Here is a 111,273-nt window from a genome sequence, read left to right as displayed (position 1 = left end):
GCAGGGCATGGAACAGGATCGCGATCAGCGCCGCCTGCCCCCCCAGTCCGAAGGCCTTGAGGACCAGGAAGGTCACGAGCGGCATGAGCACGAATTTCGCGAAGGAGGCGGCGAGCGCCGGACGCAGCCCCCGGCCGAGGGCCCCCCAGTCGAGCGCCGCCCCGACGCAGAGCAGGCCGAGTGGCAGCGAGGCTTGGCCGAGCGCCTTCAGGAAACCCTCGATGCCCGGCGGCAGGCCGAGCCCGGCGGCCTGAATGGCGATGCCGATCAGGCAGGACATCAGCAGGGGATTGAGCGCGAGGCCACGCAGCACGCCGCGCAGGCTCGGCTGGGCCACGCCCCAGCGCGCGAAGACCAGCACGCAGAGCAAATTCACCGTCGGGACGATCGCGGCATTGGCGACGGCAGCCAGCGAAAGGGCGGGAGCGCCGAGCAGGCTGACCGCGGCGCTGAGTCCGACATAATTGTTGAAGCGGATGCCACCCTGGAAGACGGAGGTGAAGGCCGCGTCGCTCGAGGCAAGCCAGGGCTTAGCCAGTACCAGCAGCGCCGAGACGACGATGATCGGGATCACCAGCGCGATGGCGAGAGCGCCGACCGGAACACCGCGCAGATCCGCCATCGACAGCGCATGGATGAACAATGCGGGCAGAAGCACGTAATAGCAGAGCCGCTCCGCCTGCGGCCAGAAGCTGTCGGGCAGGAAGAGTCGACGATGCATCAGGTGGCCGAGCGCGATCAGCAGGGCGATCGGCGCGAGCGCAAGAAGAATGGCGCCGATCATCGGCCTGCTCCGGCTGACCTTCGGGGAGAGAAAGACCGTCTTCTAGAGCCAAGCCGCAAGCGAAGACATTCCCCATGACAGCCCGCTGTCATGCGCCGGCCACATGCCTCGCTGCGGGCGTCAGCGGCGCAGAGGCCGGAGAGGGCATCAGGCCCACCCCGCCATCGCGCAATTTCGGTCCGGTTCCGAGAGAATGCGGCACGAGCTAGCGTGGATGGCTCTGGCGCCATTCCGAAGGCCGCTGGAAGGTCAGGGCCCAGAGACCGCGACCGGCGGCCCTCGCCTCCTCCTCCTCGGCCCGGTAGTCGCCATAGGCGAGCGCCTGGCCGTTGCGGACGAGCGCAGCGTTGATCTCGGCCTCGCCCTGGCGGCAGCGGGCGAGGCCGCGGCCATAGCGGTCCGGCCGCGAGATGGTGCAGGTGACATTGCCGCGCGCCAGCATGTCGGCGAGCACACGGCGCGCCTGTCGCCCGCAGGCGACATCGCGGCCGCTCCTATCGCGGCAGGTCTGGCGGTATTCGGGCGCGTCTATGCCCTCGAGCCGCAGTTCCTCACCGGCGAGTCTGAGGGAATCGCCGTCGATCGCCTCGGCTGCACCGGTCAGGATTTTGGCGGGCCCGAGTCGATATTGCAGAACCGCCCCCGCCACGGCCAAAAGGCCGATGAAGCCGAGCGCGACGACGAGATCGACCGCGCGACCGACGCGCCGCCAGCCAAATAGGCCATGACCATTCGTCCTGATTCCGAAGCGAGACATCAGCACTAGCTTAACGATTTCCTGCCCATCATGGCGAGCCGGTGCGCAAGGTGCGCCACGGCCAGGAGCCGCTTTTCTCGGGTATGCCGGAACTCACCGTCGAACAGGTCCAACGCGGTCGCGGACCCGACCCGTCGGCGCTGGCGCGCCGCAAGCTGATCAGCCGCGAGGTGCGATCGGCCCGCGAGCGGCTGACCTCGACGACCGGCCTCGACCGTGCTTTCGACTACGAGCTCGTCCGGCTCTTCGCCCAGTACCGGCTGAACGGCACGGCGGGCACATTGGTGCTAGCGCTGCTCGTCGGCGCAGCGGCCTGCGCCTGGGTGCCGCTCTTCAGGGTCTCCGCCTGGTTCGCCTTCGTGGCGATCGCCTGCGTGCTGATGTTCGTGCTCTGCCGGCGTTTCCTGGCCGAGCCCTCGGCAGAGGCGCGGATCAGCTTCTGGCGCAAGACGATGCCGCTGGCCGAGATGCTGCACGGCGTCTCCTGGGCGCTGCTGCCGGTCCTGTTCATCGGGGTCGAGGCGCCGGGCGCGCGCTTCTTCCTGACGACGACGCTGCTGATCGTCAGCGCGATCACGGTGATGCTCTCCGCCACCATGCCGATGGCGGTCTATGCCGGGCTGGTCCCGGTCACAAGCGCCCTGGTGCTGTTCTTTTCCGGCCGCTCCGACATCGACAGCCTCACCATGCTGATGATGGCAGCCTGCGCCCAGCTCTTCTTCATTTTCCTCGCCAACCGGCTCTACTCGACCTCGGTCGCGACCATCGAATTCCGGGCCGAGAAGGACGCGCTGATCGCGGAGCTCGGTACCGCCAAGGCCAATTCCGACGAGGCACGGCGCAAGGCCGAGGAGGCCAACCTCGCCAAATCGCGTTTTCTGGCGACGATGAGCCATGAGCTACGCACCCCGCTCAACGCCATTCTCGGCTTCTCCGAGGTGATGAAGAACGAGGTTTTCGGCGAGCACGCCAATAGCGCCTATAAGGAATATTCCGGCGACATCCACGGCTCCGGCCAGCATCTGCTCAACCTGATCAACGAAATTCTCGACCTCTCGCGCATCGAGGCCGGCAAGTACGAACTCAACGAGGAGGCTCTCAGCCTCGCCGGCATCGTCGACGACTGCGCGCACATGCTGAATCTGCGGGCCAAGGCGAAGAGCCAGACCATCCGCCAGGCGGTCGAGCCCGACCTGCCGAAGATCTGGGCGGATGAGCGTGCCATCCGGCAGGTCGTGCTCAACATCCTCACCAACGCCATAAAGTTCACGCCGCAGGGCGGCGAGATCTCGGTCAAGGTCGGCTGGACCGCGACCGGCGGGCAATATGTCTCCGTGAGCGACACCGGCCCCGGCATCCCCGAGGACGAAATTCCGGTGGTGCTGCAGAGCTTCGGCCGCGGCTCGCTCGCGATCAAGACGGCCGAACAGGGCTCCGGCCTCGGCCTGCCGATCGTCAAGGGCCTGATCGACCTGCATAATGGCGGCTTCAGCCTGAAATCGAGGCCGCGCGCCGGTACCGAGGTGACGATCACCTTGCCGGCCGAGCGCGTGATGGACGCATTGCCGGCGCTGCCCGAGCCCGGCGCACGCACGGCGGCCTGAACGGGCAATCGCGCCTTCCGGCGGCGCACGGGGGCACCCCGGCTTCAGGCAAGCCGCTCAGGAACGGAGCCGGGGCGCAGACCGAGAGCGGGTTGCGCGCCGTCCGGCCTTTCGCTCCGCTATTCGCCCTTCTGCGAGACCTGCGCTTGCGTGAAGGTCGCCATGCCGGAATGGACGCCGGCGGCGGCCTTGACGAGACCGGCGGCCAGCGCCGCGCCCGTGCCTTCGCCGAGCCGCATGTCGAGCGCCAGCAGCGGCTGCTTGCCGATCCGGACCAGCGCCTGCGCATGCGCGCCCTCGGCCGAGAGATGGCCGGCGAGGCAATGGTCGAGCGCCGACGGATCGAGCGCATGCAGGATCGCGGCGGCGGCAGTCACGACATAGCCGTCGAGGATCACCGGAATGCGCTGCAGCCTGGCGGCGAGGATCGCGCCGCAGATCGCCGCGATCTCGCGCCCGCCGAGGCGGCGCAGCACCTCCAGGGGATCGCCGAGATGGGCGGCGTGCAGCTCCAGCCCGGCCTCGACGGCCGCGACCTTGCGCTGCAGCCCGTCATCGTCCACCCCGGTGCCGCGGCCGCACCATTCGGCAGCGCTACCGCCATAGAGCGCGGCGAAGATCGCCGCGGCCGAGGTCGTGTTGCCGATCCCCATCTCGCCGAGCGCCAGCAGGTCGGTGCCGCCGGCGAGCGCTTCCATGCCGAAGGCCATGGTGGCGACGCAGGCCCGCTCGTCGAGCGCATCCTCCTGGGTGAAGTCGCCGGTCGGCAGATCGAGGGCGAGATCGAAGACCTTGAAGCCGAGATCATAGGCGGCGCAGATCTGGTTGATCGCGGCGCCGCCGGCGGCGAAATTCTCCAGCATCTGGCGCGTCACCGATTGCGGATAGGCTGAGACACCCTGGGCGACGACGCCGTGATTGCCGGCGAAGACGCAGACCAGCGGCCGGTCGACCCGCGGCGGCGCCTTGCCCTGCCAGGCGGCGAGCCATTCGGCGATCTCCTCGAGCCGGCCGAGGCTGCCGATGGGCTTGGTCAGATCCTTGTCGCGGGCGCGTACGCTGTCGGCCGCGGCCATGTCGGGGCCGGGCATGCCGGCAATGAGCTGGCGGATATCGTCGAAAGGCAGGCCGGAGGAAGACATCGCGTCTCGTCTTTTCGCAAACTTTTGGAATCCGGCGGCTGAGCCATCGCCGCCTGCTTGCCGCTGCTGCTATAGGCTGAGGCGAGCGAAGACAATCTGGGATATCGACGCGGAATGGCCGAAGCCGAAAGCGAGAATGCGCCTGCCGCGCCGCCGACCTGGCCGGGCTGGCTCGCCGCGACGGCCGCCTGCATCCGTTTCTATTCACGCCTGCCGGTGCCGGAGATGCCGGGCGAGAGCGCCCATGCGACGCCGGATTTCCGGCTGCTGCCACGGGCCCTACCCCTCGCCGCCCTGCTGATCGCGCTGCCTACGGCGCTCGTCACGCTCGCGACCGGCCTCGCCGGGCTCGACGACCTCGTCGTCGCATCCCTCGGTGTCGCCGTGTTGGTCTTCACCACCGGCGCCTTCCATGAGGACGGACTGGCCGACAGCGCCGACGGGCTGTTCGGCGGCTGGACGCCCGAGCGCCGGCTCGAAATCATGAAGGATAGCCGCATCGGCAGCTATGGCACGCTGGCGATCGGGCTTGCGCTGCTGCTGCGCGTCTCCGCACTGGCGGCGATCCTCGACGGCGCAGGCGCCTTCGCCGCAGCGGCCGCCATTCTCGGGGCCGCCGCCTGGTCGCGTGTGGAGGGCATCCGCGTCGTCGCGACACTGCCGCCGGCACGAACCGACGGCGCCTCGGCGGCGGTCGGCACACCGGAACGCGCGGTGCTGCCCTTCGCCTACGGCCTCTCCGCCGGCATCGGGCTTCTGCTCGGGCTCGCCGGCGCGCTGCCACCCGCAGGCCTCGTCATCGGCATCGGGCTTTCGGCGCTGGCGAGCGGCTGGCTGATGCGCACCGCAAAGCGGCTGATCGGCGGGCAGACAGGCGACATCGCCGGGGCCTGCCAGCAATTATCCGAGATTGCGATCTATCTCGGCATCGCTCTCGCTCTCGGCTGGAGCGGGCCATGAGCGCCGTATCGAGCCCCTGCATCCGCATCTGCGTGATCGACCCGGCGAGCAAGCTCTGCGAGGGCTGCGGACGTACGCTTCAGGAGATCGCGCAATGGTCCCGCCTCTCCGAAGCGGAGCGTCTGGCGATCATGGCGCTATTGAATGAGCGGCTGAAGGCGCGGCCCGAACGGCCTCAGCCGTCATTGCGGGCGGAAGCGAAGCAATGACGGCGGCGTCTCACCCCGCTGCGAGACGGCGAAGTTCCTCGCCGCTCAGCCTGAAGAAGACCTTCTCCGGCTGGGGCGAAGCACCGAGGCTTTCATAGAAGTCCAGCAGGCGGACATCGTCGCGCGCCGCCGTCCAGTCGACACGGCCAAAGCCACGCGTCAGGGCGAGACGCGCCAGTTCGGCCATCAGGCGGCGCCCTACGCCGAGGCCCCGCGCTGCCTGCGCGACATAGAGCTCCTTCAGGAAGAAGCCGGCCCGCAGGCCGGGCCCGGGATAGATCGCCGCGAAGGCGGCGAAACCGACGAGCGCATCTCCGTCTGTCGCGACCAGGAGCTCGGCTCCGGCCGGGCGGCCCGCAAGCCCAGCACGGATCTCGGCATCAGACGGACATGGCACGCGATAATGCGCCTGCATCTCGGCCATCAGGCGGGCGAGCGCCGGATGATCGGCTTCGATGCCGGCGCGGATCGAGAGCACGGTTCTTCGCCTGCTCAGAAGACCAGCGACCAGAAGAAGCGGGCGCAGACCACCAGCAGGAAAATGCCGAAGGCGACTTCGAGCTTGCGCTTCGACAGCCGGTGCGCCAGGCGCGCGCCGATCGGCGCCGTCCAGATCGAGGTCGGGATGAAGAGCAGGAAGCCGATGAAGGAGACATAGCCGAGCGAGAGCGGCGGCAGGAGGTCCATTTTCGGCCAGCCGGCATAGATGTAGCCGAGCGCGCCGGGGATCGAGATCAGCACGCCGAGCCCGGAGGAGGTCGCGACCGCCTGGTGGATCGGGCGGCCGTAGAAGGTCATGAACAGGCTGGAAAGCTGCCCCCCGCCGATCCCCATCAGGGCCGAGAGCACGCCGATGATCAGCCCGTAAATCCGCATCAGGAAAGGCCCGGGCATGTCGTCGCCGAGCTTCCAGCGGTCGGAGGCGAAGAGCAGACGCATGGCGCTGGCGAAGGCGACCGCGACGAAGACCGCCTTGAACACGTCCGGCGGAGCGTAGCGCGCGATCAGGCTGCCGAAGCCGACGCCGAAGATCACGGGCAGCGCCCAGATCCGCAGAATTGAGGTATCGACGAGGCCCTTGGCGAAGTGCGCGCGGTAGGAGCGGATCGAGGTCGGGATGATCACGGCCAGCGAGGTGCCGACGACGAGGGGCATGCGCACCTCCTCGGGAACGCCGATGACCCGGAAGACCTCGTACAGCACCGGCACGATCACCGCGCCGCCGCCGACGCCGAAAAGGCCCGCAAGCAGGCCGGTGACGGCGCCGGCCGCGACCAGAGAGACCGCGAGGAAGATCAGGTCGTTCAGGGGAATGCCGGCGATCATAGCGCTTCCGATCCGGGAAAGTTCGGGCTGCTCTTAGGGATTTGCCGAAAAAGGGCAAGGTTGGCAGGGCAGAGCCGTCATGCGCCGGGGCGCTTTTTCTCGTCGAAGGATCCGGCTCAGTCCCGGACGCCTTCGCGGCCGGCGATCGCCATGCAGGTCGCAGTCAGCATGGCGCAGAGCCGGCGCGCCCCGCCCGAGATCGCGAAGACCTCGGCGGTGGCGAGGGTCAGGGTGCGCCCGGCCTTCACCACCTTGCCGAGCGCCCGCAATTCATCGCCTGTCGCGGGTGCAAGCAGGTTGATCTTGAACTCGGCGGTGAGGATGCCGGCGCCTTCCGGCATGGCGGTGAGCGCGGCATAGCCGGCGGCGCTGTCGGCGATGGTCGAGACCGCGCCAGCATGGACGAAGCCGTGCTGCTGGCAAAGATGGGCCGAGACCGGCAGGGCGATCTCGACCTCGCCGGGCGCGACGCGGACGAGCCGGGCGCCGAGCGTCGTCATGAAGGCCTGCTTGGCGAAACTGGTCTCGATCCTCGCGACCAGCGCGGAACCGACAGCGGAAGGTGCACCCGTCATCGGGAAGGTCTCGTTCATTCGGCAGCGATCGCGGAAGGCGCCTCGCGCTCGACATGGGCGATGGCGGCGCGCAGATCGGCGAGGCCGGCACCGGCGCCGACGCAATGCTCGGCGAGATGGCGGCGGAACAGGCGCGAACCGCGCCGGCCGGGGAAAAGCCCGACCAGATGGCGGGTAAAGGCGTGCAGGCGCCCGCCCCGCTCGAGATGCGTGGCGATGAACGGCTCCAGCGCCTCCAGCATCTCGAAGGCGTCGGCGACCGGCGCTGTCTCGCCGAACAGCAGCGGATCGACGGAAAGCAGCACTTCCGGGTTCTGATACGCCTCGCGGCCGAGCATCACGCCATCGACATGGGCAAGATGCGGCAGCCATTCTGCGGGCGCGCGGATGCCGCCATTGAGGGCGACCGGCAGATCGGGATTGGCGCGTTTCAGGCGATAGGCCCGCTCATAGTCGAGCGGCGGAATCTCGCGGTTCTCCTTGGGCGAAAGCCCCTGCAGCCAGGCCTTGCGGGCGTGCACGATCAGGGCATCGACGCCCGCAGCGCGGACCGTGGCGGTCAGAGCGTCGAGCGCGACCTCCGGGTCCTGATCGTCGACGCCGATGCGGCACTTCACCGTGACGGGAATGGGAACGACCGCCTTCATCGCCGCGACGCAATCGCCGACCAGTTCGGGCTCGCGCATCAGACAGGCGCCGAAGGCCCCGCCCTGGACACGGTCCGAGGGGCAGCCGCAATTCAGGTTGATCTCGTCATAGCCGAAATCGGCGCCGATCTTCGCCGCCTCGGCCAGCAGAGAAGGATCATTGCCACCGAGCTGCAAGGCGACCGGGTGCTCGAACGCGTCGTAGCCGATCAGCCGCTGCCGGTCGCCGCGGATCACCGCCTGCGCCGTCACCATCTCCGTGTACAGCAGGGCACGACGCGACATCAGGCGATGGACCACCCTGCAATACCGGTCGGTCCAGTCCATCATAGGCGCCACGGAGAAGCGAAGCCACTCCTTAGAGGCCATAATCCCGTGTTTCATGGGCATTTCGGTCAAGATCGCTCGCCTGTTGATGTCTCGTTCCTTGCCGTTCCGCCGGCTTTCGATGGCGGTTTCAGCAGATGCCGTAACGCGGGCGCCGATACTGTAACAGGCGCGATCGTCGAAAAGACGGAGCAGCCGCCTATATGGCGCAAATCGCCATACGGCGCGAGAGGGGCGCCCGGAGCAAGAAGCGGGAGGCGGAGCCTTCCCAGCGGGGCGTGGTCGCGGCGGCAGATGCCATTCCGGGACGCCGTCGACCAAGCTTCCGTCCATGGACAACGCCCACGAGAGCCTGAGAGTGGCGTTTCGGAGCCTCGCCGAACCTCCTCGCGGCAGGGCGGCGCCGGACTTCAGGTCAGTGCGGAAGCGCTGGATTTCGGAAATGCTCATCCGGCCGCCCTCTCCTATTGAGATCAATGCGGCACGGTGACAAAATTGAAGCAATCAGAAGATTTATTTACTTTCTGCGTCATCGAAACAAGGAATAAAAGAATTCATAAAACTATATATAATTTAATTTGAAAATAAAATCAGATATTTATACAAATTTAACTTATATAAACAGGTTTATACGAATTCTAAACCACAGAAAGACACGCCGTCCGCCTACGCCGCAAGCCGAAATTTGATTGTCGTTACCTGGATGGCACCGACCTCCCCCCGGGGACCATTCCGCTCGGTTGAACCATCGCGTTGCGGCCACTACCTTTCGGACATGACAGATTCCCCAGACATCATCCGTTCGGCCCTTTGCCGGAGTTTCACCAGCGATGGACTGACGGTGCAGATCGAGATCTACCGGCTCCGGGACAGCGACAGCTGGACGTTGGAACTGGTCGATGACGAAGGCGACTCGATCGTGTGGGAAGAGCAGTTCGCGACTGATGCTGCGGCCTTCGCCGAGTTCACCGAAGGGCTTGAAGAACTCGGCTTGGAAAAGCTGATCGCGCCGGACGAGGAAGACACAGCCACGGTGCATTGAGGTCGGCACGACCAATCCCTTGACAGCAGGCTCAGCTGCGCCGTCGGTCACCCCATTGTCATGCAAAGATGCCAAGGCTGCGTTTGCAGTCTTCGCTCTTGTTCCGTTCCTGGCGATCACCATAATGGCGAGGATTACGACGTAGCCTGCTCTCGCCGCCGGTGGAGTCGCCTATGTACGAAGACCAGTTGAAGCAATTTTCCGCGCGATCGATCGAAAAGACGCTGCGCGCCGGCTTGCCAGCTTACATCATGGACGAGGTCCGAGGCGAAGGCGTCATTCGCTTCCGCGTCGATGGCGTCAAAGAGCGCATAGTGATCGTCAGAGGAAAGGCTGTGATCGAGCCTTTTGAAACGCGCCCGAGCTGTAGCGGATCTCCCTCCTGGCGATGAAACGGACGAACCCGCTTCTCGCCATCTGAGCGCCGCGCGCGCCACGCCTCAGCGAATTCGAACAGGCCTAAAACCGGCCGGTGACGAGCCCGGACGGCAAACAACCCGGCCAGGGCCGGGCTGCATGGTCGGCCTCGTCGCCAGGGGTGGGCCTCGCAGGCGGCCGCCTCAGGCGAGTTCGGCGGCGCCGATCCGGTTGAGCAGGGCAAGCCGGTCCGCCGGATCGGCAGCACCTGGAGCCAGCGCCTGCTCGATCAGGCCGGTGAGCTGCTGCAGCGCACCCTCCGCGACGTCGAGCGGCAGCGGGCGGCGATCATAGGCTTCAGAGAAGCGGCCGGCGAGATCGGCGAGCAGGCGCAGCAGCGCGGCATGCTCGGGCTCGGCGGCGCGCAGTTCGAGGGCGCGGCCCTGGAATTCGAGATAGGTGTTCATGCTGCCCTTCTGCTGGAGCAGCCAGTTCAACAGCTCGTTCATTGTCCTCTCCGGGTAGGCGGCCGTCCGATTTTGCGGCGGCCGATCGTTCAGGCCCGCGCCTTTCCGGCGGGCTTCGGGCGCGACGGGGCCGTCATCGCCTCGATCTTCAGGAGCTCGTCGAGCTCGGCACGGCTGAGCAGGCCTTCCTCGAGCACGATCTCGGCGACCTTGCGCTTTTCGGCGAGGGCGCGGCGCGCCACGCGCGAGGAGGCCTCGTAGCCGAGCCGTGGCCCCAGCGCCGTGACGAGGCCGATCGAATCCTCGACCAGCGCCATGCAGCGCTCGCGATCGGCCTCGATGCCGGTGACGCAACGCGTCGTCAGCGTCGTCACCGCGGCGGTGAGATGGCGCAGCGAGGAGAGCAGGCAATAGCCGATGGTCGGCTCGAAGGCGTTGAGCTGGAGCTGGCCGCCCTCGGCGCAGAGCGTCACGGTGAGGTCGTGGCCGATGACGAGATAGGCGACCTGGTTGACCACTTCCGGGATCACCGGGTTGACCTTGCCCGGCATGATCGAGGAGCCGGCCTGCACCGCCGGCAGCCTGATCTCGCTGAAGCCGGCGCGCGGGCCGCTGGAAAGCAGGCGCAGATCGTTGCAGATCTTCGAGAGTTTGACCGCGACGCGCTTCAGCACGCCGGAGAACAGCACGAAGGCGCCCATGTCGGAGGTCGCCTCGATCAGGTTCGTCGCCGGCACCATGGGCTGGCGGGCGGCGCGGGCCAGTTCCTCGATGGCGAGTGAGGCATAGCGCGCATCGGCGGTGATGCCGGTGCCGATCGCGGTCGCGCCGAGATTGACCTCGCGAAACAGCGCCGCCGCCTCGCGCAACCGCGAGACATCCTCCTTGATCGTGGCGAAGAAGGCGTCGAACTCCTGGCCGAGCGTCATCGGCACGGCGTCCTGGAGCTGGGTCCGGCCGATCTTCAGCACATCGGCGAACTCGACCGCCTTGGCCTTGAAGGCGAAGGCGAGCTCGTCCAGCGCCGCGATCATCGGCTCGGTGGCGAAGATCACGGCGAGGCGCAGCGCCGTCGGGTAGGCGTCGTTGGTCGACTGCGCCATGTTGACGTCGTCATGGGGATGGAGCGCGGCGTAGTCGCCCTTGGCCTTGCCCATCAGCTCGAGCGCGACGTTGGCAATGACCTCGTTGGCGTTCATATTGGTCGAGGTGCCGGCCCCGCCCTGGACGGCATCGACGACGAACTGGTCGTGGAAGCGGCCGTCGCGCGCAATCAGGTCGCAGGCGCGCTCGATGGCGTCGGCCTTGGCGGCGGGAAGATTGCCGAGGCGGCGATTGGCGCGCGCCGCCGCCTGCTTGACCAGGGCCAAGGCCCGCACGAATTCCGGGAAATGACCGACGGGCACGCCGGTGATCGGGAAATTGCCGACGGCGCGCAGCGTATGCACGCCCCAATAGGCGTCGGCCGGCACGTCGATGTCGCCGAGCAGGTCATGCTCGCGGCGGGTTCTGACCTCGGCGAGCGCGATCGTCTGCGTCGTCGCGAGCTGGACGCTGTCGGCCTGAGGCGGCGCGGTGATCGGCGTTGCTGCTGCGGCATCGGCCATGGCGGAATCCTTGCGGGATCTGGGCTTCATCACAGGCCCTGCGTGTCAGACGCGCGGGGAAAGGCTGACGCGGCCACCATGGCGCGTCGACCAGGCGACGGGATCGGCAAGGAAGCGCTCGATCTCGGCGCGATCCTCCGCGGCGAGCTCCTTGCCGGCGTCGGCGCGCAGGACATCGGCCCAGGTGGCGAGCGGGTGCAGGGCAAGCCCGGCCTCCTGCAGGCGCTCGCCGGCGCCGGGAAAGACGTCGTGGTAGAAGATCGTCAGGATGTGCTCGACGCTGGCGCCTGCAGAGCGCAGGCCACGGGCGAAGCCGAGCTTGCTGCCGCCATCGGTGGTCAGATCGTCAACCAGGAGCACGCGGAGCCCATCGACCGGGCCGCCCTCGACCTGGGCATTGCGGCCGACGCCGAGCGGGCGCTTGCGGACATAACGCAGCTTCAGCCCGGTGCGGTCGGCGAACCAGGCCGCGAAGGGAATGCCGGCGGTCTCGGCCCCGGCGACGGCATCGAAGCTGCCGGCGGGAAAGGCCGCCTCGGCATAGCGGACGGCGAGATCGGTGACGGCGCGGCGCAATTGCGGATCGCCGAGCAGCAGACGGACATCGACATAAACCGGGCTCGCCCAGCCGGCTGCGAGCACATAGGGCTGCTGGCGGCTGACATGGATGGCGCCGGCCCGGAACAGCAGCCGGGCGACCGCCTCGCCGATCTCGCCGGCGCTCACGGGCGAACCTCGCCGATCGACCAGGGCAGGTTCTCGGCGCCGCGGAAGATCACGACTTCGCTGTCCTCGACCTCGACCGCGGCGAGCGCCCGGCTCGGCTTGCGCTCCAGGGTGATCGTGCCCTCGTTCAGCGGCAGGCCGTAGAAACGCGCGCCATTCTCGGAGGCGAAGGCCTCGAAACGGTCGAGCGCGCCCGCCTCGTCGAAGACCTGGACATAGGTCTGCAGCGCGGTGGCGCCGCCGAAGACGCCGGCCGAGCAGCATTCGGCCTGCTTGGCGCCGCGCAGATGCGGGGCGGTGTCGGTGCCGATGAAGAAGCAGGCATCGCCGGAGGTGACGGCCTCGCAGAGGGCGAGGCGGTGGCTCTCGCGCTTGGCGACCGGCAGGCAGTAGAGATGCGGGCGCAGGCCGCCCTGGAAGAGCGTGGTGCGGTTGATGACCAGATGGTGCGGGGTGATCGTGCCAGCGGCGCGCCCGGCATGGGCCCGGACGATCGCGACCGTCTCGGCGGTGGTGACATGCTCGATCACCACCTTGAGGCCGGGATGGCGCTTCAGCAGCGGCAGCATCTCCTGCTCCATGAACACGGCCTCGCGGTCGAAGATGTCGACCTCGGGGTCGGTTGCCTCGCCATGGACGAGGACCGGCATGCCGATCTTCTCCATGCGCTCCAGCACCGGGGCGAGCTTGGAAATATTCGTGACGCCGTGGTGGGCGTTGGTGGTGGCGCCGGCCGGATAGAGCTTGGCGGCGGCCCAGACGCCCTCCCGGAAGCCGCGCTCGATCTCGTCCGGCACGGTGGTGTCGGTGAGATAGCAGGTCATCAGCGGGATGAAATCGCAGCCTTCCGGACGGGCGGCGAGGATGCGCTCGCGATAGGAGGCCGCCGCGGCGATCGTCGTCACCGGCGGTACGAGGTTCGGCATGATGATGCCGCGGGCGAACTGGGCGGCGGTGAAGGGCAGCACCGCCTTCAGCATGGCGCCATCGCGCAGATGGACATGCCAGTCATCGGGCCGGCGAATGGTGAGCGAGACCGGCGCCTCCGCATCCGCAGCCGGTGCACCGTCGAAGAGTTGCGAAACGCTCATTGTACCGCCTCCCGGATGGCCGCCCGCATCACCGCGATACCGGCTAGGAAATCATCGATCACCATCGCTTCCCTGGGATTATGCGATCCGTGCTCGTTACGCACGAAGATCATCGCGCTCGGGATGCCGGCATTGGCGAAGACCGCCGCATCATGGCCGGCGCCGCTCGGAATCTCCTCGTCGGGCAGGCCGAGCCCGCGCGCCGCCGCTTTCAGCCGGGCGATCCAGCCAGCATCCATCACCGCCGGGGCCGATTCGAGGCGGCGGTCGAAGCTGAATTCGACCCCCCTCTCCTCGCCGACCAGCCGGCATTCCGAGAGGAACAGGTCGTAGAACGCCTCCAGCGTCTCGCGGTTCTGGCTGCGCACCTCGAAGGAGAAGCTGACCTTGCCGGGAATCCGGGCGATGGCGTGCTCCTGCGGGTCGGTGCCGAGCACGCCGGCCGTCACCACCACGTCGCGGCCGCGCTCCAGCAGGGTGCGCCAGTGCCGGTCGAGATGAGTGATCAGCTCGGCCGTGGCGAAGACCGCGTCGCGCCGGAGCCAGCGCGGCACCGCGCCGGAATGGCCGGCCTCGCCGATGCATTCGACGCTGCGATGGCGGACATTGCCACGGATGCCCGTGACAATGCCGACCGGCAGATCGCGCGCGACCAGCACCGGTCCCTGCTCGATATGCAGTTCGATCCAGGCCGCGACGGTCGCGGGATCGAGCAAGGGCTCGCCCTTCTCGACCCGGGCCATGTCGACTCCGATATCGGCCATGCACTGCGCCAGGTTTCGGCCGGTGGCATGGTCGCGCACCGCGAGATCGGCGGCGGTGAGTTTCCCGAACAGCGCGCTCGAACCCATATAGGCCTTGCCGAAGCGGGCACTTTCCTCGCCGCGCAGCGCATAGACCTTGATGGTCCGGCGCGGCACGAAGCCTTCCTCCTTGAAGCGGGCGATGATGGCGAGGCCAGCGATGACACCGGCCGCACCGTCGAAATTGCCGCCCTGCGGCACCGAATCGAGATGCGAGCCGCAGGCCAGGAAGGGCAGCTCCGGCTCGGCGCCTTCCAACGTCACCACCAGATTGGCGCCGGCGTCGCGCTCGGTGACAAGGCCGAGTTCGCGCGCCTTGGCCTCGACGAGGTCGAGCGCCAGGGATTCGCGCTCGCTATAGGCTTCGCGGGTGATGCCGACGCCGTCGCCCGTCGCCTCGCGCAGCGCGTCGAACAGGGCCTCGGCCAGGACGCGGTCGCCCTCGTCGCCACTGAAGACGTTGCTCAGATTGGCGGGGTGCGCGGTCACGATACGGGATCCAGCCAGGCGAGGTCCCGCTCGTCGGCTTCCTCGATGACGACGCCGCGGATCAGATCGGTGATGCGCGGGATCTCGCGATGCAGGCAGAAGCTCCTGAGACCGTCGATGATCGTGGTCATCGCCGCCGGCTGCAGGAACGTCGCGGTGCCGACCTGCACGGCGCTGGCGCCGGCGAGCATGTACTCGATGGCGTCCTCGGCGGTGGAGATGCCGCCGCAGCCGATCACCGGGATCTTCACCGCCTTGGCGCATTGGAAGACCTGGCGCAGCACGATCGGCTTGATCGCCGGGCCGGAGAGCCCGCCCATGATGTTGCCGAGGCAGGGCTTGAAGGTCTTGAGGTCGATCGCCATCGACAGGATCGTGTTGGCGACCACCACCGCATCGGCGCCGGCGGCCTCAGCAGCACGCGCCACCTCCGGCACGTCGCCGGTGTTGGGCGTCAGCTTGACCCAGAGCGGCAGGTTCGTCGCCTCGCGCAATTGCCGCGTCACCTTCTCGGTGGATTCGGCGCGCATCGCGAAGGCCTTGCCGTCCTCCTCGATGTTCGGACAGGAGATATTGGCCTCGATCGCGGCGATGCCGGGGATCGAGAGTTCGGCGGCGAGGCTGGCGAAGCCCTCGGCGGTCGGCGCCGAAATGCTTACCACCAGCGGCGTGTCATAGGCCGCATAATGCGGCATCGTCTGCTCGACGAAATAGCGCACGCCCTTGGAGGGGATGCCGATCGCATTGATCAGGCTGCCCGGCCGCTCGACGACGCGCGGCAGCGGGTTTCCGGCGCGCAATTCGCGGGTAATCGTCTTGGTGACGAAGGCGCCGAGCCGGTTGAAGTCCATCACCTTCTCCAGCCCTTCGGCGAAGGTGCCGGAGGCCGGCATGACCGGATTGCGCAGGGTCAGACCGCCAATGGCGACCGAGAGATCGACCTCCGACGTCAGGCTCATGGCAGCGCCTCCATCAGGTCGAAGACCGGGCCGTCCCAGCAGACGCGCCGGTGGACGATCTCGCCATTGACGTTGAAGTCGCGCACACAGCAGTAGCAGAGCCCGATTCCGCAGGCCATCTGCTGCTCCATCGCGACCTGGCCGGGCAGGCCGAATTCCTGCGCCAGCCGTTGCTGGACGCGCATCAGCCGGCTCGAGCCGCAGGTGAAGAAGGCATCGCAGGCCCCGTCGGCGATCAGCCGGCGCAGGATGCGCTCGACATTGGCCGGGCCGCTGGTCGATTCGGAATCGGTGACGGCGATGACGTCGGCACCATGGCTGTGGAAGAGATCGACCGAGACGAGCAGGTCCGGCCGGCGGGCGCTGAACACCGCGGTGACGCGGGTGCCATTGGCCTTGGCCGCCTTCGCCAGCGGGGCGAGGGTCGCAAGGCCGGCGCCGCGGCCGACGGCGACGATGCTGCGCCAGGACGGATCGAGCGTGAAACCGGTGCCGAGCGGCCCCATGATGTCGAGCCGGTCGCCGACCCGCAGCGTATCGAGGCCGCGGGTGCCGGCGCCCGTCACCTTGTAGAGGAACTCGACCTGGCGCTTCTCCGGATCGGCCCCGTAAAGGCTCATCGGGCGACGCAGGAAGGGCTGCTCGCCGACGGGCTGAGGGCAGAGCAACTGGAAGAACTGGCCGGGCTCGGCCGCAGCAGCCTCGGCACTGCAGCGGACGACGAGGTGGCGGTATTCGCCGTTGACCGCCTCATGTGAGACGACCTCGGCGAGTTCCGCGACGACGCTGGCCTTCCAGGAGGCGCAGGAAGCCGCGGCTCCCGCGCCGCCTGTCGTGGCGGCGAGCGAGCCCTGGTGAAGCGGTTGCATCGACATGGCTCGCTCCTTTCAGCGGCTCAGGAGAGCTCGGCGCCGCGGCGCTCGGGGATCAGCAGCCACATGGCCAGGATATCGAGCACGTAGAGCGTCGCCAAAAGGCCGATCGCCAGTTCGAAGCTGTAGGTGGCGGCGATCGCGCCAACCACGACCGGTCCGAAGCCGCCGACGCCGCGCCCGATATTGAACAGCACGTTCTGGGCGGTGGCGCGGGCCGTGGTCGGGAAGAGCTCGCTGATCAGCGCGCCATAGCCGCCGAGCATGCCGTTGACGAAGAAGCCCATCACCGCGCCGCCGATCAGGAGATGGATCGGGTCGGTCAGTCGCGAATAGACCACGACCATCACGGCGGCGCCTAGCATGTAACCGAAGAAGGCTGGGCGCCTGCCGATCCGGTCGGCGATATGGCCGAAGGCGAAGATGCCGAGCGCCATGCCGGCGATGGTGACCGAGGTCCAGACAGCCGACTGGGTCAGGGCGAAGCCGAAGCGGGTCGCCAGATAGTTCGGCAACCAGATCATCACGCCGTAATAGCCGAAGTTCTGGACCGAGCAGAGGATGACCATGCCGAGGCTGAGCTTGGTGGTGTCCCAATCCTTGACCAGGGCACGCAGCGCGGATTCCTTCGGCTTGTCCTTGGTGCGGGCGACGAAGACGTCCGGCTCATGCAGCGAATGGCGGATGAAATAGGCGGCGATCGCCGGCAGCACGCCGATGGCGAACATGCCGCGCCAGCCGATCGTCGGCAGCAGCAGCGGGGTCGCGATCGCCGCGGCGAGCACGCCGACCTGCCAGCCGAGGCCGACATAGGAGGAGGCGCGGGCGCGCTTCGAAGCCGGCCAGGCCTCGGCGACGAGCGCCATGCCGATGCCGAATTCACCGCCGAGGCCGAGGCCGGCGATGGTGCGGTAGATCAGGAGATCCCAATAGCCCTGCGCGAGGGCGCACATGCCGGTGAAGACGGCGAAGAGGACGATGGTCCAGGTCAGCACGCGCACGCGGCCGAGCCGGTCCGAGAGCATGCCGAAGCCGATACCGCCGATCACGGCGCCGACCAGCGTCGCGGTGACGAGCGAGGCGCCCTGCGCCTGTGTCAGATTGAGATCGGCCGAGATCGCCCGCAGCATGAAGCCGAGGATCAGCAAGTCGAAGCCGTCCATGGCATAGCCGATGGCCGAGCCCCAGAGAGCCTTCCTGGCCTTGCTGTCGACCTCTGTCGGTGCGGAATGGGCGATTGAGCCGGCGGTTGCGGCCTGGTTGTCACTCACGGCGGAGTCCCCTGTCTGGCTTCTGATGACGTGCACAGGAACGCAAATGCATCAGGGCACGCCCCGTGCGTGCCGCTGCCTGCCGTCCCTTTGGAGTTTGGGCGTGCACCCATCTTCTCCGGACGCTTCTGCGTCACTTGACGACCGACCGCTAGGGCCTGCCGCGAGAAGCTCACCGCTGCGCGAGACATAGCCCCTCCGCGCCGCACGCCGGCATGATTGTCACGGCATTATCTCATTTGCAATCCTAAATCTCAATTTTGCGACACTTTCGGAAAGCGGCGGGCTTTCCACAAGCATCGCCGTGTCGTGGCGCGATTCAGGGATTGACCTCGACCGTCATCGCGCTGAGAAGGGGCCGTTTGCGAACCCGACATTGCCCCGCCCGAACGCCTCAGCCGGCGAACGATGGCGCTCAGCCCCTGGAGAAGAAGACCATGCCCAATCTCTACATGCCGGTCGACAGGGACACGATCGCCCTCGAGGCGGCCAAGATGCTGCTCGAAATCAAGGCCGTCCATTTCTACAAGGACAAGCCCTTCATCTTCACCTCGGGCTGGGCGAGCCCGGTCTATATCGATTGCCGCAAGATCATTTCCTTCCCGCGGCTGCGCTCCTCTCTGATCGACTTCGCCGCGACCACGATCGTGCGCGACATCGGCTATGAGTCGATCGACATTGTCGCCGGCGGCGAGACGGCCGGCATCCCCTTCGCCGCCTGGATCTCCGACCGGCTGGCGCTGCCGATGCAGTATGTGCGCAAGAAGCCCAAGGGCTTCGGCCGCAATGCGCAGATCGAAGGCGAGGTGGTCGAGGGCGCGCGCACGCTTCTGGTCGAGGACCTCGCCACCGATGGCGGCAGCAAGGTCAACTTCTGCAAGGCGCTGCGCGACGCCGGCGCCAAGGTCGATCACTGCTTCGTGCTGTTCTACTACGACATCTTCCCGCAGGGCCGCGAGATGATGAAGGAGATCGGCGTCGGCCTGCACTATCTCACCACCTGGTGGGACGTGCTCAAGGTCGCCAAGGCGAGCGGCCATTTCGAGCCGAAGGTGCTGGACGAGGTCGAGAGCTTCCTCAACGAGCCGGCCAAGTGGTCGGCCGCGCATGGCGGCATCTCGGACTTCAACCAGGCCAAGCAGGGCTGAGCCACCACGCCATGCGCCTCATCCTCGATCGGGCGCATGGCCGCCTCAGCGACGACCGTGGCAACGGCTTCGAGCCGGCGACGCGGCAATGGCAGCCGGACACGGCGTCCGCAGAGGGCGAGCCGGTCACGCCGATCGGGGCGCTGCATTGGCTCCAGCATGCGAGCGGCCGGCCACTGCGCACGCCAGTCGCGGTGATCGGCACGCGGACACCCACGCAGGCACAGGAGCAGGCAGCCGAACAGACCGGCCTCCTGCTCGCCCGGCACGGGCTGACGGTGCTGTGCGGCGGCCGCGCCGGCGTGATGGAAGCCGTCTGCCGCGGCGTCGCCGAAGGTGGCGGCCTCTCGATCGGCCTCCTCCCCGACACAGAGCCGGAAGCCGCCAATCCCTATGTCACCGTACCGCTCGCGACCGGGATCGGCGTCGCCCGCAACGCCCTGATCGCGCGCGCAGCGCACAGCCTGATCGCGATCGGCGGCGGCTATGGCACGCTGTCGGAGATCGCCTTCGCGCTGCAGTTCGGGCGGCCGGTCTTCCTTCTGGAAGGCGCCCCGGCGGTGGACGGCGCGGCACGCTGCGCGAACCCTGGCGAAGCTCTCGAACAGGTCGCCCGCGCAGTGCTGCGCCTGCCGGAATCAGCCGCGGGCTGAAGCCGATTTCGGCGCGCGTTCGGCCGTCGCGCCGGAGCGCGCCAGCGCCGCGCGCAGCAGCGCCCCGGCCTCGCTGCCCTTGCGGGCCCGGCGCCAAAGATCATCGGCCAGCGCCTCGTAGAGCCGCACCGGCTGCTCGTCCGCCGTGAGCATCGCGATGCCGGAACGGAGGTTCGGCAATTCGCCGCCGAGCCGGAACGGGCTCAGGCCCAGCAGCGTCTTCTCCGCGGTCCGGAAGAGCTGGAAGGTCATGTTCGGCAGGGTTTCCTCGATCAAGCCGATCTGGATGCCCATCGGCTCGCTTTCGATCAGCGCCAGGAGATGCTCGACCTCGGCCCGCGCCGCGAGACGCCGCCGGGCGAGCTCGTCCTCGGGAAGGTTGAAGCGGCCGACGATGCCGAGCTTCAGCCAGCGCTCGATCTCCAGCACATTGACGAAGTTGACGACGCTGAGCCGACGGCGCTCGCGGGCCTTGCGGCGCTCGTCGAGGATGGCGATGACCGCGTCAATCTCGCCCTCGGCCTTGTGGCGATCTTCGACATGCGGCGGCAGGGCCTCTACGAGCGTCCGCCGGAGATAGGAGGCGTAGTCGCCGGAGGTCAGCAGATAGGAGAGCGGCGGGAAATGGGCGACGACCTGGTCGGCCTCTTCCTCGATCTGACGCATGCGCTCGAAATAGGCGACGGGGCTCGCATAGTATTCGACCCCCGCTCCGAGCAGTGACGCCACCGTGGTCTCGAGGACCGTCGCCAGCCGCTCGAGCGTCTCGATCTTGACGACGCCGCCGCCCTCGATGCGGTAGACCGCGGCGCGCGAAATGCCGAGCCGTTCGGCGACCTCCTCGGCCAGAAGCCCGCGACCGAGCCGGTAGGCCTTCAGCCGGTGGCCGATCTCGTCGAAGCGGATAGCCATCGGGTCGGCCCTGTCGTCGCCTAGAATCTCAGATTTTAGACAAGCTAGCCCAGTTCGCTGCGGATGCGAAGCGGCGCGACGGATGCAGCAAGCCGTTTCCCGTCGGGCCGGCATTGGCTCCGGCTTTCGGCATCAGCCCTTCCGGCGCAGCAGATAGGTGTCCATGATCCAGCCATGGGCGGCGCGGGCCTCGGCGCGGCGCTCGACGATCTCCCCGGCGACCTCCGAAAGCGGGCCGGAAGCCAGAACCTCTTCCTCCGCGCCGAGATAGGCGCCCCAGTAGATGTCCAGCCCCTCCGGTGGGATCTTCGCAAAGGCCTGCTCGCCATCGAGCATGACGACGACGCTGCCCTGATCGTCCGGCATGCCGCTCTCGGCGAGCTTCCGGCCGGTGGTGATCAACACCGGCTCGCCGATCCGGTTCAATACCAGCCGATGCGCAGCCGCCAGCGCCTGGACGCTGCTGATTCCGGGGATCACGTCGTAGTCGAGAGCAAAGCCGCGGGCGCGCACCGCCTCGATGATCCGCAGCGTGCTGTCATAGAGTGCCGGATCGCCCCAGACGAGCAGGCCGCCGACCTCGCCTTCGCCGAGCTCCTCGCCGAAGAGCCGCTCATAGGATTCGGCCAGCGCCGCATGCCAGTCATCGACGCTGCCGCGATAGTCGGAGCCGGCGGCAGCACGCTGCGGCACGCGCAGCGGCACCATGCGGTGATCCTGCTTCTCGATATAGCGCCGGCAGATCTCCTCGCGCAGTTCGCGCAAGGCAGCCTTCTCCTCGCCCTTGTCGGGCACGAAGAAGACATCGACCTCGTTCAGCGCCCTGACCGCCTGGAGCGTCAGATGCTCCGGGTTGCCGGCGCCGATGCCGATGATCCTGATCCTGCGCATGGGGTCCCTCGTGGCGGCGGTACCGGTGCGCATACACGATCCAGCCTGGGCTCGTCATGCTCGGGCGCAGCCCCGAGCATGACGATCTCCAACTAACCCAGAAGATTCCGGATCGTGCGCATGAAGACGCGGGCGCCCGGCGCGATCAGCGCGTCGGGAAAGTCGTAATCGGGATTGTGCAGGGGCGGCGTATCCTCGCCGGAGCCGAGCAGGAACATCGCCGATTTCGAGGAGCGGCCGAACAGGCCGAAATCCTCGGAGCCGCGCTGCGGCAGCGTCTCGCCATGGGCGATGCCCTCATCGTCAAGCGCGCGGCGCAGATGCGCCACCGCCTCGGGATGGTTCTCGCAGTGATGGAAGACGTCGAAGTAGTTCATGGAGACCGAGAGCCCGCCGGCGACGGCGGCCTCGCGCGCCAATGCTTCCGCTTCGGCGCAGAGCGCGCCCATCAGCGCATCGTTCAGGGTCCGTAGCGTCGCCCAGATCTCGGCGCGGCCGGGCGTGATTCCAAAGGCCTGCTCGCCCATGCTGGCATGGGTGACGGTGACGAGCCGGTAATTGGCATCGAGCGCCCCGCCCGGACCAAGGGCCGTCAGTTCCGGCAGCAAACGGGCGAGCGCCTTCATCGGCGAGATCGCATGTTCCGGCGTCGCCGCATGCGAGGTGCGGCCGTTCAGCACGATCTTGAGGCCGCGCGAGGCGCAGTTCGCAGCCCCCTCGGACAGACGGATGGCGCCGAGCGGCATACCCGGCTTGTTGTGCAGCGAGAAGGAAAAGTCCGGCACGATCTCCCTGAACTTCGGATCGGCGATGACCGCCGCGGCGCCCGCGCCGGTTTCCTCGGCCGGCTGGAACATCAGGATCGCCCTGCCCTGCTGTGGCCTCTGGCGCCCGAGCCCGCGCGAGAGCGCGGCAAGGATGGTCATATGGCCGTCATGGCCACAGAGATGGCTCTTGCCCGGCACCTGCGATGAGTGCGGCACGCCGGAGAGTTCCTCGATAGGGAGCGCATCGAGCTCGGCCCGGACCAGCACAGTCGGCCCCGGCTCGCTGCCCTCATAGATCGCGGCGACGCCATGGCCGCCGATCCCGGTCACCACCCGGTCGGGCGCGCTCGGAGCCAGGAAGCCGATGATCGTCCGCGCCGTTTCGCGCTCCTCGCCCGACACCTCCGGCTTGCGGTGCAGCGCATGCCTGAGCTCGATCAGCTCGACCATGTCGGAATTGGTGAGAAACATGCTGGCACTTCCTCGGCTGATTTTGTCCGAGCTTCACCACGGCGCGCCACACCGCAAGCCCCGGCAGCCGGTTTTGTCGGTCGGCGGCCATGCATGGCGATCAGGTCATGCCGCCAGCAATCCCAGCGCCCGTTCGATGCGCGAGCAGCCGCCGCGCGCCCTCGCCCGGCGGTAGACCCGCTGCAGCTTGCCGCTGGCATAGGAGCTGACCACGATGGCGTGGACATAGCTCTTGCGAACCACAGCCGGTGTGTTGACCAGCCGCTCCGAGATGGCGCGCATGATATCGGCGAGCTGGCGCTTGCGGCCACGCTCGCTGGTGGCGATGTCGGTCGCGAGCAGGAGTTCGGCCGCCGCGGCATTGGCGGCGAGCATGCGCAGATCCTTGCTCGACACCGGCAGGCCGGCGGCCTCGCGCAGATAAGCGTTGATCTCTGCGGCGCTGATCAATGCGACCGCGCCGTCCTCGTCGCGATACTGGAAGAGCCGCCGGCCCGGCAGCGTGGCAAGGCGCGTCAGGGCGCGGGCGAGCGGCGCGTCGTCGCGAGCGCAGGCGATGTCCTTGCCGCCCTTGCCGCGGAAGGACAGTGCGACATGCCTGCCGGTGACGGCGATATGGCGCTTGAGCAGGGTCGAGGCGCCATGGCTACCGTTGCTGCGGGCATAGACCTCGTTGCCGACGCGGATATGGCAGCGATCGATGATCGCGGCGGCGCAGGCCAGCGCCTTGGCACGCGAAAGTTCCCTTCCCTTCAGATCGGCGGCGATGCGCTCCCGCAGCCGGGGCAAGGCCTCGACCAGTTGCGCCAGGCGCTTCAGCTTGCGGCCCTCGCGTACCTTTTCCCAATCGGGATGATAGCGATGCTGGATGCGCCCGGCCTCGTCGCGCCCGACGGCCTGGAGATGGCCGCGCGGGTCGCTGGCGATCTGGACGTCGCGATAGGCCGGCGGGATCGCCAGTGCGCGAATGCGGGCGAGCGTCGCCTCGTCGGTGATCTTGCCGCCCTCGGCATCGCGATAGCCGAAGTTGCGGCCGACGCGGATGCGGGTGATCGAGAGATCCTCGGGCGTGGTCCGGCGAAGCCGGCCCGAAGCACTGGCCTCGCCTGTCTTGCGCCTTGCGACCATGGCACCCTCCGCAGCTCGAACGGCTGCGGAGGAATGCGGGAGGCGGCGCGAAGTTCCCGGGAGCCGGATCCGATCAGGTTGAACCAACCTGATCGGATCCGGCTCTCACCTTGAGTTGGAGACCGTTTGTCCAATCGGCTTGCATCGCAAGCCGATTGGAACGGGCTCTAGCGCTTTGCCCGCGCCACGATCTGCGTCGGATTGACGAAGCGCAGCGCGATGACGAGCCAGATCAGCGTCGTCGCCATGTAGATCACCGCCATGGCGTCGATCGACTGCACGGCGCGCACGCCGGCGGCGAAGACCGCATAGTAGAGCGCCACCACCAGCGTCTGGCTGGTCGGCCCCGCCGTGAGGAAGGTCAGCTCGAACATCGCGATGGTCCTGACCAGCACGAGCAGGAGCGCGGCGAGGATGCCGGGCATCAAGAGCGGCAGCAGGACATGGATGAAGAGCCTGAAGGTGTTGGCGCCGAAGACCCGCGCCGCCGCCTCGATCTTGGTGTCGATCTGCTCGATGAACGGGATCATCACCAGGATAACGAAGGGCACGGTCGGCACGAGATTGGCCAACACGACACCCGACATCGAGCCTGCGAGCCCGGTCCGGTAGAGCACCGTCGCCAGCGGGATGCCGAAGGTGATCGGCGGCACCAGCAGCGGCAGCAGGAAGAGCAGCATGACCAGCTTCTTGCCGGGGAAATCGCGCCGCGCCAGCGCATAGGCGGCCGGCACGCCGATCAGCCCGGAGAGGAAGACGACGAGGAAGACGATCTGGAAGGTGACCGTCAGCACGTCGCCGAGCTGGAATTCCGCCCAGGCGGCGCCGTACCAGCGCGTGGTCCAGCCATCGGGCAGCCAGGAGCGCAGCCAGCGCGTCGAGAACGAGCTGGTGAGGACCGTCGCGATCATCGCGAACAGGTTGACGATGAAGAAGCCGATCAGCGTCCAGTTGGCCGCGGCCCAGAGCTTGGTCGAGAGACGTGTATCCTTGACCATCGGATCAGCCCTTTCCGCCGCCGGCCGGACCGCGATAGAGCATCCCGCGCAAACCCAGCACCGCAACGACGATGGCGAGCTGGACGAGCCCCATGATCATCGCGACAGCCGAGGCCATGGAGTAGTCGTATTCCTCGAAGGCCGCCTGATAGGCCGCGATCGAGATCACGCGGGTCGGCCCCGCCGGCGCTCCGAGCAGAACCGCCGAGGGAAAGACCGAAAAGGCCTGCACGAAGCTGAGGCAGAAGGTGATGGCGAGCCCGGGCAGCAACAGCGGAAAGAGGATGTGCTTGAAGCGCTGCCAGGGACCGGCGCCGAGCGTCGCGCCCGCCTGTTCCAGCGCCGGGTCGACGCCGGTGAGATAGGACAGGGTCAGGAGGAAGGTGAAGGGGAAGCCGGTGATCACCAGCGAGAGCATCACGCCCCAGTAATTGTGCAGCAGCTTCACCGGCGAGGAGATCAGGCCGATCGTCATCAGCGTACGGTTGAACCAGCCCTGCGGGCCGAGATAATTCAGCAGTCCCTGGGCGACCAGCACGGTGCCGAGCGTGATCGGGATCACCAGGATGGTGGTGAGCAGGCGCTGGTTCTTCATCAGCCGGACGCGGAAGGCGATCGGGATGGCGAGCAGCAGCGTCACGATCGTCACCGGCAGAGCGAGCCAGAGCGTGGTCGCGATCGTCCCGTAGAGGAAGGAATCGGAGAAGAAGCGCTGATAGTTCGCCAGCGCCCCGCCGGCCTTGGGCGTGAAGGAGAGGAACAGCCCGTAGAAGAACGGATAGACGAAAAGCGCCAGCAGGAAGATCACCGCCGGCAGGACGAGCAGGGTCAACCCGTCGAGGCCGCGCGCGGCAAGGCGCTGCGAGAACGGGATATCGGGAGAGGCCGGGCTCATGCGGCGCCCCCGAAGACCAGCACCCGCTCCTTGTCGGCGGCGAGACGGATGTCCGTGCCCGGCGCGATGCGCCGATCGGCCAGGAAGGTCAGCGGTGTATCGTCGGCCATGCGGGCGAAGCCGACGAATTCGCGGCCATGAAACTCGGTCGAGACGACCTTCGCCTCGAGCCCCTCCCCGCCCTCGGATACGGGATGCAGATCCTCGGGACGGATCGAGAGATGGGCGATCTCGCCGGCCGCCGCCTTGGTGCGAACACGGCCGGTGACGCCGACATTGCCGATCGTCACGGTCGCGAGATCGCCGGCGACGCTCGCCACCTTGCCGGAGACCTTGTTGCGGAAGCCCATGAACTCGGCGACATCGAGATGGTCGGGCCGCGAGAACAGGTCCTCGGGCCCGCCGACCTGGCGGATCTCGCCATCGCGCATCACGACGATGCGATCGGCGAGTGAGAGCGCCTCCTCCTGGTCGTGCGTGACATAGATGGTGGTGGCGCCGAGCGTGTTGTGAATGCGCCGGATCTCGGCGCGCATTTCAAGACGCAATTTGGCGTCGAGATTGGAGAGCGGCTCGTCCATCAGCACGAGCGGCGGCTGCACGGCGATGGCACGGGCGATGGCGACGCGCTGCTGCTGACCGCCGGAAAGCTGGCCGGGGAGCTTGTCCTCCTGGCCCTGAAGCCGAACCAGCGCCACCGCCTCGGCGACGCGGCTCTCGCTCTCGGCCTTAGGCATGCCGCGCATCTTCAGGCCGAAGCCGATATTCTTGCGCACGCTCATATGCGGGAAGAGCGCGTAGCTCTGAAAGACCATGCCGAAGCCGCGTTCTTCGGGGCGCAACGGATCGATGCGCTTCTCGTCGAGCCAGATGCCGCCGCCGGTCGCCGGCAGCAGGCCCGCGATCAGGTTCAGCGTCGTCGACTTGCCGCAGCCGGAAGGGCCGAGCAGCGCGATGAATTCGCCCTGCCGGATGGTCAGCGAGACGTCCTTGACGGCGTTGTGGCTGCCGAAATCGCGGCAGAGCCGGTCGAGCCTGAGTTCGCGGAAGTTCGCAGCATGTATCGTCATGTGGACCATCTGGTTCGGACGGACGGAGGGCGTCCGGAGACAGGCGACAGTAAGGCGACAGGCCGGTCAAGGACCGGCCTGTCGGGTAGCGGAGGGTGCGCAGGTTACTTGCGCTTGGCGCCGCCGACCTGCTCGTCCCACATGCGGAAGGCGACGACCATCTTGTCGGGGTCAAGCGGGGTTTCCATCGGGTTCTCGGCGATCAGCTTCTCGTATTCCGGGCGACCATATTCCCGGATCGCCTTCTGGCTCGATTCCGGCGCCATCGAGAGCGGCACGTCCTTCACCGCCGGACCCGGATAGAAATAGCCCTCGTCATAGGTGTAGGCCTGCTGCTGCGGCGTCAGCATGTGGCGGATCAGGTCGAGCAGCACGGCGAGCTTCTCGTCGGAGACGCCCTTGGGGATCATCATGTACTGGGCGTCGGTGACCCAGTGGAAGCCCTTCAGCGTCTGGATCTTGGCTTCCTTCGGCACGACGCCGAGGACGCGCGGATTGATGTCCCAGCCGGTTGTCGAGACGATGATGTCGCGGGTGCCGTCGCCGAGCTCCTTCATCGTCGCACCGGTGCCGCCCGGATAGTACTCGATGTTCTCGCCGAGCGCCTTGAGATAGGCCCAGGTCTTGTCCCAGCCCTTGGCCGGATCCTTGGGGTCGCTGTCGCCGAGGATGTAGGGCAGGCCCATGATGAAGGTGCGACCGGGCCCGGAGTTGGCCGGGCGGGCATAGAGGAAGCGGTTCTTGTTCTGCTTGGTCCAGTCGAGCAGCTCCTGCGCGGTGGTCGGCGGAGTCTTGACCTTGTCGGGCATGTATTCGAGCAGCGGGCCGGACGGATAATAAACCATCGCCATCCCCTGCCCCGCCCCGAGATTGTGCATGGCGAGCGCTGGCTTGAGGAAGATCTCCTCGGGCTTCGGCAGCTCGGCCGCGAAGCGCGGCAGCAATTCGACCCAGAGCTTCTGGTCGATGCCGGCCGAGAGCACGTCGAGGCCGCCGATGACGAAGTCGATGTCGACGCGGCCGGCGGCCTGCTGGGCCTTCAGCTTGGCCGGCAATTCGGGCGCCGGCGCCTTGGTGAAGGTCATGCGCGAAACAAGCTTGGGGTTCGCCTTGGCGTAGTTCTCCAGCGGCTGCTGCACCAAAGCGAGCGCACCGCCGACATCGATGATGCTGATCCCGAGCGGCGATGACGGCAGCTTGAGCTGCTGCGCGAAGGCGGCCGGCGCGTGCGCCAGCCCGGCCACACCGGCGACGCCGCCAAGGAACGTACGCCTGTTGATGCTGTCCTGGACCATGTTTCCCTCCTCGCGGCGGCTTTGCCGCTTCTTTGCTTGCGCCCAAACCGGCGCCGGCCATCTTGTGCCGGCCCCTGTCCGGCCCTTATCGCACGCAAGGCATTCGGAGTTGACGCCTCCCTGCCTCGACCAGTATCCTAGTATACTAGTGAACAAGAGCTTGGCAATGGGCATCGCAGCAGCACGGCAGACCACGGAGCAAATCCATCGCGCCTTGCGGAGCGACATACTGAACGCGGTGCTGCGCCCGGGGGAAGCGATTTCCGAAGCACGCATGGCGCTGCAGTTCGGCGTCAGCCGCACGCCCGTGCGCGAATCCTTCAAGCGGTTGGTCGAGGAGGGTTTCCTGCTGGTCGTCCCGCAGGTCGGCACCTTCGTCGCGCCGATCGACCTCGCCGCCGTCTATGACAGCCAGTTCGTACGCGAGACGCTGGAGTGTCGCACTGTCGCCCTCGCCGCTCAGCGCATCGACGCGGAGGGCAAGGCCAGCCTCGCACAATTGATCCGCGAGCAGGAACAGGCGCTCGCGGCCGGAGACCGCGCCGGCTTCTTCCGCAGCGACGAGGCCTTCCATGCCGAGCTTTCGCGCCTCTCCGGCCATCCTTCGGTCTGGGGGCTGATCGAGGGCGTCAAGGCGCAGCTCGACCGGGTGCGCTGCCTGTCGCTGGAGACCAGCGGCTGGTCCGACATGATCCTCTCCGAGCATCGGCAGATCGCCGCCGCGGTCAGCGCCGGCGACGAGGCGGCGGCCGAGACGACCATGCGGGCGCATCTGCGCACCGTCTTCGACGCGATCGAGACCATCGCGCGCAACCAGGTCGACGCCTTCGCCACCACCGGCGGCCTGAACAAGCCCACCTGAGACGGCAACGACAGAGCCCGCAAGAGGACATCCGACAATGGAACAGAGCTGGCGCTGGTTCGGCCCGGACGATGTGGTGACTCTTGCCCAGGCGCGGCAGGCGGGCGCGCGCGGCATCGTCAACGCCCTGCACCAGATCCCCTATGGCGTGGTCTGGAGCGTCGAGGAGATCGAGAAGCGCAAGGCGATCATCGAGGCCGACAAGAGCCTCGGCCTGCGCTGGTCGGTGGTCGAGAGCCTGCCGATCCATGAAAGCGTCAAGATCGGCGAAGGCGATCTCGAGCCGGTCCTCGCCAATTACCGCCAGTCGATGCGCAACCTCGCCGCCTGCGGGCTCGAGGTGATCTGCTACAATTTCATGCCGGTGCTCGACTGGACCCGCACCGAACTCGCCGAGCCCCTGCCCGGAGGCGGCACGGCCCTGCGCTTCAACCTGCACGAATATGTCGTCGTCGACCATTTCATGCTGCAGCGTCCGGGCGCCGATCAGGGCCATCCGGCCGAGGTGATGGACAAGGCGAAAGCCTGGTTCGAGCGCTCCTCCGAGGCTGATCGCGCCCGCCTCCTCGCCAACATCATGGCGGGCCTGCCCGGCGCCTATGACCGCTATGACGTGCCGGGGCTGAAGCGCATGCTGGAGCGCTATCGTGGCATGAGCCATGAGCGCCTGCGTGCCAATCTCAAGCGCTTCCTCGAGGCGGTGATCCCGACGGCGGAAGAGGTCGGCATCCGCATGTGCATCCATCCGGACGACCCGCCACGGCCGCTTTTCGGCCTGCCGCGGATCTGCTCGGACGAGGAGGACATCGCCTTCATCCTCGGCGCGGTCGACAGCCCGTCGAACGGGCTCACCCTGTGCTCCGGCTCGCTCGGCGCCAATCCGAAGAACGACGTGCCGGCCATCGCCAGGCGCTTCGCCGACCGGGTCTGGTTCGCGCATCTGCGCAATGTCGCCAAGGACTCCGACGGCTCCTTCATGGAGGCCGAACATCTCGGCGGCGACACCGACATGGTGGCGCTGGTCGACGTGCTGATGAGCGAGCAGACCCGCCGCAAGGCCGCGGGCTGGAAACACTGGCGCATCCCGATGCGGCCCGACCATGGCCATGAACTGCTGGACGACGCCGGCAAGGGCTCGTTCCCGGGCTATCCCGCGGTCGGGCGGCTGCGCGGCCTTGCGGAGTTGCGCGGGGTGATGACGGCACTCGCCAGCGTCAAGGGCTACGCCGCCTGAGGTTGAGCGGCTGCCGGCGCGGGACCGCGCCGGCAGGGTCGCGGCTTACTGCCCGACGACCTGCGGAAGCGTCTGCACGCGCGTGACCGGCGGCGGATTCCATTTACCGGTGAGCGCTTCCGATTTCGGCCCGTAGAGCCGCATCGTCAGGTTGAAGCCGTCCTTCGGCGCCGGAAGCCAGTTGGCTTCCTTGTCCTTGCCGGGGCTCTCGTTCTGGAAATAGAGATCGAGCGAGCCGTCGGCATTGTATCTGAACGGCATCCAGCTGCTCACCGCGAAGCGGTTCAAGACGTTGCCGACCTGGAAGCCCTGCGGATCGTAGAGCGTGATCGACCAGAAGGCGTTGACCGGCGGGGCAGCCCCCTTCTCGAAGTGCAGCATGTATTTGTTGGCGCCGTCGAGCGGCCGCCCGGCCTCGTCGGCAAGGTTGAGCGGGTAGATCGCATCCTCGGGCAGGTTCGCTCCGAGTCCCTGCTGCGCGACGATGGCGCGCTTGAGATAGTAGTTGCCGTAGACGCCCATCGTGTCGGTGTTCATCGACCAGTTGTTCGTGACGCGGGCGAGCGTCGGCAGTTTCCAGAGCATCAGCCTCTGCCCGGCCTCCGGCGCACCTTCGAGGCCTTTTTTCACCACGGCCGGCAATGCCGCGAAATCGAAGCTCTGGCCCGGCACGATGCCGATGTGCTTCATCTGCGCGACGATCGGCTGGTCGGTGAGATGTGGCGGATGGAGCTTCAGCAGTTCGGCGGCATAGGCGAAATACTTGTCGGCCGGCATGCTGTCGGCCTGGGTCTTGGGCGGCGTCTTCATGTCGATGCCCGGGTCGATCTTCGCCTCGACCGGCTTCGGCGCCTTGCCCCAATCCGACAGGGCCGTGACCTTGTAGCCGGCCTGGATCTTGTGGACAGCGTCATAGTCGGAGGGGCCGTCGGTCTTGGTCCGCCCGATCACCCAAGTATAGGGCGTCGGCGCACTGATCCGCGACATCTCGGCAGGCACCGTTCCGGTCCAGCCGGGCGGCGTAACGAGGAAACTGCCGGCCTGCGTGCCGGTGGTGCGCCATCCCGGCGACGCGAACACATCCGACCACATGTCCAGCATCGGCAGGAGATAGAAGCGCCCGCCGGTATCCGGCGCGGAGACGATTTGCGGCTCCTTGGTGAGATCGAGCCAGGCGACGGAATAGAGCGTATCGAAATTGACCCTGACCACAAGCTTCATGTCGGCAGACGGAAACGCCGGCACGTTGACGAACATGTTCATCGGGCCTTTGCCGAACTCCTTGCCGGCCTCGATATTGGTCGATTGCTTGCGCGTGATGTCCATCGTGACCAGCGGATAGAAGTAGATGTAGGCATCGACACCGATGGCATGCGCCTCGGCCTCAGTCAGCGCAGGCTGAGCGCTTTGAGCTGACACGCCCTGGACCAGCGCGGGGGCGAGAAAAAGGCCTAGAAAAACTGCAACGATGCTCCTGCTCATATTGCAACTCCCCAATTGCCGGATCGAAATTCCATACGACTGACAAAAAAGAGGCCAATACTTTAATCAATACTGATGACCTCGCGTCAGGCGAAAACATTAACATGGCACAGTATTTCGACAATCGCGCCTTCCAGGCAGATATAACGGTAGCTCCCCTGCGAAAGCACAAATTCGTTACTGCCGAGGCGAGCGGTGCAGGCAGGAGCCTGCACCTTCGACCCCGCGCTTAGGCGAGGATGCGCTGATCCACCAGATGGACCAGCCGCCCGCCGGCGATGGTCGCGATGATGCGCGGTTGCGGCTCGGCTGCGACCAGCACGAGATCGGCGCGCTTACCGGGTGCGATGACGCCGCGATCGAAAAGGCCCAGCGCCTCGGCCGGCCCCTGCGAGACCAGTTTCCAGGCCGCCTCGAAGCTCGCCGCCCCGCGCTCGGCGAGAATGAAGGGCGCGAGCGGCAGCGCCGGATAATAATAGTCGGAGGCGAGGATGGTGCAGAGCCCCTGACGCACCATCTCCTCGGCGGCCGGGCAGCCGGTATGCGAGCCGCCGCGCACGACATTGGGCGCGCCGAAGACGATCGGCTCGCCATGGGCTGCGGCCTCGCGCGTCGTCTCCTCGTCGATCGGGAACTCGGCCACGCTGACGCCGAGGTCGCGGTACCAGCGCCGCATCTGCGGGGTCATGTCGTCATGCGAGAAGGCCGGCACCCCGGCCGCCCGTGCGGCGGCGGCGAGCCGCGCGATCGAAGCAGGGACCTCGTCGCGACGACTATGGACGTTCTCGACCAGCAGCATGAAGTCCTCATGCGAGAGGCCGGTGCGCTCGACCATCTTGCCGACCTTGTCCGGCCGGCTGCGCGATTTCAGCGTGCCCTCCATATGGTCGTTGAAGGCGAGCAGGCCGACGCGGCCGGCGGCCAGCCAGGCGAGGATCTCCGGCTCGGCGTCGAGATTATAGGTCTCGTGGCGGAGGTGAAAACGCGTATCGGCGCCCAGTTCCGGGGCGAGGCGCTCGATCGCCTCGATCAGGCGCCTTGCATTCTCGGCTCCGCGCAGGCCCGGCTCCCAGGACCAGGTGACGCCGTGAAAGGCGGTGGTGATGCCGCTGGCGAGCAGAGCCCGGTCGGCATCACGCAAGGCGAGATCGATGTCGAAGGAAACGCCGGGGCGCGGCATGATATGGCGCTCGAAGGCATCGCCATGGCAGTCGACCAGACCGGGCAGGACGAGCAGGCCTGAGGCGTCGAGGCGCAGGGCATTGTCCGGCAGCGCCGTGTCGGACGGGGTGATCACGCCATCGCGCACCCGCAGATCGGCGATTTCGAGGCCGCCGGCCAGCACCCGGCCACCAGAGATCAACAGCGCCACCGCATCCACTCCTTGTCGCTGGCATCGGATCATCCGCGCCACTTCGGGCGAAGGCGCATGCGACCGGCAGATGACAGCCGCATGACGAGACCGGTCACTCAACCGTCGTGCGCCTGTCACCGCAACGTCGCACGGGCACTTTAGCGCCGCCTCCGAACCCCGCAGGAGGACGTCCATGCTGAAAAAGCTGGCATATGCATTCATCGCGGCTGCCGCCGCCTTCGTAACCCCGGCCGCGCAGGCGCAGGAGACGATCCGCTTCGCCGTGACCGATGTCGACGGGCTGGAATCGCTGCAGCGCGAATTCGGCCCGTTCAAGGCCGCCTTCGAGAAGCTCTCCGGGCTGAAGATGCAGTTCTTCGCGGTCTCCGGCCGCACCGCGGCGGTCGAGGCCATGGCCGCCGACCAGATCGATTTCGTGCTGACCGGCCCGGCCGAATATGTGGTCTTCAAGGCGCGCACCGGCGCGGTGCCGGTCGTCGGCTGGCAGCGGCCCGACTATTTCTCGCAGGTCGCCGTACTCGCGAGCGGCCCGATCAAGTCGGTCGCCGATCTCAAGGGCAAGACCATCTCCTTCGGCGAGATCGGCTCGACCTCGCAGCATCTCGGCCCGGCCCAGGCGCTCGCCGATTTCGGGCTCAAGTACAATGTCGACTACAAGCCGATCTTCGTGAAGCGCAATGTCGCCGCCGAAGCGGTGAAGCGCGGCGATATCGCAGCGATCGGCCTCAATCTCGGCCATCTCAACAGCATCCGCAAATCCGATCCGAAGACCGGCTTCACGGTGGTGGCGCGCGGCCGCGATCTGCCCAACGACGTGATGATCGCCAGCCCGAAGGTGAAGCCGGAGGTGCTCGCCAAGGTCCGCAAGACCTTCCTCGACAATGGCCAGGAGCTGATGAAAGCCGTCGTCTCCGACACCGACGACAACAAGAAGTTCGCCGGCGGCATCTTCCTGCCCGAGGTCAAGGACAGCGACTACGACTATGTCCGCTCGATCTACCAGACCATCGGCATCACCGAGTTCAACAAGTTCATCGAGTGATGACAGCGCATCTGCAGACGGAACAGACCACGGGCGCACAAGCGCCCGTGGTCGCCATTTCCGGCCTCGCCAAGAGCTTCGGCACGCGCCGGATCATCGAGCGGCTCGACCTCGCCATTCCCCAAGGTGAATCGCTGGCGCTGATCGGCGCCAACGGCACCGGCAAGTCGACGCTGCTGCGCATGATCGTGCGTCTCGCCGAGGCGGATGCCGGCACGATCTCGGTCTTGGGCGACGAGGTCGGCAGCCTGCGCGGAGCCGCGCTGAAGCGCTTCAGGGCGCGGGTCGGCGTCGTCTTCCAGAAGCACAATCTGGTCTCGCGGCTGAGCGCGCTGAGCAATGTCGTGCATGGCGTCCAGTCGCGCCGCTCCGGCCCGCGCACCTGGGCGCAGGCGCTGGCCCCGGCCGAAATCCGGGACGAGGCGATGGAATGCCTCGCCGCCGTCGGGCTCGCGGACAAGGCGATGCAGCGGGCGGATTCGCTTTCCGGCGGCCAGTCGCAGCGCGTCGCAATCGCCCGCATGCTGATGCAGCGGCCGCAGATCGTGCTCGCCGACGAGCCCGATGCCAGCCTCGACCCGCGCGCCGGGCGCGAGGTGATGGAACTGCTGTTCCGGCTGACGCGCGACAAGGGGCTCACCCTCGTCTTCGTCTCGCACCACATGGCGCATGCCAGGCGCTTCTCCGACCGCATCGTCGGCCTCGGCAATGGCGGCATCGCGCTCGACCGGCGCGCCCTGCACTGCAACGAAGCCGAACTCGCCGCCTTCTTCGAGGAGCCGGCCGAGGACGTTCCCGCCGCACAGCCGGCCCTGGTGTTCGCATGAGCCTGCAATCCACCCCACACAAGCTCCATGCCGGCGACCGTTTCGCGCGTCCGAGCGCCGCCGCCTTCATGGGCTGGTTCCTGGCACTGGCGCTGCTGGTCTGGTCGTTCAGCGGCTCCGAACTCTCGGCCGAGAAGCTCGTGCGCGGCCTGCCCTATATGGGCAACATCCTGTCGCGGATGTTCCCGCCCGACCTCGCCAGGCTCGACAGCATCCTCGCCTCGCTGGCGACGACCTTCCAGATGGCGGTCTCGGGCTGCGTGCTCGGGCTGATCCTGAGCTTTCCGCTGGCCGTGCTCGCGGCGGAAGGCCTCTCGCCGCATCCCGTCATCCGCGCGCTGACCCGCGGGCTGATCGCGCTGTTCCGCACCGTCCCGGACCTGATCTGGGCACTGTTCTTCGTGATCGCGGTTGGCCTCGGCCCCGCTGCCGGCGTGCTGGCACTGATGATCGACACGATCGGCTATGCCGGGCGCTTCTTCGCCGAGGCAATGGAAGAGACCGACAAGGGCCCGCGCGAGGCGCTCTCGACCATCGGCGCGAGCCGGACCGGGCTGATCTTCTCGGCGGTGGTGCCGAATGCGATGCCGTCCTTCATCGCGACCTCGCTGTTCTGCGTCGAGAAGGCGACCCGGGCCTCGGTCGTGCTCGGGCTGGTCGGGGCCGGCGGCATCGGCGTCGAGCTCAAGGTCGCCTTCGACCTGTTCGACTACGATACGGCGCTGACGATCATCCTGGCGATCTTCGCGCTGGTCGTCGCGGTCGAGCAGATCGGCGGCCATCTGCGGCGCCGAATCATCTGAGGGCTCGGCCGGCCAGGGCTTCAGCCGGCGAGCAACGCGACGCCGGCAAGGACCAGCCCACCGCCGGCGACGCGGGCAAGAACGGGAGCCTGCTGCGCCAGCCGCGCCGCCAGGAAGAGGCCGACGCCGTGCAGCGCGGCGGTCGAGATGACGAAGCCGGCGGCATAGGCGAAGCCGCTGGCGTTCTCCGGCAGCTCCGCCCCATGCGCGAAGCCGTGGAAGATCGCGAAGATGCCGCAGGCGAGCGCGCCGGCCGCCAGCGGCGGCGAGGCTTTCAACGCGATGGCGAGCCCGAGGATGACGATCGAAACGGCGATGCCGATTTCGGCGCCGGGCAATTGCCCGCCGGCCATGGCCCAGGCACCGGCCAGCCCCATCGTCGTGACGAAGGCGACGGGATAGGCAATGCGCGCCTTGCCTCCGACGAGCCCGGCCCAGAGGCCGACCGCGACCATGGCGAGGACGTGATCGAGCCCGGTCAGCGGGTGCAGCAGCCCATGCGCCAGCCCCTCGACGGGGCCGACGCCGGTATGCGCCAGCGCCGGGGCGGCAGCCCCCGTCAGCAGGAGCGTCAATGCCGCGGCCATGCCTCTCGCCGTCGTCCTGCGTGCCATCGCCTCAAATCCCTCAGCTCCGCGCCGTGGCCTTCAGCCCTCCGGCGGTCTCGATGAAGTCGACGACCTGATCGACACCCTCCCCCGCCCGCGTATTGGTAAAGGCGAAAGGACGCTTGCCGCGCATGGTCTTCGAATCCCGATCCATCACTGCAAGATCCGCGCCGACATGCGGGGCGAGGTCGGTCTTGTTGATGACGAGCAGGTCCGAGCGGGTGATGCCCGGCCCGCCCTTGCGCGGGATCTTCTCGCCGGCGGCGACGTCGATGACATAGATCGTCAGGTCGGCGAGTTCGGGCGAGAAGGTGGCGGCGAGATTGTCGCCGCCGGATTCGATCAGGATCAGGTCGAGCGCCGGGAACCTGCCGCGCATCTCTGCAACCGCGGCGAGATTGATCGAGCAATCCTCGCGGATCGCGGTATGCGGGCAACCGCCGGTCTCGACGCCCATGATCCGCTCCTCCGGCAGCGCGCCGGAGACGGTGAGGATGCGGGCATCCTCCTTGGTGTAGATGTCGTTGGTGATCGCGGCGATCTCGTAGCGATCGCGCATGCGCTTGCACAGCGTCTCCATCAGCGCGGTCTTGCCGGAGCCGACCGGGCCGCCGATGCCGACCCGCAAAGGGCCATGGGGGGAAGCGCTCATGAGCGGAACAGCCTCGAATACTGGGTTTCGTGACGCAAGGCGGCGAGGTCCGAGCGGAAGGCGCAGCTGCCGAGCGCATCCAGCGCGGCGGCTTCCGCCCTCGCCGCGGCGCTACGCAAGAGCGGGGCCAAGCCGGCCGTGACGCGTTGGCCGTCAGTCTGGCCGACGATGCCGAGCCGGACCGCGGCCGAGACCAGATTGGCGACGAAGGCGAGCGAAAAGGCCTCGAGCGAAGGCAACAGCGGCAGCCCGTGGCCGCTCGCGGCGACGGCGACGGCGACGGGATAGGCGACATCGCCCGGCCAGGCCGCCTTCAGCGCTTCGATCGAAGTGCAGGGCCAGGAAGCGGCGATGGCGGCTACGAAGGCATTGCCCTGCGTCACCGTCTCCAGCCGCCGCTCGGTCGAATTGGCCAGCGCGAGTGCGAGCTCAGCGGCTTCGGCCAGCCCCTTCGCATCGCCATCGCCGACGGCGCGCCAAGCGACGGCGAAGAGGATGAGGTCATTGCGCAGCGAGCCGTGCTCGACGAGCGCGCCGAGCCAGTCCTCCAGGCCTGGCGCGTCGGTGAGGTCGCCGGTCTCGAAGGCCGATTCCAGCCCATGGGAATAGGCGAAGCCGCCGACCGGGAAGGACGGCGACAGCCAGATCATCAGGGGCAGCTGGACCCCGGTCATCGTTCAGTGGTCGTGCTTGTGGCCCTTATGGCCGTGCTCGGCGCCATGATGATGGCCATGATCATGCTTGTGACCATGGTCGTCATGATGGTGGTCATGGCCGCAGCCGCAGGAGGCGCCGTGGGCGTGCTCGTGCTTGTGCTCGCCATGGCTGTGGTCGTGGGCATGCGCCTCGCCATGGCCGGCATGGGAATGGCCATGGCCGTGATCATGATGATGGTCGTGACCGCAGCAGGCAGCACCATGCGCGTGATCATGCCCGTGCGCGTGGCCGTGATGATCATGGCCGTGATGATCATGGCCGCAGTTGGAATGATCGTGGTCATAGGCGCCGCGCTCGGGCTCGAACGGCCGCTCGACATCGCTCATCGCGCAGCCCTGGCCGCGGACCATCTCGGCCAGCACATGGTCATGCTCGATATAGATCGCGTCGGCGGTGATCTCCGCCGGGGTGTGGCGGTTGCCGATATGCCAGGCGACGCGCATCAGGCGCAGCGGATTCTCGGCCTTGATCTCGATCAGCTTCTGGGCGGCAGCCTTGATCAGGACGAGCGAGCCGTCCTCCAGCTTCACGGCATCGCCATCGTTCAGCGCCGTCGGCTTGTCGAGATCGAGCAGGATGTCGCTCCCGCCATCGCCCTTCAGCGCGACGCGGCGGCGGTTGCGGTCCTCATGGTCGAGGGTCAGGGTCTCGACGACCCGGTCCTGCTTGACCGCGGCCTTGCGGACGACGGAAGTGGCGCGCTGCATGTGACTAAACCCGTGGCGTGTTGGATCAAAGGCGATCGACCGATCGCGGTTCCACCACTTCGACCACCGGAACGAGGCCGACGCAAGTCCCGGGCCGGCTCCGATGAGGCGAGCCGGACGGAACAGGGCGCGCCGCTGCTGGAGCGGCAGCGGAACCGGACCGCCACGCTACTAAAAAACAATTTTAATTCAATATCTTAGCCCTCAATCGTGAGCCGAAACCAGTTAGCCGCATAAATACCGTGGCGCCCGGCGCGGCGATCCTGTTAGATCGGCGGGTTACCACGCCTGCCTGGTCTTTCGATCGGCAAGGACAAGGATAAAAGGGGAAGCCGACATGACCAGGATTTCACCGCCCGCTCTGCGCGGGCTCTCGGGCGCGCTCGCCGGCATCGGCCTGAGCCTCGCCATGGCCGGGGCAGCGGCGGCGCAAACGACGATGGAACGGATCAAGCAGCGCGGCAACCTGATCTGCGGCGCCAGCCATGGCGTCGCCGGCTTCTCGCTGCCGGATGCGCAGGGGCAATGGCGCGGCTTCGACGTCGATATCTGCCGGGCGTTGGCGGCGGTGATCTTCAACGATCAGGAGAAGGCCAAGTACATCTCTCTCGCCTCGAAGGACCGGCTGACGGCGCTGCAGAGCGGCGAGATCGACGTGCTCTCGCGGACCACGACCTGGACGCTCGGCCGCGACGCCGGCTTCGGCCTCAACTTCACGGCGATCAACTATTTCGACGGCCAGGGCTTCCTGGTGCGCAAGAGCACCGGCGTGAAGGAGGTCAAGGCGCTCGACGGGGCCTCGGTCTGCGTCGCCCAGGGCACCACCACCGAGCTCAACCTCGCCGATTACTTCCGCACGCATAACATGAAGTACGAGGTCATCGCCTTTGCCGGGCTGGACGAGACGATCCAGGCCTATGAGGCCGGCCGCTGCGACGCCTACACCACCGATCTCTCGCAGCTCGCCGCCAACCGGATGAAGCTCAAGGTCCCGGCGGATCACGAGCTGCTGCCCGAGATGATCTCGAAGGAGCCGCTCGGCCCCTGGGTCCGCCAGGGCGACGATGCCTGGTTCGATATCGTGCGCTGGACGGTCTACGCGCTGATGAACGCCGAGGAATACGGGATCACGCAGGCCAATGTCGATGAGATGGTGAAATCGACCAATCCCGAGATCCGTCGCCTGCTCGGCACCGAGGGCAAATTCGGCGAGAGCCTCGGCCTGACCAATGACTGGGTAGTCCGGATCGTCAAGGCGGTCGGCAATTATGGCGAGAGCTTCGACCGGCATCTCGGCGCCAAATCGCCGCTCAACCTGCCGCGCGGCATGAACAGGCTCTGGACGCAGGGCGGCCTGCAATACGCCCCGCCGGTGCGCTGATCTCCGGCACTTTGTCGGCACGCGGATTTCGCTCGAACCGCATCGTCATCCTGGACAAGCGGCGTAGCCGCGCAGCTCCGGGATCCATCGTAAGGCGCCTGAGCTCTACGATGGATCCCGGGATTTCGCTGCGCGAAGCCCAGGATGACGCAACAAGATGATCAGCGCGGCAGCGCCTTCACCTCGTCGTCAAACTTCTTCAGGAGGCGCGAGCGCTCGGCCGGGCTACCCCAGCGCGGGGTGTCGTAGTCGATCAGCTTGATCTCCTCGAACTTCGGCGCATCAGGCGAGAGCTTGGCGTTCTTGTTGGAGGGGATCGAGTTGATCTTGAGCTTGGCGTTGATGTCCTGCGCCTCGGGCGAGAGCGTGAAGTCGACGAATTTGCGCGCCGCCTCCGGGTTCTTGCCGCCCTTGATCACTGAGACCGAGCCGGTCTCGTAGCCCGTGCCCTCGCAAGGGGCGACGATGCCGATCGGCGCGCCCTGCAGCTTCTGCGTCAGCATGTCGTGCATGAAGGCGATGCCGACCCCGGTCTCGCCGAGCGCCGTCGCCTTGACCGGTGCGATGCCGGATTTGGTGTACTGGCTGATGTTCTTGTGCAGGGTCTTCAGGAACTCGAAGCCCTTCTCCTCGCCGAGCCGCTGGACTGTCGTCGCGAGGAAGACATAGGCCGTGCCCGAGGAGCTGGGATCGGCGACCTGGACCTCGTCCTTGAACTTGGGATCGAGCAGATCGGCCCAGCATTTCGGCTCGGGCAGCTTCCTGCTCTTCAAGGTCTCGAGATTGTAGCCGATGCCGAGCGCGCCGAGATAAATGCCGGCGGTGCGGAACTTCGACTGCTCGGCATGGCGCCTAGCCCAGTCGTGCAGCTCGACGAGCTTCGGCGACTTGTACTCGTCGAGCAGACCTTCCTCTGCGGCCTGCAGATGCGGCTCGCCCGGCCCACCCCACCAGACATCGCCGCGCGGATTGGAGGCCTCGGCCTTGACCTGGGCATAGACCTCGCCGGTCGACTTGCGCACCATCTGGACCTTGATGCCGGTCGACTTCTCGAAAATCGCCGCGCCTTCGCGGCATTGCTCCTCGAGGATCGAGCAATAGACGGTGACCTGGCCCTGCGCGGCGGCGGGGCCGGCATAGGCGGCGACGGCCAGCGTGGCCGTGACCAGGGCGTGACGAAGACTTGGCAAGGTTTCCTCCAGGGCAACTTTTCTTAGCCGGCGAGATGAAGGCCAAGAGCCCAGCCCTGTCAACCGCGCCGGCTTGCGCCGCGATCAGCGACGCCGCGTGCGGTCGGGAAGCTTGTCGATCGCCTCGTCAGCACCCTGCTTCCTGCCGAGCGCGCCCTCGCGCAGGACCTTGGTGGCGGCGTCCTGCTTAAGCGCCGGCGAGGTCTTCAGCGGCGCCGTCGCCTTCGTCGCCTCCAGGCCGATTTCCTTGGGCTTGCGCCCGTCATTGCGGGCGCTGGCGGCGAAGGTGGCGAGTGCCTCCGGCTGCTGGCCTTTCGGATCGACGACTTTGGACTTGGCCATGGCTGGTCTCCCTGCGGCGTTTGGCGATCAACGCCAGGGCTCCACAGGGAGTTCCGCGCCGCGACGGCTCAGAACAGGAAATAACGCTGCGCCAATGGCAGCTCCTTCGCGGGCTCGCAGACCAGCAATTCGCCATCCGCGACCACCGCATATGTCTCCGGGTCGATGCGGATATCGGGGGTGGCGTCGTTGTGGATCATGCTCTTCTTGGAGATGCCGCCGCGGGTGTTCTCGACGGCGACCATCTGCTTGTCCGTGCCGAGCCGGCCCTTCAGCCCGTTCGCCAGCGCCGCCTGCGAGACGAAGACCAGCGAGGTCGTGCTGACGGCCTTGCCGAAGGCGCCGAACATCGGCCGGTAATGCACCGGCTGCGGCGTCGGGATCGAGGCGTTGGGATCGCCCATCGGCGCCGCCGCGATCATGCCGCCCTTCAGCACGAGATCCGGCTTGGCGCCGAAGAAGGCCGGCGACCAGATCACGAGGTCTGCGAGTTTCCCGATTTCAACAGACCCAATATGGCGGGATAGGCCGTGCGAGATCGCCGGGTTGATCGTGTATTTCGCGACATAGCGCTTGGCGCGGAAATTGTCGGCGCCGGTGCCGGCATCCTCCGGCAGCGCCCCACGCTGGACCTTCATCTTGTGGGCGGTCTGCCAGGTGCGGGTCACGACCTCGCCGATCCGACCCATGGCCTGCGAATCCGAGGACATCATCGAGAGCGCGCCGAGATCGTGCAGGATGTCCTCGGCGGCGATCGTCTCCTTGCGGATGCGGCTCTCGGCGAAGGCGAGGTCCTCGGGGATCGAGGGCGACAAATGATGGCAGACCATCAGCATGTCGAGGTGCTCGTCGAGCGTGTTGACGGTGAAAGGCCTTGTCGGATTGGTCGACGAAGGCAGGACATTCGGCAGCCCCGCCACCTTCATGATGTCAGGCGCATGGCCGCCGCCCGCGCCTTCGGTATGGAAGGCATGGATGGTGCGGCCTTTGAAGGCCCTGATCGTGTCCTCGACGAAGCCTGACTCGTTCAGCGTGTCCGAGTGGATCATCACCTGGACGTCGTATTCGTCAGCGACCGAGAGGCAGTTGTCGATCGCGGCAGGGGTCGTGCCCCAGTCCTCATGCAGCTTGAGGGCGCAGGCGCCGGCCTCGACCATCTCGATCAGGGAGCCCGGCACGGCGGCGTTGCCCTTGCCGGCGAAGGCGAGGTTCATCGGGAAGGCGTCGGCGGCGCGGATCATTTGGCCGAGATGCCAGGGGCCGGGCGTGCAGGTCGTCGCCAGCGTACCATGGGCCGGGCCGGTGCCTCCGCCGAGCATGGTGGTCAGCCCGCTCATCAGCGCATCCTCGATCTGCTGCGGGCAGATATAGTGGATATGGCTGTCGAAGCCGCCGGCGGTGATGATCTTGCCCTCACCGGCGATCACCTCGGTGCCGGGGCCGACGATGATCGTCTCCTCCGGCGCGAAATTGCCGAAACCGTCCTGGATATCGGGATTTCCGGCCTTGCCGATGGCGCAGATGCGACCGGCCCTGATGCCGATATCGGCCTTCACGATCCCCCAATGGTCTAGGATCAGCGCGTTGGTGATGACGGTGTCGACCGCGCCGTCGGTATTGCGCACCTGGCTCTGGCCCATGCCGTCGCGGATGACCTTGCCGCCGCCGAACTTCACCTCCTCGCCATAGGTGGTGAAGTCCTTCTCGACCTTGATGACGAGCTCGGTATCGCCGAGGCGCACCGTGTCGCCGGTGGTCGGGCCGAACATGGCGGCATAGGCATTGCGCGGAAAGGCGAAGGGCATGGTCGGTTCCCGATCTGGTCCTGCGATGTCTCTGGCAATTCTCAGGCCGAAGCCGTCCCCGGCTCAGGCGGCTCGCCATTCCCGGTCTCACTGGCCTTTGGTTCACTGTTCTTGGGTTTGCGGGGCCCCTTGCGCTTGCCGGCCGCAGCCTTGGCGAGCTTGCGGGCCTGGTCGCGCTGCGTCTCCTGCATCATCTCGAGCTGGACCTGCTGGATCTCGGCCAGGCGCTGCCACTGCTTGGTGATGAGATGGTCGATCTTCTCGTGCAGATGCCGGATCTCGAGCTCGGCCTTGAGATTGACCTGGTAGTCGTTGGAGGAGCGGGCGCGGTCCTTTTGCTCCTGGCGCTTCTGGCTCATCATGATGATCGGCGCCTGGATCGCCGCGATGCATGAGAGCACGAGATTGAGCAAAATGAAGGGATAGGCATCAAAAGCCCCCGGTCCCTCTGCGATATTGATCAGCATCCAGACCACCAGCACGCAGCCGAAGCTGATCAGGAAGGCCCAGGAGCCGCCAAAACTGGCGAGCCCGTCCGAGACGCGCTCGCCGAAACTGCGCTTCTCGTCGAACTCGTCATCGGTGTTGGCCGCGATCGTGTCCTGACGGGCGATGCTCTCGACGACCTCGCGATCGAGATCGGAGTATTCGCCGTGCTCCTCGCGCAGGATCTCCTCGACATAGCGGGTACGGTAGCGCGCCAGCTCGGTGCGCGAGATCAGACTGTGCTCGGTCAGCTGCGGAAAATCCGCCAGAATGCGCTCGGTGAGAGAGGGGCGCAGCGTCTCCAGCGAGACCAGGTTCTTGCGCGGGATCTCGGCACCCGAGATCGCACAGATGCCGTATTTCTTTTTGCCGTTCGCAGGAAGATGGGAGGGCTGCACGTCTGCTGCTTCGGTCATCGGCCGGCTCCGCCATTCGCTTTGTGCAGCTACAGCTTACCCATCACCTCCTGACGGAAGCCATAGACCTCGCGCTTGCCGGCCAGCACCACCAGCCGGACCTCGCGGGTCTGGCCGGGCTCGAAACGCACCGCCGTGCCGGCGGGAATATCGAGCCGGAAGCCTCGCGCCTTCTCACGCTCGAAGGCGAGCGCCGGATTGGCCTCGAAGAAATGGTAATGCGAACCGACCTGGATCGGCCGGTCACCGGTATTGGCGACACTGAGCGTCAGGCTCTCGCGGCCTTCATTGAGGATGAGATCACCCGGCAGGGTCGTGACCTCGCCCGGTTTCAGGCGGCCGGCGGAGCCACGGATCGGCTCGTGCACGGTGACGAGCTTGGTGCCGTCCGGGAAAGTCGCCTCGACCTGAACGTCGTGCAGCATCTCGGCGATGCCGTCCATGACCTGATCGGCGGTGAGGACATGCGCGCCGGCCTCCATCAGCTCGGCGACGGATCTGCCGTCGCGCGCGCCCTCGACGACGAAGTCGGTGATCAGCGCGACGGCTTCGGGATGGTTCAGCTTGACGCCGCGCTCGAGCCTGCGCCTCGCCACGATGGCGGCCATGGCGAAGAGCAGCTTGTCCTTCTCGCGCGGCGTCAGGTTCATGCGTTGGCCTTCTCTGCCTCTTCCTCGTCTTCGTCATCCTCGGAGTCGTCGTCCTCGGACTCCTCGGCGTCGTCTTCCAGATCGTCCTCGTCCACCTCGCCGAGCGAAGCGTATTCATAGGCGAAGATGATCTCGCCGCTCTCCAGATCGAAGCTGCTGGAGGTCGATTCCTCGAAAGCGGCGATCAGCATCTCGGCGTCGGCGGGACCGTCGACGTCGAAGCGACGCACCGCGACCTCGCTTTCCGCGCCGATCAGCACGAGCTCGATCGCCCAGGCCCGCGAGCCGGTATCGTAGACGCATTTCAGACCCTGGATCGGCAGCATGGCGTTCTCCTCAGATTGACCAGGTGCGCGGCAGCGCACGCCCGGTCAGATGCCCGAGCAGCATGACGAGGGCGCGACGCAAGGCCTGCGCGTCGCTGCTGAGAAGCCGGATCAGGAGAAAGCCTTCATGCGCACCGGCAGCGGCCTCGACATCGGAAAAGGCGGCTTCTTCGGCGAGGACCCCCCTGACCTCCTCGAGCCGCCCCGGTACCGTCGCGAGCACGGTCGAGACGGCGCGCGCGCCCTGCCCCACGGCCTTGCGGCGCAAGGTCTCGTCGATCGCGCCTTCGAGGCGCAGATCCTCGGCGAAGACCAGCCGGCCCTCGCGCCTTATGCGCCAGCGGTCATGCAAAGCGCCGTGAAGCAAGGTCTCGCCCATGGCGGCGCGGCCGAAATAGAGGGTTTCGCAGGCGATGAAGCCTGAATCCGCGGCAAGCTCGACGCTCAGGCTGCGCGCCAGCCGCGCGCCCGAGAACAGGATCGTCTCCTGCGGCAGCCAGGCGAGTTCGGCCCGCGCCGCGACGGCGATCTGCGTATCGACATGGGTATCTGAGCCCTGGCTGCGGTAGATCTTCTCCGCCGCCTGGGTGGTGACGACGGCCTGCGCCCCGGCATCGAGCCCGATCCGGGTGATGGCCCGGTCGCCGCCGGCCATGCCGCCAGCCGTGTTGATTAGCACCGCTTCGCAGCGGCCGTCATGGCTGGTCGGGAAACGGGCGCGATAGCCACCGCTCTCGGCGACCTCCAGGCGCATGGTGCGCGCTCCGACCGCACCAAAGCGCAGGCGGACGCCGCCGCTGGCCCGGACATAGTCCGGCAACAGCGGATCGACGGGCAAGGGCAATGCGGGAGCATACATGGCAGGCCGTCTCTGGCGGACCGCTGCAGTCTTCCGTGCCCGGAATTCATCGGCAAGGGCCAGCCTGCCGGGCACTGCCCAAATTACGGGCAGCGCCGCTCAGCGCGCGGGCAGTCAGGGATGCGCGGCCAGAAAACGCTCGACCTCCTCGCGCTTCGGCGTGCCGGCCCGGCCACCGAAACGGGTGCATTTGATTGCGGCGACAGCCGAGGCGAAGCGCACCGCTGCCCGCTCGCTCTGCCCTTCGGCAAGCGCCAGCGCGAAGGCGCCATGCCAGACATCGCCGGCGCCGAGCGTGTCGACCGCCTCGATCGGGAAGGCCGGCAGATGGGCGATGCCGCCGTTCTCCATGAACAGCACGCCGCGATGGCCGAGCGTGACGGCGAGCCAGTTCTCAGCCCCCCGCGCCAGCCCGGCCAGGGCCTCGCGCGGGTCGCCCTCGCCGCAGATCTCGGTGAGCGCCTTTTCGCTGAAGGCGACATGGCTGGCGGTCGTAATCATCTCCGGATGGGTCGGCTGGCGGTCGCCATCGATGACGCCGGGCACACCCGCCGCCCGCGCCAGCTTCAGCGCCGCGAGGGAGCCCTCGCCCCAGCGCGTATCGACCAGCACCGCATCGGCGCCCACTGGCAGCGCAGCCGGCAGCCAGTCGGGCTCGAGCGGGGTCTCGGGGTCGGTATAGGACACCACCATGCGCTCGCCCTGGGCGTCGACCAGGATCGCGGAGACAGGCGAGCGCAGGCCGGGAAAGCGCCTGGCGAAGGCAGTGTCGACGCCGTCGCGATGCAGATCAGCGAGGATGGCGTCGCCGGTCAGGTCGTCGCCGAGCCGGGTCGCGAGCCAGGCCTTGCCGCCCGAACGCGCGACCGCGACCGAGCCGCTGCCGGCGCAGCCGCCGCCGGTGACGACGAGGTCGCGCGCGCGATCCTTCTCGCCGGGGCTCGGGACATGCGAGACGCTGTAGACATAGTCGAGGGTCGCGATACCAAGACAGAAGACACCGGCCATGAAGCTCAGACCCCGAACCTGAATTCACTGAGCTGGCGATAGACCTCGCCCGGCCGCAGCACCGTTGAGGGAAAATGCGGCAGGTTCGGCGAATCCGGCACATGCTGCGGCTCCAGCGCTATCCCGCCATTGGCTCCATAGGCAACACCGTCCAGCCCGGGCACCGGGGTAGCGAGCTTGGCGCCGTCATAGACCTGCAGCGCCGGCTCGGTCGTCCAGATCTCCATGGCGAGCCCCGAGCGCCGTGAGCGCAGCGTCGCGGCATGGGCGAGTTCGAGTCCGCCAGCCGCCGGCTCGCGCCGGTCGCGGCGCAGCACATAGTTGTGGTCGTACCAGAAGCGGCCGCCATCCTGACTGGCGAAGCGGATCGGCCGGGCCTTGCGGAAATCGAAGGGCGTGCCGGCGACATCGGCGAGCGAGCCGTCGGGGATCAGGTCAGCATCGACCGGCGTGGTCAGATTGGCGCGGACCTCGAGCTCATGGTCGAGGATGTCGGGTCCGTCATCGAGCCGGAAATAGGAGTGATGCGCGAGATTGACGATGGTCGGCGCATCGGTGGTGGCCGAGAGTTCGAGGCGCAGCGTCGCGCCGTCGACGAGGGCGTAGCGGCACCAGACCCGCAGCGTACCGGGATAGCCGGCATCGCCATCGGCCGAGACCAGCGCCAGCGTCACGCTCGCCTCGTCGTGCTGGATCATCGTCCAGGGCCGCTTGCCGAACCCCTGGCCGCCGCCATGCAGCGAGTGCTTGCCGCCTTGATTCAGCGGCGTGCGATGGGACACGCCGTCGAGCATGAAGCGGCCATGGCCGATGCGGTTGGCGAAACGGCCGGCGATCGCACCCATGTGCGGCGAATGCGCGGGATAGTCCGCGAAGTTCGGGAAGCCGAGCACGACGCGCTGGCGGCCGCCACCCGGCAGCGGCACGACGAGGTCGCGCAGCACGGCGCCCCATTCCATCACCCTGGCCTCGGCGCCGCCGGGCGAATGCAGCTTCGCTTCGTGAATCGGCGTGCCGTCGTCGAGATGTCCGATGAGAGCTTTGTTCAAGACCACCCCCCCTTTAGCGACGCCTCGACCGGGGCGCCGGCCTGACTGGCCATATCGCCGGAAAGACCGGGCGGACAAGCCGCCCGGTGGGAGACTCGCTCACCAAACGCCGGTGTTCGGCATGCTCAGCCATGGCTCTGCCGGCGGCTTGGGATCGCCCTTCTGCAGCAATTCGATCGAGATGTTGTCGGGCGAGCGGATGAAGGCCATGTTGCCGTCGCGCGGCGGCCGGTTGATGGTGATGCCGGCCTTCATCAGCTTGTCGCAGGTGGCGTAGATATCGTCGACCTCATAGGCGAGGTGGCCGAAATTGCGGCCGCCGGTGTAGACCTCCGGATCCCAGTTATAGGTCAGCTCCAGGGTCGGCCGCCCCCGGCTGCCCTGCTCCTTCACATGCGGCGCGTCTTCCGGCGCGGCCAGGAAGACAAGGGTGAAACGGCCCTTTTCGCTCTCCATGCGGCGGGTTTCGACCAGACCGAACTTGGTCACGTAGAAATCGAGTGCGGCATCGAGGTCGGTGACGCGCACCATGGTGTGGAGATATCTCACAGCTCTTCTCCCAGGGTTGATCTGGCCGATAGATCGGGCCAAACCCGCAATTCGCCAAGAGGGCTCACGCGGACATATCATGAGCGACACGCAGGATCGCATGCCGGCGGCGGCGGCTTCGGCCGAGGTGTCGCAGATCAAGCAGAGAGCGGCGGCGCTCTCGGTGGCCGCCAGCCTCCTGCTGACGCTGGCGAAGTTCGCGGCGGCGCTGGTCTCCGGCTCGCTCGCCCTGCTGACCGACGCGCTGCAGGGGCTGATCGATATCGGCTCGACCCTGTTCACCTGGTTCGCGGTGCGCGCTGCCGACAAGCCGGCCGACGACAAGCATCATTACGGGCACGGCAAGGTCGAGGCGCTGGCGGCGCTGCTCGAAACCGCGATCCTGTTCGGCCTCTCGGGCGCGATCCTGTGGGAGGCGATCAACCGTCTGCGGGCGGGCACCGAGCCGCCTGTCGAGGTGACCGCGCTCGTCGTCGGCGTGCTCCTGTTCTCACTGATGGTCGACGCGACGCGCTGGCGGGCCCTGACCACCGTGGCGCGAGACACCCGCAGCGAGGCGCTCGCCGCCGAGGCGACGCATTTCGCCACCGATTTCGTCGGCACCGCGTTGGTGCTCGCCGGCCTCGTCCTGTCGCGGATGGGCGTGCCCATGGCCGACAGCGCGACGGCGCTCGGACTCGCGGTCTACATGATCCTGACCGCCTATCGGCTCGGCCGGCGCACCATCGATACGCTGATCGACGCCGCCCCGAAAGGGGTTTCGGAGCGGCTGAGGCAGGCAGCGGCCGAAGTGCCCGGCGTCGTCGGCATCGAATGGCTGAAGCTGCGCCCCGCCGGCGGCCAGGTGCAGGGCGAGATCGGCATCCTGGTCTCGCGCACCCTGCCGCTCGACCGCGTCACGGCGATCAAGACGGAGCTGCTCGCAGCCCTGGCCGCGGCAGAGCCCGGCGCCGAAATCACCGTCACCGCCAATCCCGTCCAGGTCGATGACGAGACCGCCCTCGAACGCGTCCTGCTGATTGCGCTCAAGATGAAGGTGCCGGTGCACCATGTCAGCGTCCACTCGATCGGCGAACGCCTCTCGGTCTCGCTCGACATGGAGGTCGACGCCGGCCTGCCGCTGTCCGAGGCGCACGACATCGCGACCCGTCTTGAAAGCGCGATCCGGGCGGAATTCGGCGGCGAAACCGAGGTCGAGACCCATATCGAGCCGATGGAGACCAGCCAGCCGAGCGGCCACAACGCCGCCTGGGAAACGGTCGAGGCGATCGGCAAGGCGATCGCCCAGGAGGCGGCGCGCGCCGCCGAGGCCGGAGGGCCGATCCGCGACATCCATTCGGTGCGCGTGCGCGAAACCCGCAACGGCCTCGTCGTCAACTATCACTGCCGGGCCGAGGGCGCACTCGATGTCGCCGCCGTGCACAATGCCGTCGATGCGATCGAGCGGGCGGTCCGGCAGGCGCGACCCGATGTCTGCCGACTGGTCAGCCATGCCGAGCCGGTCGCCAGCGCGCAACGCCATTAGCTTGGTCACGGGCCGGTTTTCGGATCGCCCGCCCAGCCTGTAAGACAAGCAACCAGCCTTACCAATGATCGGACGAGCCATGCGCGCCGAAGATGCCCCGATGATCCGCCTCGAGGACTACCGCCCTTCCGACTGGCTGATCGACACCGTCGACCTCGACATCCTCCTCGATGCGAACCGCACGCGGGTGCGCTCCCTGCTGAAGCTCCGGCCGAACCCGCAGGGCCGCCAGGGCGCGCCGCTGGTGCTCGACGGCGACGAGCTCGCGCTCGGCTCGATCGCGCTCGACGATGTGCCGCTCGCCCCCACTCTCTATACGGCGACGCCGCAGTCTCTGACGCTGCCCTCCCCGCCCGATCGGGCCTTCTCGCTGCGGATCGAGACGGAGCTGAACCCGGCCGCCAACACCAAGCTGATGGGCCTCTACCGCTCAAGCGGCGTCTATTGCACGCAATGCGAGGCCGACGGCTTCCGGCGCATCACCTATTTCCTCGACCGACCGGACGTGATGAGCGTCTACACGGTCAGGCTGGAGGCGGTGAAGGCCGAGGCGCCGGTTCTGCTGGCGAACGGCAACCTCGTCGCCTCCGGGGAGCTCCCCGGCGGCGAGCGCCATTTCGCCGTCTGGCATGACCCACACCCCAAGCCGGCCTATCTCTTCGCCATCGTCGGCGGCCGGCTCGACCATATCCGCCAGCCCTATGTCACCGCCGAGGGCCGCAAGGTCGAGCTCGCGGTCTATGTCGAGCCGGGCAAGGCCGGGCGCGCCGGCTGGGCGCTCGACTCGCTGGTGCGCTGCATGCGCTGGGACGAGCGCGTCTTCGGCCGCAACTACGATCTCGACGTGTTCAACGTCGTCGCCGTGTCGGACTTCAACATGGGCGCGATGGAGAACAAGGGCCTCAACATCTTCAACGACAAATATGTCCTGGCCGATCCCCTGACGGCGAGCGACGGCGACTACATCTCGATCGAGGCGATCATCGCCCATGAGTATTTCCATAACTGGACCGGAAACCGCATCACCTGCCGCGACTGGTTCCAGCTCTGCCTGAAGGAGGGTCTCACGGTCTTCCGCGACCAGGAATTCTCCTCCGACGAGCGCTCGCGCCCGGTGAAGCGCATCTCCGATGTCCGCACGCTGCGCTCGACCCAGTTCTCCGAGGATGCCGGCCCGCTCGCCCATCCGGTCAGGCCGCGCGCCTACAAGGAGATCAACAACTTCTACACGCCGACGGTCTATGAGAAGGGCGCGGAAGTCATCCGCATGCTCAAGGTTCTGACCGGCGACGACGCCTTCGCGCGTGGCATGGACCTCTATTTCGAGCGTTGCGACGGCACAGCCGCGACGATCGAGGAGTTCCTCGACTGCTTCATCGAGACCTCCGGCCAGGATCTCACGCATTTCGCCAGATGGTACGAGCAGGCGGGCACGCCGACAGTCGTCGCCTCCGGCCATTATGATGCGGCAGCAGGCAGCTACACGCTCGAACTCGCGCAATCGACACCGCCGACGCCGGGGCAGGAAGAAAAGGCGCCCGTCGTGATCCCGGTGGCGCTCGGCCTCGTCGGGAAAACCGGCGACCTGCCGCTCAACAGTATCTCCCCGGCACTGAAGGCGGGCGGGGTCGTCGTGCTCGACCAGCCCTCGCTCAACCTGACCTTCACCGGCCTTTCCGAGGCCCCAACCCCATCGCTGCTGCGCGGCTTCTCGGCCCCGGTGCGGCTCGAGCTCGATCTCGGCGATGCCGAACTGCTGCGCCTGTTCACCGCCGACAGCGATTCCTTCAACCGCTGGCAGGCCTTCCAGACCGTGGCGACCCGGGCATTGGTGCGCGCGGGCAAGAGCGGCAATCTCTCCGAGCTCGCCGAAAAGGCCCGCGAACTCGCGGCCGCCCTGGCAGATTTCCTCGCCGGCCCGGCCATGGCCGACCCAGCCTTCGCCGCGCAGGTCCTGCGCCTGCCGAGCGCTGCCGACATCGCCCGCGAGATCGGCAAGGATGTCGACCCCGATGCCGTGTTCGCGGCCCATCGCGCCTTGTCCCGGGCGATCGGAGCAGCTCTGGCGGAGCCGCTCTCCGCATTGCAGGCGCAGCTGCGCCAGCACGGCCCCTATTCGCCGGCAGCCGGCCCCGCCGGCCAAAGGGCGCTGCGCAACGAAGCGCTCGGCCTGCTCGCCCTCGCCCTGCCGGTCGAAGCCAGCGCCCTGGCACAAGCCCGGTACGCCGAGGCGGACAACCTCACCGACCGGCTCGCGGCGCTGGCCGCCATGACGCTGATCCCCGGCGAGGCGCGCGAGGCTCTGATCGGCCGCTTCGCCGAGCTTTATGCCGACGAACCCCTCGTCCTCGACAAATGGCTGATGGCGCAGGCGCTGATCCCGGAAGCCGGCACGCTCGACCGCGTCAAGGCATTGATGGCGAGCCCGGCCTTCTCGCTCGGCAACCCCAATCGCGTGCGGGCGCTGATCGGCGGCTTCTCCGCCAATCTGACGCAGTTCAACCGCGCCGACGGCGCCGGCTACGGCTTCATCGCCGGCATCGTCACCGAGCTCGACCGCGCCAATCCCCAGGTTGCATCGCGTCTGCTCGGCGCGTTCAAGACCTGGCGCATGCTCGAACCGGGCCGGCGGGACCTGGCCAGGAGCGCGCTGCGCATGGTCGCGGCGACGCCGGGGCTGTCACGCGACGTTTCCGATATCGCGGCCCGCTCGCTGGCCTGACGTTACGGCAAAAGCGGCGCTCCGGCGCCGCCAGTCGAAATGGTTAACGCTTCATTACGCGCACAGGATTCATCGACAATTTTAAGCAACCATAGCGCGTAAAGTGCGTGTATCACTCAACTCAAAGCTAGACAAAAGACCGCCCGCGGATTCAACTGAAACTGATTCGGGGATGCGGCACGTCTCCCGATCTTACTGACGGTACATCTTCCGAAGGGGGACGGGCATGGCGCGTGCAAACGCGGCTTGCGCAAACGTGCGCGCTGGCTCAATTCTGGGGGTCGCAAGATCCCTGACGCACCCGCTCTACCAGCGCTTTGAAAAGCTGGAACCTACCTTCCGCAAGGTAATACCGGCTCTGGTCGCCTGTTTTGTCGTGATCATGGCGCTCGGCGCCTATGTCCAGACCAGCGCGCTGCGAGACGACACTCTCGCCGATACAGAAACGGATCTGGATATTCTCGCCACCTTGCTGGCTCGCGAGCTCGATCTTGCCTCCCGCGACGAGAAAAATCTGCGCACCATCCTCGCCGGCCTGAGCACCAGGCACATCGCCGGTCGTGGCCGCATCGTGCATGTCAGCGACGTGTCCGGCCGGGTGATCGCCAGCGAACCGATGCTGGGCAGCGGCAGCCGCAGCCTCGTCGAGCTGCTCGGTCCGGCCCAGGCCCTGACGGTGTTCGCCGAGCGCGCCGGGGTGATGAGGATCATGCTGCCGGGCGGCCTCGAGACGCTGGCGACCGTGCGCAACCTCGCCGCGCCCTTCGGCCAGGTTGCCGTGCTCCAGCCGGTCAAGGGAGCGCTGTCGCTCTGGGAGGAGCGGAGCCGCTCGATCCTCGTGCTGTTCGTCTCGGCCGCGATCGTGCTCGCCGGCATCACCCTCGCCTTCATCCTGCAGTCGAAGCGCGCCCGCGCCGCCGACGACGATTGCGACTGCGTGCGCGAGCGCATCGACACTGCCCTCAGCCGCGGCCATTGCGGCCTCTGGGACTGGGACCTGGCGAAGGGCCGGATCTACTGGTCGGATTCCATGTACGCCATGCTCGGCTACGACCGCATGGGCGAGTTCATGTCCTTCGGCGAAGTGAACGCCTTCATCCACCCCGACGATGCCGATCTCTATGCGCTCGCCGACGCGATCAGCCGCGATGAGGCGACCCATCTCGACCAGGAGTTCCGCGTCCGCGACGCCAGCGGTCAATGGATCTGGCTGAAGGCCCGCGCCGAGCTGGTGATCGACCGCCGCACTGGCGCCCGCCATCTCGTCGGCATCGTCGTCGACATCTCCGAACAGCACCGCATGGCCGCCCGCACCGCGACCGCCGATGCGCGCCTGCGCGACGCCGTCGAGGCAATCTCGGAAGCCTTCGTGCTCTGGGACGCCGACCGCAAGCTCGTGCTCTGCAACGCCAAATACCAGCAGCTCCACCAGCTCCCGGCGGAACTGATGCGCGCCGGCACCAGCTACGAGGCGATCATGGGCTGCAGCGCCCAACCCAGCGTCGACCGCGAGCCGGTCCGCAGCTCGCGCGCCGAACCCGGCAGCCATTCCTACGAAGCCAAGCTCTCGGACGGGCGCTGGCTCCAGATCAACGGCCGCCGCACCAAGGATGGCGGCTCGGTCTCGGTCGGCACCGACATCACCACGTTGAAGCAGCAGGAAGAGCGCCTGACCCGCTCCGAGCACCAGCTTCTGACCTCGGTGACCGACCTCAAGGCCTCGCGCCAGAAGCTCGAGGCCCAGGCCCAGCAGCTCGCGGAGCTCGCCGAGCTCTATCTCGAACAGAAGGCCTCGGCGGAGAGCGCCAACCGGGCCAAGTCAGAATTCCTCGCCAATATGAGCCATGAGCTGCGCACGCCGCTCAACGCCATCATCGGCTTCTCCGAGATCATGGAGGCGCGGCTGTTCGGCGATCTCGGCTCGGAGCGCTATGAGGAGTATGTCCGCGACATCCGCTCCAGCGGTGGCTATCTGCTCGCCGTGATCAACGACATTCTCAACATGGCCAAGATCGAGGCCGGCAAGGTCACGCTGGAAAAGACCGAGGTCGCGCTCGATCCGGTCATCGCCGAGGCGGCACGGACACACCAGGAAGCAATCGCCGGCAAGCAGCTTTCCTTCTCCTGCGAGGTGCCCGGCGATCTGCGCCTCGAGGCGGATTCGCATGCCCTGTTCCAGATTCTCTCCAACCTGCTCGACAACGCCGTGAAGTTCACGCCGGAAGGCGGCACGATCGCGGTCCGCGTGCGGCCGGCGCCGGGCGCCCTCAACATCTATGTCGAGGATTCCGGCATCGGCATCCCGCCTGAGAAGATCGGCCGGATCGGCCGCCCCTTCGAGCAGGTCGAGGGCGAGCTGGCGCGCAGCTACAAGGGCTCGGGGCTGGGACTGGCGATCGCCCGCTCGCTGGCAGAGCTGCATGGCGGCGGCCTGCGCATCCGTTCGGTGATGGGCTCGGGCACCATTGTCATGGTGCACCTGCCTTTGAAGCACGAAATCAGCCCGAGCTTCGATCTCGTCGCCGCCTGATCGCGGCCTGCCGCCGGCGGCCTTGGCCTTCAGCCCTTCGCCGCGGCCAGGATCTGGCGAAACAGCGCCCGGACCCGCCCGCGCGTCTCGTCGAGTTCGGCCTTCAGCACCTTGGCGTCCGGCAGGCCAACGGCCGTCGCGATCCGGCGCAGCACCCGTTCCGGCACCGCCTTGGGGTCGAAGCGCTCCTCGACCGTGAAGCGCTGCCAGAGCTGGACGTCGCCGAGCAACCGCGCCGCTTCGGCGAGACGCAGCGCATCCTCCTCCGTGATCAGGCCGGTGCCGCGCGCCGCCTGGAACACCCCCGCCGTGGTCCGGGCCAGCAGTTCCGGGTGATCATGGGCATGGGCGAGGACGAGGAACTGGGCGAGGAAGTCGAGATCGGTCAGGCCACCGGCGGCGAGCTTGAGGTCCCAGGGATCGGCCTCGCCCTTCTCCTTCGCGATCAAAGCGCGCATCTCGGCGACCGCTGCAGCGACCTTGGCTGGATCGCGCCGACGCCGCAGAATATCGCGGATGGCGGCTTCGGCGCGCTGGCCCAGCGCCGGATCGCCCGCCACGATGCGGGCGCGGGTCAGCGCCATTTCCTCCCAGATCTCGGCCTCGCCCTGATGATAGGCGATGAAACCCTCGAACTGCGTCGCCGCCGGGCTCTTGTTGCCGGAGGGACGCAGACGCAGATCGACCTGATAGAGCGTGCCCCGCCGCGTCGGCACCGTCAGGGCCGCGACCAGGCGCTGGCTGAAGCGCACATGCCAGGTGACCGGATCGAGCGGGCGCGCACCGGCGCTCGGCTCGGCATGCTCGGGCCGGTCGTAGAGCAGCATCAGGTCGAGGTCGGAGGACGGGGTCAGCTCCCCGGCTCCGAGCCGGCCGAGCCCGACCACGACAGCCTCGGCGTCGGGGATGGCACCATGCTCGGCGACGAAGGCGGTGCGGGTATCCTCGAATGCCGTCCGCAGGCAGGCCTCGGCGACCGCCGCATAGCCATCGCTGGCCTGCTCGGCGGTGATCACCCCCGACAGCAGGCGGGCGCCGACCAGGAAATTCTCCTGGCGCGCCGCATCGCGCATCCGGTCGAGCCCGTCCTCGACGCTCTCGGGCGTGCCGACGACCGCCCGGACGCGTCTTGCCACCGCCTCGCCGCCCTGGCCGGGCGTGCCAAAGGCGGGATCGATCACGGCGTCGAGCACATGCGGGTAGAGCGCCGCGACCTTGGCAAGGCGCGGCGCACTGCCGAGGATCTCGGCGAAGATGCCGAGCAAAGCCTCGCGGGAGCGCAGCAGGGTCAGAAGCTCGACCGCCGCCGGCATGCGCACGAAGGCGTTGTCGAGATGGGCGAGCGCGCCATCGGGATCGGTGGTGCGCCCGAGCGCGACCAGCAGGGCCGGCGTCAGCTCGGTCAGGACCTCGCGGGCGCGGGCGCTGGTCACGGCCGGCCGGCGGCCGAAATGCCAGCCGCGCACCGTCTCAGCCGCCACCGAGGGCTGGCGGAAACCGAGCTTGCGCAGCGTTTCGAGCGTCTCCGGATCGTCCTCGGTGCCGGTGAAGGAGAGCGCCCCGGCATCGCTGGCGAGACTCGGCGCATCCTCGAAGAGCAGTGCGTAATGGCTCTCGACCCGCCTGGCATGCGCGGTCAGCGCCTTGTCGAAGGCAAGGGTAGAGGGATAGCCGCAGAAGCGGGCGAAGGCTTCCAGGTCCTTGGCCTCGGCCGGCAGGGTCTGAGTCTGCTCGTCATGGCGCATCTGCAGGCGATGCTCGATGGTGCGCAGGAAGCGATAGGATTCGGTAAGCTCATCGCGGGCCTGCGGGTTGATCCAGCCCTCATTGGTCAGCTCGCCCAGCATGTCGACGGTCCGCGGCCCGCGCAGCGCCGGCCTGCGGCCGCCGAAAACGAGCTGCTGGGTCTGGACGAAGAACTCGATCTCGCGGATGCCGCCACGGCCGAGCTTGACGTTGTGGCCGGGCAGGCTGAGCGTCTCGAAGCCCTTCACCGACTGGATCTGCCGCTTCATCGCATGGATGTCGGCGATGGCGGCGAAGTCGAAATATTTGCGCCAGATGAAGGGGGCGAGATCGGCGATGAAGCGGCGGCCGAGTTCGAGGTCGCCGGCGACCGGGCGGGCCTTGATCATCGCCGCGCGTTCCCAGTTCTGGCCGACCGTCTCGTAATAGGAATAGGCCGTCGGCAGGGCGACCGCGACATGGGTCGAGCCGGGGTCGGGCCGCAGCCGCAGATCGACGCGGAAGACATAGCCGTCCGGCGTGCGCTCCTGGATGATGCGGGCGATCTGCTGGGTGAGCTTGACGAAGAAGCTCGAGGGCTCGGCGACACCGGCCGCCTCGGCGACCTCCGGATCGAAGAAGACGACGATATCGATATCGGAAGAGTAGTTCAGCTCGCCGGCGCCATGCTTGCCGAGCGCGAGCACGACGAGGCCCGAGCCGGCGCCGGGATCGCCTGCATCCGGCAGCGTGATCCGGCTGAGATCGGCTGCCTGGCGCAGCGCATGCTCGGTCGCGAGCCTAACCGCCATGTCGGCCGTCGCGCTCAGAGCCTGCGTCACCTCCTCGACCGTCCAGGCGCCGCCGATATCGGCAAGCGCGACGAGCAGCGCCATCGCCTGCCGGAAACGGCGCAGCTCGCGCATCAGATCGGCGGTGGCCGTCTCGGGACCGGAAGCCTCCGCGATCCCACGCAGCAGCCCGTCGCGACGCTCGGCCGGGTCGGCGGTCAGGGATGCGAGCAGCCCGGCGGGGTCGCGCCGCATGATCTGGGTGAGGAAGGGCGAATGGGCGAGGATGCCGGCAACGAGATCCTGCGCGGCCGGATACCCGGAAAAATGCGCGGCGAGCGCCGCCCCCGTCTCCGCATCATGAAGCCGCTCAAGCAACTCACGCGCGACCAGCGGCTCGGCCCTCGTCCTTGCCGGCAGGACCGGCGCCGCCTTCAAGCGCTCGCATAGCGGCTCGCCCATGAGGCCCTCTCCCCGGCAACGGCCCGATTCAGGCCGACTGGAACCCTGCCGGCTTTGGCGGGGAAGTCGAGCCCGCAGGCTCTTCCACGGCCGGACTTTCCACAGCGGGCGGCGCCAGCGGCAGGGACATCTCGACACGCAGCCCGGGCGCGTTGTCCGCGAGTTGCACCGCACCGCCATGCAGGCGCGCCACCGCGGAAGCCAGCGCCAGGCCGAGGCCGAAGCCCGGCTTGCTGCGGCTCTTGTCGAGCCGGACGAAACGCTCGAGCACCCGGGCTCGGTCGGCTTCGGGAATGCCCGCGCCGTGATCGGCGACGCCGAGCTCGACCATATCGCCGACGCGCCTTGCCGTGACCTCGACCGTCGCCGGCGCCTCCCCCTCCGGCTTGCCGTATTTCAGGGCGTTGTCGATGAGGTTGGCCAGCGCCTGGCCGATCAGCTCGCGATTGCCGGTCAGCGAAAGCCCGGGCTCGACTTTGACCGAGAGCGAGAGCCCTGCCTCCTCGGCCAGCGGCTCGTAGAGCTCGCCGAGCCCATCGACGATCTCGGCGAGGTCGAGCGGGGCCATGCTGTCGCTGATTTGCCTGGTCTCGAGGCGAGCGATCATCAGGAGGGCGTTGAAGACGCGAATCAGCCCGTCGGCCTCGTCGATCGCTCCGTCCAATGCGGCGCGCAGCTGCTCCGGCGTCTCTGCGGTGCGCAGTGCCTCCTCGGCGCGGTTGCGCAGGCGCGTCAGCGGCGTCTTGAGGTCATGGGCGATATTGTCGGAGACCTGCTGCATGCCGCTCATCAGCTCGCCGATGCGGTCGAGCATTGCGTTGAGATTGAGGGCGAGACGGTCGAGTTCGTCACCGGTGCCGGAGACGGCGAGCCGGCCCTTGAGGTCGCCGGCCATGATCGAGCGGGCGCTGTCGGTCATGCCGTCGATGCGCTTGAGCACGCGCCGCGCCACGAACCAGCCGCCGAAGCAGCCGAGCACCACGACGAGCACGAGCGACCAGGCGGCGGCGCGCTTGATGATGACGCGCAGCCGCTCGCGCTCCTCGACATCGCGGCCGACGAGCAGCCGGAAACCGGCCGGCAGCATGAAGACGCGGACGATGGCGTGGTTGACCTGGTCGAGCGCCTCCGACGAGCGCGCATACTGGATTTCCTTTTCACCCGGTCGGTCGAGCGTGCCGGGCTGGAGCGCCTCGATGTTCCCCGCGACACGCTCGCCCGTCGGCGTGACGACGAGATAGAGCGAGGCGCCCGGACCGCGCGAGCGCCGTTCGATGACCTGGACCAGGCGCCGGATGCCGCCAAGGCGCTGCTGCTCGGCCAGGCCCTGGATCTCCGCATCGATGGTCGAGCGGATCTGGTCGTCGAGCAGGCTCTTGGCGTTCCAGGCGACATAGCCGAGCACGAAGGCGGCGAAGAGCGCGAAGACGACGAGATACACCGCCGTCAGCTTGAAGGCGGTGGTGCGGAAGAGGTTCGGCAGGAGGCGCTGGCCGCCGGCCGGCGCCGGATCAGCGAGCTGTATCACGGACCATGTATCCCGCGCCGCGGATGGTGTGGATCATCGCATGCTCGAAGCCCTTGTCGATCTTGGCGCGCAGCCGCGAGACATGGACGTCGATGACATTGGTCTGGGGGTCGAAATGATAGTCCCAGACGTTCTCCAGCAGCATGGTGCGGGTCACGACCTGCCCGGCATGCTTCATCAGATATTCGAGCAGGCGGAACTCGCGCGGCTGCAGCACGATCTCCTCGCCGGCGCGGGTGACGCGATGGGCGAGCCGATCGAGCACGAGATCGCCGACCCGGTAGGTGGTCGGCTCGGAGGCCGGCGCGCCGCGCCGGCGGGCCAGAACCTCGACGCGGGCGAGCAGCTCGGAGAAGGCGTAGGGCTTGGGCAGGTAGTCGTCGCCGCCGGCCCGCAGGCCCTTGACCCGGTCGTCGACCTGGGCGAGCGCCGAAAGGATCAGGGCCGGCGTCGCGTCGTCCTGCTCGCGCAGCGAGCGGATCAGCGAGAGCCCGTCCATGCGCGGCAACATGCGGTCGACGACCAGCACGTCGTAGCCGCCGCCCTGGGCGAGCGCATAGCCCTCCAGCCCATCGGCTGCATGGTCGGGAACATGCCCGGCTTCACGGAAAGCCTTGACCAGATAGGCCGCCGCTTCGGCGTCGTCTTCGACGATCAGGAGTCGCATGGCGGCAAGTTACCTCAGCAAAAGGAAAAGCGGCAGGCCGGATGTGACGATCCGACCTGCCGCGGAAGCGGTGGGGTTCCCCGGCATGGGGGCGACGTGACAGCCGGGGAAATCCATCCGCCCGGAGCGTGTTCCAGCTATAAGTTACACTGACGCGCTGGAACACGCCCGACTTGGACTAGCCCGGGTCAGGCCGCCGGCTGGCGACCGACCTCGAAGGAGAACTCGCGCTCCTTCCCGTCGCGCCAGACGGTCAGCTTGGTCTTGCTGCCCGGCGCGAAGGTAGCGATCTTGCGGGAGAGATCGCGGGCGTCGGCGATCTTCTCGCCATTGACGGCCAGGATCGTGTCGCCGCGCTTCAGGCCGGCCTTGGCGGCCGGACCGTCGACCTGCGCCGAGGCGATCAGGGCGCCCTTGGCGTCCTTCAGGCCGATCGCATCGGCGACCTCGGCCGTGACCGGCTGGATCTGCACGCCGATGAAGCCGCGCGCCACCGTGCCGTCCTTCTTCAGCGACTCGACGACGCTGTTGACGGTCGCCGCCGGAATGGCGAAGGCGATGCCGACATTGCCGCCGGATGGCGAGAAGATCGCGGTGTTGACGCCGACGACCTCGCCCTTGAGGTTGAAGGTCGGGCCGCCGGAATTGCCACGGTTCACCGCCGCGTCAATCTGCAGGAAGTCGTCATAGGGACCCGAGCCGATGTCGCGGCCCTGGGCCGAGACGATACCGGCCGTGACCGTGCCGCCGAGACCGAACGGGTTGCCGACCGCCATCACCCACTCGCCGATGCGCGGCTTGGCGCCGGCCAGCTGGACGAAGGGATAGTTGCCGGACTCGTTGACCTTGAGCAGAGCGAGATCGGTGCGCGGATCGGTGCCGACGACCTTGGCGGTCAGGGTCTTGCCATCATCAGTGACGAGCTCGACCTGGGACGCCTTCTCGACGACGTGGTTGTTGGTGACGACATAGCCGTCCTGGCTGACGAAGAAGCCCGAACCCTGCGACATCGCACGACGCTCCGGCGCCGGCCGGCCGAGGCGCGGGCTCTGCTGCTCGTCGAACTGGCGGAAGAAGCGCTCCAGCGGGTGGCCGGGCGGCAGGACGTTCGGGCCGCCCTCGCCTTCCTCACCGGTGGCGGCGAGGCGCGAGTTGACGCGGACCGAGACGACGGCCGGCTTCACCTTCTCGGCGACGTCGGCGAAGGAGGGCAGCTGCATCTGCACGCCCGAAAGCTGGATCGGCTGGGCGTTGGCGCCGCCATGGCTGGTCAGCAGGTTGTCGGCAAGACCGGCCATCAGGCCGATGCTCAGGGTCGCAGCGCCGGCGATCAGCGCGCCGCGCTTCAGGATCGAGCGGGCCGGAGCCGGCTGACGGAAGGTGTTCTCGGTCTTGTTCTCGTTGGTATTCATGATGCAAACCTCGCGGCGGATCGCAGGGTCTTTCCTGCTTCGTCCCCTGCACCATGAGGCTTGGCGCCTTACCCGGATTTCGCCCGAGCATGACGATTTCGTAAGGTTCGCTGTGAGGCTTCGACGGGGCTCAATCGGTCTCGGCGCGCGTCAGTTCGTCAAGGCGGCGCTGCTCGTCGGCGGTCAGCGCCGGGGTCGCCGCGGCAGGCGCGTCGTTCATCCGCCGGCGCCGCCAGAGGAAGAGCAGGCCGGCGGCCAGGATCGTGAAAGGCGCCATCCAGAGCGCGAGCGTGCGGGCATTGACCGGCGGCCGCAGCAGCACGAAGTCGCCATAGCGGGCCACGACGAAATCGGTAACGGCACGATCGCTGTCGCCGGCGACCAGCCGCTCGCGCACGAGGATGCGCAGATCCTTGGCCAGCGGCGCATCGGAATCGTCGATCGACTGGTTCTGGCAGACCAGGCAACGCAGCCCCGAGGAGATCTCGCGCGCTCGCTGCTCGAGCGCAGCGTCGGGCAGAATCTCGTCGGGCTGAACGGCCATGGCCGGCCCGACGAAGGCGAGCCCGAGGCAGATCAGCAGAGAGGCGACGCGCATCGACCTCACTCCGCCGGCTGCGGCATGGTAGCGGCAGACGCGGCGCGCCGCGGCGCAGCCACCCGGAAGCGCCGGTCGGTCAGCGAGAGCGCGCCACCGAAGGCCATGATCAGCGAGCCGATCCAGATCAGCAGGACCAGCGGCTTGTCATAGGCCCTGACGGCGATGCTGCCATCGGCCTCGCGCTCGCCGAGGCTGACATAGGCCTGGCTGAATCCGTCGCTGCGGATACCAGCCTCGGTCGTCGGCATGGCGCGTGCCGTATACATCCGCTTCATCGATTCGACCGGCTTCATCTCGCGCTCGCCGGACCGGATCTTGAAGCGCGCGACCTCCTCGGTGAAGTTCGGCCCGCTGCGCGGCGCGAGCGATTCCAGCGTGAAAGTGTAGCGGCCGCTGGTCAGGCTCTGGCCGGGCTTCAGGAAGCCGATCCCCTCGGTGCTCCAGGCGGTCGCGGCGATGCCGATCACGGTGACGCCGACGCCGGCATGGGCGAAGGCCGTGCCCCAGATCGAGCGCGGCAGGCCCCGTGCCCGCGACCAGATCGCGGCGGCGCCGCTGGCGCGGGCGACGACGCGCTCGCCGAGATCCCAGAACGCGCTTACGACCAGGAAGACGCCGAGCCCGACGCCGAGCGGGGCGAGCACGGGGCCGCCGCGCGTCAGGGCGAGCAGCGCGATCGTCACCAGCACGGCGAAGCCGAAAGCGAACTGGGCGCGCTGGGCCGCACCGAGCAAATCGCCGCGCTTCCAGGCGAGCGACTGGCCGATCGGAAGCAGCAGCAGCAGGGGCACGATCACCGGCACGAAGGTCGCGTTGAAGAAGGGCGGACCGACCGAGATCTTGTCGCCGGTCAGCATCTCCAGCACCAGCGGATAGAGCGTTCCGACGAAGACGGTGGCGCAGGCGGTGGCGAGGAAGAGATTGTTGACGACGAGCGCGCTCTCACGCGAGATCGGCGCAAACAGCCCCCCCTGCCGCAGGAGCGGCGCCCGCCAGGCGAACAGCGCCAGCGAGCCGCCGACGAAGAAAACCAGAATGGCCAGGATGAACAGGCCGCGCTGCGGGTCGGTGGCGAAGGAATGCACCGAGGTCAGAACGCCCGAACGGACGATGAAGGCGCCGAGCAGCGAGAGCGAGAAGGTCAGGATCGCAAGCAGGATCGTCCAGACCTTGAGCGCGTCGCGCTTCTCCATCACCACGGTCGAATGGATCAGCGCCGTACCGGCGATCCAGGGCATCAGCGAGGCGTTCTCGACCGGATCCCAGAACCACCAGCCGCCCCAGCCGAGCTCGTAATAGGCCCAGTAGGAGCCCATGGAGATGCCGAGCGTCAGGAAGGTCCAGGCCAGCAGCGTCCAGGGCCGGACCGCGCGCGCCCAGACGGCATCGATGCGCCCGTCGATCAGCGCCGCCACGGCGAAGGCATAGGAGATCGAAAAGCCGACATAGCCGACATAGAGCAGCGGCGGATGGATCGCGAGACCGAGATCCTGGAGCAACGGGTTGAGGTCCTGCCCCTCGGCCGGCGCCGGGACGAGTCGGCGGAACGGGTTGGAGGTCAGCAGCGTGAAGGCAAGGAAGGCGACCGTGATGGAGCCCTGGGCGGCCAACGCGCCGGCCCGCAGCCGCGCCGGAAGCGAGCGCCGGGACAGCGCGACCAACGCGCCGAAAAGGACGAGGATGAGGACCCAGAGCAGCATCGAGCCCTCATGGTTCCCCCAGACCGACGTCAGCTTGAAGATAAGGGGCTGCGCCGAATGCGAATTCGAAGCGACGTTCTCGACCGAGAAATCCGAGGCGACATAGGAGAACATCAGGCTGCCGAAGGCGAGCGCGACGAGCAGGAAACAGGCGATCGCGGCGGCCGGGCCGACCGAAGCCAGCACGGGATCCTGACGGGCGACGCCCCAGAGCGGCACCACCGTCTGGATAACGGCGACGCCCAGCGCCAGCGCCAAGGCGAAGTGACCAATTTCGACGATCATCGCTTTAGCCCTATTTCGCCGGCGCCGGCGTGGTGGCGGCGTCCGCCCCCGCCTTGGCGTCACCCGGCTGCCAATGTCCCTGCTTCTTCAAAGCGTCCGCGACTTCGCGAGGCATGTAGTTCTCGTCATGCTTGGCGAGCACCGAGTCGGCGCGGAAGCGGCCTGGCGCTTCGAGCACGCCCTCGGTGACGACGCCCTGGCCCTCGCGGAAGAGATCGGGCAGGAGGCCGGTATAGTTGACGGTGATCGTTGTCTTGGCATCGGTCACCGTGAAGCTGACCTTCTGGCCGGGCGTGCGCACGACCGACCCCTCGCCGACCAGACCGCCGAGTCGCAGGCGCGTGCCCGGCATGAGCCCCTTTTCGACCACCTCGGTCGGCCCGTAGAAGAAGACGATGCTGTCGCGCAGCGCATAGGCGACGAGCCCGGCCGAGATCGCGAGCACCGCTCCGGCCGAGGCGATCAGCACCATCCGGCGCTGCTTTCGCGTCATGCCCTTGCGCACCGGGCTGCGTGGAAAGCCGGTCTGCGCGGTCATCGGGATGCCTCCTGCAAGCCGAGTTCGCCAGCGAGCGCGGCCAGCGCCGCGAGCGCGTCGGGATCGGCCGCGAGCCGCTCGCGCGCCGTCGCCAGGGATTTGAGAGCAGCCGGCCGATCCGCGAGCACGCTCTGCGAGCGGATCAGGCGCGACCACTCGGCCAGCGTGCCGCCGCCCTCGCCGAGCCTGGCGGCCAGGCTGTCGACCATGCCGCGGATCGCGGCCGACTGGTCCTGGGCGGGCAGTTTGGCGATCGCGGCCGCGGCAGAATCGGCAGGGCCCTGCAGGCTTTCGAGACGCGCCGCGACCGGCCCCCTCCAGGGTGCGTCCGCCGGCGCGCCGGCGAGCAGGGCCTGGAGCGAGGCGATCGCCTCCGGAATCTTGCCGTCCTGCTCCTGTCCGATCGCCAGGAAGAAGCGGGCGCGGGGATTGGCGGGGTCGAGCTTGACCGCTTCCGCCAGAGCCTCGCGCGCGCCGGCGGTGACGACGCCTCCGGCCGCCAGGATCAGAGCCTCGCCGCGCGCCGCATGGCGCTCGGCAGTCGGACCATCCAGGCGGATCGCGGCGGCGAAAGCCTTCGCGGCGTCCTCGAAGCGGCCCTGCCGCAGATAGACCGGCGCCAGCACCGACCAGCCCTTGCCGTCATTCGGATTGGCAGCGAGATGGGCCTCTATCCGTGCCAGCGCGATCGCGAAATCCTGCCCGGCGGCATCGGATTTGAGGCGCGCCGCCAGCGGCTGGTCCGGCATGCTCGGCGAGCCATAGGCGCCATAGACGAGCAAGGCCAGCAGCGGCACGCAAGAGAGCGCGATCGCCGAAGCGGCGCGGCGCCGGCGCAGGGAAGGTTCGCTGTCGCCCGCAGGCGCGGCTTCGACCTCGGCCGCCCGCAGCAGCCGGCGCGCCGCCTCGGCCTTGGCGGCCTCCGCCTCGGCGGCACCGATCAGGCGACGGCCGAGATCGCGCTCGATCTCGGCGACCTGGGCCCGGTAAAGCGAAGCCGCCCCCGCCGTGTCGGCGAAGATCGGCGGCTGGCGGCGGCCGAGCGGCCAGAGCACGGAGAGGACCGCAGCCCCCGTCATGACCGCAAAGATGATCCAGATCAGCATCGGCCGTTCATAACCAATCGCGCGACGCGCTTCATGCCCGAAGATGGCGACAAAGGGTCACGCGGGCAATGCGCGGCATCAAACAGCCGGCAGAATCAGCCGGGCCCTGAGACCGCCCAGCGGCGAGTGCTCGAGCGTCAGCCCACCGCCATAGAGCTTGGCGAGATCGACGACGATGGAGAGCCCGAGACCCGACCCCGGCGTGGTCTCGTCCAGCCGGCGGCCGCGCTTGATCACATCGGCCATGGCCTCGTCCGGCAAACCGGGACCGTCGTCGTCGATCAGCAGGGCGAGGCGCCCCTCCGGCAGGTCGCGGCCGGTGTCCAGGCTGACCCGGACCTGAGAGCGAGCCCATTTGAAGGCGTTGTCGAGCAGGTTTCCGAGCATTTCCTCGAGATCCTGCCGCTCGCCGCGGAACCTGGCGTCGGATGCGACGTCATGCCCCCCCCGGACGGCGCGCCCATGCGCGATCTTCTGAAAGGTCCGGATCAACGCATCAAGGGAAGGTGCGATCTCGGTGACGCCGCCGAGCGCACCGGACAGTGCCGCCGCCCGGGCACGGTCGAGATAGTACTGGACCTGATCGCGCATGATCGCCGTCTGGTGGCGAACGGTCTGGGACAGCGGCCCCTGCGCGGCTTCAGCCTCGTTCTGCATCACGCTGAGCGGCGTCTTCAGTGCATGAGCGAGGTTGCCGACCTGCGTCCGCGCTCGCTCCAGGATTTCGCGGTTGGCGTCGATCAACTGGTTGAGCTCGCCGGCGAGCGGAGCGAGATCAGGAGGATATTCGCCGCCGATGCGGGCGCTCTCGCCGGTACGGACCTTGCCGACGGCAGAGCCGAGACGAACCAGGGGGCGCAAACCGAAGCGGACCTGGATCAGGGTCGAAGCGACGAGCGCCAGGCCGAGCAGCAGGAAGGTCAGGGTCAGGGCGAAGCGGAAATCGCGGATATCGCCGTCGATCTCGTCGGCGGGGGCGGCGACGCCGACAGTAAAGCGGCCATCCTCGCCGACATCGATCTCGCGCTCGAGAATGCGCAGCTCGCGATCGTCAGGCCCGGAGATATAGCTTTCGCGCAGGCCGCGCGCATTGGGCCGCAAGGGCTGGTCGAGCAGCTTGGGCAATTGCCCACCGACCAGCGAGCGCGAAGTGCGAACGTTCGGGCGCTCGCCGTCGAGCCTGATGATCTGCCAGTACCAGCCGGACAGCGGCAGATCGAAACGCGGCTCGCCGAGATCGCCGATCGCCTGCCGCTCGGCTTCGGGCGGGGCGGCGAGATCGGCGACGAGTTCCTTGATGTAGACGCTGAGGCGCTCGTCGAAGCCGCGCTCGGCCGAACGGCGGTAGAAGGTGGTGAGGCCGAAGCCCGCGAGGATCAGCACCAGCGCGCAGCAGATCACCGCCGAGACGAAGAGCCGCGCCCCGAGCGAGAAACGGCGTCGCGAGGCGGGCATGATGCGCGTCAGGCCTTGGCGGCCGCGGCGATGTAGCCCAGGCCGCGGACGGTTTCGATGATCTCGACCCCGAGCTTCTTGCGCAGACGGCCGACGAAAACCTCGATCGTGTTGGAGTCGCGGTCGAAATCCTGGTCGTAGAGATGCTCGACCAGTTCGGTGCGCGAGACGACGCGCCCCTGATGGTGCATCAGATAGGCCAGAAGCCGGTATTCATGCGAGGTCAGCTTGACCGGATTGCCGTCGACGACGACGCGGCTGGCGCGCGTATCGAGGCGGACGGGACCGCAGGTCAGTTCGGAGGTAGCGTGCCCGGCAGCCCGGCGTAGCAGCGCGCGCACCCGGGCAAGCAGTTCCTCGATATGGAAAGGCTTGACGACATAGTCGTCGGCGCCGGCGTCGAAGCCGGCGACCTTGTCGCTCCAGCGGTCGCGCGCGGTCAAAATCAGGACGGGCATCGTCTTTTCCGCCCGGCGCCAGCCCTGGAGCACCGAGACGCCGTCGATCTTCGGCAGGCCGAGATCGAGGATGACGGCGTCATAGGGCTCGGTCTCGCCGAGATAGAGCCCCTCCTCGCCGTCGAAAGCCTTGTCGACGGCATAGCCGGCATTCTCGAGCGCGTTGACGATCTGGCGGTTGAGGTCCTTGTCGTCCTCGACGACGAGCAGTCGCACGGCGGGATCACTCCATTGCAAATGTCAGGGGGAAATAGCCGAACTAGCGGATATCCGCCACCTTGCCCGAATGCCCGTCGAGGGTCACGCGAGCGACCCGCCCATCGCGCTTCAAGGTCGTGACGACATAGACATAGTCGTCGCCGAGCCGGCAGAGGCGGATCCGGACGACCTCTCCGGGCGCCGCATCGCGCGCGTGCCGGGAGGCCGCAGCCGGCTGCATGACCTTGCCTTCCGAAACCGCATCGCGTGTCTCGCTGGCCGACAGGCAGGAGATTGGCGGCGCGGTGTCGGCCGTGATTACCGGCGAAGCCGCGAGCGTCAGCGTGGCGAAGATGGCGGTGGTCGGAGCGAGCGGCATCATCAGCATGCGCTAATCCTGCCCGCGTGAATGCGCCATGAACACCCCTGCCCGGCAGGTTTCCGAAGCGCTGAAGGCCGGGCAAGCCCCAAGCATTTCCGGCCCTCTCCTGAAACGCGGCGATTCCCCGATAGGCCGGTTTATCGCATTGTCTTCACGCAAACCGATACCCGCTTCGTTCGAAAACACGTCAGCTCAGCGAATCGTGACGAGGCCGCGCCAGGCCTGCCCGGCGCCAGCCGCGGTGCTGAGCTGCGCGACCGCGATGTCCAGCTGCGGCTGCACCGCCCCGAAATCCGCGATCTCACTGGCGGAAGTGTAGAGCAGGCTCGGACGGTCGGTATCGATGATGCGTATGACCGCGCCCGCCCGATGGATGGTCAGCCGATAGGCTTCGCTTTCCTCGCCGAGGGGCGCCTCGAAGGCTTCCCAGGAATCGCCGTCGATGCGCGTGCGCCTGATCCAGCTCAGCATCACGCCCTCCGTCAGGCGGCGGGCCCGCGGATGTACCGGCGCCAAAGGACGCAATGCCAGGCTGCCGACGGTCGCGACGAACTCGCGCATCGCCGTCCCGCCCAGATCGGCGTTGGCAGGGCCGACCCGGTAGCGCCAGGCACGACCGATATCGTCATGGGAGGAGCTCAGCGGCTCGAGGGCGCCATCGAGAACGACCAGGCGTGAACCGGCCGCCAGAACCCGCCCGGTGGCCGGCTCGGAGCCGCCGAGGCCGCGGACCAGATGCGAAAGCCGAAAACGCCGCGGACCGATCAGCTCGACGCGCGCGGCGGTCAGGAGCTCGACCACACCGTCCCCGTCGAGCAGGGCGAACGCGTTGGCGCCGGCAAGGGCCGCCTCCTGCGTGACCGAGGCCAGCGCACCGCCTCGCAGGCGGATATCGACACTGGCTTGCCGATCCGTCCGCCAGACCGGCCCGGGCGCCAGCACGGTCAGCGTCTCGCCCATGAGCGATGGTGCCGCCACGAGGCCGTGCAAGCCGAAAGGCATGCCTTCCGCCGCACGCCAGATCGCCAGCGCACCCGGCCAGGGATCGGCGAAAGCCGCGAGGTATTGCAGTGCCGGCGGATTTTCGCGGGCGATCGGCAGATCTAGCACCAGCACATCCGGGCGGCCCGCTACCCGCGGCGCGAGCTTCACCGGGCGCGCGGCCACTGCGCCCGGCGCGGCGGCCCGGTAGATCGCCGGTTCGACCGCCCGGGCGCTCGCCTTGCGCGTGCTGCCGTCGCTGATCCGCACGAGCCTGAACAGGCGGGCATGCCCGGCGACCTCCAGCGAGACGACATCGCCAGGCTCCAGATCGATGCAGCGGGGAGAGAGTTCGAGCTCCAGCGTCTCGCGACCGGCCCATGTTTCCTGGAGACGTTGCTCGGCCAGGCTCTGGCCCTCGCTGCGCCGGGTCACGATGGCGGTTTCAATCGCGCTTTCGCGCCGGGCGGCACCGGCAAGCCGGCGCGAACGCGCGGCAACGCGGCGATAGTCGCTGTCGCCATCGATATGAGCGAGGCGCAGCTCGCGCGGCAGTTCGCTTTCCTCCGCCCGGCGAAGCTCGAAAGGCTGCCCATCGCGATCCAGCACCAGATCGTCGGAGGAAAGCCGGCGCGGGACCGCAGCGCCGCGGCCCCGAAAGCACAGCCGGCCGGAAGACATGGTGACGTCGAAGCCGAAAGCTTGGGCGAGCGGTTCGAGAGCCTGCCGCGCCGAAAGCGGCCGGTCGAGGACATAGCCGTCGAGGAAGCCGTCGATCGCGATCTCGTCGGGGACCGGCAGCCCGTATTCGGCGAGGATCGCTCTTACCAGCCGATCCAGCGTCGCCCCTTCGATCCGGCCGTTGATCCAGTGGCCGGTGTCGTAGTTGGGACCATCCGCCCAGACCGTTTCCAGCTCGGGAAAGGCGGGGAAAGGCCGCGCATCCCAGGTCCAGACATAGACATTGGCTGGATCGACCATGCGCCGCCCGCCCGGCCCGAAAATCGGATTGATCGCCGGATCGAAGCCTGGCAGCGCCGGATCGAAACCGGAGAGGAGCGCCTCGAGGCCGCGCGCCTGCACGAGATCGTCGCGAGCGCGGGTCGAGAAATGCGGATAGCCGCCATCGACCGACTTAGGATCGGGGAACACATTCGGCGAATTCCCGCCCTTGTCGACCGCAGGCAGCCCGATCTCGGTCAGCCAGATCGGCTTCGAGCCAGGTTGCCAGGGCGTGGCGGAGCCGAGCTCGAAGCCGAGCCAGCGTTCGACATGGAGGTTGGACCACCAGCCCGGCAGGTCCTTGGGCCGGAAGATCCAGGGCTTGCCATAGGCCCCGTCGCTGATCGGCAGGCGCGTCTGCGCCTGCCGATCAGCGAGGGACAGATAATACCAGTCATAGCCCTCGCCCGAGACCAGCCGCGCGCGAAGATGGTCGACATCGGCCGGCCCGCGCGCCAGGGCGATGTCGGCATGATCGGGCGTATCGCGCCAATCGGTCAGCGGCGCGTAATAGTCGATGCCGATCGCGTCGATGTCAGACGAGGCCCAGAGCGGATCGAGCGGAAAACGCACTTCGAGCCCGCCGTCTCGGACATGGGCACCGTACTCGGTCCAGTCGGCGGCATAGACCAGCTGGGTCGGGGCCGGCAGCAAGGCCCGCACCTCGGCCGCCAGAGCGACCAGCCCCTCGACCATCGGATAAATGCCCGGCGCGCGGCGCACCCGTGTCAGGCCGACCAGCTCCGAGCCGAGAATGAAGCCGGCGACCCCGCCGGCCGCCCTGGCCAGCATCGCGGCATGCAGCACCGCGCGACGAAATCCCCAATCCTCCGGCACCGCGCAGACGACCCTGTCGCCATCGAGCGAGAAATCGCTCGCCCGCGCCGAGCCGAGGAAGCTCGCGATCTGCGCGGCGGCCACCGCACCACCATCGGCCGTGCCCGGCCGATCGGGCGCGGGCGAGCAGCTCAGCCGGCCACGCCAGGGATAGGGTGGCTGCGCGCCAGCGCCGGAATGGGGATCCGGCAGGGCATTGTCGGCCGGGATGTCCATCATCACGAAGGGATAGAGCACGACCTCCAGCCCATAGACGTCCCGCAGCCTGCGGATCAGCGCGATGACGCTGTCGTCCGAGGGCGTGCCGCCATAGGCCGGCTTGCCACCCGACCGGCTGACCAGGCGCGCCTCGGCACGTCCGAGCCCGGCCACCGACCACTGCGCGCCGGACGTCGTCTTCTCCGTGATCTCGACGCGCGGCGTGATGGTGCAGGAGCCGGCGCGCAGATCGTCGCCGAACCAGCTCACCACCAAGGAGACCCGCCGCAATTGGGGGCAGAGCGCCAGGAGATGGCCGATCGCGCCATCGACATCGGTCGCGCTGTGCCATTGATGGCGATTCTCGGCGAGGCTGACGCCCGGCTCGGGCTCCTGGTTCACCAGCGTCGGCTGATAGATGAACTCGCTAGCACCCGGGATCAGCGTCACGGCACGGATCATGCCGCCGAGCCCCGGCACCGCGCACACCACCTCGAAGGAGAATTGCGGCACGCGATTGCCGTAGTCGGCGAGCGGAAAATGCTCGAACACGACATAGGCCATGCCGCGATAGCCCGGAGCAGCGCCCGCTTCCTTGGCAGAGATCAGCGGGTCGGGCTGCTGATCGGGAAAGCCGCGATGGACGCGCAGCGTCACGGCATTGAAATCGATCTCGCGGCCATCGGCCCAGATCCGGCGCACGAAGGCGATCGGCCCCTCGCATAGTCCGATGGCGAGGTTGGCGTAGTAAGAATACGTCGTCTCATAGGTCTTTTGCGCCTTCTGCCCGCCCTTGCCGCCGCGCTTGCTGCGGCTGACCGTGGTCGTCACCTCCTCCTCGAACCGTGTCGCCCAGATCAGCTGCCCGCCGATCCGGACACGGCCATAGACGCGCGGGATCGCGGCCCCCTCCGTCGAGGCGAGACCGTCGATCTCGGTCAGGCGCGGCCCTTCGATGACCCGCGTTCCACCGCCGCCACCGAGCAGCGACTGGTCGAGCCCGGCCCCGGCGACGGCGCCGAGCGCCCGGCCGAGCATCGCGCCGGCTGGGCCGCCGAGCATGCCGCCCAGCACCGAGCCGGCGACCTGAAGAACGAGCGTAGCCATCAGCAATCCAGCTCCGGGAACGAGAAGGCGTGACTGCAATGGCGGCGCCACCAGCCCGTGAAGGCGACCTCGCTGACCGCAGCCCCGTCATGAGCGTGCAGGATCCGGCCCGGCTCGGTCAGGATGGCGCAATGCGCCGCAGGCCAATGGTCGCGCCAGCGAAAGAGCAGGATGTCGCCGGGAAAGGCCTGAGCCGGCTCGATGGCGGCCAGATGGCGCATCGCCGCGAGCGCCAGGGTCTCGTCGGCGGCATGCTGTGCCCAATAGGGGTCATAAGGCGGCAGCGGCTCGGGTTCGTCACCATAGAGCTCACGCCAGACGCCGCGCACCAGGCCGAGGCAGTCGCAGCCGACACCGCGCAGGGAGGCCTGATGGTGATAGGGCGTGCCAAGCCAGGACCGGGCCGTCGCGACGATCCGGGCGCGCCTCGCGGTTCCATCGTACCTCGCCGCATTCATCGGAACAGGCTCCCGCCGTCGAACGGCCCCGCGCCAGGATCGGAGGCGCGAACGCCGCCGATGATGAAGTCGTTGCCGGGCAGATGCGGGAAGCCGCGGAAATTGACGCCGTTTCCGAACTTGGACCGGCAGGTCGCGAAGCTCTTGCCGCAGCCGGCCGAAACCGTGAAAGCATCGCCGGCCGCGATCGGCGCCGGAGCGGCCTGCCAGAGCTGGAAGCTCACTACGCCATCGGCGTTGCGATGGCTTTTCACCTCGGTCGCGAAGCCGAGACTGGCGCCGCTGGTAAAGCTCAGCTTGCCGCCGGCGTAAAACCCGTCGGCGGAGCCCGCCAGGCCGTACGCCGTCAGTGTCAGCCTGCCATCCGTCGTGGCGACGCTGGCCTGGGCCTGTCCGATCGCGGCGCCGCAGCGGCCGTCGCCGAGATCGGCGGAGCAGGACGCGATATAGAGTCCGCCACGCTCCTCGTCGAAGGCCTTGCCGAGCCCGCGCACCTCCGCGCTGAAATGGCTGTCGCCTCGCTTCACCTCGCCGACGAAGCCGGTCTCCAGCAAAGCGCGCTGGCCGATAGCGGCCCAGTTCACCAGCCAAAGCGAGACCCGGGCATCGTCATAGAGCCCGCGCGACAGTTCGGCCTCGCTGAGCCCGCTGGCAACGAAGGCGCCAAGCACCTCGCCACCACCGGTCGCGAAGCCGAGTTCGGCCGTCGCCTCGGCCGCCTCGAGCCCCGATCCGGCCCTGTAGAGGATGCCGTCGAATGCCAGGTCGCGATCGTGGTCGGTGAAGCCGAGCACGGCACCGTCGCGCCGTGTCAGGCTCCAGCAGCGGCAAAGCGTCGTCGCCTCGCCGGAAAGATGGGCGGCGAGCGCGGAGGATAGAGTGCGCATGGGCTTGGCCTCAGTCGACGATTTCGACGATCGGAATCTTCGGGATGTCGCCGGCCTCGAAGGCGGAAAGGTCGACCTCGATCATGTCGAGGTCGAAGCGCACCGGGACGTCGAAGGCGAAGCCGGCGCTGACGAGTGCGTCCGCGGCCGGGGCGTGACCGACGGCGAAGGTCAGCTGCCCCGTCGCATGGTCGCAGACGACGTTTCCGGGCTGGGCCTGGACGACGCCGTCCACGGCGACCTGCACCGAGCCGAGGACCGGCTTGGTGATCCGCCGGACATAGGGCGCATGCAGGCCGCCATAGAGCTTGCCGAGCTGGAAGACGCGCGTCACCCCGTCGCCGATGCCGATCTGCTGATCGCTCGCCGCCGGCTCGCCGGAGGGCACGCAGCTCTTCCAGTCGAGCCGATCGCGCCAGCGGAAACCGTAGAGCCGACCGCGACGCTCCTCGAAGAAGGCTACGATCGCCGCGAGCTGATCGAGCGTGCGCACGCCGAAGCCGGCATCATAGCGCCGGCGCGAATGGGCCCAGCGGCTGTTGCGGACCTCCCGGCCGGAGGCCAGCGTGACGACCTGCGTCAGCCGCTCCGGACCACCGCGGGCGCCGCGCGCGATCTCGATCGGGAAGCGTTCCTCATGGAAGCCGCTCATGCCGCATTCCTTGCTTGTTGGGGCGTGGCTGCCGGCTCATGCCGCACGGGCCGGTCAGAGCGCACGGTTGCCGCGCGCCACCGCCCGCGCGATCGCGGCCGAAACCTGAGCCTCGGAGCGGCGGAAACTATCGGCGTCGGGGGTCGAAACCTGGACGACGACGCTGACCGGCCTGCGGCCATCCCCGCCGCCGGCGCGCACGCCGAGCTTGCCGTCGGGGCCTCGCGAAAGCGGCATGATCGCCTCGGCGCCGCGCTCGCCCATCAGGCCGAGGCCGCGTCCCATGGCGAAATAGGACGGCGCCGCAACCACTCCGCCATCGGCGAAGACCGACACGGAGGGGGCGACATTGCCGCCAAGCCCGTTCGAGAACAGCCCGGCCAGGCTCTTCAACCCTGAGCCCAGCAGTCCGGAAAGCTCGGTCTGCAAGGGCTTCAGCGCCGATTTCAGCAGGCTCTCGCTCAGGGTCCGGCCAACGCTGCGCAGTACGTCCTCGAAGCGCCGGCCCTCGATGACGCCTCTGGCGAAGGCACCGCTGATCGACCGTCCGAAAGCTTCGGAAGCGCGAGTCAGGCCTTGCGTCAGCCCGGTCATGGCGCGCAGCCCGGAGAGATCGAATGAGGGTGTGTCGTCTTCTGACATGGCGATCGGTCCTTCGGTTCCGGCTCAGCCCGAGGTCACGGCCCGTCGGGATGGTCACGCATCAGGGCCTCGAGCGTGCCGCGCGCCGGCGGCTCGCCTGCAGGAGCGCGGCGAAGAGCTTCGCTCGCCGCGAAGATCTCGCGCGGGCTCGCCGCCCAGAAAATCTCGGGCGGCCAGCGCAGTTGGCCGAGCCCGAAGGCCATGACCTCGCGCCAGGGGAACGGGGCGGGCGCCGCCGGTGCGGCTATGGCACCGGCGGCGACGGAGGGCGCGCAGGCTCGCCCTCGCCCACCGGTGCGAAGGTCGCGTCGAGCAAAGCGATCGCCGCCGCGATGGCGCCGTTCAACCCGCCATCGAAGGCGAGCGCCGCCACCTCGTCATCGGCCAGCCCGACACCTGCGCCACGAAGGCCGGCCGCGAGGATGCGGGTGACATCGCGGGCGGACAGCCTGCCGGTGGCGAAACGTTCGCCCAAAGCGGGCAGATCCTCGACGGCAAAGGCGTGCTCCAGCTCGGCGAGCGCGCCGAGGGTGAGCCGCATCGGCCGCGCCCTACCCTCGACCATGAGGGCGACCTCGCCCCGATAGCGATTGACCATGGACGGATCTCCTCAGGCGAGCGTGAAGACGAGCTGTCCGGCCGATTCCAGCGAGAGCTCGAAGGTGACCTCGGCGGCGTGGTCGCCGCGATATTCGAGCGTCGAGATCTGGAACGGCCCGGTGATCACGCCGAAATCTGGCACCACCACCTGCCAGTCGCGAATGCTGCCGTCGAAGAAAATCTGCCGCACCAGCGCGTCCGAAACCTCGTCCTTGAAGATGCCGGCGCCACTGATGCTGGCCCGCCGCATGCCGGCTCCCGCCAGCAATTCGCGCCAGCGTCCGGCCGATTCGGCATGGGTGACGTCGACCGCCTCGGCATTGAAGGCGATCTGGCGGGCGCGCAGCCCGGCGACGGTAACGAAGCTTCCGCCTGCATCGGATGCCTTGAGCAGCAGGTCCTTGCCTTTCTGGGCCGGCATCGGCTGTTCCTTTCCAGTGTTCTCAAAGGGTTTCGGTGACGGCGCGGAAGCGCAGTGTCACCGTCGGAAGCTGGCTACTGGCATCGCGAGCGAGCCGCGAGGACAGCCAGGTCAGATTGATCAGGCGATGCCCGTCGAGCCCGAGCGGTGCACCGTTCAGGCTGGCGACGATTGCAGCAGCCGCCTCGAGCGCCTGGCGCGCGGACGCGCTTTCGCCGGCCCAGACCACGAGGCCGAAGCGTTGCTCGCAGCCGGAATCGCTGCCGGTCGACCAGTCAGCGGCCTCGACCTCGCCATGGACGAGATAGGTTCCCTTCGCGGCGCGCGGCGGCTCCTCATAGAGCCGGCCGGCTCCGATCAGGGCGGACAGGCCTGTGTCGGCGGCCAGATGCGCCTGGACGGCGCGGCGCAGGGCAAGGACCGCTCCGCTCATGGACGAACCTCCTCCGCCAGGCAGACCAGGCGCCGGCGTCCGCCATCGGGGTCGGCGACGGCGCAGATCTCGAAAATCTGTGTCGCATCCCGCAGCCGCTGGCCGGCATCGACCCCGGCGCGCCAGCGCAGGCTGATGCGATGGCTGAGCGCCTGCTCGGGACGTCCGGCGCGCCAGCGCTCTTCGCCCGACAGCCATTCGACCCGTGCCCAGACCGCTGCGACGAGCTCATGGCTCCGCATCTCACCACCGCTTCCGTCGGACACGCCCACCGGACGCTCAAGCAGCAGGCGCCGCCGCATCGCGCCGACCGGGCCGGATCTGAAAGATTCGTCCATCACCGCCTCCGTCACAGCTTCAGGCGGCGAAAAGGGGCGAGGAGCGCCGCGATCTCGGCCGGCAGCTGCGCGGCATCCCGGCTGGCGACGTCACCGCGCTGCTCGAACCAGCGGCAGGCCAGCCGCAGGACAGCCTGGCGCAACGGCGACGGCACCAGATCCGGCGTCGCCCCGAAACCGGCGACGACATCGATCTCGACCGCCTCCCGCTCGCGGCCCGGTATCGGCACGGACCCGGAGACCGCAATGACAGGCGGGTCCATGCCCTTGATCAGGACAAGCGAGGAGGCGGCCACGATCTGCGCGTTACCTGCGGCGTCGTAGACCCGTGCAGCGATGATGCGCTGGACCGGCGAAAGCGGCAGGCGCAGCTCTCCGCCGACCGGCCAGCGGTCGAGCACGAGGCGCCAGCTCTGGTCGATCAGCATGCGGCCGGATGCGGCCTCGACCATCAGACGCGACGCCGTGACGAGCATGCCGAGGAGTTCGTCCTCGTCGGTAGCATCGAGCCGCAGGAAATCCCTGGCCTGCGCCAGCGAGACGGGCTCGATTGCCGGCGGCGAGATCGCGAGCGGCGTCATCCTGGCCGTGTTCATGGCCTCTCCCTTTCCGGGGTTTGAACGAAGGAGCCGATGCGCTATCCAGCGCCCTCCCAACTGGAGGGCGTCATGCGCGACGGCACAGCGAAATGGTTTGCCGGACTGGCGGCCGGGGCAACGGCGCTGCTGGCCTCGCCGGCCGGGGCGGTGGTCGGCGGACACGAAGGGGGACCGCAGGCCAACTCGACCGTAATGGTCCTCAACGCCCGCGGCGGCGTCTGCACGGGCATCGTGCTGTCGCGTCGCGTGATCCTGACAGCGGCGCATTGCGCCGACGGACGCACCGATCTGCGCATTCATTGGCGCGAAGGCGGGGAACCCGTCCTGGTCGAACCCGCAGCGGTCGCTCTCCACCCGGAGTTCAACGCAAAGGCGGTCGCAGCCAGGAAGCGCTCGATCGACCTCGCGCTCGTCCGTCTCGCAGCACCGCTCCCGGCCCGCTTCTCGGCGGCGTCGCTGGTCGACGGCCCCCTGCCGCGCGCCGGCACGGCGATCACGCTCGCCGGCTATGGCGTCTCGCGCGAGGGCGAAGCGAGATCGACCGGCACCTATCGTTCGGCAGCGCTCGCCACCGTCGAGCCCTATGGCCCCGGCCGGGTTCTGATCTGGACGGCAGATCCTGCCGGCGGCGGCAAGCGCGCGGCGTCAGGCGCCTGCCAGGGCGATTCCGGCGGCCCGATGCTCGATCATGAAGGCGGCATCGTCGCGGTCACCAGCTGGTCGACCGGCCCCGGCGGCAAGCAATGCGGCCTGCTCAGCCAGGGCGTTCTGGTCGCCCCGCAACGCAGCTGGATCGACCGGACCCTGTCGGGCTGGGGCGAAAGCATCGATTGGACACAGAAACGCTGAGACGCAATGCGACAGATCGGAACCTGATCTCGGCGGCCTTCCGACTCTGTCGGAGGCGGGCGCGGAGAACGGCACTGGACTGCGCCGCAGCAAACCATAAAGTGACGCCATGGTCGCAATGAAACCGATCGCATCTCGCTCCCGCCGTCCGTTCAAGGCGGCCGTCATCCTGTTTGCAGCCGCGCTGCAGGCCACGCCGGCAAGCGCGGTCGTCGGCGGCGTCAAGTCGCGCTCCGCCGATGGCGTGCGTGCCTCGACCTTGCGGATCGAGACCAGCCGCGGCGAACTCTGCTCCGGCGCCGTGATCTCGACCGAGCTGATCCTGACGGCGGCGCATTGCCTGATGACGGGCGGCTCGGTGCGCGTCATCAGCCTCGACCGGCGCTTCCGCAGCCGCACCCATGCCGTCGCGGCCGTTCTGCCGCACCCGACCTTCGTGCCCGGCACGACGCCGCGCACCCAGCCGGGTGCCGACCTCGCGCTGATCCGCGTCGCCAGCCCGCTGCCTGCCGATCTCGAGCCTTTGACGCTGGGCGGCGGGCTCTGGCAGGGCGAGACGGTGACCATGGCCGGTTTCGGCCTGGCCTCAGAGAAAAACAAGCGCACCGCCCGGGTGCTGCGCGAGGCGACGCTGGTCAACGCCGGCAACTACACCACCGCGAACACCGTCAAGGTGGCCGTCGACACCGAGAACCGCGGCGAAGTGCCGGGCGCCGGCGCCTGCCGCGGCGATTCCGGCGGCCCGGTGCTGCGCGGGCCGCCGGGTTCGCGCGATCTCGTCGGAATCGTCTCCTGGTCGAGCGGTCCATTGAGTTCGCGCGTCCGGCTGATTTGTGGCGGCTTCACGGCCATCACCCCGATCAGCGAGCACCGCGCCTGGATCAGCGAAGCCAGCGCTCGCCTGCTCAATTATGGCGACGATACCAGGCAGGTCCGCGACGATGCGAACCCGAGCGCCAGCTACAGCTGGTGGTTCGGCCGCTGAGCCGACGAGTGCCGGCCGCAGCCCTCAGGCGGAGAACTTCAGCCCCTTGATCGCGGCGAAGTCCTGGACGCCGCCGCCGACCCGCTTGGTCGTGTAGAACAGCACATGCGGCTTGGCGGAATAGGGATCGCGCAGGATCCGCACCCCGGCCCGGTCGACCACGAGATAGCCGCGCCGGAAATCGCCGAAGGCGATCGCGACCGAGTCGGTCGCGATGTTCGGCATGTCCTCGGCCTCGACGATCGGGAAGCCGAGCAAAGTCGCCTGCGCCCCGGCTGCGGCCGGCGGCTGCCAGAGATACTGGCCCTTGTAGTCGTCAATTTGACAGGTGCCGATTCGCACGACATAGCCCAGGCCATGAACGTCCACGCTCCCGTCCCGACTTCGAACCTCTCGCATTTGTACCGTCGCGTTTCGAGCGCTTCTCAGCTTGCCGGTGATGGTCTCGATCGGCAGTACAAGGGCACGCTTCGCTACCTGAAGGAGAAGGGGCTCGTGGTCGTCCGGGAGTACGAAGACCGTGGCGTCTCCGCGTTCCGTGGCCGCAACCGTCGCTCTGGCCAGTTAGCGACGATCCTGGAGAACATTCGTCGCGGCGTGATCAAGTCGGGTGAACACCTGATCATCGAAAGCCTTGACCGTCTCTCGCGCCAGCCCATCTTCGACGCTCTCCAGACGATGAAGGACATCTTGAGCGCGGGCGTCACGATCCACTCGGTTTTCGACGGCCTCCCCTACACGCTGGAAACGGTGAACCGCGAACAGTGGCGCGCGAACCAGTTGCTCAACTCGATGATGCGCGGCCACGAAGAAAGCCGGATCAAGAGCGAGCGCGTGGCCGAAGCGTACGAGAACGGACGCCAGACCGGGAAGATCGTTGCCGGGCGTATCCCGACTTGGCTGAGGATCGAGAAGGACAAGGACGGGAAGAAGGTCTTCAAGGTCAATGACGACGTGGCCAAGATCGTCAATGACATATTCGAAATGGCCCGCGACGGCCTGTCCTCGTACAAGATCGCGCAGGAGTTGAAGCGTCGTGGCATCGCGCCGTTCGGTGAGCAGAGGAAGCCGATCGGGTCGAAGTCCAAGGGCTCTCATCACTGGAACGCCACGTCGATATTGAACATCCTGACCCGGAAGACAGTGCTCGGAGAGTACCGCCCGACGATCACGAGCTACGATGAGAACGGCAAGCGCATCATGACGCCCGCAGGAGTTTTGCCGAACTACTACAAGGAGATCGTCACCCCTGAGCTTTGGCAGGCTGCGAACGACGCAATCCAGTCCCGGAAGCGTCGCGGCAGCATGGGACAGGGTCGGAAGGGTGCGGACTTCGCGAACATTTTGAAGGACACCACGATCTGCTCGCACTGCGGCAACCCGATGCACATCAAGGTTCAGCGAGAGCATCGCACGCTCGCGAGGTACACCCGGCTTCGTTGTGCCGGGAAGAGCGAGGGCGTGTGCGGAAACAGCCGCTCACCCCGTTACCTCGTGATCGAGAACGCCGTCCTGGACTTCGTATCGGAAGTTGAACTGGTCGATCGTCGCTCGGACGAAGCCGCCGCTCTCCAACGGGACATTGCCACCGAAAATCTGAGGGTCGAATCTCTCGACGATCAGATCAGGACGGTGATCACCAACTTCCTTTCGACCCAATCGTCTGTTGCTGTTCAAATGGTCTCTGAACTTGAAGCGGAGAAGGCCAGGTTGGTATCGAGCCTGGAGACCAAGCGGTCGAAGCTGGCAAGCATCGCGTCCAGCCAGTCACCGGAAGACCGCAAGACGGCCCTCAAAGAGCTTCGGGCAACGATGGCGGCCCTGGAGCCGGTGGACGGTGACAATGAGGCTGAGAAAACTAGCAAGGCCGCTCAGCGCTACGCTGTGCGGGCCAAGCTTAACCTCAAGATCAAGGAAGTGATTGACCGGATCGAGTTCTCGAAAGACGGGACCGACTTGGTTATCATGCGCGATGAAAGCGTTTTCTACGCGTTCGAGGACAAGGTCAACGGATTGCGGATCACGAAGTTCACAGCGCCTCGCGAGCGTGATCCAAGCGTTGAAGCGACATTCGAAGGGCTTCAAGCCTGAGGGCAACATTACGGCCATTGCCAGCGCCTGGGAATCGAGAACGGTCGCGTCGGACGATCTAGCCGCTGCCGCTCGACGTGACGGTGCAACTCAAGTTCGGTACGCAGCCCATTCCGTCACGCGCCGTTCTTTGGCCGCCCCCTCCTCCGCACAATGCCATTCGCTTCTTCCTTCGCTTTGATTTCCGCCCTCCTCTCACGCTGGCTGGCCGTGTTCCGCTTGCGCTTCTCCTCGCGACTCAGCGGTGTCTTCTTCGCTGACGCCGCCGCGCTGGGACGAACTATTTCCATGATGTTGGCCTCATACACGGGCATTGTTTCCACATCGGTGATGCCGATCCCGCGCAGATAGATTTCGAGGTCTTCGGCCTGAGCGAAATCGTACAGGTAGATGTCGTAGCTCCCGGCGTAATCAGGCCGCCTGATCGCACCTCTCATCACGAACTGGCGGATATCCTCGAACTCGCGGGCGCGGCGGATGTCGTCACGATTGAGGCCGAGCAGGTCGATGATCGAAGCGTCATCGGCCTGGGGCTTCGACGAGTAGATGAACATGCACGAGGTGTGGTGGATTAGGCTGTTGGTCCCCGCCTGCTTCGGCTGGCATAGGGTACCAGGAAAGCGGTTGCGAAAAACCGACCGGATATCCTCGTTGCAGGACCAGTAGCCCGGCCCGCCGATTGTCTCTTGATGTCGCGAGACCTGTACGAGGCAGCGGTTGCCATCGTCTGTTTCCCACCATGCGGTCGAACCCACGTGGCGAGCCGTATAGAAGTGAATCCTTACACGCGGGCTCGCGCGTGGTTTCCCAACCCCCAAATCGATCGGGGCGTAGTTGATTGCTCCACCCGAAAGCCATTTAGCAGCCCGGCATGGAAGACTCTCGAAATAGCCCGCAGCCGTGAACGTCACCGAAGCGCACTGGTCGAGCACCAGGGGCGTCCAGATCGACCACCAGCGGACTTCGCGCCGAGCAATTTGTGCGTCCTGCCAATCGCCTACGTCAACGAAGACGGCACGATGCGGATTAGAGGCGTACGTATGGAACCTCGTCAGATCGTTCGAACCTTCGGCAGCGATTTGATGGCGGGTTAGCCGGGGTGCGCCATCACGCGGAAGCGCCTGCCAGACGCGACCGCCGGGGAGCGGGTCCAGCCGGTAATGGCGTTCAAGCACGCTCCACGATGCACTGGCCCGAAAGGTGCCGGAAACAACACTACCGTCGAGATTCTCGTCGATCCCGGTATGCCAGCCCGCGAGCAGTCTTGGATCGAGGTCGAGCAAAGCCGAATGAGTGATCATGATCACGACATGGCTCAGACCTGCATTCGCCTTCAGCGCCTTTTCGATCTGGCGACCGACCTGCCTGCGATGGCTGGGCTGCTTGGAGTGGTAAGACACGATGAAAGGCCGCGTACCAACTTCCTTCGCCTTCTGACGACAATAATCGGCCTGTTCGTCGATCAGTGGCGTGCGGGGGAAAGCAACGAGGTAGCGCCCTGGCACGGATACGAACTGATCGAGTAAGGTGAGCGTTTTGCGACTCCCAGGAGCGCCTTCGTATACAATAATATCCATCTAAAATATCCGTATCTAAAATCTGTCATTTGCCCTTCTATATAAGGAAGAGATGACACATTATTTTTACCTCGACGGGACTCGATTCCTCAATTTACTTTTGCAAGCCCGCCGAGTGTGGCGTCGAGCGCCCACAGCCCGCAGGGCGCGGGCGCGAAGACGGCGCTCTCGGAACGACGGGGCGCGTCGCGCCCCTCGTCAGCATGGAATGGATCGAGCCGAGACCTGGGCTTGATCATGACGCCGCTCACGCTCAGCCGCTGGCGCGGCCGAGCGCGATCCGCGTGCCACGTCCGGCCTTCGACGCAACCGGGCGCTATGCGCCTCGGGCCTCGAAGCCCGCGTGGCGGGGTCGAGATGAACAGGGGTTTTCGTTACCTCGACCAAAGGAAAGTCCCCTGCCGCCGGAGGCGGCCCGGCTCAAAAGGGCGAATGACAGATATTGAGGTCGCCGCGCGTCGCGCATGAACGGCAGTGTCGAGGGGTCGAATTCGACTGAATCACGCGCTCGAATTGATGCGGACCGGCCCTACCTCGCGGCCTCTCTGACGGCAATAGTCGGCCCGTCCCACCGCTTCCCCTCCCCCCGACTGCCGTCGCGCGCACGACCTCGACGAAGAGAGGCCCTCCCCCCGGCGAAGCTGCCATTCGAGTTGTCGAATTTCCGGGATGTCAGCGATGCGCGGTCAGTGGAGCACCGCGAAGCCGAACTTCATAGCTCACCGGCTCTTTGGCCCCGCCCCTGACCTTCGAGGCGCGCACCCAGACCGACTTCTCGGTTCCGCCTTTCGGCCGCTGATAATAGCCGCGCCGATCATGCGGAATTGGCGAGGCGTGCGTCCCCTTCGAGCCCACCCGCGACTGGACGCCAATCCACTCGTTCAAGGGCTCAGGAGAGACATAGACCACTCGCGTCGTCGGCACTTCATCTTCACCAGCCTGTTTGCGGCGGTAGTTCATCGCCTTGTGAGCGTTCGAAGGCGGGAGCATTTTCCATGTGGTAATCTGGTCTTCGGCGCGAAGGTGAAGGAGCATTACGAACACATCTAGCCAATTTCCCGCACCTTTCAGTATTCTCTCCGTATCGGAGTATCTATTGAGGTGATCGCCTTCTTTAAACTCAACCGGGTTGATTTCACGAACAGTCCTAAACGACCCGAGCCCACACTCACCAAGCCACTCGAACGTCTTGACGAGCGGGTCGAAGACGAAAACCTTCGCGACGTAGGGCGATTTGAAGCCAGCGGTATCGATCGCAGGGCCGAACCCTCTATTGATGAGAGTGACGAAACGCCTGGAGTGCATGCTGAAGACAACCGCGAAATCATCTCCAGGAAGGCTCAAGCCGCCACCGTCATTGATAGCAAATGCGGCTTTGCGGAGCGAATTGGCCTGTTCGAGGCTGAGCCGGTCCCGCATATCGGCAAAATCGTAGCTATTAACCGCTACATTCCAAACATCGTCGAGGTGTGCGGCAAAGCGAACGCCTTCAAATTTCTGCATTAAGAACGGCCGACAATCTTCGGTGTCGTGGCTTTCGACGAACTGGCGGAATCCAATAGTCATCTCGGGAACTCCCTTGGTCGTGCTCCTGGGTGAGATTTCGGGGTGAAGACGCGGCTGCTCGATCGCGGCGAACGGATTCGCCGACGTTGGCCGGATCGCGGTCAGTATGAAGGGTTATAAGACGAAGTCGTTCGTTGAGCGGGCGGGGTCGAAATGCATGATGGGTCTACCTTCCTGGTTGACCCGTATCCTCTTGAGGCCGTGGTCCGTTACTGTTGCAAAAACGGTCTCATGGATTTTGATTTTGGGAATCGTTTTGGCGGAACCGCCCGCCCTGATGGTTAATTCTGTCCTGGCCGTCGTAGTGACAGAGTGCCTTCTTCTGGTCGGGTGCATGCCCCCATGCTCACGGACCCCGATGAATAGTCAGGCCAACGCGCTCCGCCCGCCCTTCACGGCGCGATAGATCGTCGAGGGCGCGACCTGCACATGCTCGGCGATCTCCGCCATGGTCAGCGTGCCCTCGGCAATCAGCGTGCGCACCACGGTGAGCTTCACCGTGTCGAGCGACTTCGGGCGTCCGCCGACTCTTCCGCGTGCACGGGCGGCCCGAAGACCGGCCTGGGTACGCTCCCGAAGAAGCTCGACCTCCATCTGGCCCAGCGCTCCGAGCACGTTGAACATGAAGCGGCCGGAAACAGTCGTCGTATCGAACCCCTCGGTGATGCTCTTCAGGCCGATGTCACGCGTCCGCAGGTCTTCGGCGACATCGAGCAGGTGGCGGATCGAGCGGGCCAACCTCGACAGGCTGTACACGACGATCACATCGCCTGGGCGGGCATGGTCGAGGAGTTGGCGAAGTTCGGGACGGTCAGCCTTCAGGCCACTCGCCGTCTCGATGAAGATGCGCTCGCAGCCATCCGCCTTCAGGGCATCGATCTGCAACGTGTGCTGCTGATCGAAAGTGGACTTCCTCGCATACCCCAGCTTCATCGCCTCTCCTTCGCAAAACTCGTCGAAGGCAGGCTCTCATGAGAAGCCAGTTCTGCAAGCAGTTTTTGCGAGACCGTCGTCAGCAGAATCCCCGACGATCACGCCGCCATCACCAGCGTCGCGGAAACGACCGTTTGGGAGAGAGGGCAGGTCCGGCAACATGAAGACGGGGGATAGTCCTGCGAGCAACATCCGGCATCGCTCCATTTGCGGTGCGGAAGTTTGCCAATTCTTAGATCGTCAATGGCAGCGTCGCCATCGAGGGGCAGCGCATGTCGTTTCGACGAGACATTGCCGGGATGAGCACGGTCCAATGGGCCGTGGTGTGCGGGTGCTCGTTCATCATCGCTCTGGGAGCAGGGCTCGGACTGTTGACGCCGTCGCCGCAACGGCTGGATGAACTTCGCAGGGAGCTACTCCCCTCTGAACCTCAGAAGCCAGCCGACCAAGCGGCCACGCGATCAATCGGCACAGTCCAGCAGGTACCGTTCAGGATATGCGGTCGCGGCGCTGGCGACTGCGTCGTTGACGGAGACACATTCTGGTATCGCGCTGAGAAAATCAGAATCGCTGACATCGACGCCCCGGAAACCGAGCAGGCCAAGTGCTCCAGTGAAAGAGCGCTGGGCGATCGGGCAAAACACCGCTTGGCCGAGCTACTTTCAGAAGCGCCATTCTCGCTTGAAGGCTATGGCTCGCGAGATCGGGACCGGTACGGACGCCTGCTGCGTGTGGTTTACCAGAATGGACGCTCAGTGGGCCAAATCCTAGTAGCCGAGGGATTGGCCCGTCCCTGGCATGGCCGACGCCGCCCTTGGTGTTGATGATCGTCGCGACATTCTCCAGCCGACAACCCGGATGAGCCCGGCCGGGAGCAGCCAGCCCACAAACAGCGAGTAGCCGGGTTCTCATGGCTTTTGCGCTTGTGCTGGCCGCGATAGGGCCGGTGATCAAAACCAGATGGTTCCAGTCACACTCTCCGTCACGATCATCGTCGCCAGCCCCGATCCTACAGGGCTTGGCGATGACGGCTTTGGGACGGTTCGAAGGAGGGTTTTTGGAACGAGCGGCTGAAGGGTCGAGGGGCGACGTGCGACCGTCAGACGTTCAGGACAGGAGCAGGAGATTAGAGAGCAGACGTGAAGCGCACACTCGAAGTTTTTTATCTCCACGCGGCGTCAGGATAGCGTTCTCGTATCGATATTTTTGGCAAGCCAAGTGCTTGTGCGACAACATCATCAGGGCCGTTCGGCGTCAAGTCAACGACCGGATCGTACAGCGACTCCTTCTTGAAAAACGCGAAGCAATCCCATGACGGCGCGCCACTATTCAATCCGCATCCCAATATCGGTGTGGGGAACCAAGATAATGGCGCTGCTGATCCAGATTTGAGGATTAACGCCTTTCCACCAGGGGCCTCAACCTCGATGTCTTGTGCGTGAATTTCGACGAGCACCTTCTGTTGCTTGGCAGGCGGTTTGGGCCGTATGCGAATTGACGGCCGAGACGGCGCGGTGAAAGAGGTGTACTGGCACAGTCCCTTCGCAAACATCATCCGACCACCTGCACCCGAGTCTCTATCGATCGGCTGGGACGTTATGATGCCGTTCTGGACGTTCACACCACTCGGGCAGTTTGATCGGCGCAACGAGACTTCCTGTATTTGGCCATTAGGCTGCGTAACTTGGTAGGCTTGATCCAACCCACGGCCGGACACCAGCGCTTGGGCAGTAAGCGGGCTTCCAATAAAACTGTCCATGGGGCTCGGAACAATCAAGATATCTTCTTTTGTTCGATCGAACGCGATTGTTTTGTTCGCATTTGATTCATGAATGGCAGCATTGAGGCTGTGTACCTTCCAATGACTGATACCGGCTGCCGCGAAATATCCACCAAACCACACCATGGGGATGAGGACCATCCAGCGCGACCCGTCCTTCCACTCTTCAATTGCCATCAAGCCAAAGCCAAGATTGATCAAGATAACCGACCAAAATGGAGCCCCGACAATCATTAGAAATATGCCAACGTAGGGAATGGCCTGAAGCAGGAAGATGATGGCGGTCCCGATGAAACAATAATGCCATACTCTTCGCATCGTTGGCTCCATTCCTGTGTGCTACAGAGCTTATAGGGCCTACCTTCTCAAAAGACTTAAGAGACCAGGTTACACCTGCGGGCAACGCATCTCAGTTGCGCAAGGGGCCGATCGAGACAAACTCGAACACCGGACAAAGGAGCATCATCAGATTTCGTTCGACAAAATTCGGTTCAGGCTCATGCTCGCGCTCAACGTCAACAACGTGGAGAATGCATGGGACAACAGATCGAGCAGCGGCCCTTTCGGGTTCGGGAATTCCGTGGCTACGCGCTGAACTTCGCTGCGCAGCTTGAAGCCAGCCTCGAACATACAATCCTCCACATTCTCAAGGCACGCGACCTCAATAGGCAGGTGCTCTTCGCCGCCGCCGCCGCCGCCGAGATTGATCTCGTCCGCCCTGAGGCGTTCCTGGCTCAGATCGAGGTGCGTGCGGCCGATGTACTGGCCGACTTCCATGGCCTCGACCCAGATGCGCGGATTGCGCGGGCGTTGGCCGTGATGACGCCCCGAACGACGATCGAATGCGTCTTCGGGACCTGCCCGGACGGCCTGCTGGGCCTGTTCGAACGATTCGGGAGCCAGCCCCTGTACGGCCCGGAAACTTATCGACTGGCCTTCGAACTGTTCTCCCGCCCCGAGCATCGAAGGCGCGCGAAAGTCCTCGGGCAGCTTCCCGGTCAAATTCGTCCTGAGCACGTCACCGTCGCCGCTAGTCTCGACGAGCGGCTCCTGCACCGCAGCGTTCTGGAGCGGTGTCATCAGAGAGAAGTTGCCGCACTGAACCGCTTCGCCGAGATGATCGTGGACCTGTGTGACGCGACGCCCGCACTGATCCGGGAGAGCCTCGACCAATTGGCGGTCGGCACCCGAGGCTGCAAAATGACTGAATGGGCGGAAGGCTGGATGGCCCGGCAGGTCCGCCTTCCGTTTGTGGCTCCCATTCCGGCGAGCGATCCTCACCTACGCCTCCGCCTTGGAAGGGAAATGGATGATCTGGGCCGCCGCCTCAGAAACTGCGCTGCCCAACGAAAATCGTTCACTTTCCTCGGGGAAAGACTGATCTACGAGGTCGTGAAACCGGGTGAACAGGCCGTTCTTGAATTGCTGCGCCTGACGAGCGGCGATCAGACGCATTGGGTTTGCGAGGACCTCCGGGCACCTCGTAACAGGCGCGTGAGCCCCGAAACGGCCGCCTGGGTTCAACGGAAGCTGGACCAGTACGGCATCTTCTACCAGTCCGTAGCGCATCCCTCGGCTGAACAGCAGGCGCTGCACCGATTGGTCGATCACACCACGGCTTTTGTCTAGGACCGGCAACGCGAAGCGGCCGACTACGGCGACGACGATGCCGATCTGGATGCGCTCTTGAATGACCTGGAAGAGGAAATCCATGGCCGAGACGCGGCCTGACCCATGCGGGCCTTCCTGATCCTCACCGCCCTGGGCTGGGCGATGTCGCTGCCTTGGGCGACCCTATTCGCCTATTTCGTGCTGATCGTCGGCGCGCTCGTGGCGGCATGGTTCCTCGCGATTTCGATAGAGCGCCATCCCGCGCCGCCGAGACAAGATCGCAAGGTGATCGACTTAAACTACGTCGCTGCCCTGGAAGCCATGGTGGTGGCGGCGGAGACCGAGATCGAAACGCTGCGGACCGAACTCCAGCGGCTTCGTTCGACCGCTGCTGCGTCGGAGCCTGATCCGAAGGCTGCGCTCTTTGGTCGGGTCGGGCTCAGTCCGGGCGCGCCGGAATGGGTGGTCCAGGCGGCCCCGCAAATCGTACCGATCAGCGCTCCATCCCGATCTTCATCCAGCGCATCGGAAAAAGGAGGCGGAGAGGCGTTTCAAGGAAGCTGAGAACGTCTTCAACATGATCGCGCGTCATCGCACTTGATATCTTACTGGCATGATTCCGACGACTTGGGTATCGGCGCAGCGGAACTCGTAAACGCGCGCAACCAAATTCTCTTTGTCATTCGCGCGATTCGATAATTGTGTTTTCATTGAATGTTTTGTCTTTACGAAATTTAAGATCAGTACCTGATGATCATGCGTCGTTTCGTAGAGTTCGGAGCCGGAATTGATCGGGCAAATCGTAATAGTTGTCTTATTTTTTTCCTATATGACCTCCGCCTATTCGCAGGCGTATGTCGGTAAATGGGATGAGAGCAGGAATCATTGCACTCGTACTGAGAGCGACTCGTGGGTGAATTTGAGTGGAAATACGTTTGTAGCCCATGAAAGCCACTGCAAGCTCCTAAAGAAAGTCAAAAAATCTGAAAATAGCTGGAGTGCCTCGGGCGTCTGCGAGGGCGAAGGCGAGCGCTGGCCAGTTCGCCTTGAGTTCTCAGTTCGGGATCGGATGTTGATCATTTCCGAGAACGGCTCCCGTCCCAGAAAGCTGGTTCTTTGCCCGAGGTGATCGTGAACAAGACGAAGCAAAGCCCAAACAGAGTCTGCGCGGGTGCGCTTGGCACTGTGCTGTGCCTGTGTGCATTTTCTTCAAGTGCCGGAGAGCTTCACGTCTTCGAGCACAACCGCTCGGTCATGAACCTCTACATGGTGAGCGATAAAGTCAGGATCACCTACGAGACGCCACGCCCTGGGCTTGGCGAGGCCGGGATTCGATCAGGGACCGTGCTGTTTGAGGGCTCCTATGATGGTGAGCGCTTCGAAGGTACGGCCTACGCTTTCAAAGCAGGATGTCGGCCTGCGCCATACGCGGTGCTCGGAAGGTCGGCAGGAAACGGTCAGATCGTCCTGCAAGGTCCCGCTCCCGTCCGCGCCAAGCATGGCTGCGCCGTGACCGGCTACTCCGTTGAAAGCCCGCATGCTCGGCTGCGGTTCTCGCATTCCGCGACACATCATTGATGTCGATACGAAATAACGATCTAGGAGAATTGCTTATGCGCGCACCAATCATCGCACTCGCGCTGCCACTTTTGACGACAGTAGTGCAGGCGCGAGACGGCTTCCAATGGGGCCATGGCGATCTTGGCCGCGACCGCAGCAGCATAATGTATGCTGTGCCGGAGAGCGATAATATCTGGGTGAGCGGTTCTTGCATCCGCAAGAACGTGGTCCGAGTCATGTTTTCGATTCGACCGAAGGCCGTCACCAAAGTCTCGCCCGACACCGACAATTATCTGGCCACGATCCGCGTCGGCGGGGAGCCGTACCGTCTGATTGGCAAACTTGAGGCCGACGAGATCAACGACGGCCATGTTTTTATTGCGATGATTACACCGGACGACCGGCTCCTTCAGCGCATGGCCGCCGACTCGAAATCTTCTTTCAGATACGACAATGCGACAATTCCGCTTGATATGAAGTCCGCAAGTGGATTCAAGGGAATGCTGAAGGTTTGCACTTGACGACTTTCAAGCGCGTAATCAGGGCTACGCACAATTATGTATTCGTTGGATACCCTATCGTCGCAATCCAAGCTCCTCGAAGCTTTGAATGACCTGCGTTGCGGCAAGTACGACAAATCCGTTACTTGCCGTACCCTGAATCGTTGGCATTGATAGCGCTGGGTTCGACATAACTGGTCGCGTCGCGGAAGGCGTTGCCGCGACAGTTTGGGCGACGCGAGGCGAGGCGACTTCGGCCCTTTCCGTCGCGCCAGTTTCGGGACGAAAAGATTCCGGCGGCCGGTTGACAGCAAGCTGGAACGGCGCAGGTTTTGTCGGCGCGGAAAGCTCGGCGAACGCGCTCGCCTCGCTTCTCATGTTCGCCAAGGCTGTTCTGATGCGCGTGTTGGCGGGCGGCTCTGCCAGCGCAAGGGCAGTACGGGTGTCTCGAACTGACGGTACGATGTGCACGACCTTGTAGCCACCGCCCTTCAGCGCTTGCAGCAAGGCCGGAACCATATCGACCGTCCGCTTCTGGATGTCGTGAAGCAGAATGATGCCGCGACCCTTCGCGTTGAGTTGCCGCATGACGCGATGGAGCACCTGCTCGGAGCCGATCGGTTTCCAGTCATCACCGACGATATCCGCACTCATCGAAATCAGGTTTCGTTCGGCGACGTAGTCCTCCAGGGCGCGCGTCCGGCCCAGCCCTGGAAATCGAAAGAACGGCGACAGGGCCGGGTGTGCCGTGCCGAGCGCGGCACTCGCGGCGAGGAGGCCACCGTTGATTTCATCTCGGCGGCGCTGCTCACTGCGAATGCGGTTTAGATAGCCGTGCGACCAAGAGTGGCTGGCGACAGTATGCCCATCGGCGGCTACACGGCGCAGAATACTTGGAAACTGCCGGGCCATTGTGCCGACGACAAAGAAGGTAGCCCGGACGCATTCGGCTTTCAGGGCATCGAGGACGGCGGTTGTGCGATGTGGCATCGGGCCGTCGTCAAAGGTCAAGACAACCTCCCCGCGCGCCAAGGGGAGCCGACCTCGGTAGGAGATGTCACCGACCGGCCCTGTCGAGACCGAGACCTCAAGAACACGGGACGTGCCGAGATTGTCGTCCGTGCAGTTGTTAGCTTTCGCAAATCCACTGATGCCGCAGGCCAGCAAAGCCAGAACAGCGGCGGTAGCCCTCGTCATATCCAGCCCCACGCAACGCAAACGGGGCAGTGGTAACCGCTTATGGTTACCGTGGGGTAAGCGGACCGGCGCTTCTAATCTTCGCAGTCATGAAAGCGTAAGTAGCGGCGGTGTGCCCAACCTTGCGTATAGCGGTTGGAGCCTTTGTCGATCCGCCTGACCGAAGTGACGTGCACCCATTGCGGATCACAGACCGAACTTGCCCCGACCTGCTCGCACGTGGCCGTATCAACCCAGAGCCGATCGCCAGAGCGCAGGCGGGTGACTTCCCTGAGCCCGCGCCCCGGCGCGGCGCGGAGCGATAGGAAGCCGTCTGGCGTTTCCAGGACTTTGGCGCAGCCTTCCGCTGTTGCCTTGACCGCTGTAGGAAGGAAACTTAGCGCAGAAATCATCAAGAGACGGATCATTCTATTTCCAAATTGAAGAATTTATGATTCGCAATCACGAGTGTATGGAAAAGAGCCGCAATTTGCTTAAGCTTAAAATAATAAGTGCGATAGATATAAAGTATCTTTGATCGCCTATGATTTGAAATGGAGTGCATTGTGCGCGTTGCCATAATTCTCGCTGGTCTTATCGTCACCACCGCTGGGCAGGCCCAAACACCTCAGGAACTCGTTCGCCTCTGGAGCGAACAGCATCGTTTGTGTCGAGGTTCCTGGGATAATCCGAAGACCCAGCGGGCTTGCGATGTTCGCTCGAAGTATGAGAAGCGCCTGAGCAGTAGCGGATGGTGTTACGGTAAGAAGACCGACACGGCTGGTTATCAAGCCTATTGGCACCGCTGCACCAAAAATTCGGTCAGGATTTAACGTAGGCCAAGCTTCGGAGGTTGCTGGTGGCCCCTCGCCGCACGCCAAGGCGATCAGTGCGTGAGTGACCTACCAACGATCATGCCTCTGCCGTCCTAAAGGGACGCGCAAGCCGCCTGCTGCGAAGGAGGTCGATGCCGGTCCGGTACTTCGAGCGCCTGGAACAACTTCATCGGCTGCGGATTTTCTCCGCGAAGGCAGGGAAGACATGTCCAATTTCAAGGTCGGCGATCACGTCCGTTGGAATTCCGAAGCCGGGATGGTCAGCGGCAAGATCATCAAGGTCCACCACGCCGATTTCGACTACAAAGGCTATCGACATCGCGCCTCCGAGGATGAGCCGCAGTACGAAATCAAGAGCGACAAGACCGACCACGTCGCCGCCCATAAAGGTGCTGCTCTCACGAAGATCGGCTGATGGTAGCGCAGTTTACCACCATCGGCCATTCGAACCGCTCCCTTACCGAGTTCGTGACGATACTGAGGGAGGCCGGTGTCGATCTGCTGATCGATGTCCGCGCGTTTCCGCGATCGAGAAGCAATCCGGCCTTCAACATCCATCGGCTGCCGAGTGACCTGGAGCGCTTCCAGATCGGTTATCGCCATATCCCGGAGCTTGGCGGACGGAGGCGAAAGCAAAGAGACGTGGACGCGCAAACCAACGCGTTGTGGCGCGAACAGAGTTTTCACAACTATGCCGACTATGCGCTGAGCGATGAGCTTCGCGATGCCTTCGAGGAATTGCTGCGCCTCGGCGAGGCGCGTCGCTTGGCATTGATGTGTGCGGAGGCGGTCTGGTGGCGATGCCATCGTCGGATCATCACCGATTATCTGCTCCTGAACGGCCACGCGGTCGATCACCTGATGGGTCCGGGTCAGATCGAACATGGCACGCCGACGCCGGGCGCGCAGCGGACACCGGAGGGGAAGGTAATCTATCCGGCGGAGCGTTCCCCAGGCGAAAGGCCCATGCCGCCACCGCCCCCATGAACCGCGTTGTCAGACCGGTCAGGCAGAGGTTACGTCAATACGGCTTCGATCGTTCGCTCGGTTACGATTCCGATACCAGCGTCATGGTTGTTCAGCCTGTCGAACCCACGATGCGAGATCAAGATTCGTAACTTTTCCGAACCCGCCGCCGCGCTTGGAGCAGAGCTTCTCCGCGCTCGTCGGCACCGCCATCTCACGCAACGCGACCTCGCAGAGAAGGCTGGTATCGGCCGCATGACCCTCGTCGGTCTGGAGGCAGGGCGAGGCTCCCTGGCTGCTCTGATGAAGGTGCTGGAAACGTTGGAACATCGGCTCGCCGACCAACCCGTGGATGTGGAACTCGGCCGCTGGATTGCTCAGTCCCGCAAGGGCGTAGGCTTGTCGCAGGAGAAGCTGTGCGCTCTGGCTAGCATCTCGAAACCGGCCATCGTTCGGATCGAGCGCAGCGAAGGCCATGTCGCAACCCTGGTCGCGGCCATGGATGCGCTCGGCTTGTCGATGTCCCTGGTGGATGTCGCGATCGAGACTACACCGCCTCCGCTCCCCGAGCCAACCGCCCGAGTTCTCCTGGGCGACTGCCGCGAGCACATGCGGGATTTCGCTCAGCAGGGCCTGATGTTCGACGCGATCGTGACCGATCCGCCCTATCATCTCGTCTCGATCTCGCGGCGCTACGGCAGGAAACAAGCGGCCCCGCTGATCGGCGGTGAGCCGGGCAACGACAACCCCTATAGGGCAATGGCCACCGGTTTCCTTGGGCAAGAATGGGACGGTGGCGGGGTTGCGTTCGATGTCGAGACGTGGCGTGCGGGCTATGCGGTGCTGAAGCCGGGTGCCTACCTCATCGCGTTTGGCGGACCCAGAACCTTCCATCGCCTCGCCGTCGCGGTCGAGAATGCGGGCTTCGAGATACGTGACCAGATCATCTGGTTGTTCGGGTCAGGTTTTCCGAAGTCGCACAATTTGAAAGGCCGCCACAAAGGCCGAGGCACCGCGCTCAAGCCCGCCTTCGAGCCGATCATCATTGCGCGCAAGCCAATCGCGGAAACGAGCGTGGCGTCCAACGTCGTGATGTTCGGTACCGGGGCGATGAACATCGATGCTTGCCGAATCCCCACCAGCGAGTGGATCGAGCAAGGTCGGGCGGGCAGGAAAGTGGGAGCCTCCGTAGCACTGGCTGGCCGTGGCCTACCACCGACCGGCCTCGTGGATGTCGGACGAAAGGACCGACCAACCTCCCGGCCGGGCAGCACAGGCATTGCCAGCTACACGAAAGCAAACGTGGCGGCCGGAATTCGGCCAGCGACGAGCTTGAAGCAATGCGTCGAAGCCCCGAGGGCGGAAAATGGTCGGTGGCCCGCCAACGTGATCCTCACCGACATCGAGGAGACGTGGGGACGTTACTTCTACGCAGCCAAGGCGTCGAAGGCCGACCGAGGACCCGGAAACAACCATCCAACCGTCAAGCCGACAGAATTGATGAAGTATCTGGTCAGACTTGTGACACCTCCTGGCGGCACGGTATTCGATCCGTTCATGGGCTCGGGTTCGAGCGGGGTTGCGGCAGTCCAAGAGGACTTCAGCTTCGTCGGCTGCGAGATGGTACCTGAGTATGCTGAAATCGCGCGAGGCAGGATCGGGAAGATCATGCCGCGTGGTGAGGGGGTGCTCAGCGATCTTGGGATCAAGGAAATACCCGTGCCCCGAAACGCAGTTTGAAGTGGAAGGCTTCGTCAGGGTCTGCGAACAGATACTTCTGCCCGGCTCCTCGCGGGAGTTGATCGAAACTTACCGGCGCTGTGCAGTTCTCGTCGAGCCATAGGCGACGCTCAACATTCATCGCTTGGAACAAGTCCTCGCCGAGGTTCAGACGAGTCATGCCCTTCTGTTCGACCTCGTAGGGGTGCTGAAGCTGCTTTTTGGCCGTAAAGGTCGCGTCGATTTGGCCGAATGATTGGATGAGTGCGGGTGTCATCGGTTATTTAGCTGCATGAGCCGAGAAGCCGCTAAATAGTTCATGCCTCCTCGGTGCACATCCGCCCGTCGCTGCTCTTCGATAGACTGCGCCGCCTGCGCGTGGCGATATTCGCTCACCATCGCGCGCCGCATTCTTGCCTGCGAGCCGAGACACCTCCATGCGGTGACGATCGTAGTCGCGGCTTCGAGTCCGCGCCAATTCAGCCACTGGCGAAAGTCCGTCCATAACTCCGTGGCCCATCAGCGACGCCAATCGCTATGGTGGCGCGGCGTCGGCCTTTGGGGCTGGTGGAACGGTGTGGACCTGCGCGGCATCGTCGAACTCGGCTCCATCGCGCCGACCGAGTTTATTTCCGCCCTGAGACGGCTTGGAGAAGTTAGTTTGCGACCTCTCGAAATCGGGAACGTCCGAACTGAGGTCTACCGGACGGCACGATCGGTCTCGACCGTTCCGAAAGCGGACGCGGCCGGGCGATATCAGCCGCTCAAGATTGCGATCGAGCCGGTGACCGTCGCGGTCCCCATGGTGACGCTCGTCGGCAGCAGGATGATCGAGGCGATGCCGATGATTGTATGACCCTGACTACATTCCGAACTCGGGTATCCAACACCACGCCTGGGTTCAGAGCATCTGCGGGCCGGGCGGTGGTACCGAGCTTTGAGAATTAAATTCGGCGACCGCCTGCTCGACGATTGGCGTGTCAGAACCAGCCTTCCACAAGGCGATGAGAATCTCGCCCAGCCGGTTTTGAGCAGCCGAGCGATACGGTGGAGCGATCGGCGTAGAACGATTGATTTCAATCCACGCGGCGTCAAACGCCTCAACCAGATTCGTCATATCCTCTTCGTCGGCCACAAGTGTTCGGAACGGCATGCAGTCGGCCTATGTCACCTTCATAGGTCAGGCAAGACAGCTACTCTTCGACCAAAGTCGAAGAAGCGCCTTGTACGCTATCCAACGGAGCAGCGAGATGCCTCCCGCGCCTTGCATGCGACATGGATGTTGAGGCTGTTTCAGGGCGTCGCCTATTCTCCCGGACGTGATCTCGCCCCCTCCCGCCTGGGCGCACCTGGAGCCCGCTTCCATCAAAGCTCTGCTGGAGCCTCCCGGCGAGCCGCCGCAGGCACTGCGGCTGACGCCCCACGAGGTGTTGGTCGAGACGGCGCTCGCGGTGTCCATGGATGCCGCCGCGCGGTTGCTGTTGGACCTCGCTGTGAAGCAGGGCGGCTTGGCCCTAATCCGGCCGGTTTCCTGAAGCGGGCGGATGTCTGGCATGTCTTCGATCAGACGGAAGAGCCGGATAGATCGAAATCGCGAAGGGAGCCGCCCTTGCAGGAGACTCCTGTCAGCTTTGCTCAGGCGGACATTGGTGAAGTTCGCGCGGCCGAGCGCTGCGCCGGGGGGCCGCTGAAGGACCAGTCACCGCCCGATGACAAGCGGCTTAGACAAAGTTGGTACAAGGCCGTGCCGGATCATGATCTCCTTGATCTTCACGAGATCAGGATTGCGGGTCACGTTCACTTCGTGCGCGATTTCGTTGAAGTAACGCCTGCCGATTGTCCCTGGGGTTATGACGATAAGAGATCGCGCTGTCTCGCTGTGAAGGTTCTCGTGTGTATGAACGCTGCCACGCGGAATGAAGAGGCACTGTCCGGCTCGAAGCTCGTGCCGTACCCCGTCCAACGTCGTTGGGGTAGTACCCTCAAGCGCGTAGATCACCTCATCGACCGCCTTGTGGAAATGAGGCACAGGGACCCGAGCTTTGGCTGGTATGCTGAACTCGAACATTACCACGCTGCCAGAACTGCGTGTCTCGTCGGTTAGAAAACGAAGTTCGAGGCTCCGATGCGGACCACGTCGCCATGGCAAGTCTCCATCAGTAAAAGTCGCTTGACGACATCCTTCGTAAAGTCGCTTTATCAGATGATCGCTTTTGATCACCGATCATTGACGGCAACTGCGATGGCGGCCGCCCGACCTTCTGGCCAGCGCACCATCAATTGAGCCAATCCAGCCCGCTGCTCGCGTTCGTCATACCCGCTCCGATAACGCCAGTTTACGCTACAAATCCTTGACCATCAGAATCCACTCTCCGGGCTCATCCGATCCCGGAAACGGGTGGAAGGGTCGCCTTTCCCATTCCGTGAAGCCGCTCTTCGCATAGAGGCCGTAGGCCCTGGCGTTGAAGCTGCCGACCATGAGTGTAAGGCGATCTTTGCCTGCTGACCGGGCGATGTTCTCTGCTTCCGAGAGAAGCGATTTGCCTAAGCCCTTGCCCTGATGTTCCGGGTAGATCGACGCCACTGCAATATACCACGTCCCGGCCGCGACATCCTTCAACGCGTTCAAAGGCTTAATCACCTCTGAGGCGGGCGGCGATCCGGTCGGCTCGGGGATCACATAGCCGTTCAACGCTCCGATGAGCACCCCCCGATCTACGGCAACGCGCCAGTTCTTCTGGTGCATGTAGTGGCTGGTATCGTTACGGATGATGTTCCGGCCGACCTCGAACGATGACTGGCCGGGCGAGGCCACCTGACCCCATAGAAACGACGTGAGGCGTCGCGTCGCCATATCAGCGAGGAGAGCGAGGTCGGCGCAGTCTTCCGGGATCGCAGACCTAAAAGCCACGGTAGCAGGTACGGGCGTCGAGAACATGTTGCTTCCATCATAGCTTGATCGTGAAGGGCCGTTGAAGTCGATGGTGACGACATGCGGACCACGATGGAGATCAGGCTTCACGCGGCCTCCCGAATGGCCCTGAAGAAGGTACTGACGCAATCGCGCAATCGATCCGCTTGGCTCGAAAGGTCCTTGGCCGAATTCAGTACCGAGGTGGCGGCTCGTCCCGTCTCGGCAGCAACCATGCTAACGCCGGTCACATTGGCCGACACGTCATGCGCTCCACGGGCCGATTCCTGAATGCTCTTGGAAATGTCCCCGATCCGTACTTCCTGGCGACCGACCGAAGCCGCGATGGTTTGCGCGATCGCGTCGATCTCCTCGATAGTCGTGCCGATCCCGGAAATGGCGGCAACGGACTGCTGCGTTGCGGACTGGATCGCGGCGATCCTCTGACCAATCGAATCCGTTGCCGTCGCTGTCTGGGTTGCGAGAATCTTGACCTCTGTCGCCACGACGGCAAAGCCCCTTCCGGCCTCTCCCGCACGAGCAGCCTCGATCGTCGCATTGAGAGCGAGAAGATTGGTTTGCGATGCGATGTCCGCGATGAGCTTCACCACGCCATCAATTTCGCCAGTGGTCGCGACGAGGCCGCTCATCAGTGTCTGAGACTGACTCGCCTGAGCCATCGCTCGCGTCGCGATCGAAGCCGACTGAGAGACTTGGTGACCGACCTCGCGAACCCTTGCCAAAAGCTCATCGGCTGCTGCCGCAACGCTTTGAGCGCCAGCCGATGCTTCTTGCGATGCGCTGGCCGCAGCGGTTGATTGCCGCGATGTCGCCTCTGCGTTGATGGAAAGCCCGTTGGCTGTTTCCTCAAGATTATGTGCCGAAACGTCCACGATGCGCAGCGCCTGAGACATCTCGTCGTTGAAGCTGTTGATTGCCGCCGTAACCTTGTCTTGCCGCGCTTGACGCTCAGCGAGCATTTCGTCCTGATAGACTGAGATCGCGAGGTCCATATCGAGCATGACGGCGGCGTTCACCGCGACCAGGGCCTCAGACAGTTTCGCTGGCCGGAACCGGTAGGATTGCACAGCCAGAGTGGAGAGTTGCGCCAGGACGAAATTGTAGCCGCCGATATACCAGCGGGGCTTCAGGCCGATCCGGTTATGGACACGGCCAATGGTCTGCACGCCCCGCATATAAGCTTCATCGAACTGTCCATCGAACAGCCGTGCCCAATGATCCCCCTGAACCCGTTTCAGGCGAGGTATGTCACGTCCAAGAAGTGTAGCAATCTCGGGTTCCGTCGTGATGTGGGCGTAGAAGGCATCGAGAATGGCGGGAAGCCGTGGTTCGACGATCGTCCAAAAGCGCCGGAGGGTCTCGCTTGTGCTGGCATCGATGCGCATGAAGCGCATCCGAGTCTCCCGATCCACTGTGTGGCTGATCGGCAGGCTCTCATTCGAATTGGTCATATTGATCGGCTCAGAAAATACGTACTGCGGAGGGTATCTCAAAGCGATACGCCCCTCGGAACTGGATCGTTTGCTGCGTTCGCGCGCGCGTTAGGCGGTTCGGCTGTCCCGTACCAGAGTGAGTACCGGAGACGTGTGACGTTGCTGGTCCCCGGTGCGGAAGGCAGAAACCAGTTGGCTCAAGCGGTCGATCTGCGTCATCAGCGTGCGGGCAGATGACGCGCTTTGCTCGGCCAGTGCAGCATTCCGTTGGGTTATCTCATCCATATGGCTGACGGTCTGGCTCATCTCCTCGATCCCATTGGCCTGCTCACCAGTCGCGGACGCGATCTCCTTGACGGTACCGGAAACGCGCACCGAAGCGTCAACGATCTTCTCCAGCGTTTCGCCAGCCAGCCGGACAAGCTTAACTCCCTCAGTGACCTCGGCGTCGGACGAACCGATCAGGCTCGTGATGTCCTTGGCCGCCGCCGCCGAGCGTTGTGCCAGTGCACGGACTTCGGCAGCGACCACGGCAAAGCCTCGCCCTGCCTCGCCCGCGCGGGCCGCCTCCACCGCCGCGTTGAGTGCCAGGAGATTCGTCTGGAAGGCGATACCGTCGATAACGTCGGTAATCTCCGATATCTTCTTCGAAGCCTCCTCGATGCGGACCATTGCCTCGACGGCATCCCTGACAATGCTGCCTCCGGTGCGCGCAATGCTCGCCGCCTCGTCTGCAAGGGCTACGGATTCTCTCGACGACAGGGCAGAGGTCTTTACCGAAGCCGCAAGTTGTTCGGTTGTTGCCGCAGTCTCTTCGAGCGCAGACGCCTGCTCCTCTGTGCGCGCGGAGAGGTTGGCCGCGCCGTCATTGATCTCCTGAGATGAGTCAGCGATGGCAGTTGAACTGGCCTTGATCGTCGCCACCATCTCACCGAGCCGCGCCATGGCATCGTTGAAGTGATCACGAATCTGGGCGTATTCGGCAGGGATGTCCTGGGACATGCGGAAGCTGAGATCACCATTCGCCAGCGCGGCCATCCCCTCGCTCACCAGAGCGACTGCCTTTTCGCGCTCGGCAGCCTTTGCTTGCTCTATCGCGCGCGCCTCTGCCTCGGCCTTCAGCCGCGCGGCTTCGGACACCTCAAGGTAGACGGAGATGGCATAATCCATGTCGAGCAGCGCGGCCTTGACGATCGCGCTGATCTCAGCCGCACGCTCGTCCGCGCCCGGCAGCTTCGACCCGAACGCGCCCTTCGGCCAACGCGCTTCCAGTACCTTGCCGATGATCTGCGACAGCAGGAGCGCATACCCACCAATATACCATCGCGGCCCTAGCCCGATTCTGGCATGAACCTGCCCGACACGCGTTACCGCTGCCACATACTCCTGATCGAACTGCCCCTTGGCGATCCGAGTCCAATGGAGGACCTGTCTGTTCTGCGCGCTGGCAATCTGCTGCTCGTCGCGGAAGAAGGCCATCGTTTCGGGGTAGGCTCTGATCTGCGCGTAAAAGGCATCGAGCGCGCCCGGCAACGCTGCGACGATCGTCTTCTGCACGTCCCGAATCCGCTGCTGCGCATCCGTGCCGAGTTTCATGAAATCCAGTCGCTGCGTGAGGTTGTCGGGGGCGGTCATTGATCTTTCCTTGTGCCGCCACTCTTGGCGGCCTGAACACCGATGGCGCTAGAAGACGCATGATTAACGCCCTTCTAAGAAGCAGCGACCGAGCACGCTGATATGCCTGCGACAAACGGTCGTTTCCGCGAGACGCTCGTCCGGGTCGGGATCGTCGGGGATTCTGCTGACGACGGTGTCGCAAAATTCGATTGCAAAACCTCTTTCTCATGAGACCGTCGAAGAGACGGGTTTTGCGAAGGAGGCGGGATGACGCTGGCCGAGACAGAAAGGGACGTTTGGGAGCGCGCCTCGAAGGTCAGGAGCGAGGCGAAGGAGCCAGTAAGCTACGAAGTTAGTTTGCGGAGAGATGAAGTGATGAGCGAGACCACAGACGACAAACACCAAGGCGTCTACTTGTGCAAAGGCGTCGCCCCGGAAATGTTGGACGATCTTGCAGGCGTCGCCGAGGATTTTCGCCAAGGCGGCTTCCCCTGCGCCATAGCAACCAGCGCCGATATCGCAAAAGGTCGCATAGGTGAAATTCGTATGTGGCTAAAGGAGCGTTACGGTCCACGGTACGCCCAATGGTTATTAGTCCCAGTTCACGGGGCAGACTCCCAGAATCCCCAGATGGCATTGCTTTGGGGTTTTAAGGATAAGGACCATATGTTCGAATTTAAGATCAACTGGTGCTGAGCATAAGCCCCATTTCAACAGCACGAAGCCCGACGTTTGCACTGACGATAACTGCGTTTTCAATCACCCGTTTTCACCATAGAGCCGCCCTTCGAGGCGGCTTTTTCGGTTCTGGCTTTGGTTTTGCCTACAGAAAAAGTGCGTATTTAAATACTACTTACCGGTGGAGTCCTTGAACTTGCGCACCGCGGCCTGCGTCTTGCGGTTCATCACGAAGCTGGCGTTCTGGCGGTAGCCGGCCTTCAGCGCATAGACGAGGTCGACCAGGATGTCGGCCGGGTTCGCGGCGGCGAAGGCGCCGGCGACGCCGGTCTTCAGCGTGCCGATATTGCCCCAGCTCCAGCTGGCATCGGCGACTGCGGGATAGGCAAGGAAGCCCCTGGGCTTGTCGACGCCGTCGCCGTTGACGAAGGCCGCGCCCTCCTGCTCGGCGAAGGCGCTCTCGACCTCCTCGGCGATCCACTGGTCGATATCGACGATGGCGTCGTCGAGCAGGGTCTGGGTCGCCGCCGGCATGGCGTAGAGCTCCATCGCCGGGAAGGAGAGCTCGGCCAGAGCGGGCGTGCCGGTCTGGGGCCGGGCGACGCTCTCCGCCACCCAGCCCGAAGCCGGACCGCTGGTCGAGAACGCCTTCTTGTAGGTGCCCGAGGAGATCGTGCGCACCGTCGCCAGCGCGCGGATCGGCGAGACCGCGGAGAGGCGGCGCAGGATCTCGCTCTCGACGGTCGAGGGCGCGAGATAGCCGCCATCGGGCCCCGAACCGGCGGAGAGCGCCTTGCCCTCGAGCTGTTTCAGCCCAGCCGCCTCGCCATGGCGGACATCCTCGGACTTTCCTCCCTCCCCCGCAGCGGCACTATCCAACGCGACCAGCTCGCGCACGGTGCGAGCCAAGGTCGCCAGCGTCTTGGCATCGGCCTCGCTCGCGGCCGTTCCGGCCGGCAATTCGGCGAGATGTGCCTCATGCGCTTCGAGCTGCGTCTGCGCCGCCTTCCAAAGCTTGCCGATCACGGCTTTGCGGCCGCGCGGCGCACGCTTGCGCTTCGCCGCCGGCGGCGCCGGGGCGGAGTCGTCATTCTCGTCGGTCATCGGAAACCTCGGCTCCGGCCGGACACGCAAAAGCCGCCGGCTTTCAGCGCGGCGGCTTCGTTCGTCTCAGGCACAATTCGTGAGCGTTCCCGATCTCTACCCGATCAGCGTCACGATGTCAAGGACTAAATTCCTATAATGACCTCAGCCGAGACTGTGGCTCAGGTCTCGTCCTTCTCAACCCATTTGATCTGGGCCAGCGGCTTGTAGGCCGCCATCTTGTCGAGCAGGGCCGCCGGCTCGCTCTCGGTCATCGCCATGTCGCGATGGGCCTGGCGCAGGAAGCCGGCGCTCGCCGTGTTGTCCAGGAAGGCGGCGAGCGGATCGTAGAAGCCGGCGATGTTGAAGAAGCCGAGCGGCTTGCCGTGGATGCCGAGCTGGCCCCAGGTCCAGATCTCGAAGATCTCCTCGAAAGTGCCGATGCCACCGGACATGGCGATGAAACCGTCCGAAAGCTCAGCCATGCGGGCCTTGCGGATATGCATGGTCTCGACGACCTCGAGCCGGGTCAGCCCGTTATGGCCCACCTCCTTCTCGCGCAGGGCCCGCGGGATCACGCCATGAACCTCGCCGCCGGCGGCTAGCGCCGCATCGGCGACGATGCCCATCAGCCCGACCGCTCCGCCGCCATAGACGAGGGTCAAGCCGCGCCGTGCGATCTCGGCGCCCATGGCGCGCGCGCCCTCGGCATGAACGGGATCGTTGCCGGGGCTCGATCCGCAGAAGACACAGACTGATTTCATGAGGCGAGCGCCTGCAGGATGCGGGCCCAGGAACGCTGGCCCTTGTGGAAGGAGGAGAGGTCGTATTTCTCGTTGGGCGAATGCACGCGGTCGTCGTCGAGGCCGAAGCCGACGAAGAGCGTGTCGATCCCGAGCGTGCGCTTGAAATCGCCGCCGACCGGGATCGAGCCGCCACTGCCGATCGAGACGACGCGGCCGCCCCATTCCTCGGCAAGAGCCTTGCGCGCCTTCTGCAGGACGGGGGAATCGACAGGCACCGCCAGCGCCGGCGAGCCGGAATGGCTGATGAACTCGGCCGTCACATCCTCAGGCAGACGCTCGCGCACGAACTGGTGGAAGGCCGCCTCGATCTTGGCCGGGTCCTGGTCGCCGACGAGGCGGAAGGAGACCTTGGCCGAGGCCTTGGCCGGGATGACGGTCTTCGAGCCCTCGCCGGTATAGCCGCCCCAGATGCCGTTGACGTCGCAGGTCGGGCGCGACTGGATCTGCTCGATCAGCATGCGGCCCTTCTCGCCGATCGAGTGCTTCAGCCCGATCTGGCCGAGGAACTCCTTCTCGGTCAGGTTGAGATCGGCCCATTCGGCCTTCTGCGCCTTGGTCGGCTCGTGCACGCCGTCATAGAAGCCGGGAATGGTGATCCGGCCGGTCTCGTCATGGATCTCGGCGACGATCTTGGTCAGCACATGGATCGGGTTCGCGGCCGCGCCCCCGAACAGGCCGGAATGCAGGTCGCGATCGGCCGCGGTCAGGCGCACCTCCTGATAGACCATGCCGCGCAGGGTCGAGGTGATCAGCGGCGTGTCGCGGTCCCACATGCCGGTGTCGCAGACCAGCGCGAAATCGGCCTTCAGCTCGGCGGCATTGGCCTTGATGAAGCCCGGCAGGTTGACCGAGCCGGATTCCTCCTCGCCTTCGACCAGGATGGTGAGGCCGACCGGCAAGTCGCCGGTCTCGGCGAGTGTGGCGCGGATCGCCTCGATGAAGGTCATTACCTGACCTTTGTCGTCGCAGGCGCCGCGGGCGAGGATCACCTTGCGCCCGGGCTCGATCTCCTTGACGGCGGGCTTGAACGGGTCGCTGTCCCAGAGCTCGAGCGGATCGACCGGCTGGACATCGTAATGGCCGTAGAACAGCGCGTGCGGCGCGCCGGGCTTCGGGCGGTGGGCGAGGACAACCGGGTGACCGCCGGTCTCGCGCAGCTCTGCCTTGAAGCCGAGGCCTTCCAGATCGCGGCAGAGCCATTCGGCCGCCTGGCGCGTCTGCGTATCGAAGGCCGGATCGGTCCCGATCGAGGGAATTTCGAGCCAGGAGGAGAGCCGCGCCAGCGAGGCGTCGAGGTCGGCGTCGAGACGGGAGAGAATGGCGGGCAGCTTGGACATGGCGCTCACTGAGGCTGATTCCGATTGGCGCCATCATGACGAGCCCAGCGCCGGATGCCAGTGCCGCCAGGGCATGACGGGAACCCCTGCCCCGCCCAGAAGGCGGGGCAGTGCAACCGATAGCCGTGTCAGCGCTTCCCACCCATCATCGAGCCGAGCACACCGCGCAGGATGGCCTGGCCGACCTGGCGGCCGATCGTGGTCGCGGCAGAGCGCGCTGCTGAGGTGATCACCTTTTCCGCCATGCTCGGCGGCAGGCGCCCGCCCCGGCTGCCGGGGCCGGTCTTCGGCCGCTCGGTCGAACCGCCGAGCCAGCCGCCGATCGTGTCGAGGATGCCGCCGCCGCTATCCGCAGAGGCCTCGACGGAAGAACCGTCGGCGTTCATCCCCTTGCGCTTCATCAGCTCCTCATAGGCCGACTCCCGGTCGACCATCGTGTCGTATTTGCCGGCGAAGCCGGAGTCGCGCATGCACTGGGCGCGCTGCTGCGGGGTGATCGGCCCGACCTGCGCCATGGGGGGCGCGATCAGCGTGCGCTCGACCATGGTCGGCGTGCCCCTGCCCTCGAGCGTCGAGATCAGGGCCTCGCCGACGGCGAGCTGGGTGATCGCCTCCTCGGTCTTGAACTTCGGATTCTGGCGGAAGGTCTCGGCCGCGGCGCGCACCGCCTTCTGGTCGCGCGGTGTGAAGGCGCGCAGCGCGTGCTGGACGCGGTTGCCGAGCTGGGCGAGCACCGTATCGGGGATATCGAGCGGGTTCTGGGTGACGAAATAGACGCCGACGCCCTTGGAGCGGATCAGCCGCACGACCTGCTCGACCGCGGTTAGCAGCACCTTGGGTGCGCCGTTGAACAAGAGATGCGCCTCGTCGAAGAAGAAGACGAGCTTGGGCTTGTCGAGATCGCCGACCTCCGGCAGTTGCTCGAACAGCTCGGAGAGCAGCCAGAGCAGGAAGGTGGCGTAGAGTCGGGGATTGGCCATCAGCTTGTCGGCGGCGAGCATGTTGATGACGCCGCGCCCGTCGCGGTCGGTCTTCATCAGGTCGTTGATGTCGAGACCCGGCTCGCCGAAGAATTTCTCGCCCTTCTGGTTCTCCAGCACCAGCAGCGCCCGCTGGATCGTGCCGACCGACTGGGCCGAGACATTGCCGTATTTCGTCGTCAGCTCCGAGGCGTTCTCGGCGATGAAGGTCAGGACGGCGCGCAGGTCCTTGAGGTCGAGCAGCAGCAGTTTCTGCTCGTCGGCGATGCGGAAGGCGATGTTGAGCACGCCTTCCTGCGTGTCGTTGAGGTCGAGCAGCCGCGACAGCAGCAGCGGCCCCATCTCGGAGATGGTGGCGCGGACCGGGTGGCCCTGCTCGCCGAAGACGTCCCAGAACACGGTGGTGAACTGGTCCGGCTGGTATTTCAGCCCGAGTTCCTCGGCGCGCTTGACGAAGGGCGGCTTGGAATCGCCCACGGCCGCGACGCCGGAAAGGTCGCCCTTGATGTCGGCCGCGAAGACCGGCACGCCATGCGCGGCGAAGCCCTCGGCCAGGACCTGCAATGTCACGGTCTTTCCGGTGCCGGTCGCGCCCGTGATCAACCCATGCCGGTTGGCGAGCTTGAGCAGCAGCACCTCCGGCTTCACGCTCTTGCCGATCAGGATCGTGCCGTCATCCGCCATGGTCGCGCCTGCTCCGTTGCCTTAAGGTCGTGCAACCGATGTAGCGAAACGAGAAGTGGGGCGGAAGCATGAAGATCGCTTCCGTTTGAAATGGTTTATGTATAAACTATCTAGAGAGCACCAGCTGGCTCGGCACGAGAGGATCGCACGATGGAAGAACTGATCTCCCGCATCATGGCCGCTTCCGGCCTGGATGAGTCCCTGGCGAAGAAGGCCATCGGCATCATCCTCGCCTTCCTGCAGAAGGAGGGTCCTGCGGCCGAGATCGGCCAGCTTTTTGCGGCCCTGCCGGGCTCCCAGGACCTCGCCGAGGCCGAAGGCGGCGCCAAGGGCGGGTTGATGGGCGCGATCGGCGGCCTGATGGGCGGTGGCGGCGGCGTCATGGCGCTCGGCGGCCAGCTGATGGGTGCCGGCCTCTCGATGGGCCAGATCCAGAGCGTCTCGAAGGAGATGTTCGCGGTCGGCCGCGAGCAGGCGGGCGAGGACACGATGGGCGCGATCGTCGGTGCGATCCCGGGGCTCGGCCAGTTCGTCTGAGCGGCCGAAAGCCAATAATTTCAATGAAACGCCGCCCCGTTCGGGCGGCGTTTTGTTGTCGCGTGCCCCATCATGGGCGTCACCTATACCGGTGCCCGGCACTTGCCTTCGCGGCGCCGCTTGGCGATGAGAGCTTCACGGCCGCACCAACGGCCGTCAGGAGTTCGCGCCGATGACCTCGACCTCGCTTGCCGACCTGCCCTATATGGGGGCCTTCGCGACACCTGCCGGCGAGCAATGGCGCAGCGCCGTCGACAAGGTGCTGAAGGGCGCCGATTTCGAGAAGAAGCTGGTCGGACGGACCGCCGACGGCATCCGTATCGAGCCGCTTTATCCGGCAGCGACCGGTAGCGCAGCCCGGCCGCTCCGCCAGCAGCAGGGGCGCTGGCACGTCGCGGCGCGGGTCGATCACCCCGAACCGGCAGAGGCCAACCGGCTGGCCCTGGCGGAGCTCGAAGGCGGCGCCGACTGGCTCAGCCTCTCCTTTGTAGGTGCCGCCGCAGCGCGCGGCTTCGGGCTTGCGGCGAAGACCGTCGCGGAGCTCGACGCCGCCCTCTCCGGCGTGATGTTCGACCTCGTCCGCCTGCGGCTTGATCCGGCTCCGGGCGCCCGCCGCAATGCCCTGCTCCTGGCCGACCTCGTCGAGAGCCGCGGCCTTGCCGGCGATGCGGTCGAGATCGATTTCGGCATGGACCCGATCGGCGCACTCGCCAGCTCCGGTACGCTTTCGGTATCGCTGCCGGAGCTCGGGCAGAACCTCGCCGAGACGATCGGAGCGCTGAAAGCACACGGCTTCCGCGGCCCCTTCCTCGCCGCAGACGGGCGTCCCTGGCACGAGGCCGGTGCCACCGAGGCGCAGGAGCTCGGCGCCGTGCTGGCCACGGCCGTGACCTATCTGCGCCTGCTCGAAGCGCAAGGCATGCCGCTCGCCAAGGCGCGCGACGCGATCTCCTTCACGCTCGTCGCCGATACCGACGAGTTCCTGACCGTCGCCAAGCTGCGTGCGGCGCGTCTGCTCTGGGATCGCGTCCAGCAGGCCTGCGGCCTGGAGGCCCGGCCGGTTTTCATCCATGCCGAGACGGCCTGGCGCTCGCTGACCGGGCGCGATCCTCACGTCAACCTGCTGCGCGGCACGGTCGCGACCTTCTCGGCCGGGGTCGGCGGCGCCGACTCGATCGGCGTGCAGCCCTTCACCGCGGCACTCGGCCTGCCCGATGCCTTCGCCCGGCGCATCGCCCGCAACACCCAGCTGATCCTGCTCGAGGAAGCCAATCTCTGGCGCGTCGCCGATCCAGCCGCCGGCGCCGGCGGCTTCGAGGCGCTGACACAGGCGCTCTGCCAGCAGGGCTGGCGCAAGCTGCAGGATCTCGAAGCCGAGAGCGCCGAGGGAATCTCGGGCATCGTCGGAGCTCTCGCCAACGGCCATGTCCAGCAGGGGCTGGCGCGCGAGCGGGCGAGCCGGGCCAAGGCGATCGCGACGCGGCGCGAGCCGATCACCGGGACAAGCGAGTTCCCGAACCTCGCCGAGGCCGTGGTCGCGGTGCTGGCACCGCCGCCTGGCCCCCGTCAGGCCGCGCCGGACAGCGATGCGGCGATCCGGGTCGAGGCGCTGCCGAGCCTGCGCCTCGCCGAGCCCTATGAGGCCTTGCGGACGCAGTCCGACATCGTCGCAGCCACAGGAGCAAGGCCGAGCGTGTTCCTGGCGACGCTGGGCAACATCGCCGCCTTCACCGCCCGTTCCGGCTTCGCCCGCAACCTGTTCGAGGCAGGCGGCCTCGCCGCCCCTTCCGGCGATGGCTTCGCCGATGACGACAAGACCGATCTTGCGGCGCTGGTCGCCGCCTTCAAGGCCTCGGGCGCGAAGCTCGCCTGCCTGTGCGGCTCGGATGAAGGCTATGCGGCCGAAGCGACCCAAGCCGCCAAGGCGCTCGCAGAGGCCGGAGCGACCATCTGGCTGGCGGGACGCCCCGGCGAGCTGGAGGGCCGGCTGCGCGAAGCCGGCGTCGAGAATTTCGTCTTCGCCGGCACTGACGCTGTCGCGGCCCTGCAGGATGCGCTCGCGATCACCACATCCTCCGGACAGGTGGACAAGGAATGACCATGCCGATCGCACTCACCATCGCCGGCTCGGATTCGAGCGGCGGGGCTGGAATCCAGGCCGACCTCAAGACCTTTGCGGCGCATCAGGTCTATGGCGCCAGCGTCATCGTCGCGCTGACCGCACAGAACACGCAGGCCGTGCGGGCAATCCATCCGGTACCGGCCGATTTCGTCGCGGCCCAGATCGATGCGGTGTTCGAGGATCTCGACGTCGCGGCAGTCAAGATCGGCATGCTCGCGACCGCGGAGCTGATCGAGACCGTCGCCGACGGGCTTGAGCGCCATGGCGCCCGCAACATCGTGCTCGACCCGGTGATGATCGCGGCCTCGGGCGGACGCCTGCTGCAGGAGGATGCGATCGAGGCGCTGAAGCGCCGCCTGCTGCCGCTTGCCACCCTCGTCACCCCGAATCTGCCGGAGGCAGCCGCCCTGCTCGGCACTGCAATGGCGCAGACCGAGGAAGCCGCGGCCGAACAGGGGAGCGCGATCGCCGCCCTTGGCGCCGCCAATGTGCTGGTGAAGGGAGGCCATGCTTCCGGCGCGGACAGCGTCGACGTGCTGGTATCGCAGGGCGGGCAGCGCCAGCGCTTCGTCGCACCGCGCATCGAGACCCTGAACACCCACGGCACCGGCTGCACCCTGTCCTCAGCGATCGCGTCCGGCCTCGCCCATGGCATCGCGCTCGACGAGGCTGTTTCCCTGGCGAAACGCTACATCTCGGCCGCGATCGTCGCCTCCGATACGGTCAGGGTTGGCCATGGCCACGGGCCGGTGCATCATTTCCACCATTGGTGGGACAGGACCGACGGGAGAGACCGATGAGCTTGATCCCGGATTTTACGAAGCTTGGCTTTTCGGAGATCGCCGGCGCGGCGGGCGCGAGCGCTTCGGCTGTGACCGGCGAGGTTTGGGCGACGCCTGAGGGGATCGCGGTCAAGCCGGTCTATTCGGCTGAAGATCGCGCCGGGCTCGCCTTCGTCGACAGCCTGCCGGGGATCGCGCCCTATCTGCGCGGGCCCTACCCGACCATGTATGTCAACCAGCCCTGGACGATCCGGCAATATGCCGGCTTCTCGACGGCCGA

The 111,273-nt window shown here is 66.1% G+C and carries 108 protein-coding genes and 2 pseudogenes (1 of these 110 only partly in view); 33 read left to right on the top strand and 77 right to left on the bottom strand.

What is annotated here, in order from left to right; translation table 11 throughout:
* A protein-coding gene (locus J0J10_RS20600; protein WP_291648763.1) for an AEC family transporter crosses the window boundary here: on the bottom strand, window positions 1-784 show its 5' portion. 140 nt of this gene lie to the left of the window's left edge; the window shows 784 of its 924 coding nt (coding positions 1-784); the start codon lies at window positions 782-784; its stop codon lies beyond the left edge, outside the window.
* A 205-nt stretch (window positions 785-989) separates the two neighbouring features.
* Window positions 990-1,541 carry a thermonuclease family protein gene (locus J0J10_RS20595; RefSeq protein ID WP_291648762.1) on the bottom strand — a complete coding sequence of 184 codons (552 nt, stop codon included), beginning with the start codon at window positions 1,539-1,541 and terminating at the stop codon, window positions 990-992.
* 83 nt (window positions 1,542-1,624) lie between these two features.
* Between J0J10_RS20595 and J0J10_RS20590 the strand changes: the two genes are divergently transcribed.
* A complete protein-coding gene (locus J0J10_RS20590) occupies window positions 1,625-3,145 on the top strand; it encodes a sensor histidine kinase (protein WP_291648761.1) in 1,521 nt (506 codons plus the stop codon).
* Window positions 3,146-3,264: 119 nt separating this feature from the next.
* Here the strand turns inward: J0J10_RS20590 and cobT are convergent, their stop codons facing one another.
* On the bottom strand, window positions 3,265-4,287 hold the full coding sequence (gene cobT / locus J0J10_RS20585) for a nicotinate-nucleotide--dimethylbenzimidazole phosphoribosyltransferase (RefSeq protein ID WP_291648760.1): 1,023 nt from the start codon (window positions 4,285-4,287) through the stop codon (window positions 3,265-3,267).
* Between the two features lie 114 nt (window positions 4,288-4,401).
* Here cobT and J0J10_RS20580 point away from each other — a divergent pair, with 114 nt between their 5' ends.
* Together J0J10_RS20580 and J0J10_RS20575 are read left to right on the top strand one after the other, a co-directional pair.
* Window positions 4,402-5,247 (top strand): adenosylcobinamide-GDP ribazoletransferase, encoded by an 846-nt coding sequence (locus tag J0J10_RS20580; RefSeq protein WP_291648758.1) that lies wholly within the window; start codon window positions 4,402-4,404, stop codon window positions 5,245-5,247.
* On the top strand, window positions 5,244-5,456 hold the full coding sequence (locus J0J10_RS20575; protein WP_291648756.1) for a DUF1289 domain-containing protein: 213 nt from the start codon (window positions 5,244-5,246) through the stop codon (window positions 5,454-5,456). The genes J0J10_RS20580 and J0J10_RS20575 overlap by 4 nt, the downstream gene beginning before the upstream one ends.
* A gap of 10 nt (window positions 5,457-5,466) precedes the next feature.
* Here J0J10_RS20575 and J0J10_RS20570 read toward each other — a convergent pair whose 3' ends face one another.
* The 4 genes from J0J10_RS20570 to dusA form a co-directional block, all read right to left on the bottom strand.
* Window positions 5,467-5,871 carry a GNAT family N-acetyltransferase gene (locus J0J10_RS20570; protein WP_291648786.1) on the bottom strand — a complete coding sequence of 135 codons (405 nt, stop codon included), beginning with the start codon at window positions 5,869-5,871 and terminating at the stop codon, window positions 5,467-5,469.
* A gap of 77 nt (window positions 5,872-5,948) precedes the next feature.
* Window positions 5,949-6,782, bottom strand: coding sequence for a sulfite exporter TauE/SafE family protein (locus J0J10_RS20565; RefSeq protein ID WP_291634986.1), 834 nt, complete (start codon window positions 6,780-6,782; stop codon window positions 5,949-5,951).
* Window positions 6,783-6,898: 116 nt separating this feature from the next.
* Window positions 6,899-7,357 (bottom strand): PaaI family thioesterase, encoded by a 459-nt coding sequence (locus tag J0J10_RS20560; protein WP_291634984.1) that lies wholly within the window; start codon window positions 7,355-7,357, stop codon window positions 6,899-6,901.
* A gap of 14 nt (window positions 7,358-7,371) precedes the next feature.
* The gene (dusA, locus tag J0J10_RS20555; RefSeq protein ID WP_291648784.1) at window positions 7,372-8,373 is read right to left on the bottom strand and encodes a tRNA dihydrouridine(20/20a) synthase DusA; all 1,002 of its coding nucleotides are present in this window, start codon (window positions 8,371-8,373) and stop codon (window positions 7,372-7,374) included.
* Window positions 8,374-9,172: 799 nt separating this feature from the next.
* Between dusA and J0J10_RS20550 the strand changes: the two genes are divergently transcribed.
* Together J0J10_RS20550 and J0J10_RS20545 are read left to right on the top strand one after the other, a co-directional pair.
* Window positions 9,173-9,373 carry a hypothetical protein gene (locus J0J10_RS20550; protein WP_291648754.1) on the top strand — a complete coding sequence of 67 codons (201 nt, stop codon included), beginning with the start codon at window positions 9,173-9,175 and terminating at the stop codon, window positions 9,371-9,373.
* A 173-nt stretch (window positions 9,374-9,546) separates the two neighbouring features.
* Window positions 9,547-9,765, top strand: a complete 219-nt coding sequence (locus tag J0J10_RS20545) for a hypothetical protein (RefSeq protein WP_291634981.1) — start codon at window positions 9,547-9,549, stop codon at window positions 9,763-9,765.
* A 168-nt stretch (window positions 9,766-9,933) separates the two neighbouring features.
* Here J0J10_RS20545 and J0J10_RS20540 read toward each other — a convergent pair whose 3' ends face one another.
* The 8 genes from J0J10_RS20540 to J0J10_RS20505 are packed head-to-tail and all read right to left on the bottom strand — an operon-like array spanning window position 9,934 to window position 18,015.
* Window positions 9,934-10,239, bottom strand: a complete 306-nt coding sequence (locus tag J0J10_RS20540) for a hypothetical protein (RefSeq protein WP_291648752.1) — start codon at window positions 10,237-10,239, stop codon at window positions 9,934-9,936.
* Between the two features lie 47 nt (window positions 10,240-10,286).
* A complete protein-coding gene (locus J0J10_RS20535) occupies window positions 10,287-11,804 on the bottom strand; it encodes an aspartate ammonia-lyase (RefSeq protein WP_291648751.1) in 1,518 nt (505 codons plus the stop codon).
* A gap of 45 nt (window positions 11,805-11,849) precedes the next feature.
* Window positions 11,850-12,530: an orotate phosphoribosyltransferase gene (locus tag J0J10_RS20530; RefSeq protein WP_291648749.1), complete on the bottom strand. Its 681-nt coding sequence runs from the start codon at window positions 12,528-12,530 to the stop codon at window positions 11,850-11,852.
* Window positions 12,527-13,621, bottom strand: a complete 1,095-nt coding sequence (gene pyrC / locus J0J10_RS20525) for a dihydroorotase (protein WP_291648747.1) — start codon at window positions 13,619-13,621, stop codon at window positions 12,527-12,529. Before pyrC ends, J0J10_RS20530 begins: the two co-directional genes overlap by 4 nt.
* Window positions 13,618-14,913: a Zn-dependent hydrolase gene (locus J0J10_RS20520; protein WP_291648746.1), complete on the bottom strand. Its 1,296-nt coding sequence runs from the start codon at window positions 14,911-14,913 to the stop codon at window positions 13,618-13,620. The genes pyrC and J0J10_RS20520 overlap by 4 nt, the downstream gene beginning before the upstream one ends.
* Complete coding sequence (locus tag J0J10_RS20515) at window positions 14,910-15,872, bottom strand: dihydroorotate dehydrogenase (RefSeq protein ID WP_291648744.1); 963 nt, start codon at window positions 15,870-15,872, stop codon at window positions 14,910-14,912. Before J0J10_RS20515 ends, J0J10_RS20520 begins: the two co-directional genes overlap by 4 nt.
* Window positions 15,869-16,747: a dihydroorotate dehydrogenase electron transfer subunit gene (locus tag J0J10_RS20510; RefSeq protein WP_291648742.1), complete on the bottom strand. Its 879-nt coding sequence runs from the start codon at window positions 16,745-16,747 to the stop codon at window positions 15,869-15,871. The genes J0J10_RS20515 and J0J10_RS20510 overlap by 4 nt, the downstream gene beginning before the upstream one ends.
* A gap of 20 nt (window positions 16,748-16,767) precedes the next feature.
* Window positions 16,768-18,015: an MFS transporter gene (locus tag J0J10_RS20505; protein WP_291634964.1), complete on the bottom strand. Its 1,248-nt coding sequence runs from the start codon at window positions 18,013-18,015 to the stop codon at window positions 16,768-16,770.
* 437 nt (window positions 18,016-18,452) lie between these two features.
* Here J0J10_RS20505 and J0J10_RS20500 point away from each other — a divergent pair, with 437 nt between their 5' ends.
* On the top strand, window positions 18,453-19,163 hold the full coding sequence (locus J0J10_RS20500) for an orotate phosphoribosyltransferase (protein ID WP_291634963.1): 711 nt from the start codon (window positions 18,453-18,455) through the stop codon (window positions 19,161-19,163).
* Between the two features lie 11 nt (window positions 19,164-19,174).
* Entirely contained in the window at window positions 19,175-19,816 is a 642-nt protein-coding gene (locus tag J0J10_RS20495; protein WP_291648739.1) for a TIGR00725 family protein, read from the top strand.
* Here the strand turns inward: J0J10_RS20495 and J0J10_RS20490 are convergent.
* The 8 genes from J0J10_RS20490 to J0J10_RS20455 all read right to left on the bottom strand — a co-directional run bounded on the left by J0J10_RS20490 (window position 19,802) and on the right by J0J10_RS20455 (window position 28,243).
* On the bottom strand, window positions 19,802-20,728 hold the full coding sequence (locus J0J10_RS20490) for a helix-turn-helix domain-containing protein (RefSeq protein WP_291648737.1): 927 nt from the start codon (window positions 20,726-20,728) through the stop codon (window positions 19,802-19,804). The genes J0J10_RS20495 and J0J10_RS20490 overlap by 15 nt on opposite strands.
* A 132-nt stretch (window positions 20,729-20,860) precedes the next feature.
* The gene (cobF, locus tag J0J10_RS20485; RefSeq protein ID WP_291648735.1) at window positions 20,861-21,619 is read right to left on the bottom strand and encodes a precorrin-6A synthase (deacetylating); all 759 of its coding nucleotides are present in this window, start codon (window positions 21,617-21,619) and stop codon (window positions 20,861-20,863) included.
* A 92-nt stretch (window positions 21,620-21,711) separates the two neighbouring features.
* Window positions 21,712-22,857, bottom strand: a complete 1,146-nt coding sequence (locus J0J10_RS20480) for an amidohydrolase (RefSeq protein WP_291648733.1) — start codon at window positions 22,855-22,857, stop codon at window positions 21,712-21,714.
* A 105-nt stretch (window positions 22,858-22,962) separates the two neighbouring features.
* Window positions 22,963-23,985: a DNA topoisomerase IB gene (locus J0J10_RS20475; protein WP_291648731.1), complete on the bottom strand. Its 1,023-nt coding sequence runs from the start codon at window positions 23,983-23,985 to the stop codon at window positions 22,963-22,965.
* 167 nt (window positions 23,986-24,152) lie between these two features.
* Entirely contained in the window at window positions 24,153-24,983 is an 831-nt protein-coding gene (locus tag J0J10_RS20470; protein ID WP_291634953.1) for an ABC transporter permease, read from the bottom strand.
* 4 nt (window positions 24,984-24,987) lie between these two features.
* The gene (locus J0J10_RS20465) at window positions 24,988-25,878 is read right to left on the bottom strand and encodes an ABC transporter permease (protein WP_291634950.1); all 891 of its coding nucleotides are present in this window, start codon (window positions 25,876-25,878) and stop codon (window positions 24,988-24,990) included.
* The gene (locus J0J10_RS20460; protein WP_291648729.1) at window positions 25,875-26,948 is read right to left on the bottom strand and encodes an ABC transporter ATP-binding protein; all 1,074 of its coding nucleotides are present in this window, start codon (window positions 26,946-26,948) and stop codon (window positions 25,875-25,877) included. Before J0J10_RS20460 ends, J0J10_RS20465 begins: the two co-directional genes overlap by 4 nt.
* Before the next feature lie 104 nt (window positions 26,949-27,052).
* On the bottom strand, window positions 27,053-28,243 hold the full coding sequence (locus J0J10_RS20455) for an extracellular solute-binding protein (protein WP_291634946.1): 1,191 nt from the start codon (window positions 28,241-28,243) through the stop codon (window positions 27,053-27,055).
* Window positions 28,244-28,409: 166 nt separating this feature from the next.
* On the opposite strand from J0J10_RS20455, the gene J0J10_RS20450 reads away from it, so the two are divergent.
* Together J0J10_RS20450 and uxuA are read left to right on the top strand one after the other, a co-directional pair.
* Complete coding sequence (locus J0J10_RS20450; protein ID WP_291648727.1) at window positions 28,410-29,105, top strand: GntR family transcriptional regulator; 696 nt, start codon at window positions 28,410-28,412, stop codon at window positions 29,103-29,105.
* A 37-nt stretch (window positions 29,106-29,142) separates the two neighbouring features.
* Window positions 29,143-30,339: a mannonate dehydratase gene (uxuA, locus tag J0J10_RS20445; RefSeq protein WP_291648725.1), complete on the top strand. Its 1,197-nt coding sequence runs from the start codon at window positions 29,143-29,145 to the stop codon at window positions 30,337-30,339.
* A 45-nt stretch (window positions 30,340-30,384) separates the two neighbouring features.
* Here the strand turns inward: uxuA and J0J10_RS20440 are convergent, their stop codons facing one another.
* Together J0J10_RS20440 and J0J10_RS20435 are read right to left on the bottom strand one after the other, a co-directional pair.
* The gene (locus J0J10_RS20440; protein ID WP_291648723.1) at window positions 30,385-31,821 is read right to left on the bottom strand and encodes a DUF1254 domain-containing protein; all 1,437 of its coding nucleotides are present in this window, start codon (window positions 31,819-31,821) and stop codon (window positions 30,385-30,387) included.
* Window positions 31,822-32,050: 229 nt separating this feature from the next.
* Window positions 32,051-33,193, bottom strand: a complete 1,143-nt coding sequence (locus J0J10_RS20435) for an alpha-D-ribose 1-methylphosphonate 5-triphosphate diphosphatase (RefSeq protein WP_291648720.1) — start codon at window positions 33,191-33,193, stop codon at window positions 32,051-32,053.
* Between the two features lie 175 nt (window positions 33,194-33,368).
* Here J0J10_RS20435 and J0J10_RS20430 point away from each other — a divergent pair, with 175 nt between their 5' ends.
* The 3 genes from J0J10_RS20430 to phnE are packed head-to-tail and all read left to right on the top strand — an operon-like array spanning window position 33,369 to window position 35,868.
* Window positions 33,369-34,238, top strand: a complete 870-nt coding sequence (locus J0J10_RS20430; protein ID WP_291648718.1) for a PhnD/SsuA/transferrin family substrate-binding protein — start codon at window positions 33,369-33,371, stop codon at window positions 34,236-34,238.
* A complete protein-coding gene (locus J0J10_RS20425; protein WP_291648716.1) occupies window positions 34,238-35,065 on the top strand; it encodes a phosphonate ABC transporter ATP-binding protein in 828 nt (275 codons plus the stop codon). The genes J0J10_RS20430 and J0J10_RS20425 overlap by 1 nt, the downstream gene beginning before the upstream one ends.
* Window positions 35,062-35,868 (top strand): phosphonate ABC transporter, permease protein PhnE, encoded by an 807-nt coding sequence (gene phnE / locus J0J10_RS20420; RefSeq protein ID WP_291648714.1) that lies wholly within the window; start codon window positions 35,062-35,064, stop codon window positions 35,866-35,868. The genes J0J10_RS20425 and phnE overlap by 4 nt, the downstream gene beginning before the upstream one ends.
* Before the next feature lie 20 nt (window positions 35,869-35,888).
* Here the strand turns inward: phnE and J0J10_RS20415 are convergent, their stop codons facing one another.
* From J0J10_RS20415 to J0J10_RS20400, 4 genes are read right to left on the bottom strand one after another with little or no spacing between them, the layout of a single operon-like run.
* Window positions 35,889-36,455: a HupE/UreJ family protein gene (locus tag J0J10_RS20415; protein ID WP_291648712.1), complete on the bottom strand. Its 567-nt coding sequence runs from the start codon at window positions 36,453-36,455 to the stop codon at window positions 35,889-35,891.
* Window positions 36,456-36,495: 40 nt separating this feature from the next.
* The gene (ureG, locus tag J0J10_RS20410; protein WP_291634930.1) at window positions 36,496-37,128 is read right to left on the bottom strand and encodes an urease accessory protein UreG; all 633 of its coding nucleotides are present in this window, start codon (window positions 37,126-37,128) and stop codon (window positions 36,496-36,498) included.
* Window positions 37,125-37,802: an urease accessory protein UreF gene (locus J0J10_RS20405; protein ID WP_291648710.1), complete on the bottom strand. Its 678-nt coding sequence runs from the start codon at window positions 37,800-37,802 to the stop codon at window positions 37,125-37,127. Before J0J10_RS20405 ends, ureG begins: the two co-directional genes overlap by 4 nt.
* Before the next feature lie 3 nt (window positions 37,803-37,805).
* A complete protein-coding gene (locus tag J0J10_RS20400; RefSeq protein ID WP_291648708.1) occupies window positions 37,806-38,552 on the bottom strand; it encodes an urease accessory protein UreE in 747 nt (248 codons plus the stop codon).
* A 409-nt stretch (window positions 38,553-38,961) separates the two neighbouring features.
* Here J0J10_RS20400 and J0J10_RS20395 point away from each other — a divergent pair, with 409 nt between their 5' ends.
* A complete protein-coding gene (locus tag J0J10_RS20395) occupies window positions 38,962-39,933 on the top strand; it encodes an amino acid ABC transporter substrate-binding protein (protein WP_465247232.1) in 972 nt (323 codons plus the stop codon).
* A 161-nt stretch (window positions 39,934-40,094) separates the two neighbouring features.
* Here J0J10_RS20395 and J0J10_RS20390 read toward each other — a convergent pair whose 3' ends face one another.
* The 10 genes from J0J10_RS20390 to J0J10_RS20345 all read right to left on the bottom strand — a co-directional run bounded on the left by J0J10_RS20390 (window position 40,095) and on the right by J0J10_RS20345 (window position 48,613).
* Complete coding sequence (locus J0J10_RS20390) at window positions 40,095-41,123, bottom strand: ABC transporter substrate-binding protein (protein WP_291648706.1); 1,029 nt, start codon at window positions 41,121-41,123, stop codon at window positions 40,095-40,097.
* Between the two features lie 84 nt (window positions 41,124-41,207).
* A complete protein-coding gene (locus tag J0J10_RS20385; protein WP_291648704.1) occupies window positions 41,208-41,465 on the bottom strand; it encodes a hypothetical protein in 258 nt (85 codons plus the stop codon).
* A 68-nt stretch (window positions 41,466-41,533) separates the two neighbouring features.
* Window positions 41,534-43,270 (bottom strand): urease subunit alpha, encoded by a 1,737-nt coding sequence (gene ureC / locus J0J10_RS20380; protein WP_291648703.1) that lies wholly within the window; start codon window positions 43,268-43,270, stop codon window positions 41,534-41,536.
* A gap of 41 nt (window positions 43,271-43,311) precedes the next feature.
* The gene (locus J0J10_RS20375; RefSeq protein WP_291634918.1) at window positions 43,312-44,172 is read right to left on the bottom strand and encodes a DUF1003 domain-containing protein; all 861 of its coding nucleotides are present in this window, start codon (window positions 44,170-44,172) and stop codon (window positions 43,312-43,314) included.
* Between the two features lie 29 nt (window positions 44,173-44,201).
* Window positions 44,202-44,822, bottom strand: a complete 621-nt coding sequence (locus J0J10_RS20370; protein ID WP_291648701.1) for an urease subunit gamma — start codon at window positions 44,820-44,822, stop codon at window positions 44,202-44,204.
* Complete coding sequence (locus tag J0J10_RS20365) at window positions 44,819-45,148, bottom strand: hypothetical protein (protein ID WP_291634915.1); 330 nt, start codon at window positions 45,146-45,148, stop codon at window positions 44,819-44,821. Before J0J10_RS20365 ends, J0J10_RS20370 begins: the two co-directional genes overlap by 4 nt.
* 10 nt (window positions 45,149-45,158) lie before the next feature.
* On the bottom strand, window positions 45,159-46,007 hold the full coding sequence (locus J0J10_RS20360; protein WP_291648699.1) for an urease accessory protein UreD: 849 nt from the start codon (window positions 46,005-46,007) through the stop codon (window positions 45,159-45,161).
* A 114-nt stretch (window positions 46,008-46,121) separates the two neighbouring features.
* Window positions 46,122-47,015, bottom strand: a complete 894-nt coding sequence (locus tag J0J10_RS20355; protein WP_291648697.1) for a PfkB family carbohydrate kinase — start codon at window positions 47,013-47,015, stop codon at window positions 46,122-46,124.
* A 5-nt stretch (window positions 47,016-47,020) separates the two neighbouring features.
* Entirely contained in the window at window positions 47,021-48,064 is a 1,044-nt protein-coding gene (locus tag J0J10_RS20350; RefSeq protein WP_291648695.1) for an aldose epimerase family protein, read from the bottom strand.
* 99 nt (window positions 48,065-48,163) lie between these two features.
* Entirely contained in the window at window positions 48,164-48,613 is a 450-nt protein-coding gene (locus tag J0J10_RS20345; RefSeq protein ID WP_291648693.1) for a VOC family protein, read from the bottom strand.
* A gap of 79 nt (window positions 48,614-48,692) precedes the next feature.
* Here J0J10_RS20345 and J0J10_RS20340 point away from each other — a divergent pair, with 79 nt between their 5' ends.
* The 3 genes from J0J10_RS20340 to J0J10_RS20330 all read left to right on the top strand — a co-directional run bounded on the left by J0J10_RS20340 (window position 48,693) and on the right by J0J10_RS20330 (window position 55,390).
* Window positions 48,693-50,138, top strand: coding sequence for a cation diffusion facilitator family transporter (locus J0J10_RS20340; protein ID WP_291648691.1), 1,446 nt, complete (start codon window positions 48,693-48,695; stop codon window positions 50,136-50,138).
* A gap of 79 nt (window positions 50,139-50,217) precedes the next feature.
* On the top strand, window positions 50,218-52,860 hold the full coding sequence (gene pepN, locus J0J10_RS20335; RefSeq protein ID WP_291648689.1) for an aminopeptidase N: 2,643 nt from the start codon (window positions 50,218-50,220) through the stop codon (window positions 52,858-52,860).
* 256 nt (window positions 52,861-53,116) lie between these two features.
* Window positions 53,117-55,390 (top strand): PAS domain-containing sensor histidine kinase, encoded by a 2,274-nt coding sequence (locus J0J10_RS20330; protein ID WP_291648688.1) that lies wholly within the window; start codon window positions 53,117-53,119, stop codon window positions 55,388-55,390.
* Window positions 55,391-55,419: 29 nt separating this feature from the next.
* On the opposite strand, the gene J0J10_RS20325 is transcribed toward J0J10_RS20330, so the two are convergent.
* The 22 genes from J0J10_RS20325 to J0J10_RS20220 all read right to left on the bottom strand — a co-directional run bounded on the left by J0J10_RS20325 (window position 55,420) and on the right by J0J10_RS20220 (window position 77,850).
* Complete coding sequence (locus tag J0J10_RS20325; RefSeq protein WP_291648686.1) at window positions 55,420-58,368, bottom strand: bifunctional [glutamine synthetase] adenylyltransferase/[glutamine synthetase]-adenylyl-L-tyrosine phosphorylase; 2,949 nt, start codon at window positions 58,366-58,368, stop codon at window positions 55,420-55,422.
* Window positions 58,369-58,396: 28 nt separating this feature from the next.
* A complete protein-coding gene (locus J0J10_RS20320; RefSeq protein ID WP_291648684.1) occupies window positions 58,397-59,896 on the bottom strand; it encodes a HAMP domain-containing sensor histidine kinase in 1,500 nt (499 codons plus the stop codon).
* Entirely contained in the window at window positions 59,880-60,563 is a 684-nt protein-coding gene (locus J0J10_RS20315) for a response regulator transcription factor (protein ID WP_066470705.1), read from the bottom strand. The genes J0J10_RS20320 and J0J10_RS20315 overlap by 17 nt, the downstream gene beginning before the upstream one ends.
* 188 nt (window positions 60,564-60,751) lie before the next feature.
* Window positions 60,752-61,975 carry a trypsin-like peptidase domain-containing protein gene (locus tag J0J10_RS20310; protein ID WP_366825891.1) on the bottom strand — a complete coding sequence of 408 codons (1,224 nt, stop codon included), beginning with the start codon at window positions 61,973-61,975 and terminating at the stop codon, window positions 60,752-60,754.
* Window positions 61,976-62,105: 130 nt separating this feature from the next.
* Window positions 62,106-62,573 (bottom strand): cytochrome c-type biogenesis protein, encoded by a 468-nt coding sequence (locus J0J10_RS20305; RefSeq protein ID WP_291648682.1) that lies wholly within the window; start codon window positions 62,571-62,573, stop codon window positions 62,106-62,108.
* A 5-nt stretch (window positions 62,574-62,578) separates the two neighbouring features.
* The gene (locus J0J10_RS20300) at window positions 62,579-64,561 is read right to left on the bottom strand and encodes a heme lyase CcmF/NrfE family subunit (protein ID WP_291648680.1); all 1,983 of its coding nucleotides are present in this window, start codon (window positions 64,559-64,561) and stop codon (window positions 62,579-62,581) included.
* 10 nt (window positions 64,562-64,571) lie between these two features.
* A complete protein-coding gene (gene ccmE / locus J0J10_RS20295) occupies window positions 64,572-65,054 on the bottom strand; it encodes a cytochrome c maturation protein CcmE (RefSeq protein WP_291635036.1) in 483 nt (160 codons plus the stop codon).
* Between the two features lie 41 nt (window positions 65,055-65,095).
* Window positions 65,096-66,205: a c-type cytochrome biogenesis protein CcmI gene (gene ccmI, locus J0J10_RS20290; RefSeq protein WP_291648678.1), complete on the bottom strand. Its 1,110-nt coding sequence runs from the start codon at window positions 66,203-66,205 to the stop codon at window positions 65,096-65,098.
* 78 nt (window positions 66,206-66,283) lie between these two features.
* Window positions 66,284-67,660, bottom strand: a complete 1,377-nt coding sequence (locus J0J10_RS20285) for a sensor histidine kinase (protein ID WP_291648676.1) — start codon at window positions 67,658-67,660, stop codon at window positions 66,284-66,286.
* Between the two features lie 8 nt (window positions 67,661-67,668).
* Window positions 67,669-68,334: a response regulator transcription factor gene (locus tag J0J10_RS20280; protein WP_291634883.1), complete on the bottom strand. Its 666-nt coding sequence runs from the start codon at window positions 68,332-68,334 to the stop codon at window positions 67,669-67,671.
* Window positions 68,335-68,377: 43 nt separating this feature from the next.
* Window positions 68,378-68,704 (bottom strand): PepSY domain-containing protein, encoded by a 327-nt coding sequence (locus tag J0J10_RS20275; protein WP_291634881.1) that lies wholly within the window; start codon window positions 68,702-68,704, stop codon window positions 68,378-68,380.
* A gap of 186 nt (window positions 68,705-68,890) precedes the next feature.
* Window positions 68,891-72,823 carry a baseplate multidomain protein megatron gene (locus J0J10_RS20270; RefSeq protein ID WP_291648674.1) on the bottom strand — a complete coding sequence of 1,311 codons (3,933 nt, stop codon included), beginning with the start codon at window positions 72,821-72,823 and terminating at the stop codon, window positions 68,891-68,893.
* A complete protein-coding gene (locus tag J0J10_RS20265) occupies window positions 72,823-73,281 on the bottom strand; it encodes an NlpC/P60 family protein (protein WP_291648672.1) in 459 nt (152 codons plus the stop codon). Before J0J10_RS20265 ends, J0J10_RS20270 begins: the two co-directional genes overlap by 1 nt.
* Window positions 73,278-74,168: a DUF2163 domain-containing protein gene (locus J0J10_RS20260; protein WP_291648670.1), complete on the bottom strand. Its 891-nt coding sequence runs from the start codon at window positions 74,166-74,168 to the stop codon at window positions 73,278-73,280. The genes J0J10_RS20265 and J0J10_RS20260 overlap by 4 nt, the downstream gene beginning before the upstream one ends.
* A 10-nt stretch (window positions 74,169-74,178) precedes the next feature.
* Window positions 74,179-74,820 carry a DUF2460 domain-containing protein gene (locus J0J10_RS20255; protein ID WP_291648668.1) on the bottom strand — a complete coding sequence of 214 codons (642 nt, stop codon included), beginning with the start codon at window positions 74,818-74,820 and terminating at the stop codon, window positions 74,179-74,181.
* 54 nt (window positions 74,821-74,874) lie between these two features.
* Entirely contained in the window at window positions 74,875-75,462 is a 588-nt protein-coding gene (locus J0J10_RS20250) for a phage tail tape measure protein (RefSeq protein WP_291648666.1), read from the bottom strand.
* A gap of 35 nt (window positions 75,463-75,497) precedes the next feature.
* Entirely contained in the window at window positions 75,498-75,710 is a 213-nt protein-coding gene (locus J0J10_RS20245) for a phage tail assembly chaperone (RefSeq protein ID WP_291635034.1), read from the bottom strand.
* Window positions 75,707-76,060: a gene transfer agent family protein gene (locus J0J10_RS20240; RefSeq protein WP_291648664.1), complete on the bottom strand. Its 354-nt coding sequence runs from the start codon at window positions 76,058-76,060 to the stop codon at window positions 75,707-75,709. The genes J0J10_RS20245 and J0J10_RS20240 overlap by 4 nt, the downstream gene beginning before the upstream one ends.
* Window positions 76,061-76,072: 12 nt before the next feature.
* A complete protein-coding gene (locus J0J10_RS20235) occupies window positions 76,073-76,483 on the bottom strand; it encodes a phage major tail protein, TP901-1 family (RefSeq protein ID WP_291648662.1) in 411 nt (136 codons plus the stop codon).
* A gap of 22 nt (window positions 76,484-76,505) precedes the next feature.
* Window positions 76,506-76,916 carry a DUF3168 domain-containing protein gene (locus J0J10_RS20230; RefSeq protein WP_291648660.1) on the bottom strand — a complete coding sequence of 137 codons (411 nt, stop codon included), beginning with the start codon at window positions 76,914-76,916 and terminating at the stop codon, window positions 76,506-76,508.
* On the bottom strand, window positions 76,913-77,254 hold the full coding sequence (locus J0J10_RS20225; protein ID WP_291648659.1) for a phage head closure protein: 342 nt from the start codon (window positions 77,252-77,254) through the stop codon (window positions 76,913-76,915). The genes J0J10_RS20230 and J0J10_RS20225 overlap by 4 nt, the downstream gene beginning before the upstream one ends.
* A gap of 11 nt (window positions 77,255-77,265) precedes the next feature.
* A complete protein-coding gene (locus J0J10_RS20220) occupies window positions 77,266-77,850 on the bottom strand; it encodes a head-tail connector protein (protein WP_291648657.1) in 585 nt (194 codons plus the stop codon).
* A 72-nt stretch (window positions 77,851-77,922) separates the two neighbouring features.
* Here J0J10_RS20220 and J0J10_RS20215 point away from each other — a divergent pair, with 72 nt between their 5' ends.
* Complete coding sequence (locus J0J10_RS20215; protein ID WP_291648655.1) at window positions 77,923-78,702, top strand: S1 family peptidase; 780 nt, start codon at window positions 77,923-77,925, stop codon at window positions 78,700-78,702.
* A gap of 109 nt (window positions 78,703-78,811) precedes the next feature.
* Window positions 78,812-79,687: a S1 family peptidase gene (locus tag J0J10_RS20210; RefSeq protein WP_291648653.1), complete on the top strand. Its 876-nt coding sequence runs from the start codon at window positions 78,812-78,814 to the stop codon at window positions 79,685-79,687.
* A 24-nt stretch (window positions 79,688-79,711) separates the two neighbouring features.
* Here the strand turns inward: J0J10_RS20210 and J0J10_RS20205 are convergent.
* Window positions 79,712-80,002 (bottom strand): annotated as a pseudogene (locus J0J10_RS20205) (phage major capsid protein); the annotation flags it as partial.
* A 42-nt stretch (window positions 80,003-80,044) separates the two neighbouring features.
* Here J0J10_RS20205 and J0J10_RS20200 point away from each other — a divergent pair.
* Window positions 80,045-81,778 (top strand): recombinase family protein, encoded by a 1,734-nt coding sequence (locus J0J10_RS20200; protein ID WP_291648652.1) that lies wholly within the window; start codon window positions 80,045-80,047, stop codon window positions 81,776-81,778.
* Between the two features lie 116 nt (window positions 81,779-81,894).
* Here J0J10_RS20200 and J0J10_RS20195 read toward each other — a convergent pair whose 3' ends face one another.
* The 3 genes from J0J10_RS20195 to J0J10_RS20185 form a co-directional block, all read right to left on the bottom strand.
* Window positions 81,895-83,355 (bottom strand): hypothetical protein, encoded by a 1,461-nt coding sequence (locus tag J0J10_RS20195; RefSeq protein ID WP_291648650.1) that lies wholly within the window; start codon window positions 83,353-83,355, stop codon window positions 81,895-81,897.
* A 672-nt stretch (window positions 83,356-84,027) separates the two neighbouring features.
* A complete protein-coding gene (locus J0J10_RS20190) occupies window positions 84,028-84,921 on the bottom strand; it encodes a hypothetical protein (RefSeq protein WP_291648648.1) in 894 nt (297 codons plus the stop codon).
* Window positions 84,922-85,287: 366 nt separating this feature from the next.
* Window positions 85,288-85,854 carry a recombinase family protein gene (locus J0J10_RS20185; RefSeq protein WP_291648645.1) on the bottom strand — a complete coding sequence of 189 codons (567 nt, stop codon included), beginning with the start codon at window positions 85,852-85,854 and terminating at the stop codon, window positions 85,288-85,290.
* Between the two features lie 272 nt (window positions 85,855-86,126).
* Between J0J10_RS20185 and J0J10_RS20180 the strand changes: the two genes are divergently transcribed.
* Window positions 86,127-86,678 carry a thermonuclease family protein gene (locus J0J10_RS20180; RefSeq protein ID WP_366825882.1) on the top strand — a complete coding sequence of 184 codons (552 nt, stop codon included), beginning with the start codon at window positions 86,127-86,129 and terminating at the stop codon, window positions 86,676-86,678.
* 338 nt (window positions 86,679-87,016) lie between these two features.
* On the opposite strand, the gene J0J10_RS20175 is transcribed toward J0J10_RS20180, so the two are convergent.
* On the bottom strand, window positions 87,017-87,952 hold the full coding sequence (locus tag J0J10_RS20175) for a hypothetical protein (RefSeq protein WP_291648641.1): 936 nt from the start codon (window positions 87,950-87,952) through the stop codon (window positions 87,017-87,019).
* 216 nt (window positions 87,953-88,168) lie between these two features.
* On the opposite strand from J0J10_RS20175, the gene J0J10_RS20170 reads away from it, so the two are divergent.
* From J0J10_RS20170 to J0J10_RS20155, 4 genes are all read left to right on the top strand, one after another.
* Window positions 88,169-89,263 carry a hypothetical protein gene (locus J0J10_RS20170; RefSeq protein WP_291648639.1) on the top strand — a complete coding sequence of 365 codons (1,095 nt, stop codon included), beginning with the start codon at window positions 88,169-88,171 and terminating at the stop codon, window positions 89,261-89,263.
* 105 nt (window positions 89,264-89,368) lie between these two features.
* Window positions 89,369-89,809: a hypothetical protein gene (locus J0J10_RS20165; RefSeq protein ID WP_291648638.1), complete on the top strand. Its 441-nt coding sequence runs from the start codon at window positions 89,369-89,371 to the stop codon at window positions 89,807-89,809.
* Window positions 89,810-90,376: 567 nt separating this feature from the next.
* Window positions 90,377-90,823 carry a hypothetical protein gene (locus J0J10_RS20160; RefSeq protein ID WP_291648636.1) on the top strand — a complete coding sequence of 149 codons (447 nt, stop codon included), beginning with the start codon at window positions 90,377-90,379 and terminating at the stop codon, window positions 90,821-90,823.
* A 35-nt stretch (window positions 90,824-90,858) separates the two neighbouring features.
* Window positions 90,859-91,326, top strand: coding sequence for a hypothetical protein (locus J0J10_RS20155; RefSeq protein ID WP_291648634.1), 468 nt, complete (start codon window positions 90,859-90,861; stop codon window positions 91,324-91,326).
* 54 nt (window positions 91,327-91,380) lie between these two features.
* On the opposite strand, the gene J0J10_RS20150 is transcribed toward J0J10_RS20155, so the two are convergent.
* Window positions 91,381-92,316, bottom strand: a complete 936-nt coding sequence (locus J0J10_RS20150) for a polysaccharide deacetylase family protein (RefSeq protein WP_465247230.1) — start codon at window positions 92,314-92,316, stop codon at window positions 91,381-91,383.
* Between the two features lie 1,206 nt (window positions 92,317-93,522).
* Here J0J10_RS20150 and J0J10_RS20145 point away from each other — a divergent pair.
* The 3 genes from J0J10_RS20145 to J0J10_RS20135 all read left to right on the top strand — a co-directional run bounded on the left by J0J10_RS20145 (window position 93,523) and on the right by J0J10_RS20135 (window position 96,023).
* Entirely contained in the window at window positions 93,523-93,732 is a 210-nt protein-coding gene (locus tag J0J10_RS20145) for a hypervirulence associated TUDOR domain-containing protein (protein ID WP_291648630.1), read from the top strand.
* Window positions 93,732-94,304, top strand: a complete 573-nt coding sequence (locus tag J0J10_RS20140) for a DUF488 domain-containing protein (protein WP_291648628.1) — start codon at window positions 93,732-93,734, stop codon at window positions 94,302-94,304. Before J0J10_RS20145 ends, J0J10_RS20140 begins: the two co-directional genes overlap by 1 nt.
* 87 nt (window positions 94,305-94,391) lie before the next feature.
* On the top strand, window positions 94,392-96,023 hold the full coding sequence (locus J0J10_RS20135; protein ID WP_291648627.1) for a DNA methyltransferase: 1,632 nt from the start codon (window positions 94,392-94,394) through the stop codon (window positions 96,021-96,023).
* Here the strand turns inward: J0J10_RS20135 and J0J10_RS20130 are convergent.
* Window positions 95,989-96,279: a hypothetical protein gene (locus J0J10_RS20130; RefSeq protein ID WP_291648626.1), complete on the bottom strand. Its 291-nt coding sequence runs from the start codon at window positions 96,277-96,279 to the stop codon at window positions 95,989-95,991. The two genes, J0J10_RS20135 and J0J10_RS20130, sit on opposite strands and share 35 nt — an antisense overlap.
* 165 nt (window positions 96,280-96,444) lie before the next feature.
* Here J0J10_RS20130 and J0J10_RS20125 point away from each other — a divergent pair, with 165 nt between their 5' ends.
* On the top strand, window positions 96,445-96,858 hold the full coding sequence (locus tag J0J10_RS20125; protein ID WP_291648624.1) for a hypothetical protein: 414 nt from the start codon (window positions 96,445-96,447) through the stop codon (window positions 96,856-96,858).
* A 45-nt stretch (window positions 96,859-96,903) separates the two neighbouring features.
* Here the strand turns inward: J0J10_RS20125 and J0J10_RS20120 are convergent, their stop codons facing one another.
* The 5 genes from J0J10_RS20120 to J0J10_RS20100 form a co-directional block, all read right to left on the bottom strand.
* Entirely contained in the window at window positions 96,904-97,119 is a 216-nt protein-coding gene (locus J0J10_RS20120; protein ID WP_291648622.1) for a hypothetical protein, read from the bottom strand.
* A gap of 582 nt (window positions 97,120-97,701) precedes the next feature.
* The gene (locus J0J10_RS20115) at window positions 97,702-98,070 is read right to left on the bottom strand and encodes a cupin domain-containing protein (RefSeq protein ID WP_291648620.1); all 369 of its coding nucleotides are present in this window, start codon (window positions 98,068-98,070) and stop codon (window positions 97,702-97,704) included.
* A 273-nt stretch (window positions 98,071-98,343) separates the two neighbouring features.
* A complete protein-coding gene (locus tag J0J10_RS20110) occupies window positions 98,344-99,024 on the bottom strand; it encodes a GNAT family N-acetyltransferase (RefSeq protein WP_291648619.1) in 681 nt (226 codons plus the stop codon).
* Window positions 99,021-100,385, bottom strand: coding sequence for a globin-coupled sensor protein (locus J0J10_RS20105; RefSeq protein ID WP_291648616.1), 1,365 nt, complete (start codon window positions 100,383-100,385; stop codon window positions 99,021-99,023). The genes J0J10_RS20110 and J0J10_RS20105 overlap by 4 nt, the downstream gene beginning before the upstream one ends.
* 90 nt (window positions 100,386-100,475) lie before the next feature.
* Complete coding sequence (locus J0J10_RS20100; RefSeq protein ID WP_291648614.1) at window positions 100,476-102,002, bottom strand: globin-coupled sensor protein; 1,527 nt, start codon at window positions 102,000-102,002, stop codon at window positions 100,476-100,478.
* 249 nt (window positions 102,003-102,251) lie between these two features.
* Here J0J10_RS20100 and J0J10_RS20095 point away from each other — a divergent pair, with 249 nt between their 5' ends.
* The gene (locus J0J10_RS20095) at window positions 102,252-102,680 is read left to right on the top strand and encodes a hypothetical protein (RefSeq protein ID WP_291648613.1); all 429 of its coding nucleotides are present in this window, start codon (window positions 102,252-102,254) and stop codon (window positions 102,678-102,680) included.
* Window positions 102,681-102,839: 159 nt separating this feature from the next.
* Here J0J10_RS20095 and J0J10_RS20090 read toward each other — a convergent pair.
* The 4 genes and pseudogenes from J0J10_RS20090 to J0J10_RS20075 form a co-directional block, all read right to left on the bottom strand.
* A pseudogene (locus J0J10_RS20090) lies at window positions 102,840-103,688 on the bottom strand (phage major capsid protein); the annotation flags it as partial.
* A 239-nt stretch (window positions 103,689-103,927) separates the two neighbouring features.
* Window positions 103,928-104,509 carry an LOG family protein gene (locus J0J10_RS20085; protein ID WP_291648611.1) on the bottom strand — a complete coding sequence of 194 codons (582 nt, stop codon included), beginning with the start codon at window positions 104,507-104,509 and terminating at the stop codon, window positions 103,928-103,930.
* On the bottom strand, window positions 104,506-105,888 hold the full coding sequence (locus J0J10_RS20080; RefSeq protein ID WP_291648609.1) for a dipeptidase: 1,383 nt from the start codon (window positions 105,886-105,888) through the stop codon (window positions 104,506-104,508). The genes J0J10_RS20085 and J0J10_RS20080 overlap by 4 nt, the downstream gene beginning before the upstream one ends.
* A 128-nt stretch (window positions 105,889-106,016) precedes the next feature.
* A complete protein-coding gene (locus J0J10_RS20075) occupies window positions 106,017-107,552 on the bottom strand; it encodes a helicase HerA-like domain-containing protein (protein WP_291648607.1) in 1,536 nt (511 codons plus the stop codon).
* 150 nt (window positions 107,553-107,702) lie between these two features.
* On the opposite strand from J0J10_RS20075, the gene J0J10_RS20070 reads away from it, so the two are divergent.
* From J0J10_RS20070 to J0J10_RS20055, 4 genes are all read left to right on the top strand, one after another.
* On the top strand, window positions 107,703-108,089 hold the full coding sequence (locus J0J10_RS20070) for a DUF2267 domain-containing protein (RefSeq protein ID WP_291642830.1): 387 nt from the start codon (window positions 107,703-107,705) through the stop codon (window positions 108,087-108,089).
* 172 nt (window positions 108,090-108,261) lie between these two features.
* Entirely contained in the window at window positions 108,262-110,187 is a 1,926-nt protein-coding gene (locus J0J10_RS20065) for a methylmalonyl-CoA mutase subunit beta (protein ID WP_291648606.1), read from the top strand.
* Window positions 110,184-111,011 (top strand): bifunctional hydroxymethylpyrimidine kinase/phosphomethylpyrimidine kinase, encoded by an 828-nt coding sequence (thiD, locus tag J0J10_RS20060; protein ID WP_291648605.1) that lies wholly within the window; start codon window positions 110,184-110,186, stop codon window positions 111,009-111,011. The genes J0J10_RS20065 and thiD overlap by 4 nt, the downstream gene beginning before the upstream one ends.
* Window positions 111,008-111,273 (top strand): methylmalonyl-CoA mutase family protein (locus J0J10_RS20055; protein WP_291648604.1); only part of this gene is annotated, 266 nt, incomplete at its 3' end. The genes thiD and J0J10_RS20055, both read left to right, overlap by 4 nt.

Origin of the sequence: Allobosea sp. (genome assembly GCF_017308075.1) — a bacterium.
In the GTDB taxonomy this organism is placed as follows: Bacteria; Pseudomonadota; Alphaproteobacteria; order Rhizobiales; family Beijerinckiaceae; genus Allobosea.
Note: the sequence above shows the minus strand (reverse complement) of the source record. Positions and strands in the feature narration are given on the sequence as shown.

Excerpts from the sequence above, each read along its gene's own strand:
- J0J10_RS20220 (WP_291648657.1), bottom strand. The coding sequence starts at position 77,850 with ATGAACACGGCCAGGATGACGCCGCTCGCGATCTCGCCGCCGGCAATC.
- J0J10_RS20120 (WP_291648622.1), bottom strand. The coding sequence starts at position 97,119 with ATGACGAATCTGGTTGAGGCGTTTGACGCCGCGTGGATTGAAATCAAT.
- J0J10_RS20375 (WP_291634918.1), bottom strand. The coding sequence starts at position 44,172 with ATGACCGAAGCAGCAGACGTGCAGCCCTCCCATCTTCCTGCGAACGGC.
- J0J10_RS20105 (WP_291648616.1), bottom strand. The coding sequence starts at position 100,385 with ATGACCAATTCGAATGAGAGCCTGCCGATCAGCCACACAGTGGATCGG.
- J0J10_RS20235 (WP_291648662.1), bottom strand. The coding sequence starts at position 76,483 with ATGCCGGCCCAGAAAGGCAAGGACCTGCTGCTCAAGGCATCCGATGCA.
- J0J10_RS20195 (WP_291648650.1), bottom strand. The coding sequence starts at position 83,355 with ATGGATATTATTGTATACGAAGGCGCTCCTGGGAGTCGCAAAACGCTC.
- ccmI (WP_291648678.1), bottom strand. The coding sequence starts at position 66,205 with ATGCTGATCTGGATCATCTTTGCGGTCATGACGGGGGCTGCGGTCCTC.
- pepN (WP_291648689.1), top strand. The coding sequence starts at position 50,218 with ATGCGCGCCGAAGATGCCCCGATGATCCGCCTCGAGGACTACCGCCCT.
- J0J10_RS20370 (WP_291648701.1), bottom strand. The coding sequence starts at position 44,822 with ATGAACCTGACGCCGCGCGAGAAGGACAAGCTGCTCTTCGCCATGGCC.
- J0J10_RS20430 (WP_291648718.1), top strand. The coding sequence starts at position 33,369 with ATGCTGAAAAAGCTGGCATATGCATTCATCGCGGCTGCCGCCGCCTTC.
- J0J10_RS20215 (WP_291648655.1), top strand. The coding sequence starts at position 77,923 with ATGCGCGACGGCACAGCGAAATGGTTTGCCGGACTGGCGGCCGGGGCA.
- phnE (WP_291648714.1), top strand. The coding sequence starts at position 35,062 with ATGAGCCTGCAATCCACCCCACACAAGCTCCATGCCGGCGACCGTTTC.
- J0J10_RS20310 (WP_366825891.1), bottom strand. The coding sequence starts at position 61,975 with ATGAATACCAACGAGAACAAGACCGAGAACACCTTCCGTCAGCCGGCT.
- J0J10_RS20260 (WP_291648670.1), bottom strand. The coding sequence starts at position 74,168 with ATGCGCACTCTATCCTCCGCGCTCGCCGCCCATCTTTCCGGCGAGGCG.
- J0J10_RS20385 (WP_291648704.1), bottom strand. The coding sequence starts at position 41,465 with ATGGCCAAGTCCAAAGTCGTCGATCCGAAAGGCCAGCAGCCGGAGGCA.
- J0J10_RS20455 (WP_291634946.1), bottom strand. The coding sequence starts at position 28,243 with ATGGTCCAGGACAGCATCAACAGGCGTACGTTCCTTGGCGGCGTCGCC.
- J0J10_RS20415 (WP_291648712.1), bottom strand. The coding sequence starts at position 36,455 with ATGGCCGCGGCATTGACGCTCCTGCTGACGGGGGCTGCCGCCCCGGCG.
- J0J10_RS20475 (WP_291648731.1), bottom strand. The coding sequence starts at position 23,985 with ATGGTCGCAAGGCGCAAGACAGGCGAGGCCAGTGCTTCGGGCCGGCTT.
- uxuA (WP_291648725.1), top strand. The coding sequence starts at position 29,143 with ATGGAACAGAGCTGGCGCTGGTTCGGCCCGGACGATGTGGTGACTCTT.
- J0J10_RS20500 (WP_291634963.1), top strand. The coding sequence starts at position 18,453 with ATGCCCAATCTCTACATGCCGGTCGACAGGGACACGATCGCCCTCGAG.
- J0J10_RS20210 (WP_291648653.1), top strand. The coding sequence starts at position 78,812 with ATGGTCGCAATGAAACCGATCGCATCTCGCTCCCGCCGTCCGTTCAAG.
- J0J10_RS20425 (WP_291648716.1), top strand. The coding sequence starts at position 34,238 with ATGACAGCGCATCTGCAGACGGAACAGACCACGGGCGCACAAGCGCCC.
- J0J10_RS20595 (WP_291648762.1), bottom strand. The coding sequence starts at position 1,541 with ATGTCTCGCTTCGGAATCAGGACGAATGGTCATGGCCTATTTGGCTGG.
- ureG (WP_291634930.1), bottom strand. The coding sequence starts at position 37,128 with ATGAGCGCTTCCCCCCATGGCCCTTTGCGGGTCGGCATCGGCGGCCCG.
- J0J10_RS20360 (WP_291648699.1), bottom strand. The coding sequence starts at position 46,007 with ATGTATGCTCCCGCATTGCCCTTGCCCGTCGATCCGCTGTTGCCGGAC.
- J0J10_RS20560 (WP_291634984.1), bottom strand. The coding sequence starts at position 7,357 with ATGACGGGTGCACCTTCCGCTGTCGGTTCCGCGCTGGTCGCGAGGATC.
- J0J10_RS20285 (WP_291648676.1), bottom strand. The coding sequence starts at position 67,660 with ATGCCCGCCTCGCGACGCCGTTTCTCGCTCGGGGCGCGGCTCTTCGTC.
- J0J10_RS20070 (WP_291642830.1), top strand. The coding sequence starts at position 107,703 with ATGGAAGAACTGATCTCCCGCATCATGGCCGCTTCCGGCCTGGATGAG.
- J0J10_RS20185 (WP_291648645.1), bottom strand. The coding sequence starts at position 85,854 with ATGAAGCTGGGGTATGCGAGGAAGTCCACTTTCGATCAGCAGCACACG.
- J0J10_RS20225 (WP_291648659.1), bottom strand. The coding sequence starts at position 77,254 with ATGGACGAATCTTTCAGATCCGGCCCGGTCGGCGCGATGCGGCGGCGC.
- J0J10_RS20140 (WP_291648628.1), top strand. The coding sequence starts at position 93,732 with ATGGTAGCGCAGTTTACCACCATCGGCCATTCGAACCGCTCCCTTACC.
- J0J10_RS20270 (WP_291648674.1), bottom strand. The coding sequence starts at position 72,823 with ATGGCTACGCTCGTTCTTCAGGTCGCCGGCTCGGTGCTGGGCGGCATG.
- J0J10_RS20190 (WP_291648648.1), bottom strand. The coding sequence starts at position 84,921 with ATGACTATTGGATTCCGCCAGTTCGTCGAAAGCCACGACACCGAAGAT.
- J0J10_RS20480 (WP_291648733.1), bottom strand. The coding sequence starts at position 22,857 with ATGTTTCTCACCAATTCCGACATGGTCGAGCTGATCGAGCTCAGGCAT.
- J0J10_RS20540 (WP_291648752.1), bottom strand. The coding sequence starts at position 10,239 with ATGAACGAGCTGTTGAACTGGCTGCTCCAGCAGAAGGGCAGCATGAAC.
- J0J10_RS20570 (WP_291648786.1), bottom strand. The coding sequence starts at position 5,871 with ATGCAGGCGCATTATCGCGTGCCATGTCCGTCTGATGCCGAGATCCGT.
- ureC (WP_291648703.1), bottom strand. The coding sequence starts at position 43,270 with ATGCCCTTCGCCTTTCCGCGCAATGCCTATGCCGCCATGTTCGGCCCG.
- J0J10_RS20515 (WP_291648744.1), bottom strand. The coding sequence starts at position 15,872 with ATGAGCCTGACGTCGGAGGTCGATCTCTCGGTCGCCATTGGCGGTCTG.
- J0J10_RS20170 (WP_291648639.1), top strand. The coding sequence starts at position 88,169 with ATGGGACAACAGATCGAGCAGCGGCCCTTTCGGGTTCGGGAATTCCGT.
- ccmE (WP_291635036.1), bottom strand. The coding sequence starts at position 65,054 with ATGACGCGAAAGCAGCGCCGGATGGTGCTGATCGCCTCGGCCGGAGCG.
- pyrC (WP_291648747.1), bottom strand. The coding sequence starts at position 13,621 with ATGAGCGTTTCGCAACTCTTCGACGGTGCACCGGCTGCGGATGCGGAG.
- J0J10_RS20400 (WP_291648708.1), bottom strand. The coding sequence starts at position 38,552 with ATGCAGCGCGCCACTTCCGTCGTCCGCAAGGCCGCGGTCAAGCAGGAC.
- J0J10_RS20265 (WP_291648672.1), bottom strand. The coding sequence starts at position 73,281 with ATGAATGCGGCGAGGTACGATGGAACCGCGAGGCGCGCCCGGATCGTC.
- J0J10_RS20315 (WP_066470705.1), bottom strand. The coding sequence starts at position 60,563 with ATGCGACTCCTGATCGTCGAAGACGACGCCGAAGCGGCGGCCTATCTG.
- J0J10_RS20115 (WP_291648620.1), bottom strand. The coding sequence starts at position 98,070 with ATGTTCGAGTTCAGCATACCAGCCAAAGCTCGGGTCCCTGTGCCTCAT.
- J0J10_RS20355 (WP_291648697.1), bottom strand. The coding sequence starts at position 47,015 with ATGGCCGGTGTCTTCTGTCTTGGTATCGCGACCCTCGACTATGTCTAC.
- J0J10_RS20465 (WP_291634950.1), bottom strand. The coding sequence starts at position 25,878 with ATGAGCCCGGCCTCTCCCGATATCCCGTTCTCGCAGCGCCTTGCCGCG.
- J0J10_RS20450 (WP_291648727.1), top strand. The coding sequence starts at position 28,410 with ATGGGCATCGCAGCAGCACGGCAGACCACGGAGCAAATCCATCGCGCC.
- J0J10_RS20255 (WP_291648668.1), bottom strand. The coding sequence starts at position 74,820 with ATGAGCGGCTTCCATGAGGAACGCTTCCCGATCGAGATCGCGCGCGGC.
- J0J10_RS20230 (WP_291648660.1), bottom strand. The coding sequence starts at position 76,916 with ATGAGCGGAGCGGTCCTTGCCCTGCGCCGCGCCGTCCAGGCGCATCTG.
- J0J10_RS20580 (WP_291648758.1), top strand. The coding sequence starts at position 4,402 with ATGGCCGAAGCCGAAAGCGAGAATGCGCCTGCCGCGCCGCCGACCTGG.
- J0J10_RS20470 (WP_291634953.1), bottom strand. The coding sequence starts at position 24,983 with ATGGTCAAGGATACACGTCTCTCGACCAAGCTCTGGGCCGCGGCCAAC.
- dusA (WP_291648784.1), bottom strand. The coding sequence starts at position 8,373 with ATGGCCTCTAAGGAGTGGCTTCGCTTCTCCGTGGCGCCTATGATGGAC.
- J0J10_RS20080 (WP_291648609.1), bottom strand. The coding sequence starts at position 105,888 with ATGTCCAAGCTGCCCGCCATTCTCTCCCGTCTCGACGCCGACCTCGAC.
- J0J10_RS20085 (WP_291648611.1), bottom strand. The coding sequence starts at position 104,509 with ATGAAATCAGTCTGTGTCTTCTGCGGATCGAGCCCCGGCAACGATCCC.
- J0J10_RS20535 (WP_291648751.1), bottom strand. The coding sequence starts at position 11,804 with ATGGCCGATGCCGCAGCAGCAACGCCGATCACCGCGCCGCCTCAGGCC.
- J0J10_RS20180 (WP_366825882.1), top strand. The coding sequence starts at position 86,127 with ATGTCGTTTCGACGAGACATTGCCGGGATGAGCACGGTCCAATGGGCC.
- J0J10_RS20240 (WP_291648664.1), bottom strand. The coding sequence starts at position 76,060 with ATGGTCAATCGCTATCGGGGCGAGGTCGCCCTCATGGTCGAGGGTAGG.
- J0J10_RS20365 (WP_291634915.1), bottom strand. The coding sequence starts at position 45,148 with ATGCTGCCGATCCAGGGTCTGAAATGCGTCTACGATACCGGCTCGCGG.
- J0J10_RS20275 (WP_291634881.1), bottom strand. The coding sequence starts at position 68,704 with ATGCTGATGATGCCGCTCGCTCCGACCACCGCCATCTTCGCCACGCTG.
- J0J10_RS20460 (WP_291648729.1), bottom strand. The coding sequence starts at position 26,948 with ATGACGATACATGCTGCGAACTTCCGCGAACTCAGGCTCGACCGGCTC.
- J0J10_RS20510 (WP_291648742.1), bottom strand. The coding sequence starts at position 16,747 with ATGTCGATGCAACCGCTTCACCAGGGCTCGCTCGCCGCCACGACAGGC.
- J0J10_RS20065 (WP_291648606.1), top strand. The coding sequence starts at position 108,262 with ATGACCTCGACCTCGCTTGCCGACCTGCCCTATATGGGGGCCTTCGCG.
- J0J10_RS20155 (WP_291648634.1), top strand. The coding sequence starts at position 90,859 with ATGCGCGCACCAATCATCGCACTCGCGCTGCCACTTTTGACGACAGTA.
- J0J10_RS20545 (WP_291634981.1), top strand. The coding sequence starts at position 9,547 with ATGTACGAAGACCAGTTGAAGCAATTTTCCGCGCGATCGATCGAAAAG.
- J0J10_RS20075 (WP_291648607.1), bottom strand. The coding sequence starts at position 107,552 with ATGGCGGATGACGGCACGATCCTGATCGGCAAGAGCGTGAAGCCGGAG.
- J0J10_RS20340 (WP_291648691.1), top strand. The coding sequence starts at position 48,693 with ATGAGCGACACGCAGGATCGCATGCCGGCGGCGGCGGCTTCGGCCGAG.
- J0J10_RS20495 (WP_291648739.1), top strand. The coding sequence starts at position 19,175 with ATGCGCCTCATCCTCGATCGGGCGCATGGCCGCCTCAGCGACGACCGT.
- J0J10_RS20250 (WP_291648666.1), bottom strand. The coding sequence starts at position 75,462 with ATGTCAGAAGACGACACACCCTCATTCGATCTCTCCGGGCTGCGCGCC.
- J0J10_RS20100 (WP_291648614.1), bottom strand. The coding sequence starts at position 102,002 with ATGACCGCCCCCGACAACCTCACGCAGCGACTGGATTTCATGAAACTC.
- J0J10_RS20395 (WP_465247232.1), top strand. The coding sequence starts at position 38,962 with ATGGCCGGGGCAGCGGCGGCGCAAACGACGATGGAACGGATCAAGCAG.
- cobF (WP_291648735.1), bottom strand. The coding sequence starts at position 21,619 with ATGCGCAGGATCAGGATCATCGGCATCGGCGCCGGCAACCCGGAGCAT.
- J0J10_RS20145 (WP_291648630.1), top strand. The coding sequence starts at position 93,523 with ATGTCCAATTTCAAGGTCGGCGATCACGTCCGTTGGAATTCCGAAGCC.
- cobT (WP_291648760.1), bottom strand. The coding sequence starts at position 4,287 with ATGTCTTCCTCCGGCCTGCCTTTCGACGATATCCGCCAGCTCATTGCC.
- J0J10_RS20565 (WP_291634986.1), bottom strand. The coding sequence starts at position 6,782 with ATGATCGCCGGCATTCCCCTGAACGACCTGATCTTCCTCGCGGTCTCT.
- J0J10_RS20175 (WP_291648641.1), bottom strand. The coding sequence starts at position 87,952 with ATGCGAAGAGTATGGCATTATTGTTTCATCGGGACCGCCATCATCTTC.
- J0J10_RS20165 (WP_291648638.1), top strand. The coding sequence starts at position 89,369 with ATGCGGGCCTTCCTGATCCTCACCGCCCTGGGCTGGGCGATGTCGCTG.
- thiD (WP_291648605.1), top strand. The coding sequence starts at position 110,184 with ATGACCATGCCGATCGCACTCACCATCGCCGGCTCGGATTCGAGCGGC.
- J0J10_RS20130 (WP_291648626.1), bottom strand. The coding sequence starts at position 96,279 with ATGACACCCGCACTCATCCAATCATTCGGCCAAATCGACGCGACCTTT.
- J0J10_RS20305 (WP_291648682.1), bottom strand. The coding sequence starts at position 62,573 with ATGCGCGTCGCCTCTCTGCTGATCTGCCTCGGGCTCGCCTTCGTCGGG.
- J0J10_RS20200 (WP_291648652.1), top strand. The coding sequence starts at position 80,045 with ATGAACGTCCACGCTCCCGTCCCGACTTCGAACCTCTCGCATTTGTAC.
- J0J10_RS20590 (WP_291648761.1), top strand. The coding sequence starts at position 1,625 with ATGCCGGAACTCACCGTCGAACAGGTCCAACGCGGTCGCGGACCCGAC.
- J0J10_RS20325 (WP_291648686.1), bottom strand. The coding sequence starts at position 58,368 with ATGGGCGAGCCGCTATGCGAGCGCTTGAAGGCGGCGCCGGTCCTGCCG.
- J0J10_RS20575 (WP_291648756.1), top strand. The coding sequence starts at position 5,244 with ATGAGCGCCGTATCGAGCCCCTGCATCCGCATCTGCGTGATCGACCCG.
- J0J10_RS20095 (WP_291648613.1), top strand. The coding sequence starts at position 102,252 with ATGACGCTGGCCGAGACAGAAAGGGACGTTTGGGAGCGCGCCTCGAAG.
- J0J10_RS20490 (WP_291648737.1), bottom strand. The coding sequence starts at position 20,728 with ATGGCTATCCGCTTCGACGAGATCGGCCACCGGCTGAAGGCCTACCGG.
- J0J10_RS20300 (WP_291648680.1), bottom strand. The coding sequence starts at position 64,561 with ATGATCGTCGAAATTGGTCACTTCGCCTTGGCGCTGGCGCTGGGCGTC.
- J0J10_RS20405 (WP_291648710.1), bottom strand. The coding sequence starts at position 37,802 with ATGACCGGGGTCCAGCTGCCCCTGATGATCTGGCTGTCGCCGTCCTTC.
- J0J10_RS20440 (WP_291648723.1), bottom strand. The coding sequence starts at position 31,821 with ATGAGCAGGAGCATCGTTGCAGTTTTTCTAGGCCTTTTTCTCGCCCCC.